A 112959-nucleotide genomic window follows, 5' to 3' on the forward strand; every position below is an offset into this window, starting at 1 on the left:
GGGGGGGGTCGGGGGCCCCCCCGGGGGGGCGCCCCCCCCGCGGGGGGGGGGGGGGGGGGGGGGTTGTCCCCCCTGTGGGGTTGTTACTGGTCGGGGGGGGGGGGGGGCTCCCCCCCCCCGGCCCGGATCGCCGTCCCGCTCGGCCGCAGCCGCTGACCCGCGGCTACAGCACCGGCAGGTTCTTCCGCAGCTCGAAGGCGGTGACCTCGGAGCGGTACTCCTCCCACTCCTGCTTCTTGTTGCGCAGGAAGAAGTCGAAGACGTGCTCGCCCAGCGTCTCGGCGACCAGTTCGCTCTTCTCCATCAGGGCGATCGCCTCGCCCAGGTTCTGCGGCAGCGGCTCGATGCCCATCGCGCGGCGTTCCGCGTCCGAGAGGGCCCAGACGTCGTCGTCGGCGCCGGCCGGGAGCTCGTAGCCCTCCTCGATGCCCTTGAGGCCCGCCGCGAGCAGGACCGCGTACGTCAGGTAGGGGTTGGCGCCGGAGTCGATGGAACGGACCTCGACCCGCGAGGAGCCGGTCTTGCCGGGCTTGTACATCGGGACGCGGATCAGCGCCGAGCGGTTGTTGTGGCCCCAGCAGATGTACGAGGGGGCCTCGCCGCCCGCGCCCGCGCTGCGGGCCGAGCCGCCCCAGATGCGCTTGTAGGAGTTGACCCACTGGTTGGTGACGGCCGAGATCTCCGCGGCGTGCTTGAGCAGACCGGCGATGAAGGAACGTCCCACCTTGGAGAGCTGGTACTCCGCGCCCGACTCGTAGAACGCGTTGCGGTCGCCCTCGAAGAGGGAGAGGTGGGTGTGCATGCCCGAGCCGGGGTACTCCGAGAAGGGCTTCGGCATGAACGTGGCCTGCACGCCCTGCTCCAGCGCGACCTGCTTCATGACCAGGCGGAAGGTCATGATGTTGTCGGCCGTGGACAGCGCGTCCGCGTAGCGCAGGTCGATCTCCTGCTGGCCAGGCGCGCCCTCGTGGTGGGAGAACTCCACCGAGATGCCCATCGACTCCAGCATCGTGATCGCCTGGCGGCGGAAGTCCATGCCCACGTTCTGCGGGGTGTGGTCGAAGTAACCCGAGTTGTCGGCGGGGGTCGGCTTCGTGCCGTCCAGCGGCTTGTCCTTCAGCAGGAAGAACTCGATCTCGGGGTGGGTGTAGAAGGTGAAGCCCAGGTCCGAGGTCTTGGCGAGGATGCGCTTCAGGACGAAACGCGGGTCCGCGAAGGACGGGGAACCGTCCGGCATGAGGATGTCGCAGAACATCCGGGCCGTGCCCGGGGCCTCCGCGCGCCACGGCAGGATCTGGAAGGTGCTCGGATCCGGCTTCGCGATCATGTCCGATTCGTATACGCGGGCGAAGCCCTCGATGGCGGAGCCGTCGAAGCCGATGCCCTCGTCGAACGCCTGCTCAAGCTCGGCGGGCGCCACGGCGACCGACTTCAGGAAGCCGAGGACGTCGGTGAACCACAGCCGCACGAACCGGATGTCGCGCTCCTCGAGCGTCCGGAGCACGAATTCCTGCTGCTTGTCCATTTCCACACCCATCTTTGCTGGTCAGGCCGCCTGTTCCCACCGCCTTGGGCACATCGGGGGGCACCTGAGCATCCCACCACATGGTTTCGCGCACGTTGCACACCCATAGTGCCTGCTCGGGTGTGACACAGGTAACGGGGGACGGGCCGATTCCGTCCGTCTGTTCCCTTCTGTTCCACCTCACGTTCCCCCCACCTGTCCCCTCCCGGCGCTCCGGCCACTACGATCTCCGCCCATGGGGGGCACTCCACTCGTACGCCTGTCCCGGCGCGCGCGTCCCATGGCACTGGCGAGTGCCGTGGCGACGCTCCTTGCCGCGCTCTTCGTCTGTCTGGGTGCCGGCGACGCCGTGGCCCACGACGAGGCCGCGCAGGCGCACCATCAGCGGACCACGGGTGCCGACGAGTACGTCTGCCCGTACGACCGCGGTGACTGCTCCCTGTTCCCCTCGCTCAGCCCGGCGGTGCTCACCGCGCCGCCGCTCGACCCCCCGCCCCAGGCGGAGGGCCGCTTCCCGCGCCTCGGGCCGTCGTACGACGACGCCCGGGCGCCGCGCTCCGACGCGCAGCCCCGTGCGCCGGACCTGCACGTCCTTCAAGTACTGCGGACGTAGCCAGGGGCCGCATCCGCCCCGCCCCACGGCTCACGCCCCCACACCACCCCACATCCGAGAAGGACGACACCACCATGGCCGCCAACCGCTCCGCCAACGCCGACCGCCGCGCCCGAATAGAGGAGATGCGCCGCGCCGAGCAGGCCCGCGAGCGCCGCAACCGCTTCATCACCATCGGCGTCTCCGCCGTGGTCGTCCTGAGCCTCGTCGGCTTCGGCGGCTACGTGCTCAACCAGCAGTCCGAGAAGAAGGAGAGGCTGGAGGCCGCCGCCAAGGCCCCCATCAAGGACGAGAAGTCCTGGGACGCCAAGAAGCTCGGCCGCAACCACGTGACCACCCCGGTCGCCTACGAGATGAAGCCCCCGGTCGGCGGTGACCACGACCAGGTCTGGCAGAACTGCGACGGCGACGTCTACACGACGAAGATCGCCGAGATGAACGCCGTGCACTCGCTGGAGCACGGCGCTGTCTGGGTCACGTACAGCAAGAAGGCCGCCGAGGCCGATGTGAAGAAGCTGGCCGAGAAGGTCGGCAAGACCCCGTACTCGCTGATGAGCCCGGTCGACGACCAGTCCGGCGCGATCATGCTGAGCGCCTGGGGCAAGCAGGTCACGGTGGACAGCGCGAGCGACCCGCGGGTCGACGCCTTCTTCACCAAGTACGTGCAGGGCCCGCAGACCCCGGAGCCGGGCGCGGCCTGCACCGGTGGCGTCGGAGCCACCCAGTGAAGTTGACCCGTACGCACGGGGCGTCGATCGCCGCCGTCGTCCTCGCGCTGCTCTTCGCCGGGGGCGCCGTCACGGTCGCCTCCGCGCAGCGGGAGGAGGCGCCGGCGACCCCGGTGTCGGACTCGGCGGACGCGGGTTTCGCCCGTGACATGTCGGTCCACCACCAGCAGGCCGTCGAGATGTCGTTCATCGTCCGGGACCGCACCCAGGACGAGGAGGTGCGCCGGCTGGCGTACGACATCGCCAACACCCAGGCCAACCAGCGCGGCATGATGCTGGGCTGGCTGGACCTGTGGGGGCTGCCGAAGGTCGAGTCGGGCACGGAGCCGATGGCCTGGATGGGCATGGGCGGGCACGGCGACACCGGTCCCCTCGACGGGGCGCTGATGCCGGGCATGGCGACGAAGACCGAGCTCGACCAGCTGCGGAAGGCCGGCGGCAAGGAGGCCGAGATCCTCTACCTCCAGCTGATGACCGACCACCACAAGGGCGGCGTCCACATGGCCCAGGGCTGTGTGGACAAGTGCTCCGTGGAGGTCGAGCGGAACCTCGCGCAGGGCATGGTCGACGCCCAGGAGTCCGAGATCGCGCTGATGGCGGATCTGCTGAAGGCGCGGGGCGCGAAGCCGCGCGCCTGACCGTCCCGGCCCCGGCCCCCGTGACCCCAGCGGTCGCGGGGGCCGCGCCGTACGCGGACAATGGTTGACGCTCGGGGACGTACGTACGACGTCGTTTCTACGGAGGTACGCACCCCATGACCACGGCGAAGGACATCATGCACTCCGGGGCCCAGTGGATCCCGGAACACGAGACGCTCGACCGCGCGGCCCAGCTGATGCGCGACCTCAACGTCGGAGCCCTGCCGATCGCGGACGCGAACGAACGGCTCTGCGGCATCATCACGGACCGCGACATCGTGGTCGGCTGTGTGGCCATGGGCCACGACCCGTCGAAGATCACCTGCGGCGAGATGGCGCAGGGCACCCCGCGGTGGATCGACGCGGGAGCGGACGTCGACGCGGTGCTCGACGAGATGGAGAGTCATCAGATCCGCCGGCTCCCCGTCATCGAGAACAAGAGACTGGTCGGCATGATCAGCGAGGCCGACCTCGCCCAGCACATCACGGACGAGCAGCTCAAGGCGTTCTGCGAGAGCGTCTACGCTGCCTCGCCCGCCTGACGCGGGCGCGCCTGACGCAGGACAGCCTGCGCGATCGCGTCCGGGCGGTCCCACATCATCAGATGGCCCGACGGTTCGACGGCCTCGTAGCGGGCGCCGAGCCGCCGGGCCAGCGCGCGCTGACGACGCGCCCAGCGGGGCGAGCCGTCGGGGGCGGCGAGGACGGTGACGGGAAGGTCCGGCGGCAGCGGGAACCGCTCGCGCAGGGCGAGGAGTTCGGCCGCGACCGCGCGGTAGTGGGTGTTCTCCAGGAGCGTGCCGTGCAGCACGCGTGAGGTGGCGTACACGCGGCGGACGGCGTCGGCGGATGCCGGGTCGCCGCCCGCGGCGCGGGAGAGCCGTACGGTGGCGCGGCGGACGGCAGGGCCGAGGGCCGCAGGGGCTCCCGCAGCGGCGAGCAGGGCGCCGAGGCCGCGGGCGGCGGCGGTCCGCACCGCGGGTGCGGCGGGGGTACGGGCGTGCTCCTCGACGGAGGAGTCGACGAGGACGATCCCGGCGGCGCGGTCCGGGTGGATCCGGGCGAAGGCCTCCGCGTGGAAGCCTGCGATGGAGTGCCCGACGACGCTGGCGGGTCCGGGCAGGGACAGGGCGTCGAGGAGGCCGGCGATCCGGTGGGCCTCGCCCGTGGCGCTGGGCGGAACGGCGGCCGGGGCGGACAGCCCGTGGCCGGGCCGGTCGAAGCGGACGACCGTGCGGTGCGGGGCGAGCAGCGGCACGACCGGGTCCCAGTCGAACCAGCTCATGCCGAGTCCGGCGCTCAGCACGCAGACGGGTCCCGAGCCCTCGACGACGACATGGTGGGCGACGCCCCCGACCCGTACGAACACGCTCAAGCTCTCTCCCTGGCCACGGAGACGGCGAGTACTCCGAGCCAGACTGCCACGAGCAGGACCTGGAGCCGTTGGCCGGCCCCCAGCGAGAAGGTGCCCCGGCCCGCCTCGAAGGCGGCGACGGCGGCCAGGGTCCAGGCGGTGGCGGCCAGTTCGAGGACGACGAGCAGGGGGCCGGTGCGGGCGAGGGGCCGCCAGATCCCGTAGCGGCGGGCGGCGAGGGTCAGCGCGACCATGGCGGCCAGGGCACCCGCCATGGCGAGGCCGGAGCTGACGGCGTGTGCCGTGTGGGTGGCCGGGACGAGTCCGGCCGTCTCCCGGGCGGCGCACTCCGGGTCGGCGGTGGGCGCACAGCTCAGCGGCAGCCGGGAGTCGACGGCGGTGGCGGCGCCGAAGAGGGCGAGGGCGAGCCAGCCGGTGACGGTCCAGGGGCGGCGGCCCGGCAAGAGCAGCGCGGCCAGTGCGCCGGCGAGCACCAGCAGGCCGGCGGCGAGGTCGGTCGCGCGGAAGAGGCCACCCAGCGGCTGGTCCGCGGCGGCGAGTTCGGAGACGTACGTCCGGACCGGGTCGAGCCCGGTCCGGACGACGACTTCGAGGACCCAGGCGGTGTACGCGAGGGCGCCGAGGAACAGCAGGAGGGCGGCGGCCTGGCGCGTACGGCTGGTGGACATAGTGGTACGAGATGCTATTCGGGCACCTTCTCGCCACGGTGGTCGGGGTGGATCCGGCCGGTTTCGCGGTACTTACTGCTCGTCATGAGCTCATGGTCAGCGGGGTGCGGCCGCCTCGCATGTCGGCGACTCCGCCTCATGAACACCGGTTGCTCACAAAATCCGTGGATCTTCCATAATCAGCTGGCTTACCGTCAACCCCTCAGCCACCTCGGAGGATGCGCATGACCATGCCCACGGACGCCCCCGACCAGAACCCGTGGGGTCCGCCGCCGGCCGGTACGCCCGGGATGCCTCCGCTGCTCCCGTTCCAGCAGCCGCGCAACGGTCTCGGGGTCGCCGCTCTGGTCGTCGGCATCGTCGGTGTGCTCTTCGCGGTCGTCCCGCTGTTCTTCTGGCTCGGCACGATCCTGGGCGTGCTGGGCCTGGTATTCGGCATCATCGGCCACAGCCGCGTCCGCAAGGGGGAGGCGACGAACAAGGGGATGGCGCTCTCCGGCCTCGTTCTCGGCGCCATCGCCGTCGTCGTGTCGATCGTGGCGCTGATCGTCTTCGTCGTGGCGGTGAAGGACTTCAAGAACGACAGCGGTGACGGGATCCGCAAGCAGGACAAGGGCCCCGCCGTCGCTCCCACCGCGGACCCCTGGGACACCTGGGAGACGCCGGAGCCCGAGCCCACCGAGACCGCCCCGGCGGCGCTCGCGTTCGGCCGGAGCCACACCTACCCGGACGGGGTCGAGATCACCGTCTCGAAGCCGCGGTCGTACCAGCCCGACCAGTTCGCCGTCAGGCACGCCAAGGGCAACAAGGCGTTCCAGGTGACGATCACGATCGTCAACGGCAGCAAGACGCCCCTCGACCTCTCCACCGCCCTGCCGGACGCGAGCGACGCGGAAGGCTCACCGGCCGACACGGTCTTCGACGGCAGCGACGCGACCGAGCCGTTCCGGGGCACGGTCCTCCCGGGCAAGCAGGCCAAGAGCACCTACGCCTTCTCCATGCCCGCCGGAGCCGCCCGGGAAATGCAGCTGGAGATGGCGCCGAAGATCCTGGAGTACGACAAGGTGATCTGGACCGGGAAGACCGAGTAGTCCCGTACACCAGGACATAGTGTCGGTCTGACGATTACACTGGGCGCGTGCCTCAACTACGCCTCGCTCTGAATCAGATCGACTCGACCGTCGGCGATCTCGCCGGGAACGCCGAGGCGATCGTCCACTGGACCCGGCACTCCGCCGAGCAGGGCGCGCATCTGGTCGCGTTCCCCGAGATGGTGCTGACCGGCTACCCCGTCGAGGACCTCGCGCTGCGCTCGTCCTTCGTCGAGGCGTCCCGGACCGCCCTGCGGGCGCTCGCCCGGCGCCTCCACGCCGAGGGCTTCGGGGAGCTCCCCGTGATCGTCGGCTATCTCGACCGTTCGGACCGTGCCGAGCCCCGGCTCGGCCGGCCCGCCGGTTCGCCCGAGAACGCCGCCGCCGTGCTGCACCGCGGCGAGGTGGTGCTGCGCTTCGCCAAGCACCACCTGCCCAACTACGGCGTCTTCGACGAGTTCCGCTACTTCGTCCAGGGCGACACCATGCCCGTCGTCCGGGTCCACGGCATCGACGTGGCCCTCGCGATCTGCGAGGACCTGTGGCAGGAGGGCGGCCGGGTCCCGGCCGCCCGAAGCGCCGGCGCCGGGCTGCTCGTCTCGATCAACGCCTCGCCGTACGAGCAGAACAAGGACGACACCCGGCTCGAACTGGTCCGCAAGCGCGCCCAGGAGGCGGGCTGCACCACCGCCTATCTCGCGATGATCGGCGGTCAGGACGAGCTGGTCTTCGACGGCGACTCGATCGTGGTCGACGCGAACGGCGAAGTGATCGCGCGCGCCCCGCAGTTCTCCGAGGGCAGTGTCCTCCTCGACCTCGATCTGCCGGCCGCCTCGGCCGACGCACCCACGGGCGTCGTCGACGACGGTCTGCGGATCGACCGCGTGATCCTCTCCGAGGAGCCGCTGCCCGCGTACCAGCCGGAGCTGACCGGCGGTTACGCGGACCGGCTCGAGGACGACGAGGAGGTGTACTCGGCGCTGGTCGTGGGCCTGCGCGCGTACGCCGCCAAGAACGGTTTCCGCTCGGTCCTCATCGGTCTGTCCGGCGGGATCGACTCGGCCCTCGTCGCCGCCATCGCCTGCGACGCGGTGGGCGCGGGGAACGTGTACGGCGTCTCGATGCCGTCCAAGTACTCCTCGGACCACTCGCGCGGGGACGCCGCCGAACTGGCCCGCCGCACCGGGCTGAACTTCCGTACGGTGCCGATCGAGCCGATGTTCGACGCCTATATGGGCGCGCTCGGGCTGACGGGTCTGGCGGAGGAGAACCTGCAGTCCCGGCTGCGCGGCACGATGCTGATGGCGATCTCCAACCAGGAGGGCCACATCGTCCTCGCGCCCGGCAACAAGTCCGAGCTGGCAGTGGGCTATTCGACCCTGTACGGCGACTCGGTCGGCGCGTACGGACCCATCAAGGACGTCTACAAGTCGACCGTGTTCCGGCTCGCGCGCTGGCGCAACCGGGCGGCCGAGGAGCGCGGCCAGACCCCGCCGATCCCGGAGAGCTCGATCACCAAGCCGCCGAGCGCCGAGCTGCGCCCGGGGCAGGTGGACACCGACTCGCTGCCGGACTACGACGTCCTGGACCGGATCCTCGCCCTGTACGTCGACCGCGACCAGGGCAAGGACGCCGTCGTCGCGGCCGGCTTCGACGAGGAGCTGGTGACACGGACGCTGCGGATGGTGGACACGGCGGAGTACAAGCGGCGCCAATTCCCGCCGGGCACCAAGATCTCGGCGAAGGGCTTCGGCAAGGACCGCCGGCTGCCGATCACGAACCGCTGGCGGGAGACGACGAGCCACTGACGGCCCGTTCGACGGCCGGGGCGCTTCCCGCGACGACGCGGGAGGCGCCCTCCGCCGTACGCGTACGGTCGAGCAGGCCCGCCACCGCCGCGATCGCCAGGCCGAGGACGGCGAGGACCGCGCCGACGAGGGTCGGTGAGGTCCAGCCCCAGCCGGCGGCGACGGCCGCGCCGCCCGCCCAGGCGCCGCCCGCATTGGCGAGGTTGAAGGCGGAGTGGTTGGAGGCGGAGGCCAGGGTCGGCGCGTCCTTGGCCTTGTTCATGACCAGCATCTGCAGCGGCGTGGTCGTCATGAAGCCGACCGCGCCGAGGACGACGACGGTCACGAGGGCCAGCCACGGCACATGGATCGTGAACCGGAAGGCCACCAGGACGAGCGCGAGGGCGGCGAGGGAGCCGTACAGCGTCGGCCGCAGCGCCCGGTCGGTCAGCGGGCCCGCGGCGAGCGCGCCGGCCGTCATGCCGATGCCGAAGAGGGCGAGGACGAGGGTGACCGAGGACTCCCCGAAGCCCATCACCTCGGTGGTCATCGAGGCGAGGTAGGAGTAGACGGCGAAGACGCCCGCGAAGCCGAAGACCGCGGTGAGCAGCCCGAGCAGCACCTGCGGACGGCCGAGCGCGCGCACCTCCCGGCCCAGGCTCTGCCGCTCGTCGACGGGGACGTACGGTACGAGCCGGGCGAGCGCCGCCATGGCCAGCAGGCCGATGACGGTGACGACGAGGAAGGTGGCGCGCCAGCCGAGGTGCTGACCGAGGAGTGTCGCGGCCGGTACGCCGAGGATGTTGGCGACCGTGAGTCCGAGGAACATCGTGGCCACCGCCCGCGCCTGCCGGTCCTCGGGCACGAGCCGCGCGGCGACGACGGCGCCGACGCCGAAGAACGCGCCGTGCGGGAGCCCGGCCAGGACCCGGCCCGCGATCAGCCAGCCGAAGCCGGGCGCGAGCGCGGAGGCCAGGTTGCCGACGACGAACAGCGCCATCAGCAGGAGCAGCATCTTCTTGCGCGGCACGCGGGAGCCGAGCGCGGTGAGCAGCGGGGCGCCGATGACGACGCCGATCGCGTACGCCGAGACGAGGTGGCCGGCGGTGGGGACGGAGGTGCCGAGGTCGCCGGCGACGTTGGGCAGCAGGCCCATCATCACGAACTCGGTGGTGCCGATGCCGAAGGCGGAGACGGCGAGCGCGAGCAGCGCCAGGGGCATGGGAGAGCCTTTCCAGACGAATAGTTCTTCGACTGAACAAATACTCTCAGGTGGAATGTTCCCGCCGGCCTCCCCCGGGTGACGGGGAGGTTTCGGGTCAGAGAGCGACGCGCGCGGCGATCGGCAGGTGGTCGCTCTTCGTCTCCGGCAGCGTCCACGAGGACACCGGCTCGACGCCCTTCACCATGATCTGGTCGATCCGCGCCATCGGGAACGCGGCGGGCCAGCTGAAGCCGAAGCCGTCGCCCGACGCGCCCTGGGTGGAGCGCATCTGCGCGGTGACGGCGTTGAGCGAGCGGTCGTTCATGGTGCCGTTGAGGTCGCCGAGCAGGACGACCCGCTCGTGGGACTCGCCGGCGATGGCCTCCCCGAGCAGGTTCGCGCTGTTGTCGCGCTGGTTGGCGGTGAAGCCCGCGTTCATCTTGACCCGCACGGACGGCAGGTGGGCGACGTACACGGCGACCTCGGCCTTGGGCGTGGAGACGGTGGCGCGCATGGCGCGGGTCCAGCCCATGCCGATGTCCACCGGCTGCTCGCCGCTCAGCGGGTAACGGCTCCACAGCCCGACCGTGCCCTGCACGGAGTGGTACTTGTACGTGCTCGCCAGGGCCCGCTCGTACACCGAGACCATGTCGCCCTTGAGCTCCTCCAGGGCCACCACGTCCGCGCCGGACGCGGCGAGCTGCCGGGCGGTGCCCTCGGGGTCGGGGTTGTCGGCGTTCACGTTGTGGGTGGCGACGGTGAGGTCGCCACCCGCGGCGGACTTGTCGGTGACGAGCCCCCCGAAGAGGTTGACCCAGACCACGGCCGGCAGGAGCAGGGCGATCAGCGCGGTGGCCGAGCGGCGCAGCAGCGCCAGGACGAGCAGGACGGGCACGAACACGCCCAGCCAGGGCAGGAAGGTCTCGGTGAGGCTGCCCAGGTTGCCGATCCGGTTGGGGATCTCGGCGTGGAAGACCATCAGGAGGGTGAGCAGCACCGCGCAGACGGCCAGGAGGATCCCGCGGCGCCAGATGCCCCGGTCACCGCGCCAGCGCCTCAGCGCCGCCCGGAACCGGGACCGGGAGCGCTCGTCCCCGGCGCCGCCGTTCTCGGTCTCCGCCATGTCCACCCGCGCCATCACTCAGTCCTCACTGCCTTACTGCCTTGCTCTGCGACCCGACGTCGACACTAGGTGATGCCGGGGCTGCCGTACTGCCACGAGGGACGACAGAGCGGCGCGGCGGGTTCCTGCAGGTGGCGCGGGGGCGGGTGGCTGTGACAGAACGCGCACATTCATACGTACGTATCGAAATTCGTCCTGTCGTCGCAGTGTGAACAGCACCACTGCGGCCCACTTCCCGCGTCATGGCGCGAGGTGCCACCATGGACGTGATCCGGGGACGCCGTCAGGGCGCCTCGAGATGACGAAGGAGCCGTTCACCATGACGCTTCAGCCTGCCCAGAAGCAGTCCCCCGACAGCAGCAAGGCGCTGTACGGAGGCAAGGGCACGCGCCGTATCACGGTCCACGACATCACCGCCGCCAAGGTCCGCGGCGAGAAGTGGCCCATGCTCACCGCCTACGACGCGATGACCGCGTCCGTCTTCGACGAGGCCGGCATCCCGGTCGTGCTCGTCGGCGACTCCATGGGCAACTGCCATCTCGGGTACGACACCACCGTGCCCGTCACGATGGACGAGATGACCCTCCTGTCGGCCGCCGTCGTCCGGGGCACCAAGCGCGCCCTCGTCGTCGGCGACCTCCCCTTCGGTTCGTACCAGGAAGGGCCCGTACAGGCCCTGCGCAACGCCACCCGGCTCGTCAAGGACGCGGGCGTCGGGGCGGTCAAGCTGGAGGGCGGCCAGCGCTCGCTGCCGCAGACCGAGCTGCTCGTCCAGGCCGGCATCCCGGTCATGTCCCACCTGGGACTGACCCCGCAGTCCGTCAACACCATGGGCTACCGAGTGCAGGGCCGGGGCGACGAGGCCGCGCACCGGCTGCTCAGCGACGCCAAGGCGGCCCAGGACGCGGGCGCCTTCGCCGTCGTCCTGGAGCTCGTACCGGCCGAGCTGGCCGCCGAGGTCACCCGCTCGCTGCACATCCCGACCATCGGCATCGGCGCCGGCCCGGACACCGACGCCCAGGTCCTCGTCTGGACGGACATGGCCGGTCTGACCGGCGGGAAGGTGCCGCGGTTCACCAAGCAGTACGCCAACCTGCGCGAGACGCTCGGCGACGCCGCGCGCGCCTTCGCGGAGGACGTCACCGGCGGGGCGTTCCCCGCCGAGGAGCACACCTTCCACTAGTCCACTGTGGAACCACGGTGAAAGCCGACAGCCCGCCGACATTCCCCCATCGGCGGGCTGTCGGACGTCTGTAGGCGGAATGTCAGTGGCGGCTGGTCCCATGGGTGGCATGACGCGATCCGCACACAACGCCGTCGAGGTACGAGGCCTCGTGAAGCACTACGGCGAGACGAAGGCCCTCGACGGGGTCGACCTCGACGTCCGGGAGGGCACCGTCCTCGGCGTGCTCGGCCCGAACGGGGCCGGCAAGACCACCCTCGTCCGCTGCCTGTCCACCCTGATCGTCCCGGACTCGGGGACCGCCACCGTCGCCGGCTACGACGTGGTGAAGCAGCCCCGCCAGCTCCGCCGCACGATCGGCCTCACCGGCCAGTACGCCTCGGTCGACGAGAAGCTGTCCGGCTGGGAGAACCTCTACATGATCGGGCGGCTGCTCGACCTCTCCCGCAAGGACGCCCGGCGCCGCGCCGACGACCTCCTCGAGCGGTTCTCGCTCACCGAGGCCGCCAAGCGGCCCGCGATGACCTACTCCGGCGGCATGCGCCGGCGGCTCGACCTCGCCGCCTCGATGATCGGCCACCCCGCCGTCCTCTACCTGGACGAGCCCACCACCGGTCTCGACCCGCGCACCCGCAACGAGGTCTGGGACGAGGTCAAGCAGATGGTCTCCGAGGGCGTGACCGTGCTGCTCACCACCCAGTACATGGAGGAGGCGGAGCAGCTCGCCGGCGAGCTGACCGTCATCGACCGGGGCAAGGTCATCGCCAACGGCAAGGTCGACGAGCTCAAGGCCCGTGTCGGCGGCCGCACGCTCACGATCCGCCCGGTGGACACCAGCGACCTGCCCGCCATGGCGGCGGCGCTGCGCGAGTCCGGCCTCGACGGCATCGCCGGCGCGACCGTCGTCCCCGACGACGGCGCGCTGTACGTCCCGATCCTGAGCGACGAGCAGCTGACCGCCGTCGTGGGCCTGCTGGGCACGCGCGGCTACGGCATCGCGCACATCGGCACGCACCTGCCCAGTCTGGACGAGGTCTTCCTCGCCATCACGGGCGAGAAGACCACCGTTTCCGCCACGACCCCCGAGGAGGTCGCCGCGTGAGCACCACGACGACCACACAGCTCACCAAGGCCCCCGCCGAGGCACCCGGGCCGTCTCCTGTGCGCCCGGCGCCCGGCGGCGAGGGCCGGATCGGCCTGCGTGCCAACCTCCGCCACATCGGCGCCCTGGCGCGGCGCAACGCGCTGCAGATCAGGCAGGACCCGGAGTCGATGTTCGACGTCGTCCTGATGCCGATCGTCTTCGTCCTGCTCTTCGTGTACGTCTTCGGCGGCGCGATCTCCGGCAAGGGCAACAACGACGCCTACGTCAACTACGTGGTCCCCGGCCTGATGGCGATGATGGGCATGAACATCTCCATGGCCGTCGGCACTGGCATCAACGACGACTTCAAGAAGGGGGTCATGGACCGGTTCCGGACGATGCCGATCGCCCGGTCCTCCGTCCTCATCGCGAAGATCGTCGTCGAGATGGGCCGGATGGTGATCGCCACCGCGATCCTGCTCGGCATGGGCTTCCTGCTCGGCCTGGAGATCAAGGGCTCGGTCCTGGACCTCTTCGCCGCCATCGGTCTGTCCATGGTGTTCGGCGCCTCGCTGATGTGGATCTTCATCCTGCTCGGTCTCGCGCTGCCGACGGCCCAGGCCGTCCAGGGGATGGCCATGCTCGTTCTGATGCCGCTGCAGTTCGGCTCCTCGATCTTCGCCCCGCCGACCTCGATGCCCGGCTGGCTGGAGACCTTCACCGAGTACAACCCGCTGTCGAACCTCGCCGACGCCGCCCGGGCCATGATCAACGGCACCCCCGTCGGCAACTCGGTGTGGATGACGCTCGGCTGGGCCGTGGCGATCACCGCGGTGACGGCGCCGCTCGCGGTGGCCAAGTTCCGCAAGAAGACCTGAGCCGTACGGGGGTTCAGGACTCGGCGCGCTTGTTGATCGCGTCGGCGCGTTCGAGCAGGGCGGCGGCCTCTTCCAAGGAGAGGCCGCCGCCCTCGGCGTACGCGGCCTCGAAGGCCTTGTCGCCGAGCACGGAGCGGGCGAGCTCCGTGGCGCGCTCCAGGCTGTCGCGCTCGGGCGGCGAGAGCAGATGGCCCTCCGGGAGCAGACCCGGGTGGGCGCCCAGGAGCCGGGCCCCGACCGCCGCGCAGGGACCACCCAGACCGGCGAGGGCCCAGGCGGCGGTGACCAGATGGACCGCCGGCATCTGCGGGGCGACCATCATCGACAGGGCGCCCAGGGACCGTTCCACGGCCTCCCGGGAGAGGGCGAGCGCGGACTCGTACCGTCCGTCGAGGTTGTCCAGCCAGCCCAGGCTTCCGAGGGTGAACCCGCCGAAGATCGACAGGGTCTCGGAGCTGAAGTCGTCGAGCAGCGTGGTCAGTTGCTCGCGGGCCTCGGACGTGCGGCCCGTGCGGCCGAGCAACATCGCCAGGAAGAGGCGGGCGGCGAGCATCGCTTCGTGCCCGCGGTACTCCTCGGCCGCCAGGACCTGGCAGAGGATCGCCTCCGCCTCCTCGGCGCGACCGGTCACGGAGAGCATGTAGGCGTACCGGGCGCGCAGCAGCGCCATCTGGGACTGGGCGCCGACCCGCTCGGCGTAGCCGATGGCCGCGGCGAAGTCCTCTGCCGCGCCGTCGAAACGGAGCTGCCGCTCGCGGGCCTCGCCGCGTGAGGAGAGCGCCTCGGCCGCGCCCCAGGCGTCGTCGAGGCGGACGAAGATCTCCAGGCTCTCCTCGGCGTCGACCGCCGCGTCTCCGGCCCAGTCGGATCGGTTGGCCAGCAGGTTGGCGCGCAGCTGGAGGGCGTTGGCGAGATCCCAGTCGTAGCCGAAGCGGCGGCAGGCGTCGACGGTGGCGTCGAGCATCTCGCGCATCCGGCCCCCCTCGCCGATGAGCATGACGGCGAAGACGGCGAACGCGCCGGGCAGGCGGCAGGTCTGCGGCAGCCCGGGCCGGTAGACGGCGGTGATCCGCTTCAGCCGCTCCACACCGTCGGGGGTGGTCCAGTCCCCCGTCATGTGGTCCATGTTGAGCAGGCCGATGAGCCGCACCCCGCGACGGGCCTCCCACAGCTGTTCCTCGCTCAGCGGGGGCGGCGTGGCGGTGCAGGGCTCGTGGAGCGGTACGACGGGGGCGGCGGGCGGCGCGAAGGGGTCGGGCCCGAGGACGGCGGCGGCCTCGGCCCAGTGCAGGGCGTCGGCGCGTAGATCGCGCATCTGCCAGTACCAGAGCAGGCAGTGGACGAGGACGAGCGCCTCGTGCTCATCGCGTGCGGCGACGGCGCTGCGCAGGGCGGTGCGCAGATTCTCGTACTCGGTCCGGAACCAGTTCATGGCGCGGAGCTGGTCGCCGCCGCGGAGCTCGGGGTCGGTGGCGCGGGCGAGTTCGCGGTAGTGGACGAGATGCCGCCGCTCGACCGCCGCCCGTTCCCCCTCCTCGTCGAGCCGCTCGCCGGCGTACTCGGCGACGGTCTCCAGGAGGCGGTAGCGCATCGTCCCGTCGTCGGTGGGCGCGGCGACGACGAGGGACTTGTCGACGAGCGACCCGAGGACGTCGAGGGCGTCGGGGACGGCGGGGACGTCGTTCGGGTCGGTGGGCCGGGTGCCGCACACAGACTCGGCCGCCTCCAGGTCGCAGCCGCCCGTGAAGACGGACAGGCGGCGCAGGACGGCCCGTTCGGGTGCGTCGAGGAGGTCCCAGGACCAGTCGACGACGGCGCGGAGGGTCTGCTGCCGGGGCAGGACGGTACGGGCTCCGGAGGTGAGGAGCCGGAAGCGGTCGTCGAGGCGGTCCGCGATCTGGCGCGGTGTCAGCAGTCGCAGCCGCGCCGCCGCCAGCTCGATCGCGAGCGGGAGGCCGTCGAGGCGCCGGCAGATCTCGGCGCACGCCTCGGGGTCGTCGCCGGGGTCGAAGCCGGGCCGGGCCGCGGCCCCGCGCTCCCCGAGCAGGCGCAGCGCGCTCTCCGGCGACAGCGGCTCCACCGGTCGCAGGAACTCCCCGGGGACGCCGAGGGGTTCGCGGCTCGTGGCGAGGACGGTCACGCCCGGGCACCGGGCGAGCAGCGCCTCTGCGAGGCCGGCCGCCGCGTCCACGACGTGTTCGCAGTTGTCCAGGATGAGCAGCAGCCGGCGCGAGGCGCAGTGCTCGACGAGGCGTCCGAGCGGGGTCTCGGTGCCGCGCAGCTCCTCCGCGCCCGCGCCCCGGAGCACGGTCTCGCGCGCGCCGACGGCCCCGAGCACGGCTTCGGTGACGGCCTCGGGATCGGTCACGGGCGCGAGCTCGGCGAGCCAGACCCCGTCCGGCCACGCCCCGGCCCCGGCGGCCCGCTCGGCCCCCTCCTGCGAAAGCCGGGTCTTCCCGGCACCGCCGGGCCCGAGCAGGGTGACGAGCCTGCTGCCGTGCAGGTCGTCCCGGAGCTGAGCGATGTCCTGCCCCCGCCCGACGAAACTCGTGAGCCGTGCCCGGAGGTTACCGGGACGCGGGGGTGAGGCGGGACGGCCCGGGGGCGCGGCGGCGTCGGAGCCGCCGGGCGGCGAGGACGCGGCGGACTCGTCCAGGGGCCCCCGGGAGCCGTCGTCGTCCGCGCGCTGCGCGGGGTCGGGAGCCCGGCCGTCCTGGCCCGCTCCGGGCGAACCGTCCTCCTGCCCCGCCTGACCGGGGGCCGCACCATCGCCCGGCCCCGGCCGGGCCCGGCCCACCTGGCCGGGGGACAGGAGTTCCGCGTGGAGGGTCCGCAGGGCCGGGGAGGGGTCCGTGCCCAGGCGGGTCGCCAGGGTGCGGCGGAAGGACTCGTACGCGGCGAGGGCCTCCGCCGCGCGGCCCGAGTCGCGGAGCGCTCGGATGCGCAGGGCCTGGAGGGGTTCGTCGAGCGGGTGCGCCTCGCACAGGGCGGCCAGTTCGGGGAGGACCGACGCGGCGTCCCCCAGCGCGAGGGCCGCGCCGAAGCGGGCCCGGCGGGCGTCGAGGCGGCGGGCCTCCCAGCGGGCTGCCTCCGCCGTACGGTCCGGCAGATCGGCGAGCGCGGGCCCGCGCCACAGGCCGAGCGCCTCGTCGAGCAGCTCCGCCGCCCGCGCCGGGTCGCCCGCGCCCAGCGCCCGTACGCCCTCCCTCGCCAGCCGCTCGAAGCGGTGCGCGTCCACGTCCTCGGGCCCGGCCGCCAGCCGGTAGCCGCCCGGGGCCGACACCACGGCCTCCCGGCCGAGCGCCCGCCTCAACCGTCCCACCAGGGCCTGGAGCGCCGCCGCCCCGTCGGCCGGCGGTGCCCCGTCCCACACCTCGTCGACGAGCACGCCGACCGGCACGGTCCGGCCGGCCCGCAGCGCCAGGACGGCCAGCAGCGCCCGCAGCCGGGCCCCGCCGAGGGAGACGGGGGTGCCGTCGGCGGTGTGGACCTGGGTGGGACCCAGTACGGAATAGCGCACAGGCTCTATTCTCCGTGAGCCGGGGATCATCGCAGGAACTCACCCCCGCCCCGGCACGTTTCCCGCACACACCCAGCCGCGCCCCAGGGAGTCCCACCGATGACCACGGCCACCACCCGTAGCCACGAGCGCAGGATCAGCCCGGTCTTCCTGGCGATCCTCGCCGTCATGGCAGTCACCGGCTGGGCCGTGTGGACCGGCTTCGCGGCCTCCCCCGGCCTGGCGATCTTCCTCTTCGTGACCTCGGCGTGGGTCGTCTCGCTCTGTCTCCACGAGTACGCGCACGCCCGCACCGCCCTGCACGGCGGCGACATCACGGTCGGGGCCAAGGGGTATCTCACGCTCAACCCGCTCGCCTACACCCACGCCGTGCTGAGCATCATCCTGCCCGTGCTGTTCGTGATCATGGGTGGTATCGGTCTGCCGGGCGGCGCGGTCTTCATCGAGCAGGGCCGGATCAAGGGCCGCTGGAAGCACAGCCTGATCTCGGCGGCGGGCCCGCTGGCGAACGTCCTGTTCGCGATCGTCTGCACGGCGCCGTTCTGGCTGGACGCGCTGGACGGCGTCCCGCTCCCCTTCCGGTTCGCGCTCGCCTTCCTGGCGTTCCTCCAGGTGACGGCCGCGCTCCTGAACTTCCTGCCGGTGCCGGGCCTCGACGGCTACGGGGTGATCGAGCCCTGGCTGTCGTACAAGATCAAGCGGCAGATCGAGCCGTACGCGCCGTACGGCTTCTTCGTCGTGATCGCGCTGCTCTTCGTCCCGGCGATCAACGGCGCGTTCTTCGACACGATCGACGCGCTGATGCGGGCGCTCGGCGTGCCGGAGATCTCCCGCTACTGCGGCTCGAACCTCTACCGCTTCTGGCAGGAGACGCCGGAGCTCTGCGAGATCTAGGCCCCGGCCTCGGTCCGGGTCTCGATCCGGGCCCGGCGGATGTAGTACCAGGCCATGTTGGAGGAGAGGCCGGCGAGCAGCACCCAGACGACGCCGAGCCAGCTGCCCGCGGTGAAGGAGACGACGGCCGCGACGACGGAGAGCGCGCAGACGGCGAGGGAGTAGAGAGCGAGGCGGGGCATGGGGGTCGGCTCCTGTCCGGGTACGGCTGATGGTGCCCGTCCAGTGTCCCCCATGCCCCCGACCGCTCGGGCGCCGGTCAGACGTCGGTGACGCGCAGGCCCGCGTGGGCCTTGTAGCGGCGGTTGACCGAGATCAGATTGGCGACCAGCGACTCGACCTGGTGGGCGTTGCGCAGCCGGCCGGCGAAGACGCCGCGCATGCCCGGGATGCGGCCGGCGAGCGCCTGGACGATCTCGACGTCGGCGCGCTCCTCGCCGAGGACCATCACGTCCGTGTCGATCTCGTCGATCGAGGGGTCCTGGAGCAGGACGGCGGAGAGGTGGTGGAAGGCGGCGGCGACCCGGGACCCGGGGAGCAGGGCGGCGGCCTGCTCGGCGGCGGAGCCCTCCTCCGGCTTGAGGGCGAAGGCGCCCTTCTTGTCGAAGCCGAGGGGGTTGACGCAGTCGACGACGAGCTTGCCGGCGAGTTCGTCGCGCAGCGACTCCAGGGTCTTGGCGTGCCCGTCCCACGGGACGGCGACGATCACGATGTCGCTGCGCCGGGCGCACTCGGCGTTGTCGGCGCCCTCGATACCGAGGCCCAGCTCGTCGGCGGCGGTCTGCGCGCGCTCGGCGGCGCGGGAGCCGATGATCACCTTCTGGCCGGCCTTGGCGAGGCGGTACGCGAGACCGCGGCCCTGGTCGCCGGTGCCGCCGAGGACGCCGACGACGAGACCGGACACGTCGGGGAGGTCCCAGGGGTCCTTGGGGGCGGGCTTGCTGTCAGTCGTAGTCATGGCCTCGACATTACTGGCCGGTCGGGGCCGTGCGTCTCCCGTACGGGTGGATCCTCGGCAACCGGCCTCGCGCCGGGCACGGCTGCGGCAGGATGCGGCCCCATGGATGCCGTACGCGTCGCGCTGCTGCGGGAAGTGCTGGCCGGAACCGAGTGGCCGGCTGCGGCCCGCGGCTTCGCGGCTTCGCTCCGGTCCTCCGTCGTGCCGCACGGGGGCGGGCTGCTCCTGGTGGGGACGGCGGGGTACGAGCCCTGGCACCTGGCGGCGCACCTGGTGGACGAGGCGGCCTGGTCGGGGCAGCCGGAACTGGCGCCGACGCTCGTACGCCACCGGGTGCGGCCGGGCGATCCGGCGCACCTGGCGGTGGGGCTCGGCCGCCTGGAGTCCGCGCGGCGCGGCGCAACGCTGCTGATGGTCGCGCCGGAACGGCCCGACGCGGGTCTCCTCGAGCGGGTCCACGACGCCCGCAGGGCGGGGGCGACGGTGCTCTCCCTGGACGACGGCGACCCGGAGGTCCACGGCCTGGCGCACGAGGCGCTGACGGTGACCGCGGACGCGGAGGTCGACCTGGACACGGTGCAGCACCTGGTGAGCGCGGCGTCCGGCGAGAACAGCCTCCCTTCCCCCCGCGGCCGACGCCGCCTGCGGGACCGCCTGTCCCGCCTGGCCGACCACCTGACGTCACCGCCCCCGCCGGGCTGGTAGCGCGGGCCGTCCAGGCCCGGGCCCCCGGGCCCCCGGGCCCCCGGGCCCGACGCAACGGCCCGCCGGGGTCGACCGGCGCCGCGGGTCCGTCGTAAATCGGTTGCCTGACACGTCGCGGCGGTCGGAGCATGGCACCTCGTGACCTCGAAGCTCTCCGCCGTGCTGCCCGATCTGACGCCGTGGCGGTCCTCCCGCGACTTCCGACTGCTCTGGGTGCAGGGGCTCGTCGCCTTCTTCTCCAGCGCCGTGGCGATGATCGCGCTGCCGCTGCAGATCAAGGAGCTGACCGGGTCGCCGCTCGCCGTCGGCGCGATGGGCGCGGTCGAACTGGTCCCGCTGGTCGCCTTCGGGCTCTACGGCGGCGCGCTCGCCGACGCCGTCGACCGGCGCAAGGTCCTCGTCGCCACCGAGGCCGGGCTCGGGCTGCTCGCCCTGCTTCTGCTCCTCAACGCGCTCCTGCCCGAGCCGATGCTCTGGCCGCTGTACGTCGTCGCCGCCGGTGTCTCCGCGCTCGCCGGACTCCAGCGGCCCGCCCTGGACTCGCTGCTCGCCCGGATCGTGCCGCACGACCAGCAGACCGCCGCGGCCGCGCTCAACTCGCTGCGCTGGCAGATGGGCACCATCGCCGGACCGGCGCTCGCGGGCCTGCTCGTGGCGTACGCCGGTCACGCCCCCGCGTACGGCGTGACGATCGCCGGATTCCTCGCGTCCGTACTCCTGTGTCTGCGGCTCTCCCCCGCACCGCCCGCGCACGACGCCGACAAGCCGTCTCTCCGCGGGATCGTCGAGGGAGCGCGGTACGCCTGGTCACGGCCGGTGCTGCTCGGTACGTACGTGATCGACCTCGCCGCCATGTTCTTCGCCTTCCCGAACACGATCTTCCCGTTCCTGGCGGACGAACTGGACGCCGACTGGTCGCTGGGCCTGATGTACGCGGCGGGTTCGGTCGGCTCGCTCGTCCTCGGCCTGACCAGCGGCTGGACCTCGCGGATCCGCCGCCACGGGCTCCTGGTCGTGTGCGGGGCGACGGCCTGGGGGCTCGCGATCGCGGCGGCCGGCTGGTTCTCGAACATCTGGCTCGTGCTGCTCTGCCTGGCCTTCGCGGGCGCCGGCGACATGGCGAGCGGCCTGGGACGCGCCACGATCTGGAACCAGACCATCCCGGAGGAGCTGCGCGGCCGGCTCGCCGGGATCGAGGTCCTCTCCTACAGCGTCGGCCCTCAGCTCGGCCAGGTCCGGGCGGGCGCCATGGCGGGCTGGACGGGCACGCGGGCGGCGATCTGGAGCGGGGGCGTGGCGTGTGTGGCCTCGGTGGGGCTGCTCTGCCTCGCGCTGCCGAAGCTCCTCACGTACGACTCCGACACGGACGAGGACGCGCTGCGTCACAAGGCCGCGCAGGAAGAGCGGGAGGAGCGCGAGGCCCGGGACGCGCGGGACGGTCGGGACGCTCGGGACGCGAAAGAGGCCGGGACCGGGGCCCCGGCCTGACGCGTCGAAGCCGCGGGCTCCAGGGCCCCCGCCATGATCCGCCGGACAGGCTCTAGTCCGGCGTCTCGTCCGTCGCGGGCCTGTCGTGCCACTTGGGGTCGGTGTCCCACTCCAGGTTGCGGTCCTGCGCGGTCTCCATCGCGCGGGTCGCCTCCTCCCGGGAGGCGTACGGGCCGAAGCGGTCCTTGGCCGGGCACTCCGGGCCCTCCTCGACCTTCTTGTGCTCCAGGCAGTAGTACCACTCGCCCGGTTTGCCCACCGTGCGCTTCTTGAACAGGGCCATCGTCGGCTCCTTCCTCTGAGGCCATGCTGCCCCAGACGCGGTCGTTAGACTCGCTGACATGTCTGGCCAGTCGCTGCTCGTACCGGGGGAGCTCTCCCCCCACCGCTCCGTTCCGGGAGCCATCCGCCGTCCCGAGTACGTCGGGAAGCCCGCACCCACCCCGTACACGGGGCCCGAGGTGCAGGATTCCGACACCATCGAGCGGATGCGGATCGCCGGCCGCATCGCCGCGCAGGCGATGGAGGAGGCCGCCAAGCACATCGCACCGGGCGTCACCACGGACGAGCTGGACCGGGTCGCCCACGAGTTCATGTGCGACCACGGGGCGTACCCCTCCACCCTCGGCTACCGCGGCTTCCCGAAGTCGCTCTGCTCCTCGGTCAACGAGGTCATCTGCCACGGCATCCCCGACTCCACCGTCCTCAAGGACGGCGACATCGTGAACCTGGACGTCACGGCGTACATCAACGGGGTGCACGGCGACAACAACGCCACCTACCTCTGCGGCGACGTGGACGAGGAGTCCCGACTGCTCGTCGAGCGCACCCGGGAGTCGCTCAACCGGGCGATCAAGGCCGTCAAGCCGGGCCGCCAGGTCAACATCATCGGCCGGGTCATCGAGTCGTACGCCAAGCGCTTCGGCTACGGCGTCGTGCGCGACTTCACCGGGCACGGCATCAACTCGTCCTTCCACTCCGGGCTGATCATCCCGCACTACGACTCCCCGCACGCCACCACCGTCATCCAGCCCGGCATGACCTTCACGATCGAGCCGATGCTGACGCTGGGCACGCACGAGTACGACATGTGGGACGACGGCTGGACGGTCGTGACCAAGGACCGCAAGCGGACGGCGCAGTTCGAGCACACGCTCGTCGTCACGGACAGCGGGGCCGAAATCCTTACGTTGCCCTGAGCCCGTCCCGGGGTAGCGTTTTACCGACAGGTCGTCGGGAACCAGTTGACTTAGGTAAGCCTAAGTAGCAAGATCTCAGTAGGTTCCCGTCCCCATCGGTCCCGGAGGCACGCCTTGGACACGCCCTTCTCGACGCTCATCCGCACTGCCTCGCACGAACAGCACACCGAGGCCGAGACGTCGACCTTCATGAGCGACCTCCTCGGCGGACGCCTCGCCGTGGAGGCGTACACGCGGTACACGGAGCAGCTCTGGTTCGTGTACCGCGCCCTCGAGGACGGTGCCGAGGCGCTGAAGGACGACCCGGTCGCCGGGCCCTTCATACAGCCGGAGCTGTTCCGCACCGCCGCCCTGGAGCAGGACCTCGCCCACCTCCGGGGCCCGGAGTGGCGGGCGGGGCTCTCCCCGCTGCCCGCCACCGCCGCGTACGCAGCCCGGGTGGCGGAGTGCGCGCGGGACTGGCCGGCCGGCTATGTGGCCCACCACTACACCCGCTACCTCGGCGACCTCTCCGGCGGCCAGATCATCCGCGACAAGGCCGAGCGCACCTGGGGCTTCGCGCGCAAGGGCGACGGCGTCCGGTTCTACGTCTTCGACGAGATCACGAACCCGGCAGCCTTCAAGCGCGGCTACCGCGAGCTGCTCGACGGTGTGAACGCCGACGACCTGGAGAAGCAGCGGATCATCGACGAGTGCAAGCGCGCCTTCGACTTCAACGGCGCGGTGTTCCGGGAGCTGGGCAGCGAGTTCCCGCTCAGCGCGTGAGTGTCAGGGTCCGCTCGAGGCGGACCCGTCCGCCCAGCTCGATCACACCGTCGGGGCCGGGGGCCGTCAGGATCTGCGACCCACGACCCTGCGTGATGTTCAGGGCCCGGCCCAGCTCGGCCGTGAGCAGCAGGGCCGCCGCACCCGTCGCCTCGTCCTCGTCGATGCCGTCCCCGCGCCCCGGGAACGCCCGCGCCCGGATCCGGCCGGCCGCCTCGTCCTCCCAGGCCCAGGCGTAGATCCACTCACCGGGCTCGGGCACCTCCAGCGCGTCGACCTCGTCGGCCGATCCGTACCGCCGCAGGGTGCGCGGCGGCGCCCACTCGGCGCGGGCCTCGATCCAGGTGAACTCCCCGTCCCCGCGCACCCAGACCTCGCCGGCCGGCGGGTGGACGACCTCCAGGTCGAGCAGCCAGGCGGCGCCGACGACCGGATGACCGGCGAACGGCAGCCGCACACCGGGCGTGTAGATGTCGACGTCCCCGCGCTCCGGGTCGTCCACGAACACGGTCTCGCTGAAGCCGAGTTCCTTGGCGAGCGCCTGCCGGGACGCCTCGTCGGGATGCGTGCGCCCGTCCCGTACGACACCCAGGGCGTTGCCGTACCGGCCGTCGCCGGCGCAGAAGACACGCAGGACGTCGATGTCGGTGGCGCTACTCGTCACGGTCGTGTGCATGGCGGAATTCAAGCATCCAGGCGTCCCATTCCGCCGGGCCACCCGGAATCGGCCACGCGCAGGTGCGTGCTTCGTCGTACGGGACGCTCGCGGCGAAGTCGGAGAGGCCCCGGACGGACGCCGCCCGCTGCCGCTCCGGATCGGGGCCGGCGAAGTCGCGTACCAGCAGCTTCTCGTACTCCTCGGGCACGGAGCCGAGGAGCTCCGCCATCCTCTCCTCGTCCTCTCCACGGGACAGTACGACCGTGCGGGGCGTCCGTTCCTCGGCCAGCGCCGCCACCGCCCGGTCGTGGCCGTCCAGGAGCAGCCAGCCGTCGAAGGCCGTCACCCACCACAGGAGTACGGGTGCGAGGCTGCCGTCCCTGGCCTGCTTGCGGTACGCCTTGACGCGCGGGGCGTCCGGGGCGGACACCCGCCGCAGCGGGACGACGCCGTTCCAGCCGTGGTTCCAGTTCAGATGGCCGTCCGGCCACCCCGACAGGAAGTCGTCGCCCCAGACGTACGGCGGGAACACCTCCCGCTCCCAGAGCATCCACCGCCCCGCGTGCAGGGGTCCCTCGTCGGCGGCATCCAGCCAACCGGCGTACCGACGCACCCAGTCGGGCGTTTGCCGTGATTCGTCGGCCCGTATCGGCGGCAGGGGCGAGCGGTAGCCGGGGCGGCGGTGGAGCCGTACCCCGCCCCGGTCCTCGTCGACGCGCCCGAGCAGGACGGGCCGTCCCGACTGGCGGAGCAGCATCCGACGGCCGTCCGTCATCTCCCAGCGCAGCGGTGGTGGTTCGGCCGGTCCCGCGATGCGGAAGACCGATCCGGGAAGGTTCTCTCGGCGCAGGCGCATGGACATGTCCCGCACGCTAGCCGGGCATGCGGCAGGGCCGCACACCCGTTTTCGGGGTGCGGCCCTGCCTGTGGGGGGTGGCGGTTTCAGAAGCCGGGCTCAGGACTCCGTCGTGCGGCGCCGGACCGCGAAGACGACCGCCGCGCCCGCGAGGGCGGTGGCGCCGGCCGCGCCGAGCAGAGCGCCGGTCGGGAGGCCCGCGCCGGTGGCGGCGAGGGAGCCGGTGCCGCCGACGGTGCCGCCACCCGTGGTGGAGGAACCACCGGTGGTCGAGGTTCCCCCGCTCGTCCCGCCGGTCGTGGTCGGCAGCGTGGCGTCCTTGTCCACGGTGAGGGCGACCGTCACCGGGTCGATCGCGGTGCCCGGCTGGTAGAAGGCCTCGCCGTTCGGGCCCGCGAACTGGGCGGCGCCGTCCTTCGTCAGCTCGGCCGGGACGTTCTTGAGCGTGACGACACCCTTCTCGGCCGTGTAGTCGGCCTTCGACAGGTCGAGATCGGCGAAGGTGACGTCGTTCTTCGTGCCCTTGGCGGTGGCGACATCGGCGACGAGCGTGCCGGCCGAGCCGTCGGCCTTCACCTTCACGTCGCTGATGGCCCAGTCGATGGTGTGGGCCGCGCACTCGAAGCGGAGGGTGCCGTTGAACGCCGTGGCGGCCTTGCGGGCCTTCGCGTCCCACTGGGCGGAGCCGAAGGCGAAGTCGTACACCGAGCCGTTCTTCTTCGCGCCACCGGTCGCCGTCGCCTTGCCGCCGCAGGTGTCCACGACGTACTTCCGCCAGGACTCCTTCACGCCCCAGGTGAGCTTGCCGTTCAGCACGGACGGGGTGCCGGTGGGCCGCGCGGTGGTGGGGGCGGTGGTCGGCGGGGCCGTGGTCTTCGTCGCGGTCGGGGTGGGCGAGGGCGAGGTGGTCTTCGTCGGGGTCGGGGACGGCTTGGTGCCGCCGGCCTTCACCGTCAGGGTCGCCGCGTCGAGCGGGTCACCCTCCTTGTAGAACCCGGCGAACGCCTCCGCGCCGCCCTTGGTCAGCTTCGCCGGTATGTCCTTGAAGACCATCGCGCCGCCCGCGCCCTGCCCCGGCCGCACCCCGGTCATGTCGAGCGCCGCCACGGCGACGTCGTCCCGCGTGACGAACTTTCCGTCCTTGCCCTTGGTGACGACATCGGCGGTGATCTCACCGGTCGGCGCGGCCGTGCCCTTGGTGGTCAGCTTCACGTCGGAGAGCGTGATGTCGAGGACGCCGCCGTGGGCCTCGAAGTGGACGCTGCCCTTGAAGGCGTTGGCGGTGGCGTGCGTCCCGGTGTCGTACGTACCGGTGCCGTCGACGAAGGTGAAGACGCCGTTGTCCGCGGCCTGCTTCGCGCCGCCCGCGACCGTGGTCTTCCCCTGCGCCATCGGCGAGGCGAGGTATTTGCGGAAGGACTCCTTGAAGCCCCAGTCCAGCGTGCCTTCCTTCAGTTCCGTCGCGGGGGCGGCGTCCGCCGCGAGGGCCGGCAGGGCGAAGACGCTCGCTCCGAGCGCGAGCCCGGTGGCGACGGCGGCGGCGAGGACGACAGGGCGTCGGGTGGGCGTGGACATGGTGGGTGGTCTCCTACGGAAGGGGAATCGGGGGTCAGTTGGCAGTGCGGCGGCGACGCAGTGCACCGAACACGGCGAGCGCCGCGATCAGGAGCACGCCGGCGCCGGTGGCGAGGTACGTGGCCGTGCTGGACGAATCGCCCGCAGCGGCCGTCTGCGCGGGGGCGCCCGCGGCGGAAGCCGAGGGCGAGGCCGTCGCCGAGGGCTTCGCGTCGCTGCCCAGGTCCGGCAGCGCCGGAAGCTGTGCCTTCGTGTCGACCACGACGGCCAGCGACACCGGGTCCATCTCGGTCCCGGCCTTGTACATCCCGGCGAAGGCCTTGGCGCCGCCCTCCGTGAGGGTCGCGGGCGCCTCGGTCAGTACGGCGAGGCCGTTCTTCGGCGCGAAGTCCGCGGCGGTGAAGGTGATCAGGGGGACGGCCTTCTCGGTCTTCCCGCCGCTGGTGACATCGGCGCCGAGCGTGCCCTTGCCGCCGGTCACCTCGACCGTGACCGCGCCGAGCGTGAGGTCGAGGTGGGTGCCGGTGAAGCGGACGGCGCCGGCGAACGCGGCGTCGAGGGTCCGCCTCTTCGGGTCGTACGTGCCCTTGCCCTGCGGGAAGCGGAACAACGCGCCGCCGTCCTGGGCGCCGCCGGACAGGGTCCACTTGCCCTGGGCGATGGAGCCCGTGACGTACTCACGGAAGGTGCGGCGCACCCCCCAGTCGACCGCCGCGTCCCGGAGGGTTCCGGTGGCGGCCGGGGAACCGGCCGTCGCCTCGGGCGACTTGGTCGCGGTCGGCTCGGCCGGCGCCTTGACGTCGACGGTGAGGCTGATCGGGTCGAGCGGCGTCCCGGCCGTGTAGTACCCGGCGAAGGCGCGTGCGCCCTGCGAGGTGAGCGTGGTGGGCACGTCGGCGAGGGAGACGGGGCTGCCTCCGCCGCGCATGTCGATGCCGGAGAGGTCGAGCGAGGCGAGCGGCACCTGGGAGGAGGTGGTGACCTTCCCCGTCCCCTTGGCCTTGCTCGCCATGTCGGCGTAGAGCGTGCCGCGCCCGCCCTCGATCCGGACGCGGGGCCCGCTGATCCTCAGGTCCAGCTCGTGGGTGCCGTCGCTCTTGCGGTGGCCGAGGAAGTGCACCCCGCCCGAGAAGCCGGCCTCGAAGGCGCCGCTCGCGGGGTCGTACGAACCCTGGGCGGAGTGGAAGCGGAACTGGCTGCCGCCGACGGTGGCGGCGCCTCCGGTGAGGTTCCAACTGCCGTGCGCGATGGGGCCCGTGACATAGCCCTGGAAGGAGGATTTGATTCCCCAGTCGAGTCTCCCACCCCGCACGGCACGGCCCGCGGCCTCGGCGGCAGTGGCCGGGAGCAGGGACCCGAGGAGCGCCGCGAAGAGCGTGACGGCGAGCGCCCGGGCCGGTCTGGACAGCAGCATGGAACCCCTCCGAGGGCTAGCAAGTGAGGTAAGGCTAACCTAAGCTACTCGGAGGCAGAACGACAGACTGCCGCCCAGAACGAACAGGACGGTGCTTCCCCGTGCAGAGAACTCGCCTCGCGGGTGTACTGACGTCGGCACTCGCGCTCGCACTCCTGGCGACCGGCTGCGGTGACGGAAGCACCCCCCGACAGACCGCCCCCACGACGGACTCCACGCAGGCGAAGGCCGCCCCCGACCGGGTCGAACCGCTGGCCGGCGCACCGAAGTCCACGCTCCCGGCGACCGTGGACTCGGCGGACGGCCGCAAGGTCACCGTCGCGTCCACCGAGCGGATCGTCCCGCTCACCGGCTCGCTCAACGAGATCGTCTTCACCCTCGGCCTCGGCGACCGGGTCGTCGCCCGGGACATCACGGCCACCTTCGAACAGGCCGCGAAACTCCCCGTGGTGACCCGCGCCCACGACGTCTCCGCCGAGAGCGTCCTGTCGCTGCGGCCGACCGTCGTCCTCGCCGACACCTCCACCGGGCCGGCCGAGGCGATCGCCCAGATCCGCGACGCGGGCATCCCACTCGTCGTGGTGAAGCCGGCCAAGGAGCTGGCGGACATCTCCGCCCGGATCGACACGGTCGCCGCCGCCCTCGGCGTACCGGAGGCCGGAGGCGCGCTGAAGCAGCGCACCCAGGACCGGATCGACGCCGTCCGCAAAGACATTCCCGCCGGGAAGGACCCGAACGACCCGAAGGACCCGAAGGACAAGCCCCGGGTGGCCTTCCTGTACGTACGGGGATCGGCGGCCGTCTATCTGCTCGGCGGGGCCGAGTCCGGGGCGGCCTCCCTCCTGGAGGCTGCGGGAGCCGTCGACGCGGGCAAGGAGTCCGGTCTGAAGAAGGACTTCACGCCGATCACGAGCGAGGCGCTGGCCGCGGCCGCGCCCGACGCGATCCTCGTGATGAGCAAGGGACTCCAGTCCGTCGGCGGCGTCGACGGACTGGTGAAGATCCCCGGCGTCGCGGAGACGCCGGCCGGAATGGACCGCCGGGTCGTCTCGGTCGACGACGGCGTCCTCCTCAACTACGGCCCACGGACGGACCAGGTCCTGAAAACCCTCGTGGACCAGCTGTACGGGGAGCCCAAGTGACCGCCGTCGACGACTCGGTGGCCCCGGGCACGGCCGCGGAGGAAACGTCCGCACCGGAGGCCCGAGGCCCAGCGGTCGGATCCCCGCGGCGCAGGCCGCGCGGTACCGCCACCACCCTCACCTTCGGCCTGCTCGCCGTTCTGCTGCTGCTCGCCCTGCTCTCCGCCGGGATCGGGGCGTACGAGATCCCGCTCGGGGACGTGCTGGCCTCCGTCCAGCACCGTCTCGGGCTCGGCGGCCACGCGCTGGAGCGCTCGGCCGAGAGCGTCCTGTGGAACATCCGGCTGCCCCGGGTCGTCCTCGCGATCCTCGTCGGCGCCTCGCTCGGCTGCGCGGGCGCACTGATGCAGGGCGTGTTCGGCAATCCGCTCGCCGAGCCCGGGGTGATCGGCATCTCGGCCGGCGCGGCCGTCGGCGCGGTCGGGGCCATCGCGCTCGGCCTCAGCTTCTTCGGCAACTGGACGGTGACCGTCTGCGCGTTCGCGGCCGGGCTCGCGACCGTCTTCCTCGTGTACGCGATGTCCCGCGCGGGCGGCCGTACGGAAGTGGTGACGCTGATCCTCACCGGTATCGCGGTGAACGCCTTCGCGGGCGCTCTGATCGGCCTGTTCATCTTCTTCGCGGACAACGCGCAGATCACCCAGATCACCTTCTGGCAGCTCGGCTCGCTCGCCCAGGCCACCTGGCCCAAGGTGCTCGCCGTGCTGCCCTGTGCGCTGGTCGGACTTGCCGTCGCCCCGCTCTACGCCCGCAAGCTGGACCTCCTCGCGCTCGGCGAGCGGCCCGCCCGACACCTGGGCGTGGACGTCGAGCGGCTGCGGATCGTCCTGATCCTGGTCGTCGCGCTGCTGACGGCCGCGGCGGTCGCGGTGGCGGGGATCATCACCTTCGTCGGTCTCCTCGTCCCGCATCTGCTGCGGATGGCGAACGGTCCGGGCCACCGCTTCCTGGTCCCGGGCAGCGCGCTCGGTGGCGCGGTGGTGCTCGCGGCCGGCGACCTGGCGGCCCGTACCGTCGCGGCCCCGGCCGAACTCCCCCTGGGCGTCCTGACCGCCCTCTTCGGCAGCCCGTTCTTCTTCTGGCTGCTGCGCAGGACCCGTCGTAGGCAAGGTGGTTGGGCATGACGTCCGCACTGTTCCGCGGTCTGCTGACCCGTCGTACGCGTGAACTCCCCACCCCTGCCGAGCCCGGCGAGGCCGTCGCGGAGGCCCGGGGGCTCCGGGTCGGCCTCGGCGGGCGGGAGGTCCTCCGCGGGGTCGACACCGCCGTGCGGGCCGGCGAGGTGCTGGCCCTGGTCGGGCCCAACGGGGCCGGGAAGTCGACCCTGCTGGCCGCGCTGGCCGCCGATCTCGCGCCGTACGGCGGGGAGGTACGGATCTGCGGCCGGCCCGCCGCCGGCTGGTCCGCGCCCGAACTCGCCCTGCGCCGGGCGGTACTGCCACAGGCGGCCGCGCTCGCCTTCCCCTTCCCGGTCGCCGAGGTGGTCCGGATGGGCCGTGCTCCGTGGGCCGGGACCGGGCGCGAGGAGGAGGACGAGGCAGCCGTCGCGGAGGCCATGGCGGCCACCGAGGTGGCGGCCTTCGCGGCCCGTCCCTTCTCCGCGCTCTCCGGCGGCGAGCGGGCCCGGGTCGCCCTGGCCCGGGTGCTCGCCCAGCGCACCCCGCTGCTGCTGCTCGACGAACCGACGGCCGCGCTGGACCTGCGCCACCAGGAACTGGTGCTCCGCGTCTGCCGCGAGCGCGCCGCCGCCGGGGTCGCGGTCGTGGTCGTGCTGCACGACCTCGGCCTCGCCGCCGCGCACGCTGACCGCGTCGGGGTGCTGCACGACGGCCGGATCGCCGCCGAGGGGCCGCCGGCCGAGGTCTTCGAGGAGGAGTTGCTGAGCCGGGTGTACCGACAGCCGGTGGAGGTGCTTGCGCATCCCCGGACCGGCGTTCCGCTGGTCGTCCCGCGCCGCGCCACCCTCGACACCGAAACGGACAAACCCGGCGCCTTGACCGGTACTTGACCAGGCCATGGGGGACCGATGAGCGCTCCGTGACCTTGTCGTGCCCGGGCCCGGAAGGTGAGAGTCGAATCACTGGACGCCCCGGTTTGGGTGAGGTAAGCCTCGGTTAAGTTAGGTCCGCCTCAGCCCGTCCCCGTCCTTTCTGGAGCGCCCATGCGAGCCGTCCGTCTCTCCGTCGTCACCGCCGCCGCGACCGCGGTGGCCCTGACCGCCGTCACGGGCTGCGCCGAGAAGAGCGACGCCAAGGGCGGCGACGGCGCCGTCCAGGTGGTCGCCAAGGACGACTCCTGCGAGGTCTCCAAGAAGTCGTTCCCGGCCGGGCACGTGGAGCTCGCCGTCGAGAACAAGGGCACGAAGGTCACCGAGGTCTACATCCTGTACCCGGACGACCGCATCGTGACCGAGCGCGAGAACATCGGCCCCGGCACCAAGGCCACCATCACCGCCGAGGTCAAGGCCGGTGACTACGAGATCGCCTGCAAGCCCGGCATGAAGGGCGACGGCATCCGCCAGAAGGTCACCGTCACCGGTGCCGCCGCGGCCGCCAAGCGCTCCCCCGAGATGGACGCCGCCGTCGCCGCCTACCGCCAGTACGTGCAGGCGCAGGCCGACGCCACCCTGCCGAAGGTGAAGGTCTTCACCGACGCCGTCCGCGCCGGAGACCTCGAGGCCGCGAAGAAGGCCTACGCCGACTCCCGTATCGGCTGGGAGCGCACCGAGCCCGTCGCCGAGTCCTTCGGCGACATCGACCCGAAGGTCGACGTCCGCGAGGACGGCCTGGAGGCCGGCCAGGACCCGGCGAAGGACTGGACCGGCTGGCACCGCCTGGAGAAGGCGCTCTGGCAGGACAAGAAGATCGGCGACCGCGAGAAGCAGCTCGCCGACACCCTCGACAAGGACCTCGCGGACTGGGTGAAGCGGGTCGGCAAGGCCGACATCACCCCGACGTCGATGGCCAACGGCGCCAAGGAGCTCCTGGACGAGGTCGCCACCGGCAAGGTCACGGGCGAGGAGGAGCGTTACTCCCACACCGACCTCGTCGACTTCAAGGCCAACGTCGAGGGCGCGCAGAAGTCCTACGAGCTGCTCAAGCCGGTCGCCTCGAAGAACGACCCGAAGCTCGTCGCCGAGCTCGACAAGCAGTTCGCGGCGCTGAACACGCTCCTGGACAAGTACCGCACGGACAAGAGCAGCTACGTCTTCACCTCGTACGACAAGGTCGGCAAGGCCGAGCGCAAGGAGCTGTCGGACGGCGTCAACGCGCTGGCCGAGCCGCTCTCCAAGCTCGCCGCCGCGGTCGTGAAGTAGGAGGACACGGACATGTCCGAAGCGAACGAGAACACGGCCCCGGAGAGCACTCCGACCTCGCGGCGCACGGTCCTCGGCTGGGGAGGCGCCGGGCTCGCGCTCGGCGCCGCCGCGGCCGGCGGTGCCGTCGCCCTGACCCGTACCGGGGACACCACCGCGCCCGTCGCCGACAGCGGCGCGGCCGTTCCCTTCCACGGCCCGCACCAGGCCGGAATCGCCACGGCCGTCCAGGACCGGCTGCACTTCGCCGCGTTCGACGTGAAGACGAAGGACCGCGCCGAGCTCGTCCAGCTCCTGAAGGACTGGACGCGCGCCGCCGAGCGGATGACGGCCGGCCGAGAAGTCGGCGAGGGCGCCTACGGCGGCCTGCCGGAGGCCCCGCCGGACGACACCGGCGAGGCCCTCGGCCTCAAGCCCTCCCGGCTCACCCTCACCATCGGCTTCGGCCCGTCCCTCTTCGACGGACGCTTCGGGCTGACGGACAAGCGGCCCGGCGCGCTGGTCGACCTGCCGAAGTTCCCCGGCGACAACCTGGACCCGTCCCGCAGCGGCGGCGACCTGTGCGTCCAGGCGTGCGCGGACGACCCACAGGTCGCGGTGCACGCCATCCGCAACCTCGCCCGGATCGGCTTCGGCAAGGTCGCGGTCCGCTGGTCGCAGCTGGGCTTCGGCAAGACGTCCTCCACCACCCCCGACGCGCAGACCCCGCGCAACCTGTTCGGCTTCAAGGACGGCACGCGCAACATCGCGGGCACCGACACCGCGGCCCTGGACAAGCACGTGTGGGTCCCCGCCAAGGACGCCCCGGGCGCGGCCGGCTGGATGACGGGCGGTTCGTACCTCGTCGCCCGCCGGATCCGGATGAACGTCGAGACCTGGGACCGCACTCCGCTCCAGGAGCAGGAGGACATCTTCGGCCGCGACAAGCGCGAGGGCGCTCCCGCCGGCAAGGCCAAGGAGCACGACGAGCCGTTCCTGAAGGCGATGAAGCCGGAAGCGCACGTCCGGCTCGCGCACCCGGACTCCAACAACGGGGCGACGATCCTGCGCCGCGGCTACTCCTTCACGGACGGCACGGACGGTCTCGGCCGGCTGGAGGCGGGCCTCTTCTTCCTCGCGTACCAGCGGGACGTCCGTACCGGCTTCATTCCGGTGCAGACCTCGCTGGCCCATGCGGACGTCCTCAACGAGTACATCCAGCATGTGGGTTCGGCCCTGTTCGCCGTCCCGCCGGGCGTCCGCGACAAGGACGACTGGTGGGGCCGGGCACTGTTCGCATAGCCAGGGAGGGACCGGCATGTTCGGCAACTATCTGATCGGCCTGCGCGAGGGCCTGGAGGCAGGCCTGGTCGTCTGCATCCTCATCGCGTACCTGGTGAAGACGGACCGCCGTGACGCCCTGAAGCCGATCTGGATCGGCATCGGGGTCGCGGTCGGCATCGCGCTGGCCTTCGGCGCCGGCCTCGAGTTCGGCTCGCAGGAGCTGACCTTCGAGGCGCAGGAGCTGCTCGGCGGCTCGCTCTCCATCCTCGCCGTCGTCCTGGTGACCTGGATGGTCTTCTGGATGCGGCGTACCGCCCGGCATCTGAAGGCGGAACTGCACGGCAGGCTGGACGCGGCGCTGCAGATGGGCACGGGCGCGCTGGTCGCCACCGCGTTCCTGGCGGTCGGCCGGGAGGGGCTGGAGACCGCCCTGTTCGTCTGGGCGTCGGTGCGGGCCTCCTCCGACGGGACGTCCGCGCCGCTGGTCGGGGTGCTGCTCGGCATCGCGACGGCCGTCCTGCTGGCCTGGCTGTTCTACCGCGGCGCGCTGAGGATCAACCTGGCGAGGTTCTTCACCTGGACCGGTGGAATGCTGGTCGTGGTGGCGGCCGGTGTCCTCGCCTACGGCGTGCACGACCTCCAGGAGGCGCGCTTCCTGGGCGGGCTCGCGAACAAGGCCTTCGACATCTCGGCGACGATTCCGCCTGACAGCTGGTACGGGACGCTTCTGAAGGGCGTCTTCAACTTCCAGCCCGACCCGACGACCCTTCAGGTCACGGTGTGGGCGCTCTACCTGGTCCCGACGCTCGTGTTGTTCCTGGCCCCGGTAGGGTCGGGTCCGTCCGTGCCGGTGGAGGAGCAGAAGGCGACCGATGAGAAGGCTGAGGCGACCGTCCAAGGGGTTCGTGGCGACGACGGCGGCGACCGTGTTGGCGCTGACGGCGAGCGGCTGCGTGACGGTGCACGGCGAGCGGGAGCTGCTGCCGGCGGCGACGAGGACTGAGGCCGAGCAGGCCCTCAAGGACTTCACCGACGCGTACAACAAGGCCGACAAGGCCTACGACCCGGCCCTCGACGCGGGCCGGGTCACCGGTCCGCTCGGGGCCATCAACCAGGCGGGGCTGAAGTCCCGTTCGATCACCAGTCCCGGCGGGAACCGGAGCCACAAGGCGCTGGAGCTGACGGACGCGAAGTTCGTGCTGCCCAAGAAGGCGGGCTGGCCGCGCTGGTTCGTCGCGGACACCGACTCCAACCGGGACACCGACCAGGGCAGCGGAGACAACCGCTGGCTCCTGGTCTTCGTGCGCAACGGCTCCGAGCAGCTGTGGGAAGTCGCCTATCTGGCGATCCTGACCCCGGACGAGGTCCCGGCGTTCAAGACGGAGGGCGGGTACGCGGTGCCGGTCGCCGCGGACTCCGCCGAACTCGCCGTCGCCCCCAAGGACCTGGGCCGGAGCTACGTCTCGTTCCTCGGCGGCGGTGAGCAGGGCCAGTTCGCGGCGGGTCCGCACACCACCGAGTGGCGGGATCAGCGGCGCAAGGGCGCGAAGCGGGCGGGTCTTGCGACGCAGTACATCGACCAGGTCGCGGACGCCGGGGACTTCGCGCCGCTGGCCCTCGCGACCGAGGACGGCGGGGCGCTGGTCTTCTTCGCTACGCGCTACTTCGAGCAGCAGACGGCTGCGCAGGGCTACCGGCCGAAGGTCACGGCCGACGTGAAGGCCCTGATGACCGGCGAGGTGAAGAACACCGTCACCAAGGAGTGGGTGTCGAGCCAGACCGTCCTCGTGAAGCCGGCCGGCTCGGAGCGGGACGGCGTCACGATCGCGGGCCGGCTCCAGGGCGTGACGGGCGCGAAGGGCTCGTGACGCCGGGCGCTGAGGGAAGGGCTCGTCAACGGGCGTGACGCGGGGGCGCTCAGCGGCGACGAGGGGCGCTCCGGCTCGAAGAGGAGCGCTGCTGGCTCGACGAGGGGCGCTGCGGCTCGAAGACGGGGCGCTCAGCGGCGCCCGAGCGGCCAGGCGACCTCGTGTCCGGTGTGCTGGTCCCCCTGCTCGGCGGCGTGCCGGGCGCAGGCGTCGGTGAGGGTCTCCAGCAGGTTCAGCGGGTCGGGCAGGGCGTGCTCGGGGCCGCGGACCCAGGCGAGGGCGGGCTGCTCGTCCTCGTCACCGATGAGCCGGGACGGCGGTACGAGGACGTAGCTGCCGCGGCAGTGCCAGCGCAGCCCCGGGTGCTCGTCCATGGTCTCGGGGTGGCAGTCCAGCTCGCAGGGCCACCACTCGTCCTCGTCCTCGGGGGTGCCGCGGGTGGCGGTGAAGAAGAGCATCCGGCCGCCGTCGCCCGCGCTCTCGGCGGACTCGGCGACGGGCCCGACGTCGACGCCCTGGGCGAGGAGTCGCTCCAGGGCGGCGCGGCCGGCCTCCAGGGGGACGTCGAGGACGTCGTGGACCATGCCGGTGGCGGTGATGAAGTTCGCCTCGGGCTGGCCCAGTGCCCAGCGCTCGATCTGGGCGCGGTCGGTGGTCGACTGGGTCTGCCAGGCGAAGGAGACGGGGTGCCGGGCGGGGGTCGGACAGCCGATGCGCTCGCAGGAACAGCGGTAGCCGACGGGGTACGCGGCGGGGGCGAGGGGCAGTCCGGCGGCGGCGACGGCCAGGAGCAGCTTCACGCGGTCGTTCTCGTCGTCGGCCGCGGTGCGCTTGGGACGCCTGCGCAGCCACTGCGCGAGTTTGCTCTCCGTGCCGCGGTAGCGGCCGATACCGTCGCCCATCTATCCCCTCACACCTGTGCTCGCCCGTTCGGCTCTGCCCATCGTCCCACCATCCTGCGCCTTGGGTGACCGGAGTACGGAACCGGGGTACATATCCGGGTTACGCCCGCGGTGCCGGGGTCACGCGCGGGGTGCGAGCCCGCGCAGCGCGTAGTCGACGAGGGTGTCGGCGTAGGCGTGGGTGAGCGGCAGCGTGCGGTGCAGCCAGCGGTGGTTCAGAGGGCCGACGAGGAGCTCGAGGGCGATGCGGGGGTCGACGTCGGGGTCGATGTCCCCAGCCGCCTGAGCTGCCTCGATGCGGCGGACGTAGTACTGGAGCTGGGGTTCGAGGAGCTGCTCCACGAACCGGGCGCCGAGTTCGGCGTTGACGATGCCTTCGGCGGCCAGGGCGCGGGAGGGGGCGTCGTACGTCGGATTGTTCAGCTCGTCGACGGTGGCGCGCAGCACGTACTTGAGGTCGGCGGCGAGGTCGCCGGTGTCGGGGATCTCACTGTCGGCGTCGCCTCCGAGGGCCTCGTTGGCCTGGACGGCGAGGTCGAGGAAGGCGTCGAGGAGGACGGCGGCCTTGGAGGGCCACCAGCGGTAGATGGTCTGCTTGCCGACGCCGGCGCGGGCGGCGATGCCCTCGATGGTGGTCTTGGTGTAGCCGACCTCGGAGACGAGGGCGAGGGCGGCGTCGAAGATGGCGCGGCGGGAGCGTTCGCTGCGGCGGGAGGCGTCGGGGCCCTTGGCTTCGGACATGAGTCCAAGTCTAACAGGAGACGAGACGCGGCGTCTCGCCACCTGGGGTCACCCTCCTGATGTTCGGTCGAGTTACGTCGAACCACCCGAACGGTTCACTGCGCGGAGACGGTGAAGGGCGGACCATGGGCTCCGTCCGACCATCTCACTTCTTCCGTGAGGAGCCCTCATTGCGCATGACTCCGCGCGAGGCCTCGCCCCGCCGTTATCTGATGTGCCCACCCACGCACTTCGAGGTGACGTACTCCATCAACCCATGGATGGACCCGACGAAACCGGTCGACCTGCCGCTCGCCCTCGCCCAGTGGGAGGACCTGCAGGCCCGCTACCGCTCGCTCGGCCACACCGTCGAACTCCTCGACCCGCATCCCGGCCTGCCGGACATGGTCTTCGCCGCGAACGGCGCGACCGTGGTGGACGGGCGGGTGCTGGGCGCGAAGTTCGCCTATCCGGAGCGTACGGACGAGGCGGCGGCGCATCTGGACTGGTTCCGCAGGAACGGTTACCCAGAGGTGCGGGTGCCGGAGCACGTGAACGAGGGCGAGGGCGACTTCGCGGTGACCTCGTCGTGGATCCTGGCCGGCCGCGGCTTCCGCTCGAGCCCGCTGGCGCACCACGAGGCGCAGGAGTTCTTCGGGCGCCCGGTCATCGGCCTGGAGCTGGTGGACCCGCGCTACTACCACCTGGACACGGCGCTGTGCGTCCTGGACACGGAGGGCGACGAGGTCATGTACTACCCCGACGCGTTCTCCCCCGGGAGCCGGGCGGTCCTCTCCCGCCTCTTCCCCGACGCGCTGCTCGCGACGGAGAGCGACGCGGCGGCGCTGGGTCTGAACGCGGTGAGCGACGGCCGCCACGTCCTGCTGCCGCAGGCAGCGGTGGGCCTCTTCGCCCCACTGCGCGAGCGGGGCTTCGAGCCGCTGGGCATGGACCTGACGGAACTCCTGAAGGGCGGAGGCAGCGTGAAGTGCTGCACGCAGGAGCTGCGGCTCTGAGACGACGGGGGTGACGGGACCGGGGCCGGGCCCGGGCGACGTGGCCCGGTGGCCCGGCGCGGTGACCTGGCACGGGCAACCGTGCTCTGTGCCCCCGGGACGGTGACCCGGCACGGGCAACCGTGCCCGGGCCGCCCCGGCCCGGGGCGGTCCTGGTCCCTAGCCCTGCTCCGGGGGCCAGGCGTCGCCCCACTCCGCGTCCCTGGCCGCCTTGTACAGCGTCCCGTGGCGCTTGGTGACCGTCTCGCGCGTCAGGCCCGTCTCTTCCGCGCCGCAGAGCTCCAACAGGACCTGGCCCTTGCGGATCTGGGGCTTCCGGGTCACCCGGGACAGCGCGGGCGTCACGGGGAACCGGGTCGCCGCGACGTAGCTGAACTTCTCGTCCTCGTACGGCAGTGAGCCGCCCTTGACCCGCCGGTGCAGCGACGACCTGCTCACCCGTGCCGCGAAGTGGCACCAGTCCGCGCCGGGTTCGATCGGGCAGGCCCCGCTGTGCGGGCACGGCGCGGCGACGGTGAGCCCCGCCTCGACGAGGAGGGTGCGGGCGGCGATGATCCGCTCGTAGCCGTCGGGGGTGCCGGGCTCGACGATCACGACGGCCTGGGCCACTCGCGCCGCCTCGGTCACGACCGCGCGGCGGTCGGCCTCGGTCAGCTCCTTCAGGACGTACGAGACGGTGACGAGGTCCGTCGCGTCGAGCGTCAGCGCGCCGCTGATGCGGGCCCGCCGCCACTCCGCGTCGAACGCCCCGGCCGCCAGCTCCCGCCCGAGCGCGAGAGCCGGCTCCGCCCAGTCCAGGACCGTGGTGCGCGCGAGGCCGTCCCATGCCTCGGCGACCGCCCAGCTCGCCGCGCCCGTGCCACCGCCGATGTCGGTGTGCGTGGCCGGCTCCCACCCGGGCGCGGCGTCCCTCAGCGCGTCGAGCGCCGCCCGTACCGCCTCGAAGGTCGCCGGCATCCGGTACGCGGCGTACGCGGCGACGTCGGAACGGTCGCGCAGCACGGGGGCGTCGGTCGGGGTGGTGCCCCGGTAGTTGGCGATCAGCCGCTCGACGGCCTGCGCGGCCTGGCGCGGCGGCAGCCCGTCGAGAAGCCCGGCGAGGGCGGCGCGCAGCGAGTCACCGGAGGCAAGGGAGGCGGAGGCATTCACCTCCACATTTTAGGCGCCCCACCACGGCCGCCGGCCCGCCGTCCCTGGGGGCGGGGGCAGAGCCGGCTGGGCCGGGGCCGGCGGGCTGGGGGCGGGGCCGGCTGGGCCGAGGGCCCGAGGGCCGCGTAGCCCCCGGGGCAGGTGGGCCGGTGGCCCAGAGGGCCGTAGGGCCGGGTACCCCCGACGGTCCAGACGGCCGGGGCGACGGGCTCCCCGGCAGGCTCCGAGGCCCCGCCCCGCCCTACCCGCCGCCCGCCCGCACGGGCGGCAGGCCGCGTCAGGCCCGTCCCTCCCCCACCGCGGCGCGCCGCCAAGGGCGGCACATGAGCAGGAAGCACGTCAGCGCAGCCGTCGCGCAGGTCAGCTGGACCACCGCCATCGGGACGGCCGTCGCCTCGCCGGCGATGCCGACGAGCGGGGAGGCGACCGCGCCGACCAGAAAGGACGACGTGCCGAGCAGCGCGGACGCGGAGCCCGCCGCGTGCGGGGTGCGCATCAGGGCCTGGGCGTTGGTGTTGGGGAGCGCGAGGCCCATCGCCGACATCAGGACGAACAGCGCCGCCGAGATCGGGGCCAGCCCCACCTGCCCGAACACGCCGCTCGTCATGAGCACCAGCGCCACCGAGGCGAGCAGGATCACGCTCAGACCGCAGCCCAGCACCTTGTCCAGGCTGACCCGCCCGACGAGCAGCTTGCCGTTGATCTGGCCGGCCACGACGAGGCCGATGGAGTTGAGGCCGAAGAGCAGGCTGAAGGTCTGCGGCGAGGCTCCGTAGATCTCCTGCACGACGAACGGGGAGGCCGCGATGTACGCGAAGAGCACGGCGAAGGCGAGCCCGCCCGCCAGCATGTAGCCGGTGAAGACCCGGTCCGCGAGCAGCCCGCGCATGGTGCGCAGCGCCTCGCCGACCCCGCCCGCGTGCCGCCGCTCGGGCGGCAGCGTCTCGGCGAGGAACTTCCACACCACCACCGTGAGCAGGACCCCGATCGCGGCGAGGACGTAGAAGATGCCCCGCCAGTCGGTGACCCGCAGGATCTGGCCGCCGATGAGCGGCGCGACGATCGGGGCGACACCGGAGATCAGCATCAGCGTGGAGAAGAACCGCGCCATCTCGACGCCGTCGTACAGGTCACGGACGACGGCCCGCGCGATCACGATGCCGGCCGCGCCCGCCAGGCCCTGGAGCAGCCGGAAGGCGACGAGGAGTTCGGCGGAGGGGGCGAGCGCGCAGACCACGGTCGCGGCGACGTAGACGAGCATGCCGATGAGTAGCGGCCTGCGCCGGCCCCACTTGTCGCTCATGGGGCCGACGACGAGCTGGCCGAGCGCCATGCCGGCGAGGCAGGCGGTGAGCGTCAGCTGGACGGTCGCGGCGGGCGAGCGCAGCGACTCGGTGACCTCCGGCAGGGCCGGCAGATACATGTCCATGGAAAGCGGGGGTACGGCCGTCAGTCCACCGAGGACCAGCGTGACGAGCAGCCCCACGCGCCGGGCGGCGGCGACGGGGGTGGTGGCTATGTGTCCTTGCGTCGTGGTCTGGCCGCTCTCCGGCATCGAATGCTCTCCGTTTCGTCGAAACCGTCCCTATGCTCTCAGCTCGTCCGAGTGGTCGAGACCTTTATGGGGTGGGCATGGGAAGGACCGTGCGGTGGGGTGTGCTGGCGACGGGCGGGATCGCGGCGCAGTTCACCACTGATCTGCTGACGACGGAAGACGCGGAGGTGGTGGCCGTGGCCTCCCGTACGGAGGCGTCGGCACGGGCCTTCGCCGACCGGTTCGGCATCCCGCGGGCGTACGGCGGGTGGGCCGCGCTCGCCGCCGACCCGGACGTGGACGTGGTGTACGTGGCGACCCCGCACCACGCGCACCGGCCGGCCGCCGGGCTCGCCCTGGAGGCGGGCAAGGCAGTCCTCTGCGAGAAGGCTTTCACGCTGAACGCGCGGGAGGCAGAGGAGTTGGTCACCCTCGCCCGGGACCGTGGCCTCTTCCTGATGGAGGCCATGTGGATGTACTGCAACCCGCTGATCCGGCGGGTCGTGGAGCTGGTGCGAGACGGGGCGATCGGCGAGGTCCGGTCGGTCCAGGCGGACTTCGGCCTCGCCGGGAACGACCTCGGGCCCGGCCACCGGCTCCTGGACCCCGCCCTGGGCGGCGGCGCGCTGCTCGACCTGGGCGTGTACCCGGTCTCGTTCGCGCAGCTGCTGCTCGGCGAGCCCGATTCCGTACAGGCGCACGCGCGGCTCTCTCCCGAGGGTGTCGACCTGAACACCGGAATGCTGCTGGGCTGGGAGTCGGGCGCGGTGGCCACGCTGTCCTGCTCGGTGGTCGCGGACACCCCGCGGACGGCGTCGGTGACGGGCACGGCAGGCCGGATCGACATCCCGCACGGCTTCTTCGCGCCGACGGGGTTCACCCTGCACCGCGCCGGCCGCGAGCCGGAGGAGTACGTCGGCGAGGGCGAGCGTCTCACTTTCCGGCACGAGGCGACGGAGGTGATGCGGTGCCTGCGCGCGGGCGAGACCGAGTCGCCGCTCGTCCCGCTGGCCGGCTCGCTGGCGGTGATGCGGACGCTCGACGCGGTACGGGACCGCGTCGGCGTCCGCTATCCCTCCGAACGGGCCGGACTGTCGGTCACGCCGGCTTGAGACCCGGGTCGCAGGCCGGACTGTCGGTCATGCCGGCTTGAGACCCGGGTCGCCCGCCTCCGTGACGAAGGAGCCGGCCGTGGTGACCGGGGCGCCCGGGGTCGTCACGGCCGAGACCGTACGGAAGTCGGCGCGGGCGCTCTCCTGCCCCAGGGCGACCGTCACATAGCCGCGCCGCCCGTTGTAGAACTTCATGTGCGGGTTGGCGGTGGTGAGGGCGTCGTGGTTGGCGGGCCGGTCGGCACCGTCCTTGCCGCTGGCGATGGAGGTGGCGACGATCTCGGTGCCGAGGGTCCGGGACGCCGGGTCGCGGTAGTCGGCCTTGATGTCGAGGCCGTAGCCGACATGGACGTCGCCGGTGAGCACCATCAGGTTCTCCACGCCGGCCGCCGCCGCTCCGTCCAGAAGGCGCTGCCGGGAGGCCGGGTAGCCGTCCCAGGAGTCCATGGACAGCTTGAAGTCGGCCGTCGGCACGTTGCGCCGCTCGGCGAAGACGACCTGCTGCGGCAGGACGTTCCACAGCGCGCCCGAGTCGCGCCAGCCGTCGAGCAGCCACCGCTCCTGCGTGGCGCCGGTCATGGTGCGGCTCGGGTCCTCGGACTCGGGGCCGGGGACCTGCCAGCCGTCGCCGTACGCCTGGTTGGAGCGGTACTGGCGGGTGTCGAGGATGTCGAACTGCGCCAGGCGGCCGAAGCGGAGGCGGCGGTACAGGCGCATGTCGGGGCCCTCGGGCTGCTGGGGCCTGCGCAGCGGCTGGTTCTCCCAGTAGGCGCGGTAGGCGGCGGCGCGGCGGAGCAGGAACTCCTCCGGGGGCACGTCGTTCTCCGGGATCTCGCCGGCGTAGTTGTTCTCGGTCTCGTGGTCGTCCCAGGTGACGACGAAGGGGTGCGCGGCGTGCGCGGCCTGTAGGTCGGGGTCCGACTTGTAGAGGGCGTACCGGAGCCGGTAGTCCTCCAGGGTGATCGTCTCCCGGTTGAAGACGGCGGGCAGGCGCCGGTCGGTGTAGGCGCGGGCGCCGCCGGTGGCGTTGACGGCGTACTCGTAGAGGTAGTCGCCGAGGTGGAAGACGACGTCGACGTCCTCCCGGGCCAGGTGTCCGTACGCGGTGAAGTAGCCGTCGTGGTACGCCTGGCAGGAGACGGCGGCGAGCGTGAGCTCGGAGATCCGGGCGCCGGCGGCGGGCGCGGTGCGGGTGCGGCCGACGGGGCTGATCCAGTCGCCGACACGGAACCGGTAGAAGTACACGCGATCCGGGTCGAGGTGGTCGATCTCGACGTGGACGCTGTGCTGGAACTCGGGGTGCGCGGTGACCTGGCCACGCCGGACGGTCCGGGTGAAGCGCTCGTCATGGGCGAGCTCCCAGCGCACGGCGACCCGGGAGCGGGGCAGTCCGCCGTCGGACTCGAAGGGGCGGGGTGCGAGCCGGGTCCACAGGAGGACGGAACCGGGCAGCGGGTCACCGGATGCCACCCCCAGGGTGAACGGGTTCTCGGTGATTCTGCCGGGGTTCAGCTCGGCGGCGCTCGCGGTACCGGCGGCCGGCAGGTTGACGGCGAAGGCGAGCGCGGCGGCGGCCCCGGTGACGGTGAGGAAGCGTCGACGGCCGAAGTGGCGGGCGGCGGCCCGCAGTTCGTCGCCGTGCTGGTGAACGTGTGTCATGTACCCCTCCCCAGGCGGATGTTGTCCGTCCGGTATTCGAGTGGGGTGGGACGACGTCACGTTGTCGGGTACAGAACATCCACGTGTCGGACGGATGAGTTCATGGGGCACACGTCTGCCGTACGCTGCGCGCCCATGAGTACTGAGTCGCGCATCGCAGTGGTGACGGGAGCGGGTTCGGGCATCGGCCGCGGCGTGGCGCGGGCCCTGGCGGAGGCGGGCTGGTCGGTGGCGCTCGCGGGGCGCCGGCGGGAACCCCTGGAGGAGACGGCCGCGTCCGTTCCGGCCGGGGACTTCCTTTCCGTACCCACGGATGTGACGTCACCGGAGGCGGTGACGTCCCTCTTCGAGGCGGTACGGGACCGGTTCGGCCGGGTCGACCTGCTCTTCAACAACGCGGGCACGTTCGCGGGCGGCGGCGTCCCGGTCGAGGACCTGGACCACGAGACGTGGCGCTCGGTCGTCGACGTGAACCTGACGGGCGCGTTCCTGTGCGCCCAGGCGGCCTACCGGGCGATGAAGGAGCAGTCCCCGCAGGGCGGCCGGATCATCAACAACGGCTCGATCTCGGCGCATGTGCCGCGCCCGCACTCGATCGCGTACACGGCGACGAAGCACGCGATGACGGGCCTGACGAAGTCGCTCTCCCTCGACGGACGCCCGTACCGGATCGCCTGCGGCCAGATCGACATCGGGAACGCGGCGACGGAGATGACGGCACGGATGCAGACGGGAATCCTGCAGGCCAACGGGGAACTGGCGGCGGAGCCGGTGATGGACGCGGCGGACGCGGCGGCGACGGTGGTCCACATGGCGGGCCTGCCACTGGAGGCGAACGTCCAGTTCGCGACGGTGATGGCGACGGCGATGCCGTACATCGGGCGGGGGTAGGACGGAGGGATAGGGGCGACCGGGACGACGGACGGCGCGGGGGCGCGCCGGGCGGCGGACCGGGGGGCGGGACGCGCCGGTCTACCCGGCCGGGGCGGCAGCCCAGGGCGGAGCCCACCGGGGCGACGCGGCCGGGGCCGCGACCCAGGGCGGAGCCCGCCGGTCCACTTGGCCGGGGCGGCGACCCGGGGGCGGAGCCCGCCGGGGCGACCCGGCGAGCTCCCCCCGCCCGTCCCCTGGCCGCCGCCCGCCCGAGGGCTACGCCTGGCCGGTTTCGAAGCGGGCGACCTTGCCGTCCCGCACGTCGAACCGCCAGGCGGTCCGCATCTCGCCCCAGGTGTCGTTGCGGTAGCGGGCGACGAGGGCGCGCCCGCCGTCCTTCTCGGACTCGATCTCCATGTGCCCGCGCGAGGAGAAGATCTCCTTGTCGGTCCACTCGTCGACGTTCCGGTCGGAACCGTCGTCGGACATGGAGGCGTCGGCGGTGAGCGCCGCGAAGAAGGCGTCGCGGTCGTTGGCGTTCAGGGCCGTGACGAAAGCGCGCACGGCCGGGTCGCTGAGTCTGTCCACAGGGATCGTCATGGCCTACCCGTACACCGGCCCGCCCCGATCCCCACGGACCCGGGCCGCACGTGTGGCGCGCGTCAGCGCACGGACTCGGCCACCTGGGCGAGCAGGCCCGTCGCCTCCGCCTCGGGCAGCACGCGCTCGAGGACCAGCTCGCCGGTCATCCCCGGGAAGAACCGACCACCCTGGACTGGCAGTCTTCTCTCTCATGACCGACCCGTGGAACACCGTCGACCGCCTCGCCTCCTGGATCGCCGCGCACCACACGCTCCCGCCGGAACAGGACGTCCTGCTGCGGGTCCTGAAGCTCTCGGAGGAGGTCGGCGAGGTGGCCGAGGCCGTCATCGGTGCGACCGGTCAGAACCCCCGCAAGGGCACCTCGCACACCTGGCAGGACGTCGAGTCCGAGCTGTGCGACGTGATCATCACGGCGATGGTGGCGCTGCGGACGCTGACGCCGGACGCCTCGGAGGTCTTCGCGGGGCACCTCCGGCGGGTGGCGGAACGGTCGTTGGCGAAGTGACGGGCCGAGACGGGCCGTCAGGGGCTCCGGCGGCGGCAGTACACTCCTGCCGCTACTTCAACAGGATGTTGACGATCCGTTATCGGAGATTGGTCTGATGCCGCCTCAGCCGTACGCCCCCACGCCCGCCGCGCCCGCACGCCGATGGTGGCAGCGGCCCGGCGGGATCATCGCGCTGCTCGTCCTGTTCCCGCCGGCCGGTGTGGTGTGCGCCTGGCGGAGCGACTGGAGCCGGAACCGGAAGATCGTGGCCACGGTGCTGTCGCTGCTGTGGTTCTTCGCCGCCGTGGTCTCCGACTCCGAGAAGCCGGACGCCGGTGCCGACGCGAAGGGTGCGGCGCGGACGCAGGCTCCACGGACGGCCTCCTCGTCCCCGTCGCCGTCCGCGAGCACGCCCCCGCCTCCGCCGAACTACGTTGGCCAGAACCTGGAGAAGGCCCGGGCCGCCGCCCGCGCGGCCGGGTTCGCCTCGGTCTCGCACGATGCCTCGGAGGGCAGCGCCGGTCAGTGGGACGACGACAACTGGCACGTGTGCTTCCAGACGCAGACCGGCAGCGGAGGCTCCCGGCCGACGCTGGACTTCGGAGTCGTACGGGTCGAGGCCCCTTGCCCGCCGAAGGACGGGGAACCCGTCCCCTGGCCCAGGATGCCGAAGGTGGTCGGCATGACCTTCGAGACGGCGTCCGAGGCGGTCCGGCGGATCGGCATCACGAAGATCGAGGCCGAGGGCGCGTACACCGACGTCACCCCGCCCGTCGACCCCGACTCCTGGACCGTCTGCTTCCAGGACCCCGATGCGGGCGACGAGGTACGCGATACGCGGTACGAGACGGCCCGCCTGAAGGTGGTCGCCCCCGGCACCTCGTGCCCGGCGAACGAGTACACCGAGCTCCATGACGACGATGACGACACCCGCCATTCGGGTTCGTCGGGCGGCTCCGGGTCGTCAGGTGGTTCCAGTACGTCCGGCGGCTCCGGCGGGGGCCAGACCGGGATCCAGTTCGGCCGCTTCTGCTCCCCCGTGGGCGCCCGCGGCGTCGCCACCGACGGCCGGCCCGCGAAGTGCTTCATGGGCAAGGACGGCCGGGCCCGCTGGGGCTACGGCAGCTGACCGCGCAGCGAGAAGCCCCCGCCGGACATGCGTCCGTCGGGGGCTTCTCGACGTCGGAAGGCAGACGAGCCGGGCTGTACGCCGGGTTCTGTGCCCCGGGACCTCGCGGTCGTCGGGGTGACGGCCATCCATCTAGGGCCGGCGTTGCCGCCGGCCTCGTGCGGTCTACCCGCGAACTCGGGCGGGCAGCCCTCGAGCGTTCGCGCAGAGTCGTCCGAGGACGACCCCTCTTGACCTTGCTCCGGGTGGGGTTTACCTAGCCGCCTGAGTCACCTCAGGCGCTGGTGGTCTCTTACACCACCGTTTCACCCTTACCGAGGACCGAGGTCCCCGGCGGTCTGTTTTCTGTGGCACTGTCCCGCGGGTCACCCCGGGTGGCCGTTAGCCACCACCCTGCCCTGTGGAGCCCGGACGTTCCTCGGGAGGATCCGAGGATCCCCACGCGGCCGCCCGCCCGGCTCGTCTGCCGTGCCGACCATGCTACCCGCCGTGTCGGCCCCGCTGGACATCGTCGGCTCCGCTTGACCTTGCCGCAGCGTCAGGGTTTGTACTGGGCTCATGCGAATCGGCGAGATCGCCGCCCTCGTCGGGGTCACCCCTCGGGCCGTGCGGCACTACCACCATCTCGGGCTGCTGCCCGAGCCCGTACGGCGGGCCAACGGCTACCGCGAGTACGGCATCCGCGACGCCGTCCTGCTCGCCCGGATCCGGCGGCTGACCGAGCTCGGGCTCGGGCTCGACGAGGTGCGGGACGTGCTCGCCGACGACGAGGGGCGGGAGCTGGTGGAGGTCCTCGACGAGCTGGACGCCGATCTCGGGCGGCAGGAGGCGGTGATCCGCGAGCGGCGGGCACGCCTCGCCGTACTGCTCGAGGAGGCGCGGGCCGGTCGGCTGACCGCCGAGGGGCCCGTCTCGGCCGAACTGGCCGACCTCTTCGCGGGTCTGGGCGAGGTCCCGGAGTCCCCCATGGCCGCCAAGGACCGCGAGCTGCTCGCGCTGCTCGACACCATGGCCCCGGACGAGGAGCGGTCGAAGCTCATGAGCGCGATGCGCACCATGACCGAGGATCCTCAGGCCGTCGCGCGCGCCCACGACGTGTACGCCCGGCTCGACGCCCTCGCCGACGCCGACGCGGACGACCCGCGCGTGACGGAGGCGGCGCAGGCCCTCGCCGACTGTCTGCCGGACACGCTCGTGGCGCACCTCGGCGAGCAGGGCGGCCTGCCGCAGGGGCGGCTCACCGAGGCGTTCTTCGGCGACTTCTCCCCGGCGCAGAGCGCCGCCGTCGTCCTCGCCCTCCGCCTGGTCCAGGAGCGGGCCCGATGACCGCCGTGATCCGCCTCCTGCGCGGGGTCGCCTACGCCGCCCTGCCCGCCGAGGTCGTCCTCGTCGTCTGTCTCGTCGCCGGCGTACGGATACCGGCGCCCGCCCTCGCCGCCGCCGAGGCCGCGAGTCTTCTGCTCGTCGTCGCCGGCCTCGTGGCGTACGTACGCCTCCGGCGGAGCGGGCTCTCCGCGCGCAAGGCCCTCGGGGAACTGGTGCCCGAGCCCGTGCTGCGGCTCATCGGGCACGAGCTGCGGCTGATGGCGAGCCTCGGCCTGTGGGTGGCCCGGCGCCGCACCGGCGTACGCCCCGGTGACCAGGTGTTCCCGCACGCCCGCGACCAGGCCGCCCTCATGTACGGCTTCGCGTTCGTCTGCCTCGTCGAGACCGTCGGCATGTCGTACCTGCTCGCGGACTGGCCCGTCGTCCACGCGATCGTGCTGGTCCTGGATGTCTATTCGGGGGTGCTTTTCGTCCTCGGGATCCACGCCGCCTGCGTGACCCGGCCCCATGTCCTCACCCCCGACGCGCTCCGCCTGCGGAGGGCCGCGCACGTCGACCTCCGCATCCCGCTCGACCGGATCGCCTCCATCCGGCACGAGCTGGTCTTCACCCACGAGAAGACGGAGGGCGAGCTGAACCTCGCCGTCGCCTCGCAGACCTCCCTCACCATCGAGCTGACCGGGCCGGTCGACGCGCCCCGGTTCCTCGGCGGTCCCCGGCCGGTACGGATCGTCCGCTGTCACGCCGACGACGCCCGCGCGCTCCACCGGGCGTTGACGCGGGCCGTCGCGGCCGCGTGACTCACTCCGCCACGTGCTCGAAGAGGACCTTGTCCCTGCCCGGGTCCGCCGGGTTCGCCTTCTTCAGCCTCACCCTTACCCGCTCCCCTTGCTCCAGCCCCTCCTGGCTCTTCACGGTGCCCACCACGGCCGGATCCTTCAGATGCACGACACCCTTCTTCCCCTCGGTGTCCTTCACGTCGATCACGAACCCGTCGAAGACCTCGTCGATCCGGTCCTTCAGCAGCGCCGCCTCGACGACGTCCATGCTCTCCCTGTCGGCCTCCTTGCCGCGCCCCCTGTCCATGTCGGCCGGCAGTTTCGTCAGCGCGTCCTTCACCCACGCGGGTGGCGCCTGGTCCGCGACGGCCGCCAGACAGAGCTCGCCCACATAGCGGTCGACCAGGCGGCGCAGGGGCGCGGTGCAGTGGGTGTACTCGTCGGCGATGGCGGCATGGACCACGGACTCCGGAAGCCGACCGTCCGCGAAGTCGACGTACGCGGACTTCTGGAACAGGCCGGTGGCGTCCAGCAGAAACGCGGCGTGCCGGGGGTTGGTCGCCGGATCGAGCGAGCGGATGAGCTCCGCGTACGAGACGTGGTGCGGCCAGTCGATCTCCAGCGCCTGCGCGGAGCGGCGCAGCTTGTCGACCCCGTCCGGGGCGGCGCCGAGGGTGCGCAGGATCCCCGTGCCCGCGGCGATCATCAGATCCGCTGCGGCCATGCCGGTGAGCAGGGAGATCTGCTCGTTCCAGCCGTCGACGGCGCGCGGGGCGCGGTAGACGAGGGTGTACGAGTCGCCGTTCTCGACGACCTCCTGTTCGGGGAGGTCGAGGGAGACCCCGCCGCGGTCGACCTCCAGGGCCTCGCGGAGCGTGCCCACGGTCTTGAGCAGGGCGAGCGGTTCCTCCGCCGTGCCCGCGTCGATCAGCTGCTGGGCGCCGGCGTAGTCGAGCCTGAGGCGGCTGCGGACGCGCGCGCGGCGTACGTCGGCGGCGACCTGGACTCCGTAGTCGTCCAGATCGATCCGCCAGAGCAGGGCGGGCACGGTCTGGTCGGGCAGCAGGCTGGCGGCGCCCTCGGAGAGGACCTGCGGGTGCAGCGGGATCTTCTCGTCGGGGAAGTAGAGGGTCTCGACGCGCCGGTGGGCCTCCTTGTCGACTTCGCCGCCCGCGGTGACGAACGCGGCGACGTCGGCGATGGCGTAGTGGACGCGGTAGCCGCCGCCCGGCCGACGGGCCAGGTGCATGGCCTGGTCGAGGTCGCGGGAGTCCGGCGGGTCGATGGTGAAGAGAGGGATGTCGGTGGCGTCGTACTCCGGCAGCCGGGGGGAGGCCGCGGCTGCCTCCGCCTCGGCGAGGACGGCCGGCGGGAAGCTGTCCGGGACCTGCATCCGGGTCCTGAGTGCGCGCAGCGCGGCCCGCAGGCCCTCGGCTGCGCCGGTCACGTGAATGTGGCGGCGGGGCATGGACCGAGCGTATGGCGGGGGGCGTGGCCCGGCACTTTGTAGGCTGAACGCTCTGGGGCCGCACCCCCAGCCCCGTACGTACGAAGGAGAACCACCGTGCTCGTGCTGTTGCCGCCGTCGGAGGGTAAGGCCGCGTCGGGGCCTGGGGCGCCGCTCAAGCCGGAGTCCCTGTCGCTGCCGGGCCTGGCCGAGGCGCGGGCGGCGGTCCTGGACGAGCTGGTCGAGCTGTGCGCCGCAGACGAGGAGAAGGCGCGCGAGGTGCTCGGTCTCAGCGAGGGGCTGCGCGGCGAGATCGCCAAGAACACGGAGCTGCGGACGGCGGGGGCCCGGCCGGCCGGCGAGATCTACACGGGGGTGCTGTACGACGCGCTGGGCCTGGCGACGCTGGACGCGGAAGCGCGGAAGCGGGCGCGGTCCTCGCTCCTGGTCTTCTCGGGGCTGTGGGGCGCGGTGCGGGTGGACGACCGGATTCCGTCGTACCGCTGCTCCATGGGTGTGAAGCTGCCGGGGCTCGGGGCGCTGGGTGCGCACTGGCGGGGCGCGATGGCGACCGTCATGCCGGAGGCCGCCGGGGGCGGGCTCGTCCTGGACCTGCGGTCCTCGGCGTACGCGTCGGCGTGGCGGCCGAAGGGCGAGGTGGCGGCGCGGACGGCGACGGTACGGGTGCTGCACGCGCCGACCCGGAAGGTGGTCAGCCACTTCAACAAGGCGACGAAGGGGCGGATCGTCCGGAGTCTGCTGGAGGCGGGCGCGGCCCCGAAGGATCCGGTGGAGCTGGTGGAGGCGCTGCGGGATCTGAAGTACGTGGTGGAGGAGGGCAAGGCGGGGGTCCTGGACGTGCTGGTGGACGAGATCCACTAGGAGTCGGACGGGAGCGTTGCAGAGCGCGCAACGCTCGTTGCGCGTGTTGCTCTACGGGGGCAGGATGGGGGCCATGACCTCCGCGCTGCCCTCTGTCCTCGACCTCGCCCCTGTCGTCCCGGTCGTCGTCATCGAGGACGCCGCCGACGCCGTACCCCTCGCCCGCGCCCTGGTCGCGGGCGGACTGCCCGCGATCGAGGTGACCTTGAGGACCCCGGCGGCGCTCGACGCCATCCGGGCGATCGCCGCCGAGGTCCCCGACGCGGTCGTCGGCGCGGGCACCGTCATCTCGGCCGCCGGGGTCGCGGACGCGGTCGGGGCAGGCGCGCGCTTCCTGGTGAGCCCCGGCTGGACGGACGGCCTGCTGGACGCCATGACCGCTTCGGGCGTGCCGTTCCTGCCGGGGGTCTCGACCACCTCGGAGGTCGTGACGCTGCTGGAGCGCGGGGTGCGCGAGATGAAGTTCTTCCCGGCGGAGGCGGCGGGCGGCGTCCCGTATCTGAAGTCGCTCTCCGGCCCGCTCCCCCAGGCCCGGTTCTGCCCGACTGGCGGCATCTCCCTGGCCTCCGCCCCCTCGTACCTCTCGCTCCCGAACGTCGGCTGCGTCGGCGGTACGTGGATGCTTCCCGCCGACGCCCTCGCGGCCCGCGACTGGGCGCGGGTCGAGTCGCTGGCACGCGAGGCGGCGCAGCTGCGGGCTCGCTGACCTGCCGTCAGGAGTCCGTCAGGCGATCGCCAGACCGACGTGGTCGGTCACCGGGCGGTACCCGAGCCGCTGATAGAGGGCGTTACTGGTGGGGTTGGCCAGGTCCGTGAAGAGCAGGACCTGTTCCGCGCCCGCGTCCAGAGCGGCCCGACTGACCGCGCCGGTGACGGCGCCCGCGTAGCCGCGACCGCGGAGTTCGGCCGGCGTGTACACGGGTGAGATCCGGGCCTGGCCGGCCGCGATCGGCGAGATGCTCGCCATCGACACCGGTCCGTCGTCGGTCTCCCAGAAGTGGAGGCGGCCTTCGGCGACGCGGGGCTCGATGTTGGGGGTGTAGTCGACGTCGCCGTCCTCGCCGATGTCGCGGGCGAAGTTCCGCATCCATGCCACGGCGAGGGGGATGTCCTCGGCGACCGCCGTCCTCGCCCGGCCCGGTGGTGCGGGCTCCGGCGGCGTGAGGTCGCCGAGCCGGTAGAGCCGCATCCGCCGCGTGGTCGTCCAACTGCGCCCGGACTCACGGGCGAACGCCTCCGCCGTCTCCCGCTCGCCGCGCACACTCGTCACCTCGGCCGCGTCCGGCAGTACGTGGACGAGGGCGCGGGCCGCCGCCACGGGCATCGGCCCGAGCGCGGGCTCGTGGGGCAGCGTGAACAGGAAGGCACCGGTGACCCGGCCGTCCGGCTCGGTCCACCAGCCGTACCGCGCGGACTCGATGGGCCGGCGGCGGGCGCCCTCGCTGAGGGTGAGCAGCACCGTGTTGCGCGCGGGGTCGGCGGCGAAGTGGTCGTGGGCGGCGGCGCTGAAGACGCCGGCGTCCTTGGTGATGTGCCAGGTCATGGCGTCGATGGTGCTACGGAACGAGGGGCGGGGCCACGGAATTCCGTGGCCCCGCCCCTGGCTCGGTGTGAAGCGCCGTCAGCTCACCTCAGGTGCGAGGTGTCGTTCAGGAGCCGTACGGAGGCGTTGCCGTCCGCGTAGTACGCCACGGCCGACAGCGAGGCCGCCGAGAGCTCCATCCGGAACAGCGACTCCGGCGGGGCGCCGAGGGCCAGCCGCACCAGGGTCTTGATGGGCGTGACGTGCGTGACGAGAAGGACGGTGCGGCCCGCGTACGCGGCGGAGAGCCGGTCCCGGGTCGCAAAGACGCGGCGCGAGACGGTCGCGAAGCTCTCGCCGCCGCCCGTCGGGGCGGCCTTGGGCGAGGCGAGCCAGGCGTCGAGGTCCTCGGCGTACCGCTCCCGTACCTCGGCGAAGGTCATCCCCTCCCAGGCGCCGAAGTCGGTCTCGCGCAGCCCGTCCTCGATGCGTACGTCGAGACCCAGGCGGGCGGCGACGGTCTCCGCGGTCTGGCGGCAGCGCTTGAGCGGCGAGCTGACGATCTCCTGGATCGTCCCGCGCGCGGCGAGCGCGGCGGCGACGGCCTCGGCCTGCCGCATCCCGGCGGCGGACAGCTCGGGGTCGGTGCCCCCGCTCCCCGAGAACCGCTTCTCGGGCGTGAGCGCGGTCTCCCCGTGCCGCAGCAGCACGAACGTGGCAGGGACCCCCATGTCGGGCGCTCCCCAACCGGGCGCGGCGGCGCGGGCCGGGGCAGCGCCCTCGGCACCGGCTGCGGGGCCGGGCTCGGCCGTTCGGCCGTGAGCGGCATGGCCCGGGTGTCCCAGGACGCCCGCCTCGGCCTCGAAGTCACCGCTCGCCGCGGACTCCCGCTCGGCCGTGCCGGCCGCGGCCAGCGAGGCGCGGGCCTGGGCCGCGATGGCCTCTTCGGCGGCGAACAGGCCGTCGTCGGGGCGCGCCGCGCCGGTGGCCCCGACGGCAGCCGAACGCCCCGCAGCGGAGCCCGTACCGGCACCGGCGCCCGTACCCGCGCCCGCCAGCGCCGCCCGCGCACGAGCCGCGCCCGCCGTCGCATCGCCGGGGGGACCCGAGGGCGCCGTCGCCGCGTTGCGCGCGGCCGACGCGTCCAGGGCCGCCGAGGAGGCCGACGGCTCCCACTGCTTGCCCCGCTTGCCCGCGTCCATCGCCTCGTTCGCGAGGCGGTCCGCGTGCTTGTTCTTCTCGCGCGGGATCCACTCGTAGCGGACCTGGCTCGCCGGGAAGACCCGGGCCGCCTCCGCCGCCAGCGGCTTCATGTCCGGGTGCTTGATCTTCCAGCGGCCGGACATCTGCTCGACGACCAGCTTGGAGTCCATCCGGACGTGCACCTTGGCGTCCGGGAACAGCTCACGCGCCGCCTTCAGACCGGCCACCAGGCCCTTGTACTCGGCGACGTTGTTCGTCGCGACGCCGATGTACTCGGCCCGCTCCGCCAGCGTCTCGCCGGTCACCGGGTCCAGGACCACCGCCCCGTATCCGGCGGGCCCCGGGTTGCCCCGGGAGCCTCCGTCGGCCTCGACGACGACTTCCCTGATGGCCGTCATTACAGGCCGGACTCCGACGTGCGGACGAGGATCCGACGGCAGTTCTCGCACCGCACCACGGTGTCCGCGGCGGCCGCCCGGACCTCGTTCAGCTCGGTGATGTTCAGCTCGATGTGGCAGCCCTCGCACTTGCGCTGGTACAGCCGCGCCGCGCCGATACCGCCCTGCTGCTCGCGCAGCTTCTCGTAGAGCTTCAGCAGGTCGGCCGGGACGGAGCCGGCCACCAGCTCGCGCTCCTTGCCGACCGACGCCGCCTCGCCGTCCAGCTCGGCCTGCGCCGCGTCGCGGCGGGCGGTCGCGTCGTCGGTCTTGGCCTGCACGGCGGAAGCGCGCTCCGTCAGCTCGGCCACCCGCTCCGCCGCGGACTCACGGCGCTCCATGACCTCGAGGACGATGTCCTCCAGGTCGCCCTGGCGCTTGGCGAGCGAGGTGATCTCGCGCTGGAGGTTCTCCAGGTCCTTGGGGGAGGAGACGGCGCCGGAGTCCAGGCGCTGCTGGTCCCGTACGGCGCGCTGGCGCACCTGGTCGACGTCCTGCTCCGCCTTGGTCTGCTCGCGGGCGCAGTCGCTCTCCTCGGTCTGCGCGGCGACGAGCAGGTCGCGCAGCTGGGTGAGGTCCTTGGTCAGCGACTCGATCTCGGCGTGCTCGGGCAGGGACTTGCGCTTGTGGGCGAGCTGCTGGAGACGGACGTCCAGGGCCTGGACGTCGAGAAGTCGGATCTGGTCGGCGGGCGCGGCGTTCAGTTGGGGGCTCCAGGGGAGGTGTGGTGGGAGGACCAGGGGTCGGTGACCGTCTTCGAGACGTGGACGCGCAGGTCCCAGCCGTGGCGGTCGGAAATCTCGTCGAGCTGGGCGGCGGCCTGCTCGCACCAGGGCCATTCGGTGGCCCAGTGGGCGGCGTCGATCAGGCCGATGGGCGCGTGCTGGGTGGCCTCGGAGACCGGGTGGTGGCGCAGGTCGGCGGTGAGGAAGGCGTCCACGCCCGCGGCCCGTACGGCGTCGAAGAGGCTGTCGCCGGAGCCGCCGCTGACCGCGACCTTGCGGACGGTCATCTGCGGGTCTCCGGCGACCCGGATCCCCTGCGCGGTGGCGGGCAGCCGCTTCGCCGCCCGGGCCGCGAACTCGGCCAGCGTCTCGGGGTGGTCCAGCTCGCAGATCCGGCCGAGGTTGTTCTCGGGGACCAGGGGGCCGGTGATCCGCAGGTCGAGGGCGCCGGCGAGAGCGTCGGAGACCCCGGGGTCGGCGGTGTCGGCGTTGGTGTGCGCCACATGCAGGGCGATGTCGTGCTTGATGAGCGTGTGCACGACCCGGCCCTTGAAGTGGGAGGCCGCGACCGTCGTCGTACCGCGCAGATAGAGCGGGTGGTGGGTGACGATCAGGTCGGCGCCCAGCGCGATCGCCTCGTCGGCGATCTCCCGCACGGGGTCGACGGCGAAGAGGACGCGGGTGACCTCGGCGTCGGGGTCGCCGCAGACGGTGCCGACGGCGTCCCACTGCTCCGCCCGCTCGGGCGGCCAGAGAGCGTCGAGCGCGGCGATGACTTCAGACAGACGGGGCACGAGGCAAAGGCTACCTGGCCTGCGTGCCCCGCCGTCCTGCCTGTGGACAACCGTGGGAAACGCCGCCCGCCGCGGGCGTCCGTTACTTCTTCACGAGGTCGGCGCGCAGGTCGTCGAGGACGCTGTTCGCCGCCGTCACGCCGAGGCCGAGGTACCAGGTCTCGTCCGGGACGTCCTTGGCCTGGCCGGCCTTGACCGCCTTGAGGTTCTTCCAGAGCGGGTTGGCCTGGGCGGTGTCGCGCTTGGTGGCCTTCGGGTCGCCGTAGACGCCGGTGAAGATCCAGTCGGCGTCGGCCTGGTCGATCTTCTCGGGGCTGATCTCGGCGGCGAGGTCGTTGATCTGCTGGTTCTTGGGCCGGGGCAGGCCGGCGTCCTCGAGGATCGTGCCGATGAAGGACGCCTTGGCGTAGAGGCGGATCTTGCCCGGGAGGTAACGGACCATCGAGATGGACGGCTTGTTCGGGCCGATGTCCGTACCCAGCTGCTTCGCCTTGGTCTCGTACGCGGCCAGCTTGGACTTCGCGTCGGCGGTCTTGTCCAGGGCGGCGGCGTTGAGGAGGTAGTTCTCCTTCCAGGTGAAGCCGGGCCGGATGGAGAAGACGGTGGGGGCGATCTTCGAGAGCTCGTCGTACTTGTCCGCGGCGCGCAGCTGGCTGCCGAGGATCAGGTCGGGCTCCAGGTTGGCGATCGCCTCGAGGTTGAGGTTGTTGATGGTGCCGACGGACTTGGGGCTGCCCGCGTCCTTCTTCAGATACGTGGGGATGCCATCGTCCCCTTCGGCGGGGGCGTAGCCGACCGGCTTGATGCCGAGCGAGACGACGTTGTCGAGCTCGCCGACGTCGAGGACGACGACCCGCTTCGGGGCGGACGTGATCTCGGTCGTGCCGAGCGCGTGGGTGAGGGTGCGCGGGAACTGGCCGGCCTTGGCGTCCGTCCCCATGGCGGCCGTCTTGGCGGCCGCGTCGCCGAAGTCCTTGCCGCCCGTGGCGACGTCCTTCTTGGCGGCGTCCTCCTTCTTCTCCGAGGTGGAGCCCGGTGCGCCGTCGCCGCTTCCGCAGGCCGCGAGGGAGACCGCGGCGGCGAGGGCGAGGGCTGCGGCGGTGCCGCGGCGGCGGAGGGACATGAGGGGTTCTCCTGTACGGGTACGGGGACGGCGGCTCGCGAACCGGTACGGAAGGGGTCCCGCACCCGGAGTCACAGACTCCACTTAGGGTCGCCTTACCTTAGGCCCCACCCTCCTCTCCAGCACAACCGCCCCCCTCTCCTCAGCAAAATCGATTCATGGCCACCCTTATGTGTGAAGTGACCGGGCTCGTGTTGTTCGGCAGGAAGTGCGAAAACTAGCTTCGGTGGCCGGAGGTGACGAGTCGATGACAGCCTGTGCCATCGAGACAGCGGCGGAGGACGGCGGCGCGGTGTGGGCGGCGCGGTTCACGATCACGGCGAACGGGGCGTACGCGGCGCGGCTCGCCGGCACGGGGGACGCCCTCTACGCGGAGCGGTGGACCCTCGACGGGCCGGAGCCGTACGCCGTACCCCTTCCGCTCGACCAGCCCGAGGAGCCCCACACGCAGCTGCTGCCGCTGGCGGACGGGCGAGTGCTGAGCGGACGCCGGGTGGACGGCGACCGGCACACGTTCTCGCTGCTCTACCCGACGGGGCCGGGGACGGGGGAACTGTCCCTGGGATCCGTGGAGTCCGAGAACCTCACCCTGCTGCCGCCCTCGCCGGACGGCATCTGCGGCTACGCGATGTGCGTCGGGACGGACACCACCACGATCTGGCTGGTGGCGGGCGGGGCGTTCGGCCCCGAGCAGGTCGCCGAGGTCAAGGGCCGCTGTACGGGCGGGGTCTGGCTGGACCGTACGGGACGGATGCTCGCCCTCGACCGGCAGCTGGACGACGGCCCGGTGAAGGCGGTGGCGGTCGACCTGGAGCGGGGCGGGGAGGTGACTCCGCTACTGCAGATCACCGAGGAGAGCGACGACCGGCTGCTGATGGCCGACCCGGACAGCGGGCTGCTGATGATCCGCTCGGACGCTCCGTCCCCCGGGCACGAGCGGCTCGGCTGGGGCGTCCTCGGCAGTCTGCTGCCGATCCGTTTCCCCGACTGCCTGCGGCTCGACGACGCGGCGGTGACGCCGTTCGCCGTGCAGCCGGGGCAGGCGCTGCTGCCGGAAGGCTGCTCGGTCGCGCTGCGGATCGACGCGGCGGCGGGGAGCTGGGTCGGGATGTGGCGCCCTTCGGATCGCCGGATGCACCAACTGGCCGCTCCTGCGGGGTGGCTGGCCGGCTCGGGGGTCTGGACGGCGGAGGGCGTGCTGCGGCTGCCGTACGCGACGGAGGAGACGCCCTGCGGCCTCGTGGGCCTGGAGGTCCCGCCGGATCCGGAGCCCGCCACGGCGTCGGTCACGGTCTCGGCCGAACCGCGCGTCTGCCGCCCCGTCCCACTCCAGCAGGCACCCCTCGCCGACCGTAAAGCCGCTGGCTAGACTCACGGCCGCACGACAACAGCGATCACTACGGGGTGAGTTCCACCATGTCGGAAGCACGTACGGACGGGACGGAGCCGCACGGCTCCGGAAAGCATCGCGGCGAGGCGGCGCCGTCGGAGGAGTCCACCTCCTCCCCCCACGGCCGCCACCGCCGCGACGCGGAAGCGCAGTGATGTGAACCGGCCCCGGGGGAATCCCCCGGGGCCGGTTCTTCTTCTCCGCCCTTCCGGGCCGCGCTCAGTACGTCAGCGCCTCGGGGAGAATCCCGCCGAGCGACTCGGCGGGGCTCTCCCTCATCTCACCTCATCTCATCGCCGCGAGGGCGGGAACGAGATCTCCTCGCTCCAGACGATGTCCTGGCTCTTCGCCGAGTAACGACCGGTGGCGTAGTGCTGGTTGAGCGGTTGCCCGGCCTTCTTCTCGTACCAGTCGCTGTAGCCGCCCCACCCCGGGCTCGGGCGCGAGGCCGAGAAGATGGTGCTGTTGTTGTGCACCTTGAACCCTACGGTCGCCTTCCCCGTCTTCGCGTTCACCGAGAGGACCTGGTACTTGAGGGTGTACGAGCCGAGGTACGCCGCGGAGGTGTTCGTCGTGAAGTCGCGGACGAGCTTCACCCAGGACTTCCCCTCCTCGTCGTCCTGGCCGAGGCGATACGGCTTCTCGTGCCACTTGTCACCGGCCTTGAGCTTTCCGCTCCCGAGGTCCTTGGCGATGGCGTCCTTCGTGTAATCGACGTGGGCGTGCTCCTTGAGGGTCTTGGTGAACCTGCTGTTGCCGTCGAGGACCCGGTGCTTCGGCCCCTTGCCGCTCACCCAGTCGTAGCCGAGATCGAAGGCCGAAGGATCGCGGGAGGTGCCGAAGAGGGTGGGAACGAGAAAGCGCAGGGGATACTTTGTGGCGCTTATCGAAGCGGCGTTGGAGTCGAAGACGCCGCGGACACCGGCCATCCAATAGCGCGCGAAGCGGTCCCGCCTCTTGTCCAGGTCCCTGAGGAACTTCGCACGAGCCTTCTTGATCTTGAGGGACCTCACGAAGGCCGCTTTGGCCTTCGCCTTGTTCGCCCTCGCCAGATTGGCCTGGTACCTCGGGTCCTTCAGGATCCTGAGCCTGGCCTTCACCGCCTTCTTGGCCTTGACCCTGACGTATCTGACGACCTTCTTGACGCTGTCCCGGATGCGGGACACCACCTTGACCACACCGCGCGGCTTGTGGCGGATCACTCTGACGACCCGGTGCTTCTTGCGCGGCTTGAGGACCGACTTCACAGCACGTCGGGTGACCGACTTGACGGCCTTCTTCACCTTGTTGATGAAGCTCGGCCAGTGACCCGTGGGGTCGGTGGCCGACATCGGGTTGTCGTCCGCGTAGGCGTAGCGGTTGGCGCCCACCGACGCCGGCAGCGGCGAGAGGCTCACCGTGTCCCGGCTGGTGAACTGGCCGGCGTCCGGCGAGTACCAGCGCGCGGCCATGTTGACCTTGGAGGTCTCCGGGTCGGTCCAGCCCGACTGGTAGCCCAGGCTGCCGAGGAACCCGCTCGTCTGCGACACCTTGCCGAACGGGGAGTACGTCCTCGAACCGATCAGTGCCTCGCCCACAGCGGTGAACTGCGCCACCACGTCGTCGTGCAGGTCCGTGAGGGCCAGCACCGAGGAGCCGGGCGTCTTCACACCCAGCAGGGAGCCGTCGGCGTTGCGGCTGTAGGACGTCACGCCGTCCGAGGCCACGTCGTTCCCGACGCCGCTGTACGCGAACGAGAACAGGCCGGTGCCCGTCTCGTCCTTGGCCTCCAGGACCCGGTCGAGACCGTCGTACGCGTAGGTACGGTCGCCCTCGTTGACGACCCGGTTGAAGGCGTCGGCCTTGATCGCGACGGTGCCGCCGACGTTCGTGACCTGACTCAGCGTGCCGCGGGCGGTGTACATGTACGTGTCGTCGCCGGCCCGTGTGAGCCGGTTGCGGGCGTCGTAGGTGTACGTGTCCGCGCCCACCTGGGTCCGGTTGCCGGACTTGTCGTAGCCGTAGGACTCCGTCGTCGTCCCGTTGTTCCAGGACGTCAGACGGTTGGCCCAGTCGTACGTGTACGTGTTGGCGGAGGAGCCCGCGAGACCGGCCGTCGTCTTCGACGTCATGCTGCCGTTCTCGTCCCAGCCGTAGTCGATCGAGGACAGGATCCCGCCGGTCGGGGAGGTCAGCTTGTCCTGGGTCACCCTTTCCAGAGCGTCGTACGAGAAGGCCCGCTTGGACTTTCCTGTGCCGTAGTCGATCGACGCGACGGCGTTGTTGACATCGTAGGCGTACGTCGCCGTCGTGCCGGTGGCGCCGTCGTCGACGGTCTTGAGCCGGCCCGCGGTGTCGTAACCGTACGCGGTCGTGCCCGAGGCGTCGGTGCGTGCGGTCATCGCCCCGTCGGCGTTGTACGCGAAGGACGAGGCGCCCGACGGACCCGCCGTGGACAGGAGCTGGCCGCGGTCGTCGTAGGTGAAGGTGCTCTTGACGTCACCGGCACCCGCGACGGCCGTGACCCGGTCGTCGGAGTCGTACGTGTAGGTGTGGTCGACCGTGGCCGCCTCCGCACCCGTACCCGACTGCCGGACGAGACGGTCCTGCGCGTCGTACTCGTTGACGACGTTCACACCGCCCGGGGAACGGATCTCCTTCGCCCGGCCGCCCGCGTCGTACACCGTGGTGAACGTCCGGTCCGCCGCGGCGGGGTGGGACGGCGTGGACGGCTCGATATCCGACTCGACCAGACCCCAGCTGTTGTACGTCGTGAGGAACGGGTTGCCCCGGCCGTCGGTGAAGCGCGTCCGGTTGCCCTCCGCGTCGTAGCCGAAGGTCGTGGTGATCGACTCGGTCGCCGAGACCGGCTGCACCGCCTTCGTGACGGCACCCGAGGCGTCCGTCGTCAAGGTCGTGGTGCGGCCCCGGTAGTCCGTCACCGAGGTGGCATTGCCCTCCCTGTCGTAGGTGGTGCGCATGGTGCGCAGCACCGCGCCCTGGGCGTCCAGGTCGCTCGTGGCGACAAGCTGCCCGAACGCGTCGTACGTGTTCTTCGTGCTGGTGCCGTCCGGGTCCGTCGCGGTGAGGACGTGGCCGTCCATGTCGTACGTGAACCGGTTGATGTGGCCCGAGGCGTCGGTGACCTCGGTCTTCTCTCCCAGCACGTTGTACGTGTACGACTCCGGGACGCCGGCGGCGCTCACCGTCCGGGACAGCTCGCCGCCAGGAGCGTCGTACTCGTGGGTCACGGTGTGCACCCGCTGCGTGGGCTGCCGGACGATGTCCGAGACCGTGATCCGGCGACCCCGGTAGTCCCAGGTGCTCTCCTGCCGGGCGCCGTTCGCCCGGGTGCCCGAGAGCTCGTCGCCGTTGGTGGTGTAGGTGTACGTCGCCGTACCGCCGCCGGGCTCCGTGACCGAGGCCTTGTCGCCGAGCTGCGTGTACGTGTAGGTGGTGCGGTTACCGAGCTCGTCGACCTCCGCCGAGAGCTGGCCGAGCCTGTTGTACTCGTTCCAGCTCGTGGCCTGGATGGGCGTACCACCCGCCGGGGTGTACCCGGGCAGCTTCGTCGACGTCTCCCGGCCCTCGGCGTCGTACGCCATGACCGTCACGTTGCCGAGGTTGTCCGAGGTCTCGGTCAGCTCGCCGAAGGTGTTGTAGCCGGTGAGGGACACGGGCCGGACCGCGACGGGAGCGCCACCGTTCTGCTCCGCGTCGACGACCGGCTCGGTGACGACGGTCTGCCTCTCCTCCTCGTCATGGCTGTAGTCGGTGACGTCGCCGTCGGCGTCCGTCATCGACAGCGGCAGGCCGCGCTGGTCCAGGTTCCACGAGGTGGAGCGGACGGAGCTGCCCGCTGCCGGGAGGGTGCCGCCCTTGACCGCGGCGACCTGCGCCGGGGTCAGTGCCTCGCTGTAGACCTGGACGTCGTCGATACCGCCCTTGAACTCGTAGTCGTAGTTCGCGGCACCCATCTGGTGACGGCCGATCTGGAACGGACCGGTCGCCTCCCAGTTGCCGGTGACGGCGACTTCCTGGGCGAGCGTGCCGTTGACGTACAGGCGCAGCTTTCCGGCCGGTGCGTCGTACATGCCGACCAGGTGGGTCCAGGCTCCGGCGACCGCCGCCGACGGAGCGGAGACCGCCCGGTCGTAGGCGAGGGGCAGCGCGTCCGTGCGCGGACGGGCGAACGCCCAGCCGGTACCGGCCGCGTAGTACAGCACGAAGCCGTACACGGTGTCGCCGTCCTGGGACAGCACCGTCCGTCCCGCGGTGAGGTCGGACAGCTTGGCCCAGGCCGAGACCGTGAAGCTGCCGGCCGTGTTCACGGCCGGGCCCGAGGCCTTCGCCCAGGAGTTGACGTCACCGTCGAAGGCGGCGCTGCCGCCCCGGTCGGTGTTCCAGTGCATGCCGGTGCCGTGCGTGGCGGTGTTGTTCGCGCCGGAGGAGTCACCGACGGAGTAGCCGGTCGTCTCGTCGAGCTTCCAACGCGCCACCGGGGCCGTCGTGCCGTCGTGCACGGTGTTGCCCGTGACGTTGCCGAGCTTGTCGTGCCGGGTGTCCGTCGTGGACGTCTGGCCCGTCGCCGGGTCCCGCTCCGTCTCGGACACCATGTTGTCGTCCGGGTCGTAGGAGACCGTCTTCGACCGTGCGAGCCCGTTCGGGTCCAGGACCGAGGAGACCGTGCGGTCGGCCGCGTCGACCGAGAAGGTGGTGCGCTTCCGGCCGTCGTCGGTGATCTGCTCGATCAGGTTCCCGGCCGCGTCATAGCTGTTCGCCTGCTCCGTGAACGACTTGCCCGACTGCGGGTCCTTGCGGACCACGCTCGCCGGCAGGCCGTCGTCGGTGTAGGTGTAGGCCGTGACATAGCCCATCGCATCCGTGATGGAGGCGAGTCGGCCCGCGGGGTCGTACGCCCGCGACTCCCGGACGAGAGTCGTCGGCGCGGAGGGGTTGTTCGGGTCGCCCGTGTAGTTCAGCAGGTTGGTGGTGAGCGGTCGCTGCTCGCCGTCGAAGGTGGAGGTGGTGACGTTCCCGACCGGGTCCGTCTCCTTGACCTTGTTGCCGTACGCGTCGTACTCGTACGACGTGGTGTCGCCGCCCGGGTCCGTCTTCGTCTGCAGGCGGTTGTGCGCGTCGTACGTCATCGACGTCGTACGCGCCGTGTCACCACCGGTCAGGTCGGCGACCGTCTGGGACAGGATGTTGCCGTCCGGGTCGAACGCCGTCGTCGTCCCCGCCTGGTGCACCGCGCCGGTCACCCGGTTGGTGACCTTCGGGTCGGTCGCGGTGACGACGTGGTCGTTCTTGTCGTACGTCTGCGAGGTGGTCAGACCGGCGGGGAACGCGTCCGAGATCTCGGTCTCGGACACCGCGCGGCCGAGGTTGTCGTAGGTGTACTTCACCTTGGCGCCGTTGGCGTCGACGGCCTCGGCGAGGTCACCGTTGGCGTAGTAGGTGTGAGTCGTCCTCTTGCCGCCCGGGGTGGTCACCTGGGCGACGAGCCCGGCCGGGGCCTTGGCGGTGCCGCCCTCCGCCGCCACGGTGGACGTGGTGGTGTACACCGTGCTGGTGGTACGGCCGTTGGGGTGTCCGGGCACCGGCGGGGAGGTCACGGCCGTGACGTTGCCACCGGTGTCGTAGGTGTACGTGGTGAGGTAGGTGTTGTCCGTCGGACCGGAGGAGCGGCCGTCGCGCTCGGTGAGCACCAGGTCGTTCCGCGGGTCCATCGGCGGGAAGGCCGTGGTCGCGTCCGGGAAGTACGTGAAGTACTCCGTCGAGCACTTGTTGGCCGCGGTGTCCTGGCACGTGGTCTTCGAGACCGCGTTGCCCCGGACGTCATGACCGGTGATGGACCGGTTGCCGTTGGCGTCCGTCACGGTGTGCAGGAAGCCACCGGTGTCGTAGCCGTAGGTGGTCCGCTTGCCCTCGGTGTCGATCGCGGCGAGGAGGCGGTTGCCCAGCTCGGCGTCGTAGACGTAGGTGAGGGTCTTGTCGGTCGGTGTCGTCAGCTTGACGGTCCGGACCGGGGCGACACCGGAGGACGCCTTGTAGGCGGACCAGTGCTTCTCGACCTCGGCCGCGGTCAGGCCCTTGGAGTAGACCGCGACATCGGCGATGGAGCCGGTGAAGTGGCTGATCCCGTCGGGCGCGTTGTACCAGTTCGTCGAGAAGCCGGCGCCGACGTAGGTCCGCGACGTCGTCTCGGCGTTGGCCGCTCCGGTGCACGTGCCCTGCTTGACGCCGTCGAGGTAGAGCGTCTGCGTGGTGCCGGTCGCGGACAGCACCGCGTGGTGCCAGGCGTCGTCGGTGACGGTCGCCGTGGAACCCATGGTCGCGGTGGCGTTGCAGGTGGAGCTCCACCAGTGGCCGCGCAGCTTGCCGTCCGTGCCCACGTACAGCAGATCACTGTACGAGCCACCGACACCGGCGGGGTCGTTCAGCGCCCGCGTCTGGTCGCTCATGAGGACGCCGGGATTGGCCGTCCTGAACCACAGCTCGACGGACCGGTCCGGCTTGTTGTGCCAGACGCCGTGCGGCACCTCCACAGAGGAACTCGTGCCGTCGAACTGGGCCGCCGTGACATCGGCGGCGCCGAACGGACCCTCCACACCCTGCGTCACGTTGTTGTACGTGCCGAAGCCGGTGTGCAGCTCGTTCGCTGCCTGCGGCGCGGCAAGGGTGTCGTCCAGACGCCAGTAGCCGGCGGGCGTGGAGCCCATCACGGCCGAACGGTAGACCTGCGAGGAGCCGGTGACCGTGGCCGGGTTGAGCTTCCAGGTGCCGCCGTTGCCGTCGGTGGCCTGGAGGACCAGGTCATCGGCCGTGTCGTAGACGACCGAGGCCTGCGTCTTGCCACCCGGCGTCGTGATCTTCTGCAGCAGACCGGCGGACCGCTTCGCGGCCTGGTACTGCGCGGAGATCACCGAGGCGGGAAGCGGCTCGGCGTAGATGGCCACCTCGGCCATCTGACCCGAGAAGTGCCCGAGCTTGTCGTTCGGGTTCATCGACGGCCAGCCGTTGGTGTTCACACCCGCGCCCAGGCTGATGTAGGGCTGCACCCAGTCGTTGATCGTGCCCGTCAACGAACCCTGCGAGACACCGTCCAGGTACAGGGTCTGGCTGCTGGCCACGCCGGTGAGGACGGCGTTGTGCCACTGCCCGTCGGTGACGGTGGCCGTCGACGTGATCGTCGACATGCAGCCCGGCGACATCGCCAGGCAGCCACGCAGCTTGCCGTCCATGCCCACGTACACCGCGGGGGTGTTCTTCGTGGTGTTCGCGACCGGGTTCGGGTCGCTCAGCGGCTTGTCACCGTAGTAGAACAGCACACCGCCGGCCGTGGTCGTCTTGAACCACAGCGACACCGACGTGTACGACGGCGTCGCACCCGGAGCGCTCGGCATCTCCACGTACGACGTCGTGCCGTTGAAGGTCGCCGTCTTCTGCGTCGAACCCGCCAGCACCGACGAGGAGCCCAGCGTCACATCGCGGTACGTGCCGTTGTACTGGCCCTGGTTCGTGTCCACCGCGTCCGCGGCGACCGTGCCCGACGTCTCGCCGAGCCGCCAGTAGGCGAACGGGTCGGCGTCGAGGACCGTGGTCCGGTAGTGGTTACCGGTGGCGTACGTGTACGTCGTGCACTTGGTCCAGTCGGCCGGCGGGCACACCTTGGTGAGCTGGTCACCGCTGTAGCCGTACTTCCACGTCTTCACGCTGGCGGCGTCGCCGACGACCGACGGGTCGGTGAAGACGGTCTCCACGTGGGGCGCGGTCGCGTCGACCGGCGTGATCCACGTCAGGCCGAGGGAGCGCTTCGACGTGGTGTTGGTGATCTTCGTCAGGCGCTTGCTCGTGTCGTACGTGAACGTCTCCGCCCGGCCGCCGAAGTCCACGATGCCGGAGATCGCGTAGACCCCGGCCTTGCCCGTGGCCTGTGTGAAGGAGTAGGCCGTGAAGTCCTTGTCCGTCAGCTTGAACCCGCCGGTGACCGCTTCCAGTCGCGCGTAGCGGCCCAGCGGCGGCACGTACGTACCGTTGCTGTTGCGGGCGAACGCGACCTGCTCACCGCCCGGGTAGGTGATGACGACACTGGTGATCACGCCCGCCGCGTCCTTGACCTCGGCCGCCTTCATGTCGACGACCGTCGACCAGCCGGCGCCGAAGGCGCTGTCCACGCGCGGGTCGAGGCTGTTGTACGAGCGCTCGATCTCCAGGGACGGGCCGATCACCGGCACGTCGGCGTCGGTGTCCTCGGTCGTGTAGTTGCCGTCCGACGGGTCGAAATCGTGGCCGTGGGTGTTCTGCGCCAGGCCCGAGGTGACCGGCGGCTGCGGCACCGCGGTCGTGAAGCGGCTGGACCGCGTGACCTGCGTCGTGCCGTCGGTGACACCCACGTACCAGAGGTAGTTCTTCGACCAGCTGAGCTTGGCCGCGGGGACCTTCCAGCTGCCCTTGGTGAGCGCGCCGGAGGTGGCGACGGGGGTGGTGGAACCGCTGTCGGCGTCGTAGACCTCGAACGTGTACGACAGCGGGTTCGGACCCTTGTCGGCGTCACTGGCCTGGACGATCAGCTCCGGCTGGAGGGTGTTGGCCTGGAAGTTCTCCGGCGGGTAGGAGGCGTTGACCTGCGGGGCCGAGTTGGCTGTGTAGGTCAGCTCCAGGGCCGGACGGAAACCGGCGGTGGCCGCGTTGTCCGAGTGGAACTTCTTCCAGTGCAGTCCGTCGCCGGTCGGCGCGGTCATCGCGAGACCGTGGTTCGCCGCGCCACCGGCGACCTGGTTGAACCACGTGGCCGACAGCGACACCGGCATCTTCACACCGACACTCGCCGAGTTCGCGTCGTTGGAGCAGGACGCTCCGGGCGCGGGCGTCGCCGTGCCGATGGCGGCGCCGTACGTCGGGCCGGGGTAGGCCGTGGTCGTGGTCGGCGACCACGACTGGGTCACCGGGTGGACCGTGAACGGCTTGGCCACACAGGTCGAGGACCAGAGCGCGTAGACGTTCAAGGTGGCGGCGGTGACCCGCTGCCCCGCCAGCGTGGTGCCCAGCGAGGAGAACTGCAGGAACGAGTTCGCCTTGTTGGTGCCCGAGTCGTACGAGCCCACCTTGATCTGCGTCTCGGTCGAGCGGTCCGCGCTGTAGTTGCTCTGGACGTACGTGGAGTTGGACGTCGTCACCGTCGGGTCGACGGTCACCGGGTAGATCCGCTCGGGCGCGTCGAGCCACTTACGGTCCGCGGTCATCCGCAGGGCGGGCTCGCCGTCGAGGGTGATGAGCTCGTAGCTCACCGCCCGGGACTGCGCGGCGTCGCCGGAGCGCGGGTCGATCGTGGAGTCCTCCATGTACGCGTGCGGGATGGTCGCGGTGACCTTGCCCGTCGCGTCCGTGAACTCCACGTCACCGTCGGCGGCCAATCGGGGGGTGAGCCCGTTGGTTGCGAGGGGGAAGGTCCACGAGTTCGATGCGCTCGGGGACTTCAGGACGATGTTCTCCTTGAAGCCCTCCGCGAGGGGGATGAGCTGGAGGTCGGTGTCCGCCAGCACACCCGCGTAGGTCACCGTGCCGTTGGCGGCCACGGTGGGCTCGGCCTTGGCGGCGCCCTTCAGCGCGTACCCGAACGAGCGCCCGGCGCCGAAGTCGACCGACGCGAGCTGCCGGTCGGCTGCGCTCCGCGCGAACTCGACGTCGAGCGAGTTCGCGCGCTGCTGGAGCCGGCCGTCCGTGTCACCGGTCAGCCGGGTGTCGATCGGCTTCCATGTGCCGTCGGCCGCCTTGAAGTTGGCGCGGCCCGGGTGGTGGCGGACGGTGGTGGAGCCGTCGGCGTTGACGTAGTAGTCCGACGTCGCCGTCGACTTCTTGGCGTCGCGCTTGCTGGTGCGGGCGTCGAAGCTCTTGGCGTCACCGGGGGCGGCGCCGGTCCTGGCCTGTCCGGGCTTGTCGGTGTGCCGCTTGAACGGATCGAGCTCGCCCTTGCCCTTACCGGGCTTGCGGCCCGCGTCACCTTCTTCGCTGGTGGCGTCGGACGAGGCGTGATGGCTCTTGCCGCGGGCGGTACCGCCCTGCTGGTCAGGGGTGTCGAGCGGGCTCTCGTCGGCCCACTTCAACAGGCCGGAGAGGGAGAGTTCGGGCATGCGCACCGCTTCGAGCGTGGCACCGGTGGCCATCGCCGACTCGGTGGCGAGCATGCAGGAGAAGGACGTCAGGACGAAAAGAGCCGTAGCCCTCAGTCTGCGTCTACCGGAACGACCCGGTGGTTGCAGTCGAGGGCTACGGACCCGAGGAACGCGCATGGGCCAGCCTTTAGTTATGTTGTGTTCACAGCAAACCTCCAGAGCCTGCCCGAGATACGCACACCAGTTCCACTCATCGCCGTCGGCATTTGCATGATCGTTACGCGCGAACGCGTGCTGGGGGTCGGGACGAAGCCCCTCAGCCCTTCTTCAACCCCAGGACCTCCGCCGCCGCGAACGTCTCGCCCGCCGGACGCGTCGCGTAGTGCGGGGACAGCAGCCCGTCCAGCTCCTCGTAGGTGAACGCGTCCTTCGCCGTGTCGAACTTCGCCGCGACCTTCGGGCGGTCCACGATCGCGACCATCCCGCCGTGGACGACCAGCAGCTGGCCGTTGACGGCGGCCGCCGCCGGCGACGCCAGATAGCCGACCACCGGCGCCACATGCTCCGGCGCCAACGCGTCCAGCTCCCCCTCCCCCGGCTCCGCGAAGCCGGCGAAGACGTCCTCCGTCATCCGGGTCCGCGCCCGCGGGCAGATCGCGTTCGCCGTGACGCCGTACTTCGCCAGCGCCAGCGCCGTCGACGTCGTCAGCCCCACGATCCCGCCCTTGGCCGCCGCGTAGTTCGGCTGTCCCGCCGAACCCGCCAGGAACGCCTCGGACGAGGTGTTGACGATCCGGCCGTAGACGCCGGACTCCCCCGCCTTCGCCCGTCCCCGCCAGTGCACCGCCGCGAAGTGGGTCGTGTTGAAGTGGCCCTTCAGATGGACCCGGATCACCGAGTCCCACTCCTCCTCGCTCATCGAGAAGACCATCCGGTCCCGCAGGATGCCCGCGTTGTTGACCAGAATGTCCAGCTTGCCGAACTCGCCGACCGCCAGGTCGACGAGGCCCCGCGCGGTCTCGAAGTCGGCGACGTCGCCCAGGTGCGCCACCGCCCGGCCGCCCGCCGCGCGGATCTCCGCGGCGACCTCCTCGGCGGGGGCGGCCGACGCCTCGCCGGAGCCGTCCCGCCCCGGCTGCCCGTAGTCGTTGACGACGACGGACGCGCCCAGGCGGGCCAGTTCCAGCGCCTCGGCCCGGCCGAGACCCCGCCCGGCGCCGGTGACGATCGCGGACAGCCCCTCAAGAGGGAGTGACATCGAATCGCGTCCTCTCAGATCTCGATGCAGGTACGCAGCGCGACACCCGTACGCATCTGCTCGATCGCCTCGTTGATCCCGGAGAGCGGCACCCGGTGGGTGATCAGCGACTCCAGGTCGATCCGGCCCGCCCGCCAGAGCGCGATGGCCCGCTCGTAGGAGCGCAGCACGTCACCGCCCCCGTACATCGACGGCAGGATCTTCTTCTCGTCGAAGAACAGCTCGAACATGTTGAGCTGCAGGAAGTCGTCGAGCGCGCCCGCGCCGACCACGCAGAGCGTGCCGCCGCGCCGGGTCGTCTCGTACGCGGTGCGGGCGGTGGCGGACTTGCCGACGACCTCGAAGACGTAGTCGAAGCCCTCGCCCGCGGTGATCCGCTGCTTGGCGTCGGCGAGCGCGTCGGGGGCGACGGCCTCCGTCGCGCCGAAACGCAGGGCCGCCTCGCGCCGGGACTCGACGGGGTCGACGGCGACGATCTGGGCGGCGCCCTGGAGCTTGGCGCCCTGGATCGCCGAGATGCCGACGCCGCCGCAGCCGATGACGGCGACCGAGGAACCGGCCTCGACCCGCGCCGTGTTGATGGCCGCGCCGAGCCCGGTGGTGACGCCGCAGCCGATGAGGGCGGCGATGTCGAAGGGCACGTCGTCGGGGATCGGCACGGCGCAGCCGGCGTCGACGACGACCTCCTCGGTGAACGTGCCGGTCCCCGCGAAACCGAAGACCTCCCCTCCGGGCCTGCGGAAGTTGGGGGTGCCGGCGTTCATGAACCCGGCCAGGCACAGCTGGGTCTGGCCGCGCTTGCACGCGGGACAGGTCCCGCAGGCGGGCAGCCAGCACAGCAGGACCCGCTGTCCTTCGCTCAGCCCGGTGACGCCGTCGCCGACGTCGAGGACCTCGCCCGCGCCCTCGTGGCCGGGGATGAACGGCGCGGGCTGCGGGAGCACGCCGCTCATGGCGGAGACGTCGGAGTGGCACAGTCCGGTCGCCCTGACCCGGATCCTCACCTTGCCGGGGCCGAAGCCCACCGCCTCGACGTCGTCGAGGACTTCCAGTTTGTCCTGGCCGATCTCGTGCAGTACGGCTGCGCGCATGGTGCGGCTCCCTCCGGGAGATCAGGGGTTACGAATACTCGACGAGGGTGTCGGCGAGCACGGGAGCGTCCTCGCGCTCGACCGCAGTGACCGACACCTGGACGCGGCCGGGCTCGGGAGAGTCCTGCCACATCCGGATACGCAGGGTCTCGCCGGGGAAGACGATCCCGGCGAAACGGGTGCGGTACGACGTGACGCGGGCGACGTCTCCGCCGAGCACCGTGTCCACCACCGCCTTGAGGGTCATGCCGTAGGTGCACAGTCCGTGCAGGATCGGCCGGTCGAAGCCGGCGAGCTCGGCGAACTCGGGGTCGGCGTGGAGCGGGTTCCAGTCGCCGGAGAGCCGGTAGAGCAGCGCCTGGTCCTCCCGTACGGGCCGCTCGACGGTCTTGTCGGGCTCCCGGTCGGGGAGTTCGAGGCGCTCGGAGGGTCCGCGGTCGCCGCCCCAGCCGCCCTCTCCCCGTACGAAGATCTGGGCGTCGCTGGTCCACAGCGGACCGTCGTCGTCGGCGACCTCCGAGCGGAGGACGAGGACGGCGGCCTTTCCCTTGTCGTGGACGGCGGCGACGCGGGAGGTGGTGACGGCGCTGCCCTTGACGGGGATGGGCCGGTGGAGGGTGATCGACTGGCCGCCGTGCAGGACGGCGGCGAGGTCCACCTCGATGCCGGGCGCGGAGAGCCCGCCGACGACTCCCATGCCGGCACCGGCGACGGTGGCGAAGCTGGGCAGTACGTGCAGCCGGGATTCGAGGGTGTAGCGGAGCTCGTCGGGGTCGGTGGCGGGGGTGCCGGCACCGAGGCCGAGGTGGTAGAGCTGGATGTCCTTGTGGTCCCAGGCGATCTCGGCGCTGCGGGGCTCGGCGGCCACGGCCTTGGCGGCGTCAATGGGCATCGGGATGCTACTCCTTGGAGATCCCGGAGGATCCTTGAAGAGGGAAGACCTCGGTGCGACCGTCCGCACCGTCGGCCACACCGAGGCCGTGCGGGACCGTCCCGTACGCGCCGTTCTAGAACGCGTTCTAGGTCGGTGATCCTCATGTATAGCCGAGCGGGTGGGGGTTGTGAACCCTCCCGACGAGACGCACTGACGGTACGTCAGATATGGCGGGGCGGTCCGGCGCCCGGGCGGCTGCGCGAGCGGGACCCGGCGTCAGGCGGCACTCTTGATTCGGGACCCGCGCCGCGGGGCGGGTTCCGGGTCGCCTCGGCACGGGCTCATGGCGGCTTTGGTGTCGAGTGAGCGGAGCCACACGATGATCAGAATTCTCCTCGCCGAGGACCGGGGCACCGCGACGCGGGGCGGGCTCGCGCTGCTGCTCGGCATGACACCCGACATCGAGGTCGTCGCCCAGGTCGGCCGGGGTGACGAGGTCGTGGAAGCCGCCCTGATCAGCCGCCCGGAGGTGGCCCTCCTCGACACCGAACTCCCCGGCCGCGCGGGGCTCGACGTGGCGGCCGACCTCCGCGACGAGATCCCCGACTGCCGGGTCGTGATCCTGACCACCTTCGCCCGCCCCGGACACCTCCGCCGCGCCCTGGCCGCGGGGGCGGCGGGCTTCCTCCTGAGGGACGGTCGGGTGGACGACCTGGCGGAGGCCGTCCGGCGGGTCGTCCGCGGCGAGACGGTCGTCGACCCGGCTCTCGCGGCGGCCGAACTCCCGGCGGGCCCGACGACCGAGCCCCGCCCTCCGGCGCGCTGATACGGCTCACGTCGCTTGGTTCAGGGGCCTCTTGGGGCCGGAACCGCTGGTACGGCGCTCTCCCGGCCGGTCAGGAAGGGCTCGGCTTCACGTCCGTCCCCGCGCTGCCGCGGGCTGATGCGTCGTGGCCCTCGGGAGCCAGAGCAGCATGAGGAGCGCCGCCGCGAGGAGCACCCCCGTGGCCGTGCGGAAGGCCAGGGCGTAGCCCTCCGTCAGGGCATCGGGGGTCGTGGCGCCGGCCGTGCGGGCGGCGGCCACGGTGGAGAGGACGGCGAGACCCAGGGCGCCGCCCATCGTGCGGGAGGTGTTGACCAGGCCCGAGACGAGGCCGGCGTCGGCGGGTGCGGCGCTCGACGTGGCGAGGGTGGCCAGGGGGGTGGTGAGGAGGCCGATACCGGCCATCATCAGGATCCCGGGGCCGAGGATGGTGGTCAGGAACGTGCCGTCGGCGGTCATCGTCGACTGCCAGCCGAAGCCGGTCGCGGCGACGAGGGCGCCGATGACCGCGAGGTTGCGGGCGCCGGTGGTCGGCATCAGACGGGGGGCCAGTTTCGAGCCCACGATGACGCTGACCGAGCTGGGGACCAGGGCCAGGCCGGCCTGGAGGGGGGTGTAGCCCAGGACGTTCTGGGCGTACACGGTCATGAAGAACCACATGCCGAAGGAGGTCGAGCCGGCGAGCAGGATCGACACGTTGGCCGCCGAGACCGCCCGTGAGCGGAAGACCTTCAGCGGCATCAGCGGGGCCGCCGAACGCGCCTCGACGGCGACGAAGACCGCGAGGAGGGCCAGGCCGGCGAGCAGCGGGATCAGGGTGGGCGGGGCGCCCCAGCCGCCCTCCTCCGTCTGCACGATGCCGTACGCGACGGAGGCGAGACCTCCGGTGGCGAGGACGGCGCCCGGCAGGTCGAGCCGTCGGCCGCCGCCGGTGCGGCTCTCGCGCAGCCACATCCCTGCGCCGACCAGGACCAGGACGCCGACGGGGACGTTGATCAGGAGCACCCAGCGCCAGGAGAGCAGGTCGACGAGGACACCGCCGACGAAGCCGCCCGCCGCCCCGCCCGCCGCGCCGACGGCCGTCCAGGTGCCGATGGCCCGGGTCCGCGCGGGCCCGGCGGGGACGGCGGCGGTCACGATGGTGAGCGTCGCGGGCGCGAGGACCGCGGCGCCGAGGCCTTGGACGGCCCGCGCGGCGATGAGCTGCCAGCCCTCCGACGCGAGCCCGCCCCCCACGGAGGCCGCCGTGAAGAGTCCCAGGCCGAGGAGGAACATCCGCTTCCGACCGAAGAGGTCCGCCGCCCGCCCGCCGAGCAGCATGAACCCCGCGAACGCGATGGAGTACGCGCTCAGCACCCACTGCAGTCCGGTCCCCGACAGCCCGAGGTCCGCCCGCATCGACGGCAGCGCGACGTTCACCACCGACACGTCGAGGACCACGAGGAACTGCCCCGCGCACGCGGCGAGCACCACGAGCCAGGTGCGCGGGGCGGGGCGTAGGGAGGACGACCGTGCGGTGGCTGATTCGGTGCGGACCATGCCTGTGATGGTCGCAGACCGCCCGTGACCCGTACATCGGGATTCGGACCTACGTCCGGGGCGCGGGGGCCTACGACCTGCGGAGCATCGTCACGACCGCCGCGCCGCCCAGGCCGATGTTGTGCGCGAGGCCGACGCGGGCGCCTTCGACCTGTCGCGCGCCCGCCTCGCCCCGTAGCTGCCAGACCAGTTCGGCGGCCTGGGCGAGCCCGGTGGCGCCCAGGGGGTGGCCCTTGGAGATCAGCCCGCCCGACGGGTTCACCACCCACCGCCCCCCGTACGTCGTCGCACCCGACTCGACGAGCTTGCCGGACGCGCCCTCCTCGCACATGCCCAGGGCCTCGTAGGTCAGCAGCTCGTTGATGGAGAAGCAGTCGTGCAGTTCCACCACGTCCACGTCCTCGATGCCGAGGCCGGACCGCTCGTAGACCTGCCGGGCCGCGGCGCGGGACATGGGGCGGCCGACCGCGTCGATGCACGAGCCGGAGGAGAAGGAGTCCTCCGTGTCCGTCGTCATCGCCTGGGCCGCGATCTCGACGGCCTTGTCGTGCAGCCCGTGTTCGACGACGAACCGCTCCGACACCACGACGGCCGCCGCCGAGCCGTCCGAGGTGGGCGAGCACTGGAGCTTGGTCAGCGGTCGGTGGATGGTCTTGGCCGCGAGGATCTCGTCGACCGAGTACACGTCCTGGAACTGGGCGTTGGGGTTGTTCGCCGAGTGCTGGTGGTTCTTGGCGCCGACGGCGGCGAGCTGCACCTCCGTCGTCCCGTACCGCTCCATGTGTTCCCGGGCGGCGTTCCCGAAGATCTGCGCGGTGGGAGGACTCATCTCGAAGCCGTGGCCCGCGGCCATGATCCCGTAGTGCCGGGCGACCGGAGACGTCTTGAAGTCTCCCCCGTCCGATCCCCCGCCCAGCGCCCCTCGCGCCATCTTCTCGAAGCCGAGCGCGAGAACGCAGTCACTGACCCCGCCCTCCACGAACTGCCGGGCCATCATCAGCGCCGTGGACGCCGTCGCGCAGTTGTTGTTGACGTTGTAGACCGGGACACCGGTCAGGCCGAGTTCGTACGCCGCGCGCTGCCCGGCCGTCGACGCCTGGAAGCAGTAGCCGACCGGCACCTGCTCCACCTGCGCGTACGAGATCCCGGCGTCGGCGAGCGCCGCCGTCCCGGCTTCCTTCGCCATGTCCCAGTACTGCCAGTCGCGCGTCTCGGGCTTCTCGAACTTCGTCATCCCGACGCCGACGATGTACGCCTTCCCCATCTTCGGTTCCCCCTCAGTCTCTCGGCAGGCCGAGCAGGCGCTCGGCGACGACATTGAGCTGGACCTGCGTGGTGCCGCCCGCGATGGTCAGGCAGCGGGACATCAGCAGCCCGTGGACCGCCCGCTCCCCCGCCCCTTCGCGCACCGCGCCCTCGGGGCCGAGCAGTTCGAGCGTGAGCTCGGCGACCTTCTGCTGGTGGACGGTCTGGACGAGCTTGCGGACGGACGCGCCCGCACCCGGTTCCAGACCGGAGACCTGGAGCATGGTGGTCCGCAGCCCGATGCAGGCGAGCGCGTGCGCCTCGGCGGCGAGCGCCCCGATCCGTACCCGCACGGCGCTGTCGGCGTCGGTCGCCCGGTCGATCAGCGCCTCAAGGCCGGAGTCGAAGGCGACCTGGTCGGCCATGTGGACGCGTTCGTTGCCGAGGGTGTTGCGGGCGACCTTCCAGCCGTCGTTCACCTCGCCGACGACGGCGTCGGCCGGCAGCAGGACGTCGTCGAAGTACACCTCGTTGAAGAGCGAGTCCCCCGTGATCTCCTTCAGCGGCCGGATGTCGATCCCGGGTGTGTTCTTCATGTCGACGAGGAAGTACGTGAGCCCCCGGTGCTTGGGGGCGTCCGGGTCCGTCCGGGCCAGCAGGATGCCGTGGTCGGCCCACTGGGCGGCGCTCGTCCACACCTTCTGCCCGTTGATCCGCCAGCCGCCGTCCTCGGTGCGTTCGGCCTTGGTGCGGAGGGAGGCGAGATCGGATCCGGCGCCGGGCTCGGAGAACAGCTGGCACCACAGCAGCTCACCGCGCAGGGTGGGACCGAGGTAGCGCTCCTGCTGCTCCGCCGTCCCGTACGCGAGGAGGGACGGGACGACCCAGGTGGCGATCCCCAGCCCGCTGAGCGTGACGCCCGCAGCCGCCAGCTCCCGTTGTACGGCGAGCTGCTGGAGGGGTCCCGCGCCGAGGCCGTACGGCGGCGGCAGGTGCGGGGCCGCGTAGCCGGTGGCGGCCAGGGCGCGGCGGGCGGCGCCCGGGTCGAGGCCGACGGCGGGGGCAATGGCCGCGCGCGCCTCGGTCCGGAACGCGTCGGCCTCGGGAGGCAGTTCGAGCCGGAGCTCGCGCCGGGTGCCCTGGGCCGCGAGACGGGCGGCCTGCGCGCGGTGGGTGTCGCCCGGGCCGAGGAGCTGGCGGGCGACGAGGGCCCGGCGGAGCGAGAGATGGGCGTCGTGCTCCCAGGTGAAGCCGATGCCGCCGAGGATCTGGATGCAGTCCTTGGCGCAGTCGTACGCGGCGTCGAGGGCGGTGGCGGCGGCGAGCGCGGCGGTCAGGGAGCGCGACTCCTCCTCGGTGGACCGGGCCGCGTCCCAGGTGAGGGCGCGGGCCTGCTCGACCCGTACGAGCATGTCGGCGGAGAGGTGCTTGATCCCCTGGAACTGCCCGATGGGCCGCCCGAACTGCTCGCGCACCTTGGCGTACTCCGCGGCCGTCTCCAGCGCCCGGGCGGCGTTCCCGCAGGCGTCGGCGGCGTGGAGGACGGCGGCGAGATCCAGTACGAGGGTGGGGTCGACGCCCAGGACCCGGTGCGCGGGCACGTGCGCGCCGGCCGCGGTGACCTCGGCGGTGGGCCGGGTGGGGTCGGCGCTCTCGTGCGGGCGTACGGCGAGGCTGTCGGCGTCCACGGCGGCCCAGACGGTGCCCCGCGCCGTGGTCGCCGCGAGGATCAGCAGGTCGGCGTGGGCGGCGCCGAGAACGGGCGGCGCGGCCCCGTCGAGGAGCAGCCCGCCTTCGGTCTCGACCGCGGTCAGCCCGCCGGGGGCGAGGGCGACGGCCCCGATGCGCTGCCCGGCGGCGAGGGCGGCGGTCAGCTCCGCCTGTCCGGCCCGGGCGAGGATCTCCCCGGCGAGTACGGAGGGCAGGTACGGCCCGGGGAGCAGCGCACGCGCGGCCTCCTCCAGGACGACGGCCAGATCGACGAGATCGCCGCCCCCTCCCCCGTACTCCTCGGGCAGATGGATCCCGAGGAGCCCCTGCTCGGCGAGTCCGTCCCAGTGCGCGGGGCGCCCGGTGACGGTGTCGGCCGGCGCGTCGAGAAGCTTGCGGATGTCCTCGGACGGTACGGCCCGGGCGAGCCATCCCCGCACGGACCGGGCCAACTCCCGCTGCTCTTGCGTGATTCCGATGCCCATGCGCGGCAGACTAGAACACGTTTCAATCTGACGGAAGGTCAGATACGGAGATCGGCCGTCTCCGCGCGCCGGTTCCGCCACCACGGAGCGAGCTGGACGACACCGAACGCCACCTCGACGGCGAGGAACAGCCACAGCACCCGCGTGGCACCGTGGGCCAGTGCGTACGTCTGCCACGCCGCGAACAGGGCGCGGGCGACGCCGTCGAGGAGGCCGTGCAGGGCGATCGGCCGGACGATGCGCAGGACGGCCCAGACGACGACGACCGAGCCCATCAGATTCGCGTACAGGACCTGCATCGGCTCGAGTTCGGGCATGCCGCCGAGACCGAGCGCCCGACCGGCCGACGACAGCGCGTCGTGCACGAGCACGTACGTCCACGGCGTCACGAATCCGGCGGTGACGACGAGGTCGTACCAGGCGCTCGCACGGACGAGGCGGAGGTAGGAAGGGTTCACGATGAGGCTCCTGCGGGGTCGTGGGGTGGCACGTCGTGGGGTGGCAACGGGCCTCACGCTAAACAGTGGAGTACGGTCCAAGGTCAAGCCCGCGACTCGACGGAGGAGCCATGCGCATCGGAGAGTTGGCCGCGCAGGCCGGCACGTCCAGGGACACCATCCGCTTCTACGAGAAGGTCGGCCTCATCGAGGGCCGGCGGCTGCCGAACGGCTATCGCGACTTCCCGCCCGAGGCCGTGCCCTGGCTGCACTACGTCCGCACGGCGCAGACGCTCGGCTTCTCCCTGGCGGAGATCTCACGGACCGCCGAGGAACTGCGGCAGGCGCCGGACGCCTCCGAGGTTCTGACCGCGCTGCTCAGGGAGAAGATCCAGCTCATCGACGCCCGCATGTCCGAACTCGCCGCCCTCCGGGCCGACCTCACCACCCGCGTCGACACGAACTGCCCGCTACGACCGTCCGACGCCTCCCGCCGGACCTGACCCCGTCGCCCGCGGTGCCCGAGGGCGACGCATAGGGTTCCCGCATGCATCTGGACGAGGGACGAAGGGCCGCGGAGGCCGGGGACTGGGTGGCCGCCGGGCACGCCTTCGTACGGGCCGCCATGGAGGGCAGCGCCGAGGGCGCCGAGCTGGCGACCCGGGTGACCGTCGAGCTCGTACCGCTGGCCGACGGCGGATCGGCGGAGGCCGCGGCACTGCTCGCCGGGATCTACCTGGAGTACTTCACCGAGGACGCCCTCCCCCTGGCCCTGAGGTACGCCCGCGCCGCCTCCGACGCCGGGCTCCCGGCCGGACAGCGCACCTACGGGCACATGCTGGTGATGGGCCTCGGCGTGGACGAGGACGCCGAGCGTGCGACCGAACTCTTCCGGGCGGCCGCCGAGGGCGGGGACGCCTACGGCATGTTCAATCTCGCCCAGCTCGTCGACGACCCCGACGAGTCCCTGCGGCTGCTCGAAGCGGCCGCGCGGGAGGGAATCGACGACGCCGGCGCCGTACTCGGCGACCGGCTCTCGGAGCAGGACCGGGACGAGGAGGCACTGGGCTGGTATCTCTGGGCCGCCGAGCGCGGACACACCGGAGCCATGAACGCCGCCGCCTGCTGGTACCGCGACGGCTTCGGCACGGCGCCCGACCCGGTCCAGGCCGTGCGCTGGTTCTTCGTCATGCTCGCCCACGGCGACGGCGACGGCATCCACGAGGCCATCCAGCTCGCGAAGGCCGGGGCGCTGGACGAGCACCAGATCCGCGAGGCCGGCCGCCTGGCCGGCGACCCGTCGTCGGCGGAAGCCCTGATCGGCACCGTCCTGGGCGCCGCCTGAAGCGGACCGAGGACGGGCTCGGCCCCCGCTTCGAGCAGCGGTCTAGCATGAAGAGCAAGGCTTCATCTCCAGGCCCGGGCCGCAGCGCCAGGGAGGCGCCGGTATGGCGTTCGACACGGCTGGTTTCGAGCAGGCGGACGACTGCCGTTACATCCCGATCTCCGAGCACGGCCTGATCGGCGATCTCCGTACGACCGCCCTGGTCGGCACGGACGGCACCATCGACTGGTACTGCTGCCCGCGCTTCGACGCGCCCAGCGTCTTCGGGTCCATCCTCGACGCCGACCGGGGCGGGTCGTTCGAGTTGGCCGCCGAGGTCCCGACCCGCACCAGGCAGTTCTACTTCCCCGACACGAACGTGCTGATCACGCGGTTCTTCGCCGCGGACGGGGTGGCGGAGATCCAGGACTTCATGCCCGTGGTCGACGAGTCGCGCGAGGCGGCCCGGCACCGGCTGATCCGGCGGGTGATCTGCGTCCGCGGAACCCTCCCGTTCAGGGCGCGGATCGCCCCCCGCTTCGGCTACGGCGCCGAAGCGCACACCACGCACCTCGAAGGCAACGCGGCGGTGTTCCGCTCCCCGTCACTGACGCTCGCGCTGACCGCCACCGCACCCCTGGAGAGCGACGGCCTGGACGTGTGGTCGCGCTTCAAGCTCCTCGAGGGCGAGTCCAACGTGTTCGCCCTCGACCAGATCGGCGACGACGTCCCACCCCGGTCGTGCCCGCGCGCCGAGGCGCAGGAGCAGGCCGAGGCGACCGTCCGGTTCTGGCGCCACTGGCTGGCCGGTTCGCGCTACCACGGGCGGTGGCGGGAGATGGTGAACCGCTCCGCGCTGGTGCTGAAACTGCTCACCTACGCGCCGACCGGTGCGATCGTCGCCGCACCGACCACCAGCCTGCCCGAGCAGATCGGCGGCGAGCGCAACTGGGACTACCGCTATGTCTGGGTCCGCGACGCCGCCTTCTGCGTCTACGCGATGCTGCGCCTGGGGTTCACCTCGGAGGCCGAGGCGTTCATGGGGTTCATCTCCGAGCGGGGCATCCTGCGGGGCATGCGGGAGAGCGGTCCGTTGCAGATCATGTACGGCATCGACGGGCGCACCGAGCTGCCCGAACGCGAGCTTCCGCACCTGGAGGGATACCTCGGCTCCGCGCCGGTCCGGGTGGGCAACGCCGCCACCGGCCAGCTCCAGCTGGACATCTACGGTGCGCTGATCGACTCGATCTACCTCTACGACAAGTGGGGGCAGCCGATCAGCAGTGACCGCTGGGACGAGGTCGGGGCCGTGGTGGACTGGCTGTGCGAGCACTGGGACCAGCCCGACGAGGGGGTGTGGGAGACCAGGGCGGGCCGGCGGAACTTCGTGTACTCGCGGCTGATGTGCTGGGTGGCGCTGGAGCGCGCGATGCGCATGGCGAACCACCGCGGTCTGCCGGCGGACCTGCCCCGCTGGCGGGAGTCCCGGGACGCGATCTACCGGCAGATCATGCGGCGCGGCTGGTCGGCCGAGCGAGGGGCGTTCGTCCAGGGGCTGGACGACCACGTGCTGGACGCCTCGCTGCTGATGATGCCGATGGCCAAGTTCGTCTCGCCCACCGACCCCAAGTGGCTCTCCACCCTGGACGCGCTCACCTCGGACCTGGTCTCCGACTCACTGGTGTACCGCTACGACCCGACCACCAGCCCGGACGGCCTGCACGGCCCCGAGGGCACCTTCTCGATCTGCTCCTTCTGGTACGTGGAGGCGCTGGCCCGCGCAGGCCGGCTGGAGGAGGCCAGGCTCGCCTTCGAGAAGATGCTCACCTACGCCAACCACCTGGGCCTGTTCGCGGAGGAGATCGGCCCGACCGGAGAACAGCTGGGCAACTTCCCCCAGGCCTTCACCCACCTCTCGCTGATCAGCGCCGCCTTCAACCTCGACCGCGCGCTGGGCTGACGCGGCATCACCGCTGGGGCTCAGGACCCGGGTTGGGCGATGTCGCGCGGGGCGGGGGTGACGTCGCAGGGGTCAGTGGCCAAGTCCATGTCCCGGACGTCGCAGGCGATCCGGCTGAGCAGGGTCCGGAACGCCTGGCGCTCGTTCTCGTCGAGCGTCTCAAGGAGCCGGTCCTCGGCTTCCCGTACCTGCCGCTGCAGGTCCCGGAGGGTGTGGACGCCCTGGGCGGTGGCGACGATCTTGCGCTGGCGTCGGTCGGCGGGGTTGAGCCGGCGCTCGACCAGTCCGGCCGTGACGAGGTCGTCGATCAGGTAGGTCATCACCGTGCGGTCGATCCCCAGGTACGTGGCCAGGGCGAGCTGGTTCTCCTGGTCGCCTCGGGCGACGACGGCGAGCGTGTGGTAGCCGCGGGCACCCTGCGGGACGCCGTCGAGGGCCGACGCGACGACGGTCTGGTACGCGCGAATCAGGACCAGGAGGGAGAGACCGAAGTCCCCCGCGAAGCCGACACCGTCGGCGACCGGCGTGGTCGGTGTCTCGGCGCTCATAAAAGGAATGATACCCACCCATTCGTTGTTGGACAGATCATCTGCTCAGCATGCGATCTACCAGACAACGCACTTCCGTGACGAAGCGCCGCAGACGAGAAGGCCAGCGTCATGCTCAAGATCGGCATCATCCTCGGCAGCACCCGCCCCAACCGCAACGGCGAACAGGTCGCGAAGTGGGTGCTCGACATCGCCTCGCGGCGCAGCGACGCCACGTTCGAGCTCATCGACCTCCGCGACCACCCCCTGCCGCACCTCGACGAGCCGCTCCCGCCGTCGCTCGGCCAGTACCAGCACGAGCACACCAGGCAATGGGCGGCCAAGATCGCGTCGTTCGACGGGTTCGTCATCGTGACACCGGAGTACAACCACGGCATCCCCGGCACGCTGAAGAACGCCATCGACTTCCTCTACGCCGAGTGGAACAACAAGGCGGTCGGCTTCGTGTCGTACGGCGGCGTCGGCGGCGTACGAGCCGTCGAGCACCTGCGCGCGGTCGCCGCCGAGCTCCAGATGGCCGACGTACGCCAGCAGGTCACGCTGTCGATGATCACCGAATTCGAGAACTACAGCGTCTTCAAGCCCGGCGACTACAACCTGCCCGCCGTCGACACGATGCTCGACCAGGTCATCGCCTGGAGCACCGCGCTCGCACCGCTGCGCCTGGCCTCGGCCCTAGCAGCCTGAGCCGCCCGCCACAACAGGAGTTCGACATGAGCAATGCACTCGACTGGAACGCGAAAACCATCGCGGAGTTCCGAGCGAACGAGGGCAGGGTCGGCGGGGCCTTCGAGGGCGCTCCGCTGGTCCTCGTCCATCACCGCGGCCGCAAGAGCGGGCAGGAGCACGTCAACCCGATGATGTACCTCCCGCACGACACCGCGCCGGACATCGTCTACGTCTTCGCGACCAAGGGCGGTGCACCCACCAACCCGGACTGGTACCGCAACCTGATCGCCGCCGGCGAGGGCACCGTCGAGCGCGGCACCGCGACCTACCCGGTGACCGTCCGCGAACTGACCGGCGCGGAACGCGACCGCATCTACGCCGAGCAAGCGCGGCGTTACCCCGGCTTTGCCGAGTACGCACGCAAGACCGCCGGAATCCGCGTCATTCCCGTGCTCGAACTCCGGCGGGCGTAGCGCACCCGCGACCGAGCGGATCGACACCATCGCCGATTTCGCCGCCGCCGAGAAGTTCGGGGTGAAGACTGACGGAGGAGTCGCGGCCGGGCCGGGCGCCAAGGTGCTCGCCGAGCTTGCCGGCCTGATCGCCGACGGACACCTCGACGTGCCGATCGCGAACGTCTACCCGCTGACGCACGTCCGCGAGGCCTACACCGAGCTCGAACGCCGCCACACCCACGGCAAGATCGTCCTCAGGCCCTAGAACTCACGCGACCGACGCCCGGAAAGGGTCGGTGGGATGGATCTCCGCCTCGTCGAAGAGCTGCTCCAACGCCTCATGACCCTCGCGCCTGCGGAACTCGATCTCGGCGGCCGTCACCGGCAAGGTCCACAGGATGCGGGCGTGCCCCTCGGGCAGCGGACAGCTTTCAAGATCGGGTCCGTGGAGATAGGGCAGGCTGACCAGCAGGTGGTCGCAACTCGAACCCGGCACCCACGGTTCACCGATCGGCATGCTGTGTTCCACGTCGAGCTGATGTCCTCCGCAGTGGTAGTACGCGATCATGGCCATGAGCTCGATGAACCGCTGGTCGCGCACCTGCGCGGTCATGACGAACTCGAGCCCGTGGCCGTCCTTCTCCATCGCGGCCCAGCACCCGACGGTCACATAGGCCCAGCTGTCGCTGCGGGGACCAGGCCCGACCACGAGAACGCGCAGGTCGGCCACGACCTCACGCCTTCCCGGCCCCAGGTCGTAATCGACGACCTCCAGGGAATGCCCGGCGAAGAACGCCCGGACATGTGCCTCGACGGCCTCTGCGGCCGGCAGTCTCGCATCGCTCACCGGGCGATCATCCCAGTCAGCCGATCCGGCCCTCCGCGGCGGCGGCCACGAACGCGCTGAACGCGGCCGGGGTGGCCAGGAGGGCGGGGCCTTCGGGGTTCTTGGAGTCGCGAACGGCGACGTGGGAGGCGAGGTCGGCGACCTCGACGCACTCGCCGCCGGTGTCGCCGCTGTAGGAGGACTTGCGCCAAGCCGCGGCGCCGAGCGGGGCACACTCGATGCAGTCGCCTCCGGTGTTGCCGCTGTAGCTGGACTTACGCCACCGCGCGCTGGTCAGGCCCTGGTCGGTCCCCATAACGTTCCTCCATCACGCGCATGATCAGTTCCGCTGAATCCTCCACGGAGAGGGCGGACGCCTGCAAGTGAGCGTAACGAAGCGCGGCTTCCTTCACCGTGTCGGGATTCGCGGTCATGTGCCCCGCGATGAGGTCCTCCGTGTAGACGATGTCCGGATCGTCCTCGAACCGTAGCGAGTTGAAGGCACCGATCAAACTGGCGTGCTCACCGGCCGCGAAGGGCAACACCTGGATGCGCAGCCAGCGGTTCGCTCGGAAACCCAACAGGTACGCGAGTTGGTTTCTCATGACCTCTGGGCCCCCGATCGGCCGATGCAACGCCGACTCGTCGAGAATGACCCAGGCCATCGGCGGCTGCTCCCTGCTCAGGATGCGCTGGCGCTCCATCCGAGCAGCCACCAGCCCTTCGAGGTCGTCGGGCAACCCAGTCGCCAGGACCGCTCGCGCGTACTCCTCCGTCTGAAGCAAGCCGTAGACCAGCTGCGCCTGGTACGTCGAGATGTACGTCGCCCTCGCCTCAAGCTCCGCGTACTGCTGGAACCACGTCGGCAGTTGGCTCTTCAGAACCAACCCCACCAGCCGCGAGAACAACCCGCCCGTCATCAACGCCGCGTCGAGCCGTTCCGAGAACTCGCGCGTGGGGACCTTCTTCGCCGTCTCTATCTGGCCGATCAGCGACGCCGTGCAGAAGACGATGTCGCCCAACTGCTGCTGCTTCAGCCCCGCCTCCTCCCTCAGGCGGCGGAGTTCCGAGCCGTAGTAGTCCAGCGGCGACGCGCTGGGATCGAGACTGCGGATGTTGACCACGACGAGGTCACCCCCAAGCTCACGCATCACTGCGTTCGTTTCGGTCCGTAGCCGAGCGTAACCACGCCAGCTCACCCTGGTGGCATGAATCACGCAACTGACCTCTATCCGGCGGAACTTCAAGCCACCTACCGCATGGGCTTCACCGTCGGTGAGCACTCCGCCGGTCACATGCGTCGCATCCTGCGCATGTTCCTCGGCCGTTGGGGGCTCGACCACCTCGCCGACGCCGCCGGGCTCGCGCTCACCGAGCTCGTCGCAAATGTCGTACGGCACGTCCCGGGGCGGCGCTGCACCGTGCTGATCCTGCGGGAGCCGCACGGGCTCCGGGTCGAGGTTGCGGACGGGGTGCCGGGGGCGGTGCACGCCAAGGTCGCCGAGCCGCTCGCGGAGGGTGGGCGGGGGCTCGCGCTGGTGGAGGGGGTGACGGACCGGTGGGGGGTGGACGAGGCGGTCGGAGGGAAGACGGTGTGGTTCGAGTGCGACGCGTAGGGCACCATGGGCGCTCGCACCTGCGTACCCGCCAGTAGGAGGACCCCATGCCCGCCCCCGAGATCCTCGCCGCCTTCGAGGCCGCCAAGGGCTTCATGCCCCTCGACGAGGGGCGTGCCCTGCACGACGCCGCCACCGAGGCCGCCAAGCTCGGGCTGCCGCTCCTCGAGGTCGGGACGTACTGCGGGCGCTCCACGATCCTGCTGGCCGACGTGGCCCGGGAGGCCGGGACCGTCGCGGTGACCGTGGACCACCACCGGGGCAGCGAGGAGCAGCAGCCGGGGTGGGAGTACCACGACCCGACCGTCGTGGACCCCGAGGTCGGCCTGATGGACACCCTCCCCACTTTTCGCCGGACGCTGCGCAAGGCGGGCCTGGAGGAGCACGTGATCGCCGTCGTCGGCCGCTCCCCGCAGGTCGCCAAGGTCTGGGCGGGCGAGCTGGGCCTCGTCTTCATCGACGGCGGCCACACGGACGAGCACGCGACGGCGGACTACGAGGGGTGGGCGCCGAAGGTCGCCGCAGGCGGCCTCCTCGTCATCCACGACGTCTTCCCGAACCCGGAGGACGGCGGCCAGGCCCCCTACCGCATCTACCTCCGGGCCCTGGAGTCCGGCGACTTCGAGGAGGTCTCCGTGACCGACTCCCTCCGCGTCCTGCGCCGCCGCTAGAAGCCGAAGCCCGAGGTCACGTACAGACAGTTCGTGTAGCTGTAGCCCGGTTCGATCTTCGCCGTACTCGACTTGTCCGCGGCGGACAGCGAACCCGTCGTCCCCGACCGCTTCTGCAGGAAGTGGTAGTCGCCGGCGGGCAGCATCAGCGTCGCCTTCGGGTACTTCGACGACGGTCCGGTGCACACCTTGGGCTTCGACGCGCCCAGCCGGAGGCTGTCCTTGTACGTCGTGCAGCTTCCGCACGCCTTCAGCGCGACGCGACCGGTCACCGGACCGGTGTAGAGCAGCTCGACCTCACCCGGGCCGTCGTTGGACACGACCATGACCATCCGGGAGCCGCCGGGCGACGTGGCGGGCGGCAGCCGCTTGCCCGCGTCCGGCGACTCGTCGGCTATCTCGGCGGCGATCGCGATGGACTTGGCGTGGGCGGTCTGCGGGCTGTCCGGGTACTGCTCGGCGTACTCCGTCATCGTCTGGACGGCCTCCGAGTACTCCTTGTCCTCGAACTGCTCGACCCCGCAGGCGAAGTCGCCCTTCTGTATCTCCTTGCCCGTGTCGCGCGCGACGGCGGCGAAGGTGTCCTTCGGCTGGAGGAGGTCGACGGCGGTGTCGAAGCGCCGCAGTTCGACCACGGCGGCGCAGGCGTCGGTGCTGGCGGCGGCCATCGCGGCGGACCGGGTCCTGAGGCCCTCCCGGACCGCGGGCTCGACCTTCCCCGCGTACGAGGACTGGGGGAACGTCGACAGCAAGGCGTTCAGGTGCTCCCCGGCCGTCGCCTCGGTGCCCGCGCGGCCGAGCCCGGCGATCCCGCACTCGTACCAGGAGTGGGCGAGCGGCTCGTCCGCCTTCCCCGTCAGCCCGTCCAGCAGGCCGCGGTCCACCGTCTCCGGCAGTGCGCGCAGGTGTTTGAGGGCCGGGACCGCCTCGCAGTACTTCTTCTGCTCGTACGGCGCGGAGACGGCCGTGTAGTAGTCCTTCAGCCGGTCGGGGGCGAGCTTGCCCGCCCGCGAGCCGGCGTGGTTCGTGCCGAGGTCCTGGTAGACGGCGAGGGCCTTGCGGTAGGTGTGCGCGGCTCCGTCGAAGCTCTGGCCCGCCACGGACTTCACCTGCGTGTCGGCCGCGGCGAGGCGGTCCAGGAGGGACTGCTCCACGGCCTCGTCGCGCGCCACGCCGTAGGCCACCGAGCCGCCCACCGGCACGACGAGCAGGACGAGCGCCAGCGACAGCGGGAGCGCGAGGCGCCGCGGCCCGGCGCCCGATCCCCGGCCGCCGCCGGTGCCGGCGCCGGTTCCCGTACCGGTGCCGACGCCCGCGCCGGGGCCCAGAGCGAGCGGGGCGCGCAGGCCGCGCCGCGCGCCGTCGGCGACCGCGGCCAGCAGGAACAGGCCGTACCCGACGAGGAGGCCGGTGGGGACACCGTCCACGTCGGCGGGCAGTGCGACCAGCAGCAGGACGGCCGTGGCGGCCCAGCAGACGGCGGCGAGGACCCACTGCTTGAGCAGCGCGTAGCCGAGCCCCAGACAGGACAGGTTGAGCAGGCCGACCAGGACGGCCTGCGCCGGGTTCGACTCGGGCGGTGGCGCGGGCGGCCCCGGTTCCGACGGCGGGCCGAAGCCGGGCGGCTGCGCGGGCGGTGGCGGTAACGCCGCCCCCGACCACGACCCGGCACCTTGCTCTGCCGAGGCCGCGGCTCCGGTCGGCGCCCCGTACGCCCACGGCGTCTCGGACACCCCCGGCGCACCCTGCTCCCCCGGCCGACCTTCCTCCCCCGGCCGGCCCGGCGGCTCGCCCTGCCGACCCTGCCCACCCTGCTCACCCAATGGACGTGCGTCGTTCGGTTCTTCCCCCGCCACAGTGCCCCCCGTGGTTCGTGCGCGGTGCCCCTCACCGACGCACTCACCTCCTCATACCCCCCACAGTCCCTTCACAGTCGCCCCGCGTCGACGGACTCTTCGGCGGCGGCTCCCGTTAGAGTCGCAAGGTGCCGTACGACCACCGGAAGATCCTCGCCCTCGCGAGCTCACTCGCCGCCTGCGTCGCCCTCGCCGGCTGCGGCGGGGAGTCGCAGCCCCCGAAGACCCCCGACGCCAAGGCGACCGGCGCTTCCACCCCCACGGCCCCCACCGGCCCCACGTCCGCCCCCGAGCCGACACAGGCGCGGTCCCGGACCGGTCCGCTCGCCGGACGGACCATCGTGATCGACCCCGGCCACAACCCCGGCAATTTCCGCCATTCCCGGGAAATCAACCAGAAGGTTGATATCGGCACAAGCCACAAGGAATGCGACACCACCGGCACCTCCACCAACGCCGGTTACACCGAAGCCGCGTTCACCCTCGATGTTTCACATCGTCTGCGTGATCTCCTCAAGGCCCAGGGCGCGAAGGTCGTCCTCACCCACGACGCCGAGCGCCCGTACGGCCCCTGCATCGACGAACGGGCCCGAACCGGCAACGAGGCACGCGCCGACGCCGTGGTCTCCGTGCACGCCGACGGGTCCGCCACCGGAAACCGCGGCTTCCACGTGATCCTGCCCGCCCGGGTCGGCTCCGGCGCCGCCGACACCTCGAAGATCGTCGGCCTCTCCCGTACGCTCGGCGAGGCCATCGCCCGCCACTTCGCCCGCGCGACCGGTACCGCACCCGCCAACTACCTCGGTTCCGGTACCGGGTTGGACGTGCGGGATGATCTCGGGGGACTCAATCTCTCAACCGTTCCCAAGGTCTTCGTCGAATGCGGCAATATGCGTGATCCGAAGGACGCCGCACTCCTCACCGATGCGGCATGGCGCCAGAAAGCGGCGCGAGGGATCGCGGACGGCATCGGGACCTACCTCAAGGGGTAGAACCGGCGGGCGATAGATTCGCTCCGTACGATGGGGCCGCCCCCGTGCTTCGCGCCACCCCGACGAGACGACCCGACGAAGGACTCTTACGTGAATATCCGCTCCCTCACTCGAGGCGATGGCGTGCTGATCGGTGCAGCGGTGGTGCTGTTCATCGCCTCGTTCCTCAGCACCAGCAGCTGTGAAGGCAGCTTCTGCGACAACGTCGACTCCCCGAACTCCTGGGAGTTCTCCCCGCTCGGCTGGGGTGCCTTCCTTCTCGGCATCGCGGGCGCCGCCCTGGTCGTCCTCTCCCACGCACTGCCGCAGCCCCGCAAGGTCGCCGGTCTCGAGCTGGGGCAGGTCGGTGTCGCGTTCACCGTGGCCGCGGCCTGGAACCTGCTGATGTGGATCTTCGAGTCGGAGAACGCCGGCGCGGGCCTCATCCTCGGCCTGATCGCCTCCCTGGTCCTCGCCGGTGGCGCCATCGCCGCACCGCTGGTCCCGGCCCTGAAGGCCCCGCTCCTGGGCGCCCCGAAGCCGCAGACCCCGCAGCCGTACGGCGTCCAGCCGGGCGCTCCCGGCGGCTACGGCTACCCGGGCGCCCAGCAGCAGCCGTACGGCGCGCAGCAGCCGCAGCCGTACCCCGGCCAGCAGCAGCCCGACCCGCAGGCCGCCGCCCCGGCCCCGCAGCCGACCCAGGCGCAGCCCCAGGGTCAGCAGCAGCCCGCCGCCGACTTCGCACCGTTCTGGTTCGCGGTCCCGGTGGCCCGCCCGCTGTACGGGGAGGACGGCTCGCCGACCCCGATCGCCGAACTGGCCCCCGGTACCTGGTACCTGGCGGTCGAGCAGCGCGGCCCCGGCCTGATCGCCCAGACCCAGGACGGCCGCCGCGGCGTCCTCCAGGACACGACCGGCATCCAGCGCGGCTGAGCGTTCCACCCCAGCGGCCCCTCGCCCTTCCGGGCGGGGGGCCGTTGTCGTACAGTCCCCGGGAAGTGATCTGACGGAACGTCAGGAAGGCATCGCGCCATGCGTCTCGGACTCGCCCTCGGCTACTGGGGACGCGGCCCCTCACCCGCCCACCTCGAACTCGCCCGCGAGGCCGAGCGGCTCGGCTACGACTCCGTGTGGACCGCCGAGGCGTGGGGGTCCGACGCGTTCACCGCGCTGACCTGGATCGCCGCGCACACCTCGCGCATCGGGCTCGGGACCGCCGTCGCGCAGATGGCCGCCCGGACGCCCACCGCCACCGCCATGCACGCGCTCACGCTCGACCACCTCTCCGGCGGCCGGATGATGCTCGGGCTCGGGCTCTCCGGGCCGCAGGTCGTCGAGGGATGGTACGGGCGGCCCTTCCCGCGCAGTCCGTTGACCGCGACGCGGGAGTACGTGGACGTGATCCGCCAGGTACTGCGCCGTGAGGGGCCCGTCGCGCTCGACGGCCGCTTCCACTCCCATCCGTACACCGGAGCGGACGGCACCGGGCTCGGGAAGGCGCTCAAGCCGATCACCCACCCCCTGCGGGCCGATCTGCCGGTGCTGCTCGGGGCCGAGGGGCCCAAGAACATCGCGCAGACCCTGCGGATCGCCGACGGCTGGCTGCCGCTCTACTGGTCGCCTTCGCGGTACGCGGAGGTCTACGCGCTTCCGGACCGGCTCCCGGAGACCTTCCTCGTCGCCCCCATGGTCCGCGCCCAGCTCTGCGACGACCCGGCCGAAGGGCTGCTGCCCGTCAAAGCGATGCTCGGCTTCTACATCGGCGGCATGGGGCACACCGCCCGTAACTTCCACGCCGATCTGATGGCGCGCATGGGGTACGAGTCGGAGGCCCGGCACATCCAGGAGCTGTTCGCGGCCGGTCGGCGCGAGGAGGCCGTGCTCGCCGTGCCGGACGCCTTCGCGGACGAGATCTCGCTCGTCGGCCCCAGGGAACGGATCGCCGAGCGGCTCGAGGTCTGGCGGAAGGGGCCGGTCACGGACCTGTTGGTCACGGCGCCCGACCCCGCCACGCTACGCCTGCTCGCCGAGCTCAACTCGTAGTCCGCGGCCACCGTTTCGTCCTCCACGGCAACCCTTTCACCCTCCGCGGCAACTCACGTGCGACCGATCCCCCACGCGAACGGAAGCAACGTGATCAACCACCGCGACACGGCACGGCACCGCAGACGCAGGACGACGCTGTGGGCGGGCGTCCCGCTCGCACTGGGCGCCGCAGGAGCCATGGCCTACGGCGGCGTCCTCGGTGTCTTCGGCGAGGACGCCCGGCCGACGGCGTCGGCCGCGGGCGCGTCCGCGGCCGCACCGGCCTGGGCCCGCGATGTCGCCGACGGTTTCGCCTCGGTCGACGCGCTCGGCCAGAACGGGACCTACGGCGGCCGGGACGGCCGCACCGTCACCGTACGGACCCTCGCCGAGCTGGAGAAGTACGCCACCGCGCCGGAGCCGTACGTCATCGTCGTCGCCGCGACCATCACCATGAACCCGGTCGGCAAGGAGATCAAGGTCGCCTCCGACAAGACGATCGTGGGCTCGGGCACGGCCGGGCACATCGTCGGCGGCGGCTTCTTCCTCGGGCCGGGCGTGCACAACGTCATCATCCGCAACCTGACGATCCGGGACTCCTACCAGGGCGTCTGGAACGACAAGGACCACGATTTCGACGCCGTGCAGATGGACGGCGCGCACCACGTCTGGATCGACCACAACGACCTGCGGCACATGGCCGACGGCCTGATCGACGTGCGCAAGGACAGCACGTACGTGACGGTGTCCTGGAACCGGCTGAGCAACGACAACAAGGCCTTCGGCATCGGCTGGACCACCAACGTCGTCACCGACATCACGATCCACCACAACTGGATCCGCGAGACCGAGCAGCGCAACCCCTCCACGGACAACGCGGCCCACGCGCACCTCTACAACAACCACCTCCAGGACGACCCCGGCACCGCCGTCACCTCCTCGTACGGCAACTACTCGCGCGGGGCGACGAAGATGGTCCTGGAGAACAGCCACTTCCAGGGCGTGAACAACCCCGTCATCAAGGACGCCACCGCCACCCTCGTCCAGCGCGGCAACATCTTCTCCGGCACCAGCGGGCGCAACGAGAGCGGCGGCACGGCCTTCGATCCGAGGACGTACTACCCGTACACCCTCGACAGGGCGGCCGACGTCCCGGCGCTCCTGAAGTCCGGTGCCGGTCCGCGTCCGTCCATCGCTACGAGCGCGAGCACGACCGCTCTCACCGTGGCCAAGGACGGCAGCGGCCAGTACCGGACCGTCCAGGCGGCCGTCGACGCCGTCCCGGCGAACAACCCCGCACGGGTCGTCATCTCCGTCGCGCCCGGCACGTACCGCGAGACGGTCAAGGTCCCGGCGAACAAGCCGCACATCACGATCGCGGGTGCGGGCGCGAGCCGCAAGGACACCGTCATCGTCTTCGGCAACGCGGCCGGCACGCCGAAGCCCGACGGCTCCGTTACGTACGGCACCGGCGGCAGCGCCACCGTCGCCGTCGAGGCCGACGACTTCCAGGCCCGTAACCTCACGGTCTCCAACGACTTCGACGAGGCACGGAACCAGGGCCTGAACGGCCACCAGGCCGTCGCCCTGCGCACGGCGGCGGACAAGGTGCTCCTCGACGGGGTCATCGTCAGCGGCGACCAGGACACCCTGCTCCTCGACACCGCCGCCAAGGGGAGGATCGGCCGCGTCCACGTCGTCAACTCGTACGTCAGCGGGAACGTCGACTTCGTCTTCGGCCGGGCCACCGCCGTCATCGACAAGTCGGTCCTCACCCTGAGGAAGCGCTGGGACGGCACCTCCGCCGGCTACGTCACCGCGCCCAGCACCGTCGCCGGCACCAAGGGGTTCCTGATCAACCGCTCCGTGGTGAACGGTGACGTGTCCGCGGGCAGCTTCTTCCTCGGCCGTCCCTGGCACGCGGGCGGCGACGCCTCGCTGGACCCGCAGACCACCGTCCGTGACACCACGCTGAGCGCGGCGGTCAAGGCCGGCCCGTGGACCGACATGGGCGGCTTCTCGTGGAAGGACGACAGGTTCGCCGAGTACCGGAACACCGGCGCCGGCGCCGGCACCGCGAGCGGCGAACGCCCGCAGCTCACGGACGCGCAGGCCGCGGACCAGGAGGTCCGGGACTGGCTCGGTGACTGGACGCCGACCGCCGGCTGACGCCCGACGCCCAGCGCCCAGCGCGTGCGGCCGGGGCCGTCCCCCGTGGACGGCCCCGGCCGTGCCGCATCCGGCAGTACGCGATCGGCCGGTCTCAACCGCCCAGCTGGGACGTGCTGGGCACCTTGTCGGTCACCACGGCGCCCGCGCTCTTGCCGGCGTCCTTCACGTCGTTGATGACGTCCTCGAACGCTCCGACGTCCGCCTCGCTCGCCTCGCCCTTGCGGAGCTTGGTGCCGAGGTCCTTCAGTTTGTCGATGCCCGCCGTGAGCGGTGCGACCGCCTTCGAGAGCAGCTCGTCGCCCTTCGCGTTCTCCGCCGCCGCCTTGAGCCGGTTGTACGCGAAGGCTCCCGCGAGGCCCGCCTTGACCAGGGCGAACGTCCGCCCGTCCGCACCCTTCTTGAACTTGCCCTCGCGGTACGGCTTGACGATCCACTGGTACGTGGCGCCGGCCGCCAACCCCGCGTTGGCCACGAACCGGGTCTTGGCGAGCTTCTGCTGCTCGACCGTGCCGGTCGGCGTCGCGCTGCCGCTCGCGCTCTGCGCGTCGTCACCGCCGCAGGCGGCCGTCGTCAGGAGCAGGGTGCACGACAGGAAGAGCGCCACGACTCCGCGGCGTATCGGAACGGGACGGGGCACGGCTGGACCTCCCTGGGGGGCTTCGGCGTCAGCTTCGCGCCGACCCCACGACTCCGCCACTCGGGCGACTCCGTCCGGGCGGTGGGACCCGTTTCGGGCCCCGAGCCGGTGGCGAGGTCACCCATCGGCCGCTCTACGGCCGGACGGGGCCGGCCCGAGCCGTACGCCGGGGAGCCCGGCCACCACCATCCACAGCCGCCGCACTGTGGTCCGGGCACACTGCCCGGGGCCCGTGCCGGTGGAACGTGCCGGTGCCGTCCGGGCCGACGACGGGGTCACCCTGCGACACCGTCCGTCGTGTGGCCGGCGCTCCTTGTGCCGGAACGTCGCCAGCCGGAAGCGTCTGAGGTGCGAAAACTCATTCGACGAGCGGCAGGAGGCCGGTCCGGCATGTTTCCCATCGCTACGCACAGTGATGAGGACCTTCTCGTGGATCTCAGCCGCGAGGTGTTCGCCTCGCTGCGAAGAAGCGACCAACGGCGCACCGCGGACCAGTACCTGCGCGGCATGCTCACCGTGCCGGGTCGCAAGACGGCGCGGAACATGGCGACGTACTCCGGGGAGCCGGCGGCCGAGCAGCGCTTCCACCACTTCATCGCCAGCTCCGGCTGGGACTGGCGGCCGGTCCGCGAGGCGCTGGTCCACTTCCTGGAGCGGACCGCCCCACCGGCGGCGTGGGTGGTGCGACCGATCACCCTGCCGAAGACCGGGGGGCGGCTCGTGGGGGTCGACCGGCGCTGGGTACCGGAGCTCGGACGGACCGTGAACGGCCAGTTCGGCTACGGGTTGTGGCAGACCTCGTCGAGCGGTGAGATCCCGGTCAACTGGCGCCTCGACCTGCCCGAGAGCCTCCTCGGCGACCCGGCCGAGATGGCGCGGGCCGGCGTACCGGCGGACTACGCGGCGTCGGTGTCACCGGAGGACTCGACGGTGACCACCGCCCTGGAGCTGCCGCTCCGGCGGGCCTCGGCGTACCGCCCGGTCATCGTCGACGCGCGGCGCGCGGCGCTGGTGACGCTGCTGAGCCGGTTCGAGGCGGCGCGGGTACCTCTGCTGGCACGGATCAGCAGGGCGACCCACCTGCTGGCCGGCGACAGCGGGCCGACCGGGGTGCGCCAACAGCCCGTCATGGCACGGCAGTTGCTGTCCTCGACAGGGATACGACGTCCGGTGACCCGGGCCGACGGGTGTCGGATGGCGGTGGCGCTGCGGGTGAGCCTGCCGACCGGGATGGGCGAACAGGGAGGCCGGCGGCGCCACGGGCAGCCGGCCGAACGGCTCCTGGTCGGGGAGTGGTTCGGGCCGCAGGCGCCGCCGGACCGGTTGTGGCTGACCGATCTGACGACGGCGCCGCTCTCCGCCCTGCTGCGGCTGACCGAGCTCGGGGGCGGCCGCTCGTCGATGCCGGCGGCGGAGGACTCGCCGGAGAGCGGGTCGGTCAGGCGCTCGGGGTTGCACGACTACGGCGGCCGGTCCTTCGCCGGCTGGCACCGGCACATGACGATGGTGTCGGTGGCCCAGGCGGTGCGGGCGCTCGCACCACGGGAGCCGGCCGGTCCGGACGAGGGAGCCGAGGCGCCGGGACGGCCATGGGAGCAGCGGGTCGGCCCGCGGCCGTGTCGGCGGACCGCCGTGGCGGTCTGAGGCATCGCGGACCGCCGCCGTCGCCGAAGCTCCCGTCGGCCGAAGCTCCCGTCGGCCGACGGTCCGCTCAGCGGTCGGCTCAGCCTTCCGCCGAACCCGGGCAGGGTGCGAGGGACTCCCGTGTCCGGTGGAGGCGCAGGGCGAGCTGGATGTCGAGGCCCGCGGTCAGGTCCTGCCACTGGGGGCCGAGGAGTTCGGTGATCCGGTCGAGCCGCCGGGAGACGGTGTTGGGGTGGAGGTAGAGGCGGCGGGCTGCCCGGGTGGGGCTGCCTCCGGCCGCGTAGTACGCCTCGAGGGTGACGGCGAGGTCGGCGGAGCGCCGGGCGTCGAACTCCAGGACAGGGCCGATCGTGGCCCGGATGAAGCCGTCGACGTCACGCTCGTGGGCGAGCAGGGTCATCACCGGGCCGAGTTGCTGCGCGGAGGCCGCCTTGCCGGTGGCGCCGAGCGCCGTGAGGGTGCCCAGGCACCGTACGGCCCGGTCGTACGTGGCGGGCAGGGCCCCCGGGCCCTCCGTCACCGGACCCGCGCCGCCCACGGTGGCCGGACTTCCCTTGCCACGGGCGAACGCCTCGACCGTACGGGCCGCTTCGCTCGGGTCCTCGCCCGGCAGCAGCAGGACGAGGTGGTCGTCGATCCGGACCCGCAGACCCCCGTTCTCGCGGGTGTACGCGGCGGCCCAGGCCAGGGCCCGGTCGGTGATCCCTGCCACGGGCCGGGCGACCACCACGACGAACGGTGCCGTGAAGTCGAGGCCGACGGTCCGACCGTGGACGAGCAGCCGCTGCCCGATCCACTCGCCGCCGACCAGCAGGGCCTCGGCGAGTTCCTCGCGCAGCACGGTCTCGTCGGTGGCGGCGCCCGGTCGCACCAGCAGCGCCACGGCCTGGCCGCAGAGCCGCAGCAGGCCGGCGTCCTCGGCGGTCGGCGGCTCCGCTCGGTGCAACACCAGATGGCCGATCCGGTCGTCGCCGCCACGGACCGGAGCGATCCACACCCCGGGCGCCGACTCCACCGGGGCGTCCGTCGCCCGGGCCGCAAGGGCCGCCGCCGTGAACGCCTCGGGGGCCGCCTGCGCCTCGGCGGCGCCGTGCCCCACCACCGTACGGCCCGCCGCGTCCGCGAGCAGGACGCTCCCGCCCAGCAGGTCCCCGGCGGTGGCCAGGAGCTGCGGCAGCGAACTGCCGTCCAGGGTGCGCTCCATCAGGGCGGCCTGTGCCTCGGCGAGCCGGCGCACGGAGCGCAGTTCCTCTCCGACCTGTACGGCCTCGGCGGCCCGCGCGGTGGTCTCGGCCCTCAACTCGTCCAGGAGTCCGGCGTTCTCCAGGGCCGCCGCCGACATCTCGCTGAAGGTCCCGAGCAACGCCACCTCCTCAGGGGAGAAGTGACGGACCGTGCGGTGTCCCGCGTACAGGACCCCGAAATGGGTGCCGTGGCAGGCGAGCGGGACGGCGATGACCGCGCGCAGCCCCTCCGCCCGTACCACCTCGTCGATGGTGGCGGAGTGGTTGATGCGGGCGTCGCCGAGGTAGTCCTGGGTCCACACGGGTGCCGCCCGTCGGGTGGCGGGATTGGCGAGTCCCGCGCCGGGCGGCACCACGAAGCCCGGTGTCAGATCGGAGGAGTGGCCGTCGACGGCCTTGACGACGTGGCTGCCGGTCTTCTGGTCGTAGAGGCAGAGGTACGCGATGTCGAGGCTGAGCAGCGTCCGCGCCCGGCGGCAGGTCAGCCGCAGCAGCTCGTCGACGCCGTGGCTGGCGAGGAACTCGCGGGCCACGTCGAGGAGGGCCGTGCTGCCCATGTCGCGGCGCTGCTGCCGCTCGAACATCCCGCGTATCTCGCGGGCGAGCTGCCGTGCCCGGTCGGAGGTGGCGCCGTCGCCCTCGGCGGTGGCGTCCGCCCCGGAGGAGGGCGGGACGTGGAGCAGCGGTTCGTCGAAGTGGGCGGCGGGCGCCTCGCGCGCGAGCAGCTCCAGGTATGCAAAGGCGTCGCGGGTGGCGGCGACCGGCCCCTCGTCCACGGATCCCCCAACGACGGCGGTTCTCAACATCACTACAGGTCAGGCGCCTCATCGTAGGGAAGTTCGGCCGAGGTCACGAATGCGTCTCAACAGGCGTGCAGCGATGGTCCCCGGAATGGCCTGAACCTTTCGCCGGACCGGGTGGGCGGGAGAGAGTGGCACCCTCTTCCGCCTTCGGGCGTCACCGTTCCTTCCAGCCGAGGTTTCCGTGCGACAGACGCAGAGTTACGAACGATCGCTGGCCCGGAGCGCCGAGTCGCGCACGCGAGCCGACCGTCCCCGGGTCTTCTCGATGCGGGGGTACGAGTGGGACCTGCTGGACGACGTGTTCGCGCCGGTCCACTCCCCCTCCACGGAGACCGCGCTCGACTTCCTGGGCCTGGGCTCCCCCGGCCCGGACGCGCCGGCCCCGCGGCTGGGCTCTTTCCTGGAGATCGGCTGTGGTGCGGGCGTGATCTCCGTGCTCGCCGCGCTCGCGGGCTGCGACCGGGTCATCGCGGCCGACATCAACCCGAACGCCGTCCGGAACACCGAACTGAACGCGGCCCGGCACGACATGACCGGGCGGATGCGGGTCGTGCACAGCGACCTGTTCCGCGCACTGGATCCGCAGGAACGATTCGACACCGTGTTCTGGAGTTCCAACTACGTCCTCGCGCCGGACGGCTACCGCTACGGCAACGACCACGAGCGCGCCTATGTGGACCCCGGTTACGCCGCCCACCGGCGCTACCTCGCCGAGGCGACGGGCCGCCTGACGCCCGACGGCCGGGCCCTGCTGCACTTCAGCAGCCGGGGGAACATGCCTCTGCTGCGCGGGCTCGCCGAAGAGTGCGGGCGCGAACTGCGGCAGGTGGCTTCCGTGGTCGTGGCGGAAGGCGACGCGCCGGTGGAGCACCTGCTCCTGGAGATCCGGGAGACCGGGCCTTCCGCGACATGACGGACCTCGGGACCACTTGACGGTCCTGCCGGCGCCTTCGTTGCCGCGTGCCCGACCCCTTCAGGATGCTCGACGGGGCAGCGCGGGCCAGGCGCCGACGCCGGTCCCCGCGGACGCCCCGACCGAAGGGTTTTTCCGCATGTTCCTCCAACGCATCGGCAACAAGGGCATCCGGCTGGGCACGGTCTTCGACCGGGCCGCCGCGCGCCACCCCGCGAACCCGGTCTACCTCGACCACGACCTGGACATCGCACCCGCCCTGGGGCGTCGGCCGACCCTCACCGAGCTCGCCGATCTCGTGGACGACTTCGCCTCCCGGCTGTGGGCCGCGCACGTACGGCCCGGCCAACGGGTCGCCGTCTTCAAGACGGACAACTTCGACATCTCCCTGCTCGCCTACGCCGTGGCCCGGGTCGGAGGCGTGCCGGTGCTCCTCTCGCCCAAGCTCGACGGCGAGACGGTGGCCCGGCTCCTGGAGCGGCTCGAGCGGCCGGTGCTGCTGACCGATGCGGCGAAGCTGGACGGCGAGCTGCCCCAGGAGGTGTTCGCGCTCGCCGACCGTGTGGTGACGGCCGTCGGCGACTTCCCGGGCGCCGTGGGGCTCGAAGGGCTCGCGGGCGTACCGCGGGTCGCCCCGGTGACCATGCCGCAGGACGGCCCGGCGCTGGTCACCCACACCTCGGGCACGACCGGGCTGCCGAAGCTGGCGGTGCAGACGGGCCTCACGATCCAGGCCCGCTGCCGCCCGCAGTCGGCCGTCCTCGCGGCCGTCGGCCGGCACGAACCGCTCGCCCTGCACGTCTCCTTCGCGCACTCCCGGATGATCAGCGGGGTCGCCCTGTTCGCGCTCCGCGGGCATCCCCTGATCGTGTTGCGGGACGACGACCCGGAGTCCGTCGCCGAGTTGTTCGCGCGGATACCGCCGGGGGTGATCGAGGCCCATCCCAACACGCTGCTCGGCTGGGAGGTCCTCGCGGACCACCCGGCCCGCCCGCTGGCCCGGGTCACCTGCTTCAGCAACACCTTCGACGCCATCCACCCGAGGACCGTCCGCACCCTGCTCGCCGCCTCGCGGCGCCGGGCGCCGTACTTCGCCCAGACGTACGGCCAGAGCGAGACCGGTGCCATCGCGGCCCGCACCTACACGCGCCGGCACCGTGCGGGCGCGGAGGGCCGGTGCGTGGGGAGCACCTTCCCCGGCATGACGCGGGTTCGGGTGGTCAGCCGCGACGGGCGACCGGTGAGCCGTACCTCCCCGGGACACATCGAAGTCCGCAGCGGGGGACGGATCCTCACCTATCTCGGTGAGGAGGAGCGGTACGACGAGCAGGTCACGCCGGACGGCTGGTGGCGGATGGGCGACCTCGGCTACCGGACGAAGTACGGCTGTCTGCATCTGCTCGACCGCGAGGTGGACGAGATCCCTGGCATCCCCAGCACGCTGGAGATCGAGGACCGGCTCTTCAGCCGTATCCCCTCGCTCGTCGAGGTCATCATCGTCCCGGGTCCCGACGGCAGGGCCGTCCCGGTGGTGTGCACACGGGACGACGAGCCGCTGGACCCGCTGAAGTGGCGGCGGGCGGTGGCCGACATGCCGATGCTCGCCCGGCCGGTGCAACGTCGGCTCGACGAACTGCCGCACACGGCGACGACGAAGGTGAAGCGGCTGGAGCTGGCCCGGCTGATCGCGGAGGACTGACGGCACGCGGGACGGCACACAGAAGGGGAGGGGCACCCGCCGAACGCGGGTACCCCTCCCCTGTGGCCCTTTCAGGCCGCTTCGGGTACGACCACTTCAGGCCATGTTCGGTGCGTGGCCGGTTCGGTGCCGCCCGGGACGACGCACTCCACGAGCACCGGCCGGTCGTGCACGGCGTGCGCCCGCTCGACGGCGGCGGCGAGACCGGCCGGATCCGTGCGCCCGAGGGCGGCGCAGCCCATCGCCTCGGCCATGCCGCCGAGATCGGCGACGGCCCCGCCCGCGCCCCGCAGGACGAGGACCTTCAGCGGCACCTTGTTCAGTGCCGCCGTGACCAGCTCGCGCCCGGTGGCCAGGAAGCAGCCGGGGTCGGTGACCGCCCAGACGTTCCGGTCCGGCAGGCCCATCCGGGCGCCCAGGGCGGCCGGCAGGGCGTAGCCGGGGGTGCTCCACTGGTGGGAGGCGAGCGCCGCCTCGCCGCTCCCCCGCCACAGATGGTGGAGTTCGCCGCCGAGGACGTGCAGGGTGTCCGGGCCGGTGGCGCGGGCCAGGGCGGCCAGAGCGGCCGCCAAGGGGGTGTCCGGGCCCGCCGGATCGCCCTGGGCCACCGCCGGGGCGGGCCTCGGGCGGACCGCGGCGGGCCGGTACGTGAGGACCGGTTGCCGCACCCGCCGCTGGAGCGCGTCCTTGGTGATGTCGACGACGACCGGGCCCGGGTACTCGCCGCCCGCGATACGGAAGGCGTTCAGGACGCACTCCGCGATCTCGGCCGGGTCGCTGACGAGGTAGCTGTGCCGGGTGACGGGCCGGGTGACGCCGCAGAAGTCGACCTCCTGGAAGGCGTCGGTGCCGACGAGTTCCTTGGGCACCTGACCGGTGATCACCACCAGGGGCACGTCGTTGACATGGGCGTCCGCGATGGCCGTGACGAGGTTGGTGGCGCCGGGCCCCGAGGTCGCCATGCAGACGCCGACACGGCCGGTGGCCTGGGCGTATCCGGCGGCGGCGTGCCCGGCGCCCTGTTCGTGCCGGACGAGGACGTGCCGGATCGCGGGAGCGTCGAGGAGGGCGTCGTACGCGGGGAGGATCGCTCCGCCGGGCATGCCGAAGACGAGGTCCGTTCCGGCGGCCTCCAGGGCGCGCATCAGGCAGTCGGCGCCCGTGATCTCAGGCGACGAGTTCGGGGCGGAGTTCGGGGCGGGGTCTAATGCGGGGTTCGGTTCGGAGTGCGGTGCGTTCGGTGCGGAGTTCGGTGCGGCTGTCATCGTTCCGGCCCCTTTCACGGGCGCTTCGTCAGGAGGGCGCCGGCGCGGAGCCAGACGAGCGAGGCGAGGGCGAGGATCCCGCCGATCAGATAGACCAGCCAGGCGCCGGTGGGCAGGGCGAGTCCGCCGATGACCGTGCCGAGGCCGACGCCGAGGTAGATGCCCGAGGAGTTGAGCGACACCACGAGGGCCGCCTCCTGCGGGGCGGCGGAGATCAGGCGGTGCTGCTGCGGGGGCGTCTGGCACCAACTGCTCGCTCCCCAGGCCAGGGCGAGCACTGCGACCAGGACCGGGAGGTCCGCCGAGGCTCCGGCGAGCCAGGCGAGGATGCCGAAGGCGGCGGCCATGACGACATAGCCGACGGTGAGCACGCGGACGGAGCCGACCCGGTCGGTGGCCTGTCCGGCGACGAAGTTGCCGACGACAGCGCCCACTCCGTACAGGAAGAGCATCAACACCACGCCGGACTGCGGCACACCGACGGCCTTCAGGGTGGGCACGCTGTAGGCGTACGCGGTGTAGCAGGCGGCCATGCCGAGGACGGTCAGCGGCAGCACGGCGATCACTCCGGGCTTGCGCAGGACGGCGAGCCGCGTGGTGAGCGGGACTCGGGGGCCGCCGGGCAGGTGCGGCATGACGAGCAGGACCCCGAGCGCGCAGACCAGACTGAGCGCGGCGACGGCCCCGAGCGCGACACGCCAACTCGTCCACTGCGAGGCGGCGTTGCCGAGCGGGACGCCGAGCGCGGTGGCGATCGTGAGGCCGCCGATGACGACGGCAAGGGCGCGGGCGCGCAGTTCGGGGCGGACCAGGGCGGCGCTGACAGCTCCGGCGTTGGGTGTGTACGCGGCGGCACCGGCCGCCGCGAGGACCCGGCTGATCATCAGGGTCGGGTAGTCGGGGGCGAGCGCGGAGAGCAGGTTGGCCAGGGCGAGGACGACCAGCGCCGACACGAGCAGGGTGCGTCGCGGGATGCGCGCGGTGAGGGTGGCGAGGACGGGCGAGAGGACCGCGTAGGCCGCGGCGAAGAGGGTGACGGACTGGCCTGCCGCGGAGGTGGACACGTCCAGGGACTGGGCCATGGAGGGCAGGAAGCCGGCCACGACGAAGGCGTCGGTACCGACGGCGAACGTGCCGAGCGCGAGGACGAAGGTGGGGCCGAGTCCTCGGCTTCCGGCCTCCTGTTCCGTCGGGTTCTGCCGTTCCTTATTCAGGATAGTTTTCATCTCGAATCTCCCGCTGGGAGGGTCAGGTCAAGGTCGGGGGTGGTGAGTCGGGCTCCAGGGCAACCTGATGAGCCCGCGCCGGGAAGTGCTCGCGAGACTCAGGTGGAGATGCGGTCGTAACTCCTGCGGATCCTGCGCGGCGTGGTAGCCGGGGCGGATGCCATCAGATCGGCGAGGGTCTGGCCGGCGAGTTCACGTCGCCACGCCATCTCGGCCCGGCGCATCACGGTGGCGATGCCGCACGGTTGCAGGGACTCGGATGCGGGGATCTCCGCACCGCCCGCCCCCCGCTGCCTCAACTCCGAGCAGCGGAAGAGTTCGTCACGGCCCTCCAGGGCCGAGACGATGTCCATGACAGTGATGGCTTCGGGGGCCCTTGCCAGGCGCACGCCCCCGCGGGGTCCGGGGGTGGAGGTCAGAATCCCCGCCCGGACCAGACGTTGCAAGCACTTGTTGAGGTACGAGGGCGACAGGTCGAACACCGCCGCCAGCTTCGCCGACGGCGCCGGCTGCTTCTCGTCGAGCCAGGCCAGCGTCAGACAGCAGTGCAGGCCCCACTCGACGACTTCACCCGTACGCATAATCCTGGAGTCTAACTATCCAGGTTCCGTCGCGCCAGTCACCCGTGCTCGACGATGTCCTTGATGCGCCGCACCGTGGCCGCGAGGTCGTCGGCCACCTTGGTCTGCCATTCCGTGAAAAAGCGCGCCCGGGTCGGCCCGTCCATTTCTGCAGTGATTCCCCTGATTCCCTCGGTGGGGTTCCCCATGCGGAAATGATGGGTCAGAAGGCTGCCGGAATCCGACGGTTCGACGTCGAATCCCCAGACGCTGTCCTGACGTTCTCCCGAATTGTTCCGCATCGACCAACGAAACGTCACTCCGGGCTCCGCCGCGACGACTTCGGCCTCCGTGTGCCAGGTCCCCCGCACCACGGGCGCCCAGGCCACGACCTCGGGACTGCGCTCGTTCTCACCCCGGAAGACCGAGCCGACCGCACCCGGCTCTCCGGACACCCATTCGCCCCCGACGCATTCCGGGCTCCATTCACCGCTGCGCGGGAGATCACTGACGACGGAATAGACGACATGCGGCTCGGCGGAAATCATCACGGCCGAGCTGGCTTCGAGCAGCACACTCCGGGAGTTCTCTGTCTGAGGCATGTCCAGAGCGTCCTCCGGACCACTGGGACGCGTCAAAAAAATCGCGGACCGGTGTGTCACGTTACGACGCGCCGCCGCCGGACCGGTCCCGTGGACCGGGCTGACCGGCTACGCGAACGGGCAGCCCCGGCCCGTGAACCGGGGCGCCCGCCCGGAGCCGACGCCTACGCGCAGCAGTCCGGCTCCAGACCGCTCGGGAGCCGTTCGCCGCCGAAGACCGCCACCGTCGCCTCGTCGCCGCCGAGCGCCGCCACGGCGAGCAGCAGGGAGCCGGCGGTCCAGGTGGTGAGCTCCTCCGGCCACACGGCCTTGTTGCCCTCGAAGACGTACCCCGTCCAGTACATGCCGCCCTCGGCGCGCAGGTGCTGGATCGACTGGAGGATCTCCAGGGCCCGGTCGGACTCCCCCATCGCCCAGAGGGCCAGGGCGAGTTCGCAGCTCTCGCCGCCGGTCACCCACGGGTTGGGCAGGACGCACCGCACGCCGAGCCCGGGGACCACGAACTCGTCCCAGTGCGCGTCGATACGGGTCTTCGCCGCCTGGCCCGTCAGGGCGCCGCCGAGGACCGGGTAGTACCAGTCCATCGAATAGCGGGACTTGTCGAGGAAGCGCTCGGGGTGGCTGCGGATCGCGTGGCCGAGGGCGCCGGCCGCCAGCTCCCAGTCGGGCTGCGGTTCCTCGCGCGCCTCGGCGATCGCGAGCGCGCAGCGCAGCGCCTGGTGGATGGAGGAACTCCCGGTGAGGAGCGCGTCGTTCACGGCCGTGCCGTCCGCCTCGCGCTTCCAGCCGATCTGCCCGCCGGGCTGCTGGAGTGCGAGGACGAACTCGACGGCGGCGAAGACGACCGGCCACATCCGGTCGAGGAAGGCGTCGTCGCCGGTCGCGAGGTAGTGGTGCCAGACGCCGACGGCGATGTACGCGACGAAGTTGGTCTCGCGGCCCCGGTCGGTGACGTTCGCCGGGTCGCCGTCGTGATAGGCCGCGTACCAGGAGCCGTCGGCGTTCTGGTGGCGGGCCAGCCACGCGTAGGCGCGGGCGGCGGCGGCGTGTTCGCCGGCCGTGTCGAGGGCCATGGCGGCCTCGGTGTGGTCCCACGGGTCGAGGTGGTGGCCCCGGAACCACGGGATCGCCCCGTCCTCGCACTGGACGGCGAGTATCCCGGCGACGGTCTCGGCGGCCTGCTCGGCGGTGAGGACCCCGGGCAGGAGCAGGTGCTCCTCGATCCGCTCGGGAGAGGTCACTTGGCGTCCGCCGCACGCGTGGCGTCAGCGGTGTCGGCGACGGCCGCGGTGGCGTCAGCGGCGTCCGCCTCCGGCAGGTGCGGCTTGGTCGCGTACGCCACGAAGCTCTTGCCGACGACCGGGTTGAGCAGCTGCTCGGCGACCCGGGTCAGGGCGGGCTTCTTCATGATGTCCCAGACGAGGAGCTTGTGGTACGCCCGGACCGGCAGCGCCTTGTCGTTGTCCACGCCGAAGGCGCACTTCAGCCACCAGTACGGCGAGTGCAGCGCGTGCGCGTGGTGGGTGCCGTACGGCTTGAGGCCGGCCTGGCGCATCTTGGCCAGGAGCTCGTCCGCCTTGTAGATGCGGATGTGGCCGCCCTCGACCTCGTGGTACGCGTCCGAGAGCGCCCAGCAGACCTTCTCGGGGCCGTAGCGCGGGACGGTGACGGCGATCCGGCCGCCGGGCTTGAGCACCCGGACCATCTCGGCGAGGACGCCCTTGTCGTCGGGGATGTGCTCCATGACCTCGGAGATGATCACGACGTCGAAGGACTCGTCGGGGAAGGGCAGGTTGAGCGCGTCGCCCTCCATCGCGGTGGCGCTCGCGCCGGCCGGTGCCTCGCCTGCCTCCTTCATCGCCGCGAACCACTTGGCGACCTCGCGGATCTCCTCGCCGTTCTGGTCGAGGGCCACGACCTGGGCGCCGCGCCGGTAGCACTCGAAGGCGTGCCGGCCCGCACCGCAGCCCAGGTCGAGCACGCGGTCGCCGGGGGCGAGCGGGAAGCGGGTGAAGTCGACGGTCAGCACGGGGTCGTCCTGCTTTCAGAGTTGACGGGGGTTGTGGGGCGGGCACACCCGGACCGCCGGAGTGTTGTGGGCATTCGTTCCGCTGGGGCTGGGGGTCCCCCCTGCTCGAGCGAAGCCGAGAGCTTGGGGGAGGGTGGGCACAACCCGACCACCGGGCCGCACCCGGCAATGACGGCGCGGCGTCACCGGCGGGCTCCGGCGCCTTGGCGGGCGACCGCCTCGCGGTACAGCTCCGCTGTGCCCTGGGCCGCGCGCGCCCAGGTGAAGTTGGCGAGAACCCGTGCACGCCCGGCCACGCCGAGCCGACTCCGCAGGTCCGCGTCGCCGAGCAGCCGCCCCAGGGCCACCGCCAGCGCGCCCGCGTCACCCGGGGGCACGGCGAGGCAGGTGTCTCCGTCGGCTCCGGCGACCTCGGGAATCGCACCCCCGGTCGTGGCGACCAGCGGCGTCCCGGTGGCCATCGCCTCCGCGGCCGGCAGCGAGAACCCTTCGTACAGGGACGGCACGCAGGCGACCTGGGCGGAGCGCACGAGGTCCACGAGCTCGGCGTCCGTGATCCCCTTGACGAACTCGACGGCGCCGTCGAGCCCGTACCGCTCGATCGCGGCGGCGACCGGTCCGTCCTCGGCGCGCTTGCCGACGACGACGAGGTGGGCGGCCGGGTTCTCGGTGCGGAGCTTGGCGAGGGCCTCGACGAGGTGGACGAGGCCCTTGAGCGGGACGTCGGCGCTGGAGGTGGTGACGATCCGGCCGGGGATCTCGGCGACGGACGGGTCGGGCGACCACAGGTCGGTGTCGGCGCCGATGTGGACGACCTGGATGCGGTCGTCGCGTACCCCGAGGTGGTCGACGATCTCCTGCCGGGAGGAGCCGGACACGGTCAGCACGGACGGCAGGCGGCGGGCGACCCGCTTCTGCATCCGGGTGAAGGCGTACCAGCGGCGGACGGAGGCGCGGCGCTTCCAGTCGGCGGCGGCGTCGAGTTCGAGCTGCCGGTCGACGGTGATGGGGTGGTGGATCGTGGTGACGAGCGGTGCACCGATCGCCCTGGGGCCGCCGAGCAGCCCGTACCCGAGGGTCTGGTTGTCGTGGACGACGTCGAAGTCGCCGCGGCGGGCGGCGAGCATCCGCCTGGCCCGGAGGGAGAAGGTGAGGGGCTCGGGGAAGCCGCCGGTCCACATGGTGGCGACTTCGAGGGCGTCGATCCAGTCGCGGTACTCGTCCCGCTTCGGGGTGCGGAAGGGGTCCGGCGAGCGGTAGAGGTCGAGGCTGGCGATCTCGGTGAGCGGGACGCCCTCGTCGAGGGTGGGGTACGGCTGCGAGCCGATGACCTCGACGTGGTGGCCGAGCCGGGCGAGCTCGCGGGACAGGTGCCGGACGTAGACGCCCTGGCCGCCGCAGAACGGATTCCCCTTGTACGTGAGGAGAGCGATCCGCAACGGACTGTCACCGTCGGCGGGGGCGCCCGGGGCGGCGCCCCGGCGGGGGCCTGCTTCTATGGCCTCAGCGGTCACTCGCGGCCCCCTTCGAGCTTGCGTTTCGCGGGAGCGTAACCGCTCGCGCTAATCTAGAACAAGTTTCAGACTTGATCGTTCTTGATCGTTCAAGGAGCACAGAATCTACCGGCAGGTAGCCCCGCTGTAAGAGCCGGATCAGGTGATTCGCGCCACGGCCGGAGCCCCGCCATACTGTCGCTCCCCCACCGCACGGAACGGGACCTCATGACGTCGGAAGACAGACCCGCCTCGCCGCCCCTGACAGAGCGCCAGGAGGCGCGTCGCCGCCGCATCCTGCACGCCAGCGCGCAGCTCGCCGGGCGGGGCGGTTTCGACGCCGTACAGATGCGTGAGGTCGCCGAGGCGGCCGGGGTGGCGCTGGGGACGCTCTACCGCTACTTCCCGTCCAAGATCCATCTGCTGGTCGCGACGATGCAGGACCAGCTCCAGCACATGCACACGACGCTGCGGAAGCGTCCGCCGGCGGGCGAGAGCTCGGCGGAGCGGGTCGCGGAGACGCTGATGCGGGCGTTCCGGGCGCTCCAGCGGGAGCCGCAGCTGGCGGACGCGATGGTGCGGGCGCTGACGTTCGCGGACCGGAGCGTGAGCCCCGAGGTGGACACGGTCTCGCGGCTGACGACGGCGATCATCCTGGACGCGATGGGGCTCGAGCACCCGACGCCGCAGCAGCTGTCGGCAGTGCGGGTGATCGAGCACACCTGGCACTCGGCGCTGATCACCTGGCTGTCGGGACGGGCCTCGATCGCACAGGTGAAGATCGACATCGAGACGGTCTGCCGGCTGATCGACCTGACGGCCCCGAGCGTGCCCGCCCCGACCGCGCCCGCGGCCACCGAAGGCCGCGGGGCGGTCTGAGCCGGCCGCTACGACTTCTTGTTCTTCTCCAGGTCGGCCCGGAACAGGGCCTCGCACTGCGCGGTGTTGTTCGTGCCGATGAACATCACGAGCGAGAAGCCGGCGGCGCCGTGGTTGCTGGCCTTGACCGACCAGGAGCCCTTGTTCAGCGTCTTGATCGTGGACCCGGACTGCTCGGTGCCCTGGCCCTCCGTCCAGCCGCCCCCGGACAGCGTCTTGACCGTGGTGTCGTAGGACTTCTTCGGGTCGGCCGCCTTCTTCGCGTCGGCGGTCCAGGACACCATGCAGTCCTTCAGCTCCGCCGGGACGTCCTCGCCCGTGGCGTCCCGGACGAAGCCCGCCGCCGTGGCCGCGGTCTCGATCTCCTTCTCCACCGCGGCGGCGTCCGGGCTGTCGCCGCCGCCCGCCTCCGAACCGCCGGTGGTGGAACCGGAGGAGCTGGAGGACGAGCCGCCCTTGTTCTTGCCCGAGCCGCCCTCGCCACCGCAGCCCGCGACCAGCAGCACCACACCGGCGGCCGCGGCCACCCTCCCCCAAGCTCTCGACTTCGCTCGAGCAGGGGGTACCCCCATCGTCTTGCGCACAACTCTCCCAATCCTGGGTGCACGCGGGCCTGTTGCCCCCGTGATCAGGTGAAGATTTTTGCACGTGAGAACGGTTGACCGAAGCACCTCCGGCCCGCACCGCTACTCGTCGGCGCTCAGCATCAACTTCCACTCCGCTTCGGTGAACTTGTTCATGCAGGCGTCCTCCGTCGCCTGGAAGGACACCATGTCCAGCGCACCCGTGGTGTGGCGACCCAGCAGCGACCAGCCGGACTTCTTCAGCGTGATGCCGACCATGGCCCCCTCCTCCCCGAGCTCCTCCTCGCGCCGGTCCGTCGTCACCCGCCAGCCGCGCTCCCCCAGTGCGGCGACGGTCGCGTCGAACTTCGCCCGGGGATCGCCGCCTTCGCGCACCTTCCGGCCGGCCTCCATCCAGTGGGCCGAGCACGCCGCGGCCCGCGCCTTGAGCCTGTCCTTCTCCGTGGCCCCGGCCGGGGTGCTGGACGGCAGGGGCTCGGGCCATCCGGAGGCCGGCAGACCGGCGGCGGCCGTGGCCGCGTCGATGTCGGCCTGCACCGCGGCCCTGCCGAACCCCTTCCCCTTGCCCGGAGGGGATGCCGAGGCGGAAGACGCGGGCGGCCCGGCCTCCTCGGCCGCGCCGCAGCCCGTCGTCGACAGCGCCAGAATCGCCGCCGCAGCCCCGCAGACGGTCGCCCGCCACGTCCTTCGCATGTGTCCCACCCCTGTTGTCCGTGTGCCGGAGGAGTGTCACACAGGACCGGGAATCCGGGGACCTCACTCCTCGGGCGGGAAGACCGGCTCCCCGCCGTCGAGGAGCGTGATCAGGATGGCCTCGACCGGGCAGCCCTCGGCCGCCGCGAGCACCTTCTCGTTCGCGTCGGACTCCGGTTCGCGCGGGTGGGACTGGCGGGCGGAGTCGAGGCGGAAGCCGTCCGGGGCGTGGTTCACGCACATGCCGGAGCCGATGCACACCCCCCGGTCGACCTCCACGTGCCAGCGGTCACCCATCAGGCACCACCGGGACCCTCGTAGCCGGCCGGCAGGTGGATCATCTTGTGCTCCAGGTACTCGCCGAAGCCCTCCGGGCCGAACTCCCGCCCCAGACCGGAGTTCTTGTAGCCGCCGAACGGCCCGAGCATGTCCAGGCTGAAGGTGTTCACGTTGAACGTGCCCGTCCGCACCTGCCGGGCGAAGTCGATGCCGTGCTCCACGTCCCCGGTCCAGACGCTGCCGCTGAGCCCGTACTCGGAGTCGTTCGCGATCCGGAGCGCCTCGCTCTCGTCCCCGTACGGAAGGAGACAGATGACCGGCCCGAAGATCTCCTCGCGGGCGATCCGCATCGTGTTGTCGACGCCTCCGAAGAGGGTCGGCTCGACGTACCAGCCGCGGTCGAGGCCGGCCGGACGGCCGCCGCCGGAGAGGACTTTGGCACCCTCGGCCTGACCGATGCCGATGTAGTCGAGGGAGCGCTGCTGCTGGCGGCGGGCGACGAGCGGGCCGACCTGGGTCGCCGGGTCGAGCGGGTCACCGACCACGAGCGCGCCCGCGGCGGCGGCGAAGGCCTCGGCGATCTCGTCGTACCGGCTGCGGGGGGCGAGGATACGGGTCTGGGCGACGCACGCCTGGCCGTTGTTCATCCAGGCGGCCGGGACGATCCCGGCGACGGCCGTGGTCACATCGGCGTCGGGCAGGATGACGGCCGCGGACTTGCCGCCGAGTTCGAGGGTGACGCGGGTGAGGTTGCGGGAGGCGACCTCCATCACGCGCTTTCCGGCCCCGACCGATCCGGTGAAGGAGACCTTGTCGACGCCGGGGTGTCCCACCAGGTACTCGCTGACCTCGCGGTCGGCGGGCAGGATCGACAGGACGCCCTCGGGGAGCCCGGCCTCGGTCGCGATGTCGGCGAGGATGTACGAGTCGAGCGGAGACTCCGGGGACGGCTTGAGGACCACCGTGCAGCCGGCGAGGAGCGCGGGTCCGAGCTTGGCGGCGGCGGTGAACTGAGGGACGTTCCACGGCACGACCGCCGCGACCACGCCCACCGGCTCGCGCCGCACCAGGATCGGTCCGAGGACTCCGGCGCGCTGCCCCTCGTGCGGATAGTCGCGGGCGACGGTGATCGCCGCGTCCCACACCATCATCGCGCCGAGCGCCTGGGCGAGGACGCTCCAGGAGTAAGGGGAGCCGTTCTGCGCGCTGATGGAGCGGGCGATCTCCTCGTGGCGTACGGCGATGGCGTCCTTGATCCGGCTGACGACCTCGATCCGCTCCTCGACGGTCATCCGCGGCCAGGGACCCCGGTCGAAGGCCTCGCGGGCTGCGGCGACGGCCCGGTCGACATCGGCCTCGGAGGCGTGCGGCACGCGACCGATGACCTCCTCGGTGTGGGGCGAGATCACCTCGATGACGTCGCCGCCGAGCGGATCGGTCAACTCCCCGCCGATGTACAGCTTTCCGTGCTCCACAAGCTCGGTCATGCCTGCTGCCTCCCGCGCGTCGCGATACCCGGCCCGGCGGCATTATCTGACGCCGCATCAGAACTGATACCAGTTCCAGTCCCAGGAGTCCACGGCAAGGTCCACCCGGAAGATCGACTTCACGCGCACGGAACGGTCACAGAACCTCGACATGCCCGGGATAGCTTGATCGACTCCAGGGCGGACATCAGGAAAACGGCAGGTGAGGCATGGCAAGCAGGCGCGGAGTGGCCGTCGCGGCAGCGCTCGCCCTCGCCGCATGCGGATGCCTGGGAGTCGCGGTCGCGGCCGAGGAGAAGGACGCCGCGGTGGACAGCCACACCGCGCAACCGCCGACCAGGGACGAGATGATCCGCGCCTGGAGCGAGCTCCTCGTCGCGCACGGAGAGAACCCGCCCGACACCTCGGCGATGAGCGCCGAGGAGATCGAGCGCGGATGGTCCCGGGACCGCATCAGGTTCGCGGACCCGGCGGCCGACGACATGGGCGTGAGCGCATGCGCCTCCTGGAAGTCCGGGCTCTTCGACCCCGACTGCTGGTAGCCCCCCCCTCCGCGGACAGCCCCTCCCCTCCGCCCCCCTTGAACCCCCACCCGGGCGCGCCCTCACGCACCCGGCCATCGAATGACATGCTCACGCCCATTTTCGCGGCGTGACCAACGGAAAGAAACACATGAGACTGCACCGCGCAGCCGCCGTGGCGGCGTGCTCCGCAGCCCTCCTCGGAGGCCTGCTCACCCCCTCGGCGACGGCCCAGGACGGCGCCGCGAAGCTCCCGGCCCCCACGAACTCCCGGGTCGACAAGCACGTCAGCACCCAGTCGGCGAAGGAGATCAAGGCCTACTGGACGCCCGAGCGGACCAGGGAAGCCCTCGCGAACCCGGAGCCCATGCTCAAGGCGGGCCCGAAGCGCCAGAAGGCCGACCGGCTCGCCGCGTCGCCCTCCGGCGCGAACCTCCCGGCCGTCTCCGCCGCCGCCGACGCGGCGCAGCCCACCACGAGCCCGCAGATCTCCGCCATCGCGGCCACCTCTTCCACCGCCGGCCCGACGGCGGCAGGGAGCGCGGAGGCGACCGAGATCGCGGTCGCGCAGGACGTGCCGTACTCCACCTCGGTCCCCAACGTGGTCGTCGGCAAGCTCTTCTTCACGAAGCCCGACGGCACCAACGGGACGTGCACCGCCTCGGTCATCGTCTCGAACAACAAGAACACCCTCTGGACCGCGGGTCACTGCGTGCACCTGGGCACCGGGGGTGGCTCCACCAACTGGTACACCAACATCGAGTTCGTCCCCGGCTACAAGGGTGACGGCACCTCGGAGGGCCAGCGCCCCTGGGGCACCTGGTACTACGACCACCTGTACGCCCCGAACGACTGGACGGCCTACCGGGACTACCAGGAGGGCGACATGGCTGCCGTCGTGCTGAAGCCCGACGCGCTCTACGGCAACATCCAGGACGCGATCGGCGCGCTGGGCTACCAGTTCGGCAGCGTCACGGACTACGACGACGTCTTCTCCGTCGGCTACCCGGGCGAGGGCTACCACCGCACCGACATGGACGCCGAGCGGATGATGTTCTGCCGCGGCAACACCGAGGACGCCGACCCGTGGTGGCCCACGGACGACCGGCTGAAGATGGACTGCGACATGGGCAAGGGCGCCAGCGGCGGCCCGATGTTCATCGGTCTGCTGGCCTACAACCCGCAGATCATCGGCTCCAACAGCCATTACAACTCGGACGCGACGACCGGGCTGCGCATCAACGACGACCTGTTCTCGGCGACGCACGACGCCAACGCCGTGGGCGTCATCAACACCGTGAACGGCGTCTGAGCCGTACCGGGCCCCTGGGCCCCGACACCGACCTGGTCGGTGTCGGGGCCCAACCTCTTTGCAAAGAAGTAGACTTGGGCGACTATTGGAACGCGTTTCAGTAACCG

The 112959-nt window shown here is 71.7% G+C and carries 101 protein-coding genes, 1 other RNA gene and 1 pseudogene; 51 read left to right on the plus strand and 52 right to left on the minus strand.

Annotated features, from left to right (window positions below; all coding sequences use genetic code 11):
- Window positions 1-163: 163 nt before the first annotated feature.
- A complete protein-coding gene (locus tag ACFV9D_RS07550) occupies window positions 164-1525 on the minus strand; it encodes a glutamine synthetase family protein (RefSeq protein WP_352188302.1) in 1362 nt (453 codons plus the stop codon).
- 235 nt (window positions 1526-1760) lie between these two features.
- Between ACFV9D_RS07550 and ACFV9D_RS07555 the strand changes: the two genes are divergently transcribed.
- From ACFV9D_RS07555 to ACFV9D_RS07570, 4 genes are all read left to right on the plus strand, one after another.
- Window positions 1761-2138, plus strand: coding sequence for a hypothetical protein (locus tag ACFV9D_RS07555; protein WP_385142413.1), 378 nt, complete (start codon window positions 1761-1763; stop codon window positions 2136-2138).
- A 74-nt stretch (window positions 2139-2212) separates the two neighbouring features.
- Window positions 2213-2866: a DUF3105 domain-containing protein gene (locus tag ACFV9D_RS07560; RefSeq protein WP_385142415.1), complete on the plus strand. Its 654-nt coding sequence runs from the start codon at window positions 2213-2215 to the stop codon at window positions 2864-2866.
- Window positions 2867-2868: 2 nt separating this feature from the next.
- Entirely contained in the window at window positions 2869-3504 is a 636-nt protein-coding gene (locus ACFV9D_RS07565; protein WP_385142418.1) for a DUF305 domain-containing protein, read from the plus strand.
- A 116-nt stretch (window positions 3505-3620) separates the two neighbouring features.
- Window positions 3621-4046, plus strand: a complete 426-nt coding sequence (locus ACFV9D_RS07570; protein WP_385142421.1) for a CBS domain-containing protein — start codon at window positions 3621-3623, stop codon at window positions 4044-4046.
- On the opposite strand, the gene ACFV9D_RS07575 is transcribed toward ACFV9D_RS07570, so the two are convergent.
- Both ACFV9D_RS07575 and ACFV9D_RS07580 read right to left on the minus strand, forming a co-directional pair.
- Complete coding sequence (locus ACFV9D_RS07575; protein WP_385142424.1) at window positions 4025-4879, minus strand: alpha/beta fold hydrolase; 855 nt, start codon at window positions 4877-4879, stop codon at window positions 4025-4027. The genes ACFV9D_RS07570 and ACFV9D_RS07575 overlap by 22 nt on opposite strands.
- A complete protein-coding gene (locus tag ACFV9D_RS07580; protein WP_385142427.1) occupies window positions 4876-5547 on the minus strand; it encodes a DUF998 domain-containing protein in 672 nt (223 codons plus the stop codon). The genes ACFV9D_RS07575 and ACFV9D_RS07580 overlap by 4 nt, the downstream gene beginning before the upstream one ends.
- Before the next feature lie 224 nt (window positions 5548-5771).
- Between ACFV9D_RS07580 and ACFV9D_RS07585 the strand changes: the two genes are divergently transcribed.
- Together ACFV9D_RS07585 and ACFV9D_RS07590 are read left to right on the plus strand one after the other, a co-directional pair.
- A complete protein-coding gene (locus ACFV9D_RS07585) occupies window positions 5772-6638 on the plus strand; it encodes a DUF4190 domain-containing protein (protein ID WP_385142429.1) in 867 nt (288 codons plus the stop codon).
- 47 nt (window positions 6639-6685) lie between these two features.
- On the plus strand, window positions 6686-8446 hold the full coding sequence (locus ACFV9D_RS07590) for an NAD+ synthase (RefSeq protein ID WP_385142431.1): 1761 nt from the start codon (window positions 6686-6688) through the stop codon (window positions 8444-8446).
- On the opposite strand, the gene ACFV9D_RS07595 is transcribed toward ACFV9D_RS07590, so the two are convergent.
- Window positions 8412-9647: an MFS transporter gene (locus ACFV9D_RS07595; RefSeq protein WP_385142433.1), complete on the minus strand. Its 1236-nt coding sequence runs from the start codon at window positions 9645-9647 to the stop codon at window positions 8412-8414. The genes ACFV9D_RS07590 and ACFV9D_RS07595 overlap by 35 nt on opposite strands.
- A 97-nt stretch (window positions 9648-9744) precedes the next feature.
- On the minus strand, window positions 9745-10767 hold the full coding sequence (locus tag ACFV9D_RS07600) for an endonuclease/exonuclease/phosphatase family protein (RefSeq protein WP_385142435.1): 1023 nt from the start codon (window positions 10765-10767) through the stop codon (window positions 9745-9747).
- A gap of 304 nt (window positions 10768-11071) precedes the next feature.
- On the opposite strand from ACFV9D_RS07600, the gene panB reads away from it, so the two are divergent.
- The 3 genes from panB (at window position 11072) to ACFV9D_RS07615 (ending at window position 13897) form a co-directional block, all read left to right on the plus strand.
- Window positions 11072-11935, plus strand: a complete 864-nt coding sequence (gene panB / locus ACFV9D_RS07605; protein ID WP_385142438.1) for a 3-methyl-2-oxobutanoate hydroxymethyltransferase — start codon at window positions 11072-11074, stop codon at window positions 11933-11935.
- Between the two features lie 109 nt (window positions 11936-12044).
- Window positions 12045-13037, plus strand: a complete 993-nt coding sequence (locus ACFV9D_RS07610; protein ID WP_385142441.1) for an ATP-binding cassette domain-containing protein — start codon at window positions 12045-12047, stop codon at window positions 13035-13037.
- Window positions 13034-13897, plus strand: a complete 864-nt coding sequence (locus tag ACFV9D_RS07615) for an ABC transporter permease (RefSeq protein ID WP_385142445.1) — start codon at window positions 13034-13036, stop codon at window positions 13895-13897. Before ACFV9D_RS07610 ends, ACFV9D_RS07615 begins: the two co-directional genes overlap by 4 nt.
- Window positions 13898-13910: 13 nt before the next feature.
- Here the strand turns inward: ACFV9D_RS07615 and ACFV9D_RS07620 are convergent, their stop codons facing one another.
- Window positions 13911-17417 (minus strand): BTAD domain-containing putative transcriptional regulator, encoded by a 3507-nt coding sequence (locus ACFV9D_RS07620; RefSeq protein WP_385142448.1) that lies wholly within the window; start codon window positions 17415-17417, stop codon window positions 13911-13913.
- 99 nt (window positions 17418-17516) lie between these two features.
- Here ACFV9D_RS07620 and ACFV9D_RS07625 point away from each other — a divergent pair, with 99 nt between their 5' ends.
- Entirely contained in the window at window positions 17517-18311 is a 795-nt protein-coding gene (locus ACFV9D_RS07625; RefSeq protein ID WP_385142450.1) for a site-2 protease family protein, read from the plus strand.
- On the opposite strand, the gene ACFV9D_RS07630 is transcribed toward ACFV9D_RS07625, so the two are convergent.
- Together ACFV9D_RS07630 and npdG are read right to left on the minus strand one after the other, a co-directional pair.
- The gene (locus ACFV9D_RS07630; protein WP_385142453.1) at window positions 18308-18547 is read right to left on the minus strand and encodes a hypothetical protein; all 240 of its coding nucleotides are present in this window, start codon (window positions 18545-18547) and stop codon (window positions 18308-18310) included. The two genes, ACFV9D_RS07625 and ACFV9D_RS07630, sit on opposite strands and share 4 nt — an antisense overlap.
- 23 nt (window positions 18548-18570) lie before the next feature.
- On the minus strand, window positions 18571-19269 hold the full coding sequence (gene npdG / locus ACFV9D_RS07635; protein ID WP_385142456.1) for an NADPH-dependent F420 reductase: 699 nt from the start codon (window positions 19267-19269) through the stop codon (window positions 18571-18573).
- Window positions 19270-19371: 102 nt separating this feature from the next.
- Here npdG and ACFV9D_RS07640 point away from each other — a divergent pair, with 102 nt between their 5' ends.
- Together ACFV9D_RS07640 and ACFV9D_RS07645 are read left to right on the plus strand one after the other, a co-directional pair.
- Window positions 19372-19974: a hypothetical protein gene (locus ACFV9D_RS07640; RefSeq protein WP_385142459.1), complete on the plus strand. Its 603-nt coding sequence runs from the start codon at window positions 19372-19374 to the stop codon at window positions 19972-19974.
- Between the two features lie 138 nt (window positions 19975-20112).
- Window positions 20113-21462, plus strand: coding sequence for an MFS transporter (locus tag ACFV9D_RS07645; RefSeq protein WP_385142462.1), 1350 nt, complete (start codon window positions 20113-20115; stop codon window positions 21460-21462).
- A gap of 52 nt (window positions 21463-21514) precedes the next feature.
- Here the strand turns inward: ACFV9D_RS07645 and ACFV9D_RS07650 are convergent, their stop codons facing one another.
- Complete coding sequence (locus tag ACFV9D_RS07650; RefSeq protein WP_385142465.1) at window positions 21515-21745, minus strand: hypothetical protein; 231 nt, start codon at window positions 21743-21745, stop codon at window positions 21515-21517.
- A gap of 58 nt (window positions 21746-21803) precedes the next feature.
- On the opposite strand from ACFV9D_RS07650, the gene map reads away from it, so the two are divergent.
- On the plus strand, window positions 21804-22661 hold the full coding sequence (map, locus tag ACFV9D_RS07655; protein WP_385142468.1) for a type I methionyl aminopeptidase: 858 nt from the start codon (window positions 21804-21806) through the stop codon (window positions 22659-22661).
- A 114-nt stretch (window positions 22662-22775) separates the two neighbouring features.
- The gene (locus ACFV9D_RS07660; RefSeq protein WP_385142471.1) at window positions 22776-23426 is read left to right on the plus strand and encodes a heme oxygenase (biliverdin-producing); all 651 of its coding nucleotides are present in this window, start codon (window positions 22776-22778) and stop codon (window positions 23424-23426) included.
- Here the strand turns inward: ACFV9D_RS07660 and ACFV9D_RS07665 are convergent.
- The 4 genes from ACFV9D_RS07665 to ACFV9D_RS07680 form a co-directional block, all read right to left on the minus strand.
- Window positions 23416-24102 carry a PhzF family phenazine biosynthesis protein gene (locus ACFV9D_RS07665; RefSeq protein ID WP_385142474.1) on the minus strand — a complete coding sequence of 229 codons (687 nt, stop codon included), beginning with the start codon at window positions 24100-24102 and terminating at the stop codon, window positions 23416-23418. The genes ACFV9D_RS07660 and ACFV9D_RS07665 overlap by 11 nt on opposite strands.
- Window positions 24080-24946, minus strand: a complete 867-nt coding sequence (locus tag ACFV9D_RS07670) for a hypothetical protein (protein ID WP_385142477.1) — start codon at window positions 24944-24946, stop codon at window positions 24080-24082. The genes ACFV9D_RS07665 and ACFV9D_RS07670 overlap by 23 nt, the downstream gene beginning before the upstream one ends.
- Before the next feature lie 93 nt (window positions 24947-25039).
- Entirely contained in the window at window positions 25040-26515 is a 1476-nt protein-coding gene (locus ACFV9D_RS07675) for an HtaA domain-containing protein (protein WP_385142480.1), read from the minus strand.
- Window positions 26516-26549: 34 nt separating this feature from the next.
- The gene (locus ACFV9D_RS07680) at window positions 26550-27929 is read right to left on the minus strand and encodes an HtaA domain-containing protein (protein WP_385142482.1); all 1380 of its coding nucleotides are present in this window, start codon (window positions 27927-27929) and stop codon (window positions 26550-26552) included.
- 101 nt (window positions 27930-28030) lie between these two features.
- Between ACFV9D_RS07680 and ACFV9D_RS07685 the strand changes: the two genes are divergently transcribed.
- The 7 genes from ACFV9D_RS07685 to ACFV9D_RS07715 all read left to right on the plus strand — a co-directional run bounded on the left by ACFV9D_RS07685 (window position 28031) and on the right by ACFV9D_RS07715 (window position 35518).
- Window positions 28031-29071, plus strand: a complete 1041-nt coding sequence (locus ACFV9D_RS07685; RefSeq protein WP_385142485.1) for a hemin ABC transporter substrate-binding protein — start codon at window positions 28031-28033, stop codon at window positions 29069-29071.
- The gene (locus ACFV9D_RS07690; protein ID WP_385142488.1) at window positions 29068-30195 is read left to right on the plus strand and encodes a FecCD family ABC transporter permease; all 1128 of its coding nucleotides are present in this window, start codon (window positions 29068-29070) and stop codon (window positions 30193-30195) included. Before ACFV9D_RS07685 ends, ACFV9D_RS07690 begins: the two co-directional genes overlap by 4 nt.
- On the plus strand, window positions 30192-31079 hold the full coding sequence (locus tag ACFV9D_RS07695; RefSeq protein ID WP_385142491.1) for a heme ABC transporter ATP-binding protein: 888 nt from the start codon (window positions 30192-30194) through the stop codon (window positions 31077-31079). Before ACFV9D_RS07690 ends, ACFV9D_RS07695 begins: the two co-directional genes overlap by 4 nt.
- A gap of 153 nt (window positions 31080-31232) precedes the next feature.
- Window positions 31233-32387: an iron uptake system protein EfeO gene (gene efeO / locus ACFV9D_RS07700; RefSeq protein WP_385142494.1), complete on the plus strand. Its 1155-nt coding sequence runs from the start codon at window positions 31233-31235 to the stop codon at window positions 32385-32387.
- 12 nt (window positions 32388-32399) lie between these two features.
- Entirely contained in the window at window positions 32400-33668 is a 1269-nt protein-coding gene (efeB, locus tag ACFV9D_RS07705; protein WP_385142497.1) for an iron uptake transporter deferrochelatase/peroxidase subunit, read from the plus strand.
- Between the two features lie 16 nt (window positions 33669-33684).
- Window positions 33685-34653 (plus strand): iron uptake transporter permease EfeU, encoded by a 969-nt coding sequence (gene efeU, locus ACFV9D_RS07710; protein ID WP_385142500.1) that lies wholly within the window; start codon window positions 33685-33687, stop codon window positions 34651-34653.
- Window positions 34610-35518 carry a hypothetical protein gene (locus ACFV9D_RS07715; RefSeq protein ID WP_385143182.1) on the plus strand — a complete coding sequence of 303 codons (909 nt, stop codon included), beginning with the start codon at window positions 34610-34612 and terminating at the stop codon, window positions 35516-35518. Before efeU ends, ACFV9D_RS07715 begins: the two co-directional genes overlap by 44 nt.
- Window positions 35519-35649: 131 nt before the next feature.
- Here the strand turns inward: ACFV9D_RS07715 and ACFV9D_RS07720 are convergent, their stop codons facing one another.
- Together ACFV9D_RS07720 and ACFV9D_RS07725 are read right to left on the minus strand one after the other, a co-directional pair.
- Window positions 35650-36420, minus strand: coding sequence for a bifunctional DNA primase/polymerase (locus ACFV9D_RS07720; RefSeq protein ID WP_385142503.1), 771 nt, complete (start codon window positions 36418-36420; stop codon window positions 35650-35652).
- A gap of 120 nt (window positions 36421-36540) precedes the next feature.
- Complete coding sequence (locus ACFV9D_RS07725; RefSeq protein ID WP_385142506.1) at window positions 36541-37161, minus strand: TetR/AcrR family transcriptional regulator; 621 nt, start codon at window positions 37159-37161, stop codon at window positions 36541-36543.
- A gap of 176 nt (window positions 37162-37337) precedes the next feature.
- Between ACFV9D_RS07725 and ddaH the strand changes: the two genes are divergently transcribed.
- The gene (ddaH, locus tag ACFV9D_RS07730; protein ID WP_385142509.1) at window positions 37338-38156 is read left to right on the plus strand and encodes a dimethylargininase; all 819 of its coding nucleotides are present in this window, start codon (window positions 37338-37340) and stop codon (window positions 38154-38156) included.
- Between the two features lie 159 nt (window positions 38157-38315).
- On the opposite strand, the gene ACFV9D_RS07735 is transcribed toward ddaH, so the two are convergent.
- Window positions 38316-39305, minus strand: a complete 990-nt coding sequence (locus tag ACFV9D_RS07735; RefSeq protein ID WP_385142512.1) for a small ribosomal subunit Rsm22 family protein — start codon at window positions 39303-39305, stop codon at window positions 38316-38318.
- A gap of 277 nt (window positions 39306-39582) precedes the next feature.
- Window positions 39583-40860, minus strand: coding sequence for a Bcr/CflA family multidrug efflux MFS transporter (locus tag ACFV9D_RS07740; RefSeq protein WP_385142515.1), 1278 nt, complete (start codon window positions 40858-40860; stop codon window positions 39583-39585).
- 77 nt (window positions 40861-40937) lie between these two features.
- Here ACFV9D_RS07740 and ACFV9D_RS07745 point away from each other — a divergent pair, with 77 nt between their 5' ends.
- Window positions 40938-41951, plus strand: a complete 1014-nt coding sequence (locus tag ACFV9D_RS07745; RefSeq protein WP_385142518.1) for a Gfo/Idh/MocA family protein — start codon at window positions 40938-40940, stop codon at window positions 41949-41951.
- 27 nt (window positions 41952-41978) lie between these two features.
- Here ACFV9D_RS07745 and ACFV9D_RS07750 read toward each other — a convergent pair whose 3' ends face one another.
- The gene (locus ACFV9D_RS07750; RefSeq protein ID WP_385142520.1) at window positions 41979-43610 is read right to left on the minus strand and encodes an alkaline phosphatase D family protein; all 1632 of its coding nucleotides are present in this window, start codon (window positions 43608-43610) and stop codon (window positions 41979-41981) included.
- 135 nt (window positions 43611-43745) lie between these two features.
- Between ACFV9D_RS07750 and ACFV9D_RS07755 the strand changes: the two genes are divergently transcribed.
- Window positions 43746-44501 (plus strand): SDR family oxidoreductase, encoded by a 756-nt coding sequence (locus ACFV9D_RS07755; RefSeq protein WP_385142523.1) that lies wholly within the window; start codon window positions 43746-43748, stop codon window positions 44499-44501.
- Between the two features lie 258 nt (window positions 44502-44759).
- Here ACFV9D_RS07755 and ACFV9D_RS07760 read toward each other — a convergent pair whose 3' ends face one another.
- Window positions 44760-45083, minus strand: a complete 324-nt coding sequence (locus ACFV9D_RS07760) for a nuclear transport factor 2 family protein (protein WP_385142525.1) — start codon at window positions 45081-45083, stop codon at window positions 44760-44762.
- Window positions 45084-45276: 193 nt separating this feature from the next.
- Between ACFV9D_RS07760 and ACFV9D_RS07765 the strand changes: the two genes are divergently transcribed.
- Window positions 45277-45591, plus strand: a complete 315-nt coding sequence (locus tag ACFV9D_RS07765; protein WP_385142528.1) for a MazG-like family protein — start codon at window positions 45277-45279, stop codon at window positions 45589-45591.
- 97 nt (window positions 45592-45688) lie between these two features.
- Window positions 45689-46702 carry a PASTA domain-containing protein gene (locus ACFV9D_RS07770; protein ID WP_385142531.1) on the plus strand — a complete coding sequence of 338 codons (1014 nt, stop codon included), beginning with the start codon at window positions 45689-45691 and terminating at the stop codon, window positions 46700-46702.
- A gap of 61 nt (window positions 46703-46763) precedes the next feature.
- On the opposite strand, the gene rnpB is transcribed toward ACFV9D_RS07770, so the two are convergent.
- An RNA gene (rnpB, locus tag ACFV9D_RS07775) (RNase P RNA component class A) lies at window positions 46764-47164 on the minus strand.
- A gap of 96 nt (window positions 47165-47260) precedes the next feature.
- On the opposite strand from rnpB, the gene ACFV9D_RS07780 reads away from it, so the two are divergent.
- Window positions 47261-48028: a MerR family transcriptional regulator gene (locus tag ACFV9D_RS07780; RefSeq protein WP_385142534.1), complete on the plus strand. Its 768-nt coding sequence runs from the start codon at window positions 47261-47263 to the stop codon at window positions 48026-48028.
- Complete coding sequence (locus tag ACFV9D_RS07785) at window positions 48025-48828, plus strand: hypothetical protein (RefSeq protein WP_385142537.1); 804 nt, start codon at window positions 48025-48027, stop codon at window positions 48826-48828. Before ACFV9D_RS07780 ends, ACFV9D_RS07785 begins: the two co-directional genes overlap by 4 nt.
- Before the next feature lies 1 nt (window position 48829).
- On the opposite strand, the gene ACFV9D_RS07790 is transcribed toward ACFV9D_RS07785, so the two are convergent.
- The gene (locus tag ACFV9D_RS07790) at window positions 48830-50275 is read right to left on the minus strand and encodes an RNB domain-containing ribonuclease (RefSeq protein ID WP_385142539.1); all 1446 of its coding nucleotides are present in this window, start codon (window positions 50273-50275) and stop codon (window positions 48830-48832) included.
- Between the two features lie 96 nt (window positions 50276-50371).
- Here ACFV9D_RS07790 and yaaA point away from each other — a divergent pair, with 96 nt between their 5' ends.
- Entirely contained in the window at window positions 50372-51136 is a 765-nt protein-coding gene (gene yaaA / locus ACFV9D_RS07795; protein WP_385142542.1) for a peroxide stress protein YaaA, read from the plus strand.
- 73 nt (window positions 51137-51209) lie between these two features.
- Window positions 51210-51842: a bifunctional 4-hydroxy-2-oxoglutarate aldolase/2-dehydro-3-deoxy-phosphogluconate aldolase gene (gene eda, locus ACFV9D_RS07800; RefSeq protein ID WP_385142545.1), complete on the plus strand. Its 633-nt coding sequence runs from the start codon at window positions 51210-51212 to the stop codon at window positions 51840-51842.
- An 18-nt stretch (window positions 51843-51860) separates the two neighbouring features.
- Here the strand turns inward: eda and ACFV9D_RS07805 are convergent, their stop codons facing one another.
- From ACFV9D_RS07805 to ACFV9D_RS07825, 5 genes are all read right to left on the minus strand, one after another.
- Window positions 51861-52679, minus strand: coding sequence for a GNAT family N-acetyltransferase (locus ACFV9D_RS07805; protein ID WP_385142548.1), 819 nt, complete (start codon window positions 52677-52679; stop codon window positions 51861-51863).
- Window positions 52680-52762: 83 nt separating this feature from the next.
- A complete protein-coding gene (locus ACFV9D_RS07810) occupies window positions 52763-54259 on the minus strand; it encodes a bifunctional RNase H/acid phosphatase (RefSeq protein ID WP_385142551.1) in 1497 nt (498 codons plus the stop codon).
- Window positions 54259-55002 (minus strand): zinc ribbon domain-containing protein, encoded by a 744-nt coding sequence (locus ACFV9D_RS07815; RefSeq protein ID WP_385143185.1) that lies wholly within the window; start codon window positions 55000-55002, stop codon window positions 54259-54261. Before ACFV9D_RS07815 ends, ACFV9D_RS07810 begins: the two co-directional genes overlap by 1 nt.
- Complete coding sequence (locus tag ACFV9D_RS07820) at window positions 54999-55817, minus strand: Nif3-like dinuclear metal center hexameric protein (RefSeq protein WP_385142554.1); 819 nt, start codon at window positions 55815-55817, stop codon at window positions 54999-55001. Before ACFV9D_RS07820 ends, ACFV9D_RS07815 begins: the two co-directional genes overlap by 4 nt.
- An 82-nt stretch (window positions 55818-55899) precedes the next feature.
- Window positions 55900-56940, minus strand: a complete 1041-nt coding sequence (locus tag ACFV9D_RS07825) for an ABC transporter substrate-binding protein (RefSeq protein WP_385142557.1) — start codon at window positions 56938-56940, stop codon at window positions 55900-55902.
- Between the two features lie 247 nt (window positions 56941-57187).
- On the opposite strand from ACFV9D_RS07825, the gene ACFV9D_RS07830 reads away from it, so the two are divergent.
- Together ACFV9D_RS07830 and ACFV9D_RS07835 are read left to right on the plus strand one after the other, a co-directional pair.
- Window positions 57188-58309 carry a hypothetical protein gene (locus ACFV9D_RS07830; RefSeq protein ID WP_385142560.1) on the plus strand — a complete coding sequence of 374 codons (1122 nt, stop codon included), beginning with the start codon at window positions 57188-57190 and terminating at the stop codon, window positions 58307-58309.
- A 47-nt stretch (window positions 58310-58356) separates the two neighbouring features.
- Window positions 58357-58485, plus strand: a complete 129-nt coding sequence (locus tag ACFV9D_RS07835; RefSeq protein ID WP_385142562.1) for a hypothetical protein — start codon at window positions 58357-58359, stop codon at window positions 58483-58485.
- Between the two features lie 135 nt (window positions 58486-58620).
- Here ACFV9D_RS07835 and ACFV9D_RS07840 read toward each other — a convergent pair whose 3' ends face one another.
- The 4 genes from ACFV9D_RS07840 to ACFV9D_RS07855 form a co-directional block, all read right to left on the minus strand.
- Window positions 58621-68499 carry a LamG-like jellyroll fold domain-containing protein gene (locus ACFV9D_RS07840; RefSeq protein ID WP_385142565.1) on the minus strand — a complete coding sequence of 3293 codons (9879 nt, stop codon included), beginning with the start codon at window positions 68497-68499 and terminating at the stop codon, window positions 58621-58623.
- Window positions 68500-68743: 244 nt separating this feature from the next.
- Window positions 68744-69685 carry a 3-oxoacyl-ACP reductase gene (locus ACFV9D_RS07845; protein WP_385142568.1) on the minus strand — a complete coding sequence of 314 codons (942 nt, stop codon included), beginning with the start codon at window positions 69683-69685 and terminating at the stop codon, window positions 68744-68746.
- 14 nt (window positions 69686-69699) lie between these two features.
- Window positions 69700-70776, minus strand: coding sequence for a Zn-dependent alcohol dehydrogenase (locus ACFV9D_RS07850; RefSeq protein WP_385142571.1), 1077 nt, complete (start codon window positions 70774-70776; stop codon window positions 69700-69702).
- Window positions 70777-70804: 28 nt separating this feature from the next.
- Window positions 70805-71668: a MaoC/PaaZ C-terminal domain-containing protein gene (locus ACFV9D_RS07855; RefSeq protein ID WP_385142574.1), complete on the minus strand. Its 864-nt coding sequence runs from the start codon at window positions 71666-71668 to the stop codon at window positions 70805-70807.
- A gap of 361 nt (window positions 71669-72029) precedes the next feature.
- Between ACFV9D_RS07855 and ACFV9D_RS07860 the strand changes: the two are divergent.
- Window positions 72030-72446 (plus strand): annotated as a pseudogene (locus ACFV9D_RS07860) (response regulator); the annotation flags it as partial.
- A gap of 117 nt (window positions 72447-72563) precedes the next feature.
- Here the strand turns inward: ACFV9D_RS07860 and ACFV9D_RS07865 are convergent.
- The 4 genes from ACFV9D_RS07865 to ACFV9D_RS07880 form a co-directional block, all read right to left on the minus strand.
- Window positions 72564-74012, minus strand: a complete 1449-nt coding sequence (locus tag ACFV9D_RS07865) for an MFS transporter (protein WP_385142577.1) — start codon at window positions 74010-74012, stop codon at window positions 72564-72566.
- Window positions 74013-74082: 70 nt separating this feature from the next.
- Window positions 74083-75276: a lipid-transfer protein gene (locus tag ACFV9D_RS07870; protein WP_385142579.1), complete on the minus strand. Its 1194-nt coding sequence runs from the start codon at window positions 75274-75276 to the stop codon at window positions 74083-74085.
- 13 nt (window positions 75277-75289) lie between these two features.
- The gene (locus tag ACFV9D_RS07875; RefSeq protein WP_385142582.1) at window positions 75290-77452 is read right to left on the minus strand and encodes an acyl-CoA dehydrogenase; all 2163 of its coding nucleotides are present in this window, start codon (window positions 77450-77452) and stop codon (window positions 75290-75292) included.
- Between the two features lie 38 nt (window positions 77453-77490).
- Window positions 77491-77913: a hypothetical protein gene (locus ACFV9D_RS07880; RefSeq protein WP_385143188.1), complete on the minus strand. Its 423-nt coding sequence runs from the start codon at window positions 77911-77913 to the stop codon at window positions 77491-77493.
- Window positions 77914-78020: 107 nt separating this feature from the next.
- Here ACFV9D_RS07880 and ACFV9D_RS07885 point away from each other — a divergent pair, with 107 nt between their 5' ends.
- The 3 genes from ACFV9D_RS07885 to ACFV9D_RS07895 all read left to right on the plus strand — a co-directional run bounded on the left by ACFV9D_RS07885 (window position 78021) and on the right by ACFV9D_RS07895 (window position 81173).
- A complete protein-coding gene (locus tag ACFV9D_RS07885; RefSeq protein ID WP_385142585.1) occupies window positions 78021-78392 on the plus strand; it encodes a MerR family transcriptional regulator in 372 nt (123 codons plus the stop codon).
- A 44-nt stretch (window positions 78393-78436) separates the two neighbouring features.
- Complete coding sequence (locus ACFV9D_RS07890; RefSeq protein ID WP_385142588.1) at window positions 78437-79234, plus strand: tetratricopeptide repeat protein; 798 nt, start codon at window positions 78437-78439, stop codon at window positions 79232-79234.
- Window positions 79235-79337: 103 nt separating this feature from the next.
- A complete protein-coding gene (locus ACFV9D_RS07895) occupies window positions 79338-81173 on the plus strand; it encodes a glycoside hydrolase family 15 protein (RefSeq protein WP_385142591.1) in 1836 nt (611 codons plus the stop codon).
- A 20-nt stretch (window positions 81174-81193) separates the two neighbouring features.
- Here ACFV9D_RS07895 and ACFV9D_RS07900 read toward each other — a convergent pair whose 3' ends face one another.
- Window positions 81194-81721 carry a MarR family winged helix-turn-helix transcriptional regulator gene (locus tag ACFV9D_RS07900; RefSeq protein WP_385142594.1) on the minus strand — a complete coding sequence of 176 codons (528 nt, stop codon included), beginning with the start codon at window positions 81719-81721 and terminating at the stop codon, window positions 81194-81196.
- Window positions 81722-81832: 111 nt separating this feature from the next.
- Here ACFV9D_RS07900 and ACFV9D_RS07905 point away from each other — a divergent pair, with 111 nt between their 5' ends.
- The 3 genes from ACFV9D_RS07905 (at window position 81833) to ACFV9D_RS07915 (ending at window position 83110) form a co-directional block, all read left to right on the plus strand.
- A complete protein-coding gene (locus ACFV9D_RS07905) occupies window positions 81833-82408 on the plus strand; it encodes an NADPH-dependent FMN reductase (RefSeq protein ID WP_385142597.1) in 576 nt (191 codons plus the stop codon).
- Between the two features lie 26 nt (window positions 82409-82434).
- Window positions 82435-82863, plus strand: coding sequence for a nitroreductase family deazaflavin-dependent oxidoreductase (locus ACFV9D_RS07910; protein ID WP_385142600.1), 429 nt, complete (start codon window positions 82435-82437; stop codon window positions 82861-82863).
- Between the two features lie 61 nt (window positions 82864-82924).
- Entirely contained in the window at window positions 82925-83110 is a 186-nt protein-coding gene (locus tag ACFV9D_RS07915) for a zinc-binding dehydrogenase (RefSeq protein ID WP_385142603.1), read from the plus strand.
- Window positions 83111-83113: 3 nt separating this feature from the next.
- On the opposite strand, the gene ACFV9D_RS07920 is transcribed toward ACFV9D_RS07915, so the two are convergent.
- From ACFV9D_RS07920 to ACFV9D_RS07930, 3 genes are read right to left on the minus strand one after another with little or no spacing between them, the layout of a single operon-like run.
- Window positions 83114-83692: a suppressor of fused domain protein gene (locus ACFV9D_RS07920; RefSeq protein WP_385142606.1), complete on the minus strand. Its 579-nt coding sequence runs from the start codon at window positions 83690-83692 to the stop codon at window positions 83114-83116.
- A 16-nt stretch (window positions 83693-83708) separates the two neighbouring features.
- On the minus strand, window positions 83709-83987 hold the full coding sequence (locus ACFV9D_RS07925; RefSeq protein ID WP_385142609.1) for a DUF397 domain-containing protein: 279 nt from the start codon (window positions 83985-83987) through the stop codon (window positions 83709-83711).
- Complete coding sequence (locus ACFV9D_RS07930) at window positions 83947-84795, minus strand: Scr1 family TA system antitoxin-like transcriptional regulator (RefSeq protein ID WP_385142612.1); 849 nt, start codon at window positions 84793-84795, stop codon at window positions 83947-83949. The genes ACFV9D_RS07925 and ACFV9D_RS07930 overlap by 41 nt, the downstream gene beginning before the upstream one ends.
- An 84-nt stretch (window positions 84796-84879) precedes the next feature.
- On the opposite strand from ACFV9D_RS07930, the gene ACFV9D_RS07935 reads away from it, so the two are divergent.
- Together ACFV9D_RS07935 and ACFV9D_RS07940 are read left to right on the plus strand one after the other, a co-directional pair.
- Window positions 84880-85287 carry an ATP-binding protein gene (locus ACFV9D_RS07935; RefSeq protein WP_385142615.1) on the plus strand — a complete coding sequence of 136 codons (408 nt, stop codon included), beginning with the start codon at window positions 84880-84882 and terminating at the stop codon, window positions 85285-85287.
- Between the two features lie 47 nt (window positions 85288-85334).
- Entirely contained in the window at window positions 85335-85958 is a 624-nt protein-coding gene (locus ACFV9D_RS07940; RefSeq protein ID WP_385142618.1) for a class I SAM-dependent methyltransferase, read from the plus strand.
- Here ACFV9D_RS07940 and ACFV9D_RS07945 read toward each other — a convergent pair.
- Window positions 85955-87691 (minus strand): hypothetical protein, encoded by a 1737-nt coding sequence (locus ACFV9D_RS07945; protein ID WP_385142621.1) that lies wholly within the window; start codon window positions 87689-87691, stop codon window positions 85955-85957. The genes ACFV9D_RS07940 and ACFV9D_RS07945 overlap by 4 nt on opposite strands.
- 251 nt (window positions 87692-87942) lie before the next feature.
- Between ACFV9D_RS07945 and ACFV9D_RS07950 the strand changes: the two genes are divergently transcribed.
- The 4 genes from ACFV9D_RS07950 to ACFV9D_RS07965 all read left to right on the plus strand — a co-directional run bounded on the left by ACFV9D_RS07950 (window position 87943) and on the right by ACFV9D_RS07965 (window position 92979).
- Window positions 87943-88806 (plus strand): N-acetylmuramoyl-L-alanine amidase, encoded by an 864-nt coding sequence (locus ACFV9D_RS07950; protein ID WP_385142624.1) that lies wholly within the window; start codon window positions 87943-87945, stop codon window positions 88804-88806.
- A gap of 90 nt (window positions 88807-88896) precedes the next feature.
- Entirely contained in the window at window positions 88897-89718 is an 822-nt protein-coding gene (locus ACFV9D_RS07955) for a DUF5336 domain-containing protein (RefSeq protein ID WP_385142627.1), read from the plus strand.
- A 99-nt stretch (window positions 89719-89817) separates the two neighbouring features.
- The gene (locus tag ACFV9D_RS07960) at window positions 89818-90828 is read left to right on the plus strand and encodes an LLM class F420-dependent oxidoreductase (RefSeq protein WP_385142629.1); all 1011 of its coding nucleotides are present in this window, start codon (window positions 89818-89820) and stop codon (window positions 90826-90828) included.
- A gap of 90 nt (window positions 90829-90918) precedes the next feature.
- The gene (locus tag ACFV9D_RS07965) at window positions 90919-92979 is read left to right on the plus strand and encodes a pectinesterase family protein (protein ID WP_385142632.1); all 2061 of its coding nucleotides are present in this window, start codon (window positions 90919-90921) and stop codon (window positions 92977-92979) included.
- Between the two features lie 94 nt (window positions 92980-93073).
- Here the strand turns inward: ACFV9D_RS07965 and ACFV9D_RS07970 are convergent, their stop codons facing one another.
- Entirely contained in the window at window positions 93074-93619 is a 546-nt protein-coding gene (locus tag ACFV9D_RS07970) for a hypothetical protein (RefSeq protein ID WP_385142635.1), read from the minus strand.
- 429 nt (window positions 93620-94048) lie between these two features.
- Here ACFV9D_RS07970 and ACFV9D_RS07975 point away from each other — a divergent pair, with 429 nt between their 5' ends.
- Window positions 94049-95263 carry an IS701 family transposase gene (locus tag ACFV9D_RS07975; RefSeq protein ID WP_385142638.1) on the plus strand — a complete coding sequence of 405 codons (1215 nt, stop codon included), beginning with the start codon at window positions 94049-94051 and terminating at the stop codon, window positions 95261-95263.
- A 79-nt stretch (window positions 95264-95342) separates the two neighbouring features.
- Here the strand turns inward: ACFV9D_RS07975 and ACFV9D_RS07980 are convergent, their stop codons facing one another.
- Window positions 95343-97283 carry a helix-turn-helix domain-containing protein gene (locus ACFV9D_RS07980; protein ID WP_385142641.1) on the minus strand — a complete coding sequence of 647 codons (1941 nt, stop codon included), beginning with the start codon at window positions 97281-97283 and terminating at the stop codon, window positions 95343-95345.
- 208 nt (window positions 97284-97491) lie between these two features.
- Between ACFV9D_RS07980 and ACFV9D_RS07985 the strand changes: the two genes are divergently transcribed.
- Together ACFV9D_RS07985 and ACFV9D_RS07990 are read left to right on the plus strand one after the other, a co-directional pair.
- Window positions 97492-98223, plus strand: coding sequence for a methyltransferase domain-containing protein (locus ACFV9D_RS07985; protein WP_385142643.1), 732 nt, complete (start codon window positions 97492-97494; stop codon window positions 98221-98223).
- Between the two features lie 139 nt (window positions 98224-98362).
- A complete protein-coding gene (locus tag ACFV9D_RS07990; protein ID WP_385142646.1) occupies window positions 98363-99922 on the plus strand; it encodes a class I adenylate-forming enzyme family protein in 1560 nt (519 codons plus the stop codon).
- Between the two features lie 71 nt (window positions 99923-99993).
- Here ACFV9D_RS07990 and ACFV9D_RS07995 read toward each other — a convergent pair whose 3' ends face one another.
- The 7 genes from ACFV9D_RS07995 to ACFV9D_RS08025 all read right to left on the minus strand — a co-directional run bounded on the left by ACFV9D_RS07995 (window position 99994) and on the right by ACFV9D_RS08025 (window position 107118).
- Window positions 99994-101067 (minus strand): thiamine pyrophosphate-binding protein, encoded by a 1074-nt coding sequence (locus ACFV9D_RS07995; RefSeq protein WP_385142649.1) that lies wholly within the window; start codon window positions 101065-101067, stop codon window positions 99994-99996.
- A gap of 134 nt (window positions 101068-101201) precedes the next feature.
- Window positions 101202-102413, minus strand: coding sequence for an MFS transporter (locus ACFV9D_RS08000; protein ID WP_385142652.1), 1212 nt, complete (start codon window positions 102411-102413; stop codon window positions 101202-101204).
- A gap of 98 nt (window positions 102414-102511) precedes the next feature.
- Window positions 102512-102994, minus strand: a complete 483-nt coding sequence (locus ACFV9D_RS08005; RefSeq protein ID WP_385142655.1) for an RrF2 family transcriptional regulator — start codon at window positions 102992-102994, stop codon at window positions 102512-102514.
- 38 nt (window positions 102995-103032) lie between these two features.
- A complete protein-coding gene (locus ACFV9D_RS08010; protein ID WP_385142658.1) occupies window positions 103033-103548 on the minus strand; it encodes an SRPBCC family protein in 516 nt (171 codons plus the stop codon).
- A gap of 191 nt (window positions 103549-103739) precedes the next feature.
- Window positions 103740-104816, minus strand: coding sequence for a prenyltransferase (locus ACFV9D_RS08015; protein WP_385142661.1), 1077 nt, complete (start codon window positions 104814-104816; stop codon window positions 103740-103742).
- A complete protein-coding gene (locus ACFV9D_RS08020) occupies window positions 104813-105604 on the minus strand; it encodes a class I SAM-dependent methyltransferase (RefSeq protein ID WP_385142664.1) in 792 nt (263 codons plus the stop codon). The genes ACFV9D_RS08015 and ACFV9D_RS08020 overlap by 4 nt, the downstream gene beginning before the upstream one ends.
- 182 nt (window positions 105605-105786) lie before the next feature.
- Entirely contained in the window at window positions 105787-107118 is a 1332-nt protein-coding gene (locus ACFV9D_RS08025) for a glycosyltransferase family 4 protein (protein ID WP_385142666.1), read from the minus strand.
- A gap of 207 nt (window positions 107119-107325) precedes the next feature.
- Between ACFV9D_RS08025 and ACFV9D_RS08030 the strand changes: the two genes are divergently transcribed.
- Window positions 107326-107976, plus strand: a complete 651-nt coding sequence (locus ACFV9D_RS08030; RefSeq protein WP_385142669.1) for a TetR family transcriptional regulator — start codon at window positions 107326-107328, stop codon at window positions 107974-107976.
- A gap of 8 nt (window positions 107977-107984) precedes the next feature.
- Here the strand turns inward: ACFV9D_RS08030 and ACFV9D_RS08035 are convergent, their stop codons facing one another.
- The 4 genes from ACFV9D_RS08035 to ACFV9D_RS08050 all read right to left on the minus strand — a co-directional run bounded on the left by ACFV9D_RS08035 (window position 107985) and on the right by ACFV9D_RS08050 (window position 111019).
- Window positions 107985-108503, minus strand: coding sequence for a hypothetical protein (locus tag ACFV9D_RS08035; protein ID WP_385142672.1), 519 nt, complete (start codon window positions 108501-108503; stop codon window positions 107985-107987).
- Window positions 108504-108662: 159 nt separating this feature from the next.
- Window positions 108663-109253, minus strand: coding sequence for a hypothetical protein (locus ACFV9D_RS08040; RefSeq protein WP_385142675.1), 591 nt, complete (start codon window positions 109251-109253; stop codon window positions 108663-108665).
- A gap of 63 nt (window positions 109254-109316) precedes the next feature.
- Window positions 109317-109550 (minus strand): ferredoxin, encoded by a 234-nt coding sequence (locus ACFV9D_RS08045; RefSeq protein ID WP_385142678.1) that lies wholly within the window; start codon window positions 109548-109550, stop codon window positions 109317-109319.
- Window positions 109550-111019 (minus strand): aldehyde dehydrogenase, encoded by a 1470-nt coding sequence (locus tag ACFV9D_RS08050; protein WP_385142680.1) that lies wholly within the window; start codon window positions 111017-111019, stop codon window positions 109550-109552. Before ACFV9D_RS08050 ends, ACFV9D_RS08045 begins: the two co-directional genes overlap by 1 nt.
- Window positions 111020-111228: 209 nt before the next feature.
- Between ACFV9D_RS08050 and ACFV9D_RS08055 the strand changes: the two genes are divergently transcribed.
- Window positions 111229-111561, plus strand: a complete 333-nt coding sequence (locus ACFV9D_RS08055; RefSeq protein ID WP_385142683.1) for a hypothetical protein — start codon at window positions 111229-111231, stop codon at window positions 111559-111561.
- 130 nt (window positions 111562-111691) lie between these two features.
- Complete coding sequence (locus tag ACFV9D_RS08060) at window positions 111692-112852, plus strand: trypsin-like serine peptidase (protein ID WP_385142685.1); 1161 nt, start codon at window positions 111692-111694, stop codon at window positions 112850-112852.
- Window positions 112853-112959: the final 107 nt, after the last annotated feature.

Source organism: Streptomyces sp. NPDC059875, from assembly GCF_042731085.1.
Classification (GTDB): Bacteria; Actinomycetota; Actinomycetes; order Streptomycetales; family Streptomycetaceae; genus Streptomyces.

Coding starts and splice junctions, on each gene's coding strand:
- ACFV9D_RS07550 (WP_352188302.1), bottom strand. CDS start 1,525: ATGGACAAGCAGCAGGAATTCGTGCTCCGGACGCTCGAGGAGCGCGAC.
- ACFV9D_RS07555 (WP_385142413.1), top strand. CDS start 1,761: ATGGGGGGCACTCCACTCGTACGCCTGTCCCGGCGCGCGCGTCCCATG.
- ACFV9D_RS07560 (WP_385142415.1), top strand. CDS start 2,213: ATGGCCGCCAACCGCTCCGCCAACGCCGACCGCCGCGCCCGAATAGAG.
- ACFV9D_RS07570 (WP_385142421.1), top strand. CDS start 3,621: ATGACCACGGCGAAGGACATCATGCACTCCGGGGCCCAGTGGATCCCG.
- ACFV9D_RS07580 (WP_385142427.1), bottom strand. CDS start 5,547: ATGTCCACCAGCCGTACGCGCCAGGCCGCCGCCCTCCTGCTGTTCCTC.
- ACFV9D_RS07585 (WP_385142429.1), top strand. CDS start 5,772: ATGACCATGCCCACGGACGCCCCCGACCAGAACCCGTGGGGTCCGCCG.
- ACFV9D_RS07595 (WP_385142433.1), bottom strand. CDS start 9,647: ATGCCCCTGGCGCTGCTCGCGCTCGCCGTCTCCGCCTTCGGCATCGGC.
- ACFV9D_RS07600 (WP_385142435.1), bottom strand. CDS start 10,767: ATGGCGCGGGTGGACATGGCGGAGACCGAGAACGGCGGCGCCGGGGAC.
- panB (WP_385142438.1), top strand. CDS start 11,072: ATGACGCTTCAGCCTGCCCAGAAGCAGTCCCCCGACAGCAGCAAGGCG.
- ACFV9D_RS07610 (WP_385142441.1), top strand. CDS start 12,045: ATGACGCGATCCGCACACAACGCCGTCGAGGTACGAGGCCTCGTGAAG.
- ACFV9D_RS07625 (WP_385142450.1), top strand. CDS start 17,517: ATGACCACGGCCACCACCCGTAGCCACGAGCGCAGGATCAGCCCGGTC.
- ACFV9D_RS07630 (WP_385142453.1), bottom strand. CDS start 18,547: ATGGGGGACACTGGACGGGCACCATCAGCCGTACCCGGACAGGAGCCG.
- npdG (WP_385142456.1), bottom strand. CDS start 19,269: ATGACTACGACTGACAGCAAGCCCGCCCCCAAGGACCCCTGGGACCTC.
- ACFV9D_RS07640 (WP_385142459.1), top strand. CDS start 19,372: ATGGATGCCGTACGCGTCGCGCTGCTGCGGGAAGTGCTGGCCGGAACC.
- ACFV9D_RS07650 (WP_385142465.1), bottom strand. CDS start 21,745: ATGGCCCTGTTCAAGAAGCGCACGGTGGGCAAACCGGGCGAGTGGTAC.
- map (WP_385142468.1), top strand. CDS start 21,804: ATGTCTGGCCAGTCGCTGCTCGTACCGGGGGAGCTCTCCCCCCACCGC.
- ACFV9D_RS07665 (WP_385142474.1), bottom strand. CDS start 24,102: ATGCACACGACCGTGACGAGTAGCGCCACCGACATCGACGTCCTGCGT.
- ACFV9D_RS07670 (WP_385142477.1), bottom strand. CDS start 24,946: ATGTCCATGCGCCTGCGCCGAGAGAACCTTCCCGGATCGGTCTTCCGC.
- ACFV9D_RS07675 (WP_385142480.1), bottom strand. CDS start 26,515: ATGTCCACGCCCACCCGACGCCCTGTCGTCCTCGCCGCCGCCGTCGCC.
- ACFV9D_RS07680 (WP_385142482.1), bottom strand. CDS start 27,929: ATGCTGCTGTCCAGACCGGCCCGGGCGCTCGCCGTCACGCTCTTCGCG.
- ACFV9D_RS07695 (WP_385142491.1), top strand. CDS start 30,192: ATGACGTCCGCACTGTTCCGCGGTCTGCTGACCCGTCGTACGCGTGAA.
- efeO (WP_385142494.1), top strand. CDS start 31,233: ATGCGAGCCGTCCGTCTCTCCGTCGTCACCGCCGCCGCGACCGCGGTG.
- efeB (WP_385142497.1), top strand. CDS start 32,400: ATGTCCGAAGCGAACGAGAACACGGCCCCGGAGAGCACTCCGACCTCG.
- efeU (WP_385142500.1), top strand. CDS start 33,685: ATGTTCGGCAACTATCTGATCGGCCTGCGCGAGGGCCTGGAGGCAGGC.
- ACFV9D_RS07720 (WP_385142503.1), bottom strand. CDS start 36,420: ATGGGCGACGGTATCGGCCGCTACCGCGGCACGGAGAGCAAACTCGCG.
- ACFV9D_RS07725 (WP_385142506.1), bottom strand. CDS start 37,161: ATGTCCGAAGCCAAGGGCCCCGACGCCTCCCGCCGCAGCGAACGCTCC.
- ddaH (WP_385142509.1), top strand. CDS start 37,338: ATGACTCCGCGCGAGGCCTCGCCCCGCCGTTATCTGATGTGCCCACCC.
- ACFV9D_RS07740 (WP_385142515.1), bottom strand. CDS start 40,860: ATGCCGGAGAGCGGCCAGACCACGACGCAAGGACACATAGCCACCACC.
- ACFV9D_RS07745 (WP_385142518.1), top strand. CDS start 40,938: ATGGGAAGGACCGTGCGGTGGGGTGTGCTGGCGACGGGCGGGATCGCG.
- ACFV9D_RS07750 (WP_385142520.1), bottom strand. CDS start 43,610: ATGACACACGTTCACCAGCACGGCGACGAACTGCGGGCCGCCGCCCGC.
- ACFV9D_RS07755 (WP_385142523.1), top strand. CDS start 43,746: ATGAGTACTGAGTCGCGCATCGCAGTGGTGACGGGAGCGGGTTCGGGC.
- ACFV9D_RS07760 (WP_385142525.1), bottom strand. CDS start 45,083: ATGACGATCCCTGTGGACAGACTCAGCGACCCGGCCGTGCGCGCTTTC.
- ACFV9D_RS07765 (WP_385142528.1), top strand. CDS start 45,277: ATGACCGACCCGTGGAACACCGTCGACCGCCTCGCCTCCTGGATCGCC.
- ACFV9D_RS07770 (WP_385142531.1), top strand. CDS start 45,689: ATGCCGCCTCAGCCGTACGCCCCCACGCCCGCCGCGCCCGCACGCCGA.
- ACFV9D_RS07780 (WP_385142534.1), top strand. CDS start 47,261: ATGCGAATCGGCGAGATCGCCGCCCTCGTCGGGGTCACCCCTCGGGCC.
- ACFV9D_RS07785 (WP_385142537.1), top strand. CDS start 48,025: ATGACCGCCGTGATCCGCCTCCTGCGCGGGGTCGCCTACGCCGCCCTG.
- ACFV9D_RS07790 (WP_385142539.1), bottom strand. CDS start 50,275: ATGCCCCGCCGCCACATTCACGTGACCGGCGCAGCCGAGGGCCTGCGG.
- eda (WP_385142545.1), top strand. CDS start 51,210: ATGACCTCCGCGCTGCCCTCTGTCCTCGACCTCGCCCCTGTCGTCCCG.
- ACFV9D_RS07805 (WP_385142548.1), bottom strand. CDS start 52,679: ATGACCTGGCACATCACCAAGGACGCCGGCGTCTTCAGCGCCGCCGCC.
- ACFV9D_RS07810 (WP_385142551.1), bottom strand. CDS start 54,259: ATGACGGCCATCAGGGAAGTCGTCGTCGAGGCCGACGGAGGCTCCCGG.
- ACFV9D_RS07825 (WP_385142557.1), bottom strand. CDS start 56,940: ATGTCCCTCCGCCGCCGCGGCACCGCCGCAGCCCTCGCCCTCGCCGCC.
- ACFV9D_RS07830 (WP_385142560.1), top strand. CDS start 57,188: ATGACAGCCTGTGCCATCGAGACAGCGGCGGAGGACGGCGGCGCGGTG.
- ACFV9D_RS07835 (WP_385142562.1), top strand. CDS start 58,357: ATGTCGGAAGCACGTACGGACGGGACGGAGCCGCACGGCTCCGGAAAG.
- ACFV9D_RS07840 (WP_385142565.1), bottom strand. CDS start 68,499: ATGCTCGCCACCGAGTCGGCGATGGCCACCGGTGCCACGCTCGAAGCG.
- ACFV9D_RS07845 (WP_385142568.1), bottom strand. CDS start 69,685: ATGTCACTCCCTCTTGAGGGGCTGTCCGCGATCGTCACCGGCGCCGGG.
- ACFV9D_RS07850 (WP_385142571.1), bottom strand. CDS start 70,776: ATGCGCGCAGCCGTACTGCACGAGATCGGCCAGGACAAACTGGAAGTC.
- ACFV9D_RS07855 (WP_385142574.1), bottom strand. CDS start 71,668: ATGCCCATTGACGCCGCCAAGGCCGTGGCCGCCGAGCCCCGCAGCGCC.
- ACFV9D_RS07865 (WP_385142577.1), bottom strand. CDS start 74,012: ATGGTCCGCACCGAATCAGCCACCGCACGGTCGTCCTCCCTACGCCCC.
- ACFV9D_RS07870 (WP_385142579.1), bottom strand. CDS start 75,276: ATGGGGAAGGCGTACATCGTCGGCGTCGGGATGACGAAGTTCGAGAAG.
- ACFV9D_RS07875 (WP_385142582.1), bottom strand. CDS start 77,452: ATGGGCATCGGAATCACGCAAGAGCAGCGGGAGTTGGCCCGGTCCGTG.
- ACFV9D_RS07885 (WP_385142585.1), top strand. CDS start 78,021: ATGCGCATCGGAGAGTTGGCCGCGCAGGCCGGCACGTCCAGGGACACC.
- ACFV9D_RS07890 (WP_385142588.1), top strand. CDS start 78,437: ATGCATCTGGACGAGGGACGAAGGGCCGCGGAGGCCGGGGACTGGGTG.
- ACFV9D_RS07895 (WP_385142591.1), top strand. CDS start 79,338: ATGGCGTTCGACACGGCTGGTTTCGAGCAGGCGGACGACTGCCGTTAC.
- ACFV9D_RS07900 (WP_385142594.1), bottom strand. CDS start 81,721: ATGAGCGCCGAGACACCGACCACGCCGGTCGCCGACGGTGTCGGCTTC.
- ACFV9D_RS07905 (WP_385142597.1), top strand. CDS start 81,833: ATGCTCAAGATCGGCATCATCCTCGGCAGCACCCGCCCCAACCGCAAC.
- ACFV9D_RS07910 (WP_385142600.1), top strand. CDS start 82,435: ATGAGCAATGCACTCGACTGGAACGCGAAAACCATCGCGGAGTTCCGA.
- ACFV9D_RS07925 (WP_385142609.1), bottom strand. CDS start 83,987: ATGGGGACCGACCAGGGCCTGACCAGCGCGCGGTGGCGTAAGTCCAGC.
- ACFV9D_RS07935 (WP_385142615.1), top strand. CDS start 84,880: ATGAATCACGCAACTGACCTCTATCCGGCGGAACTTCAAGCCACCTAC.
- ACFV9D_RS07940 (WP_385142618.1), top strand. CDS start 85,335: ATGCCCGCCCCCGAGATCCTCGCCGCCTTCGAGGCCGCCAAGGGCTTC.
- ACFV9D_RS07960 (WP_385142629.1), top strand. CDS start 89,818: ATGCGTCTCGGACTCGCCCTCGGCTACTGGGGACGCGGCCCCTCACCC.
- ACFV9D_RS07990 (WP_385142646.1), top strand. CDS start 98,363: ATGTTCCTCCAACGCATCGGCAACAAGGGCATCCGGCTGGGCACGGTC.
- ACFV9D_RS07995 (WP_385142649.1), bottom strand. CDS start 101,067: ATGCGCGCCCTGGAGGCCGCCGGAACGGACCTCGTCTTCGGCATGCCC.
- ACFV9D_RS08000 (WP_385142652.1), bottom strand. CDS start 102,413: ATGAAAACTATCCTGAATAAGGAACGGCAGAACCCGACGGAACAGGAG.
- ACFV9D_RS08005 (WP_385142655.1), bottom strand. CDS start 102,994: ATGCGTACGGGTGAAGTCGTCGAGTGGGGCCTGCACTGCTGTCTGACG.
- ACFV9D_RS08030 (WP_385142669.1), top strand. CDS start 107,326: ATGACGTCGGAAGACAGACCCGCCTCGCCGCCCCTGACAGAGCGCCAG.
- ACFV9D_RS08040 (WP_385142675.1), bottom strand. CDS start 109,253: ATGCGAAGGACGTGGCGGGCGACCGTCTGCGGGGCTGCGGCGGCGATT.
- ACFV9D_RS08045 (WP_385142678.1), bottom strand. CDS start 109,550: ATGGGTGACCGCTGGCACGTGGAGGTCGACCGGGGGGTGTGCATCGGC.
- ACFV9D_RS08050 (WP_385142680.1), bottom strand. CDS start 111,019: ATGACCGAGCTTGTGGAGCACGGAAAGCTGTACATCGGCGGGGAGTTG.
- ACFV9D_RS08055 (WP_385142683.1), top strand. CDS start 111,229: ATGGCAAGCAGGCGCGGAGTGGCCGTCGCGGCAGCGCTCGCCCTCGCC.
- ACFV9D_RS08060 (WP_385142685.1), top strand. CDS start 111,692: ATGAGACTGCACCGCGCAGCCGCCGTGGCGGCGTGCTCCGCAGCCCTC.